This window comes from Curtobacterium sp. Leaf154 (assembly GCF_001424595.1).
Classification (GTDB): Bacteria; Actinomycetota; Actinomycetes; order Actinomycetales; family Microbacteriaceae; genus Curtobacterium; species Curtobacterium poinsettiae.
In genome coordinates this window covers 56,716-172,058 of sequence record NZ_LMOS01000001.1, presented here as the reverse complement: position 1 = coordinate 172,058, position 115,343 = coordinate 56,716, and the positions used below count along the sequence as shown (strand labels likewise).

The following is a 115,343-nucleotide window of genomic DNA, read 5'->3' as shown; positions in this document are numbered from 1 at the left end:
CCCAGATCGGCAGGCGCTCCCCCGTCAGCGGGTGGATCGCGGAACGTCCGAGCGGCACACCGGTCTTCGGGCGGTCGGCGTTCTGCCGGTCGATCTCGGACGTCTTCTGCGTCGCCGTCAGGTAGGCGTCGAAGTCGTCACGGACGGAGGACGGCACCGACGGGTCGGCGACCAGCTCAGCCGCCAGGTCGGAGTCCGGTGCGACGACCAGGAACGTGGCCCCGTGGATCGTGTCCGGGCGGGTGGTGAAGACCGTGACGGGCTCGTCACGGCCCTCGATCACGAAGTCGACGTCCGCGCCGACCGAGCGACCGATCCAGTTGCGCTGCTGCGCGATGACCTTCGCCGGCCACCGCCCCTCGAGCTGGTTCAGGTCGTCGAGCAGCCGGTCGGCGTACTCGGTGATCTTGAAGTACCACTGCGTGAGCTTCTTCTTGACGACGACGGCGCCGGAGCGGTCCGAGGTGCCGTCGGCGAGGACCTGCTCGTTCGCGAGCACGGTCTGGTCCACCGGGTCCCAGTTGACCCAGCTGTCCTTGCGGTAGGCCAGGCCCTTCTCGTACATCTTCAGGAACAGCCACTGGTTCCACTTGTAGTACTCGGGGTCCGAGGTGTGGATCTCGGTGGTCCAGTCGAACGACGGCGCGTAGCGCTTGAAGGACGCCTTCTGCTGCTCGATGTTCGCGTAGGTCCAGTCCTTCGGGTCCACCCCGCGCTTGATCGCCGCGTTCTCGGCGGGCAGCCCGAACGAGTCCCATCCGATCGGGTGCAGCACGTTGAAGCCCTGCTGGCGCCAGTAGCGCGCAACGAAGTCACCGAGCGCCCAGTTCTCGGCGTGCCCCATGTGCAGGTCGCCGGACGGGTACGGGAACATCTCGAGGATGTACTTGCGCGGACGGGTGTCGTCGAGGTCCGTGGTGAAGAGCCCGAGCGCTTCCCAGCGGGGCTGCCACTTCTCCTGGATACGACGGAAGTCGTAGGCGTTCGGGTCCTCGGCGTGCTGGTCGGTGGTCACGGTCGTCAACGATACAAGCCGGGAGGCCCGTCCCGCGTCCGCCCGTCGGCTCACCCGGCGAGCAGGCGTCCGTCCCGCATCCGCAGGGTGCGGTCGACCAGGTCCGGCGCCACCGGGACGTGCGACACGATGACGACCGACCGACCCGCTGCGCGGGCGGTGGTGACGAGGTCGCGGAGCACCGAGTCGCCGAGGTCGGGGTCGACGTCGGCGGTCGGTTCGTCGAGCACCAGCACCGGGAACGCGTGCAGCAGTGCTCGGGCCAGGGCGAGCCGGTGCGCCTGCCCGCCGGACACGAGCACGCCGCGTTCCCCGACCGAGGCGTCGAGCCCACCCCGTCGGACGACCCAGTCCCCCAGGCCGACCCGGTCGAGCACGGCGAGGAGCTCGTCGTCGGTGGCGGTCTCGCGGGCGAAGAGCAGGTTCTGCCGCACCGACTGGTCGAACACGAACGGGTCCTGTTCGATCAGGCCGACACGGGCCCGCACGGCGTCGGGGTGCATGGCCCGCGCCTCGACGCCGTCGAGCGTGTAGGAGCCGTCGTGCTCCACGAACCGGACGAGCGCGTCGACGAGCGTGGACTTGCCGGCGCCGCTCGGCCCCTGCAGGACGACGACCTCGCCGGGGGTGAGCGTGAACGAGACCCCGTCGACCGCCGGCTCGGCGGCCCCGGGCCAGCGGACGGTCAGGTCCTGCACGGCGAGCGTGACCGGCCCCTCGACCACGAGCGACGCCGGGTCGGCGTCCTCGTCGGGCTCGGGGACGATGCCGGCGGGCACCTCGGCGGGCACCACCTGCTCGACCCGGTCGGCGGCAGCACGCACCCGGCGGAGCGTCAGGACGGCGAGCGGGACGGTCCCGACGACCTCGAAGAGCGCGAGCGGCACGAAGACCGCCAGGGCCCAGAGCGGACCGTCGAGCGCACCCGACACGACGGCAGGGGCACCGACGGCGAGGATCCCGATCACCGCACCGCCACCGACCAGTCCGACCAGGGCACCGACGAGCGACTCGATCGTGCCGCGGCGCCGGACGGCCCGGGTGACGCCGGCATCGAGCCGGGCGATGTGCGCGAGCCGTTCGTCGAGGGTGCCGTAGGCGGCGAAGACGTCGAGCGTGCGGACGGTGTCGAGCACGAGGTCGGCGACGCGACCCCGATCGGCGGCGGTCTCGCGGTCCGAGCGCTCGGCGATCGACCGGGTGACGATCGTGCCGACCAGGGCCGCGACCGCCAGCGCGAGGACGAGCACGAGCGCGGCCGGCACCGACACGAGCGCCACGGCGACGACCGACAGCACCGCGACGACCCCGGCGGACACGAGCGGGCCGACGACGCGGATCGGCAGGTCCTGCAGCCGGTCGGTGTCGGTCACCAGGCGCGTCATGAGGTCTCCGCGACCGGTGCGGCCGAGCCCGGCGGGCGCGATCGACGCGAGCCGCCGGTACATCTCGGTCCGCACCACGGCCAGTTGCCGGAACGAGGCGTCGTGCCCGGCGAGCCGGTCGACGTAGCGCAGCACGGCGCGCCCCAGCGCGAACGCACGCACGCCGACCATCACGAGCGTCAGGTACAGGATCGGCGGGTGCTCGGCGGCGCGGGTGATCAGGTAGCCACTGGCGGCGAGGAGCGCGACGGCGCAGACGGCGCTGAGCGAGCCGGCGGCGACCGCCTTCGCCCAACCCGACCCGTGCGGCATCGCGAGCCGCAGGACGGAGCCGCCACGGGCCTCCCGGCTCATGCGCGCACCCCCCTGCGGACCGTCACGGATCCGCCGACCGCGATGTCCACGCGGACGTCGGCCGCGGCGACGACCGCCGGTCGGTGGCTGGCGACCACGACGACGGCGCCGCTGGCCGCCAGGCCACGGACGGCGGCGACGACGCGCGCCTCGGCCTCGGCGTCCAGTGCGGACGTCGGCTCGTCGAGCAGCACGAGGGGTGTGGCGGCGCGGCGTACGCGGTACAGCGCGCGGGCGACGGCGACGCGCTGCGCCTGGCCGCCGGACAGTCCGCTGCCACCGGCGCCGACCGGGAGGCCCGGGTCGAGTCCCAGCCCCGCGTCGCCCAGCGCGGTACGCACGTCGGCGTCGTTCGGGGTCGCGCTGAGCGCGACGTTCTCGGCGATCGTCCCGCGCACGAGACGTGGCCGCTGGTCGGCCCAGGTGGTGCGCTCGGCGACGGATGCGCTGGCCGGGCCGGGCACGGTGACGGTGCCGTCGTGGGGCAGGACACCGCGGAGTGCGGCGATGATGCTGGACTTGCCGGAGCCGCTCGGGCCGGCGAGCACGACGACGGTGCCCGGTTCGGCGTGCAGGTCGAACGGCCCGATCACGACGTCGGGGCGGCGGACGGTGAGCCCGCGGACGTCCAGGGCGGTGGCGGCTTCGGCGCCGTCGGTGTCGGTCTCGCTCCCGCCGCTGTGCACCCGGATGCTGCGGCCCGGGGCCGGGGCCGGGGCGTCACCGTCGTCGGCGTCGTCCGCCAGGACGTCGAGCACCGCGGCCGACGCCTCGACGCCGTCCTGGGCGGCGTGGAAGTCGGCGCCGACCTGGCGGATGGGGGCGAAGGCCTCGGGTGCCAGGACGAGCACGAACATCGCGGCGCCGAGGCCGAGCGAGCCGTCCACCAGGCGGATGCCGATCGAGACGGCGACCAGTGCGACGGACAGGCTCGCGGCGAGCTCGAGCGCGAAGCCGCTCACGAACGACAGCCGGAGCACGCCGATCGTGCCGCGGCGGTACTCGTCGGTGACCGCCCCGATGCGACCGACCTGGCGGCGCGCACGACCGAAGACCTTGAGCGTGGCGAGCCCCTCGACCGCCTCGGTGAAGGCGCCACCCAGCTTCGCGAGGGCGTCCGACTGCTTCCGCTGCAGCGACTGCGTGGCCAGGCCGATCAGGATCATGAAGACCGGGATCACCGGCAGGGCGAACAGGATGATGAGCCCGCTGGTCAGGTCGCCCACGCCGATCGCGACCAGGAGCACCGGCGTCGCGATCGCGGTGAGCGCGAGCTGCGGCAGGTACCGGCCGAAGTAGGCGTCGAGGGCGTCGAGTCCGGGGCCGAGCGTGGTGGCGAAGCCAGCGCTCGACCGGCCGGCGAGCCACGACGGACCGCGCTCGGCGGCACGGGCGAGCACCGTCGTGCGCATCTCGCTCTTCACCTTCGCCGCGGCGCGGGCTGCCAGGTCGTCGGTGGCCCACGCCGCCACTGCCCGCAGGACGAACGCCCCGCCGAGCAGGGCGAGCGCCTGCCCGAACGCGGCCGGCACCGTGCCGTCGTGCACGGCGTCGACCCCGAGGGTGACGGCCGCGGCGATCCCCCACGCGATCCCGATGGTCGCGAGCGTGCGCAGGACCCCCGTGCCGGCGGCGGCGACGATGAAGCCGCGCGCGGTCCGGGACAGCCGCAGGAGTCGGGGGTCGAGGGGCTTCATCGTCGGATGCCTAGTGCGCTGCCGCGGTGATCTGGGCGCGGGAGACGCGCTTGCGGAAGATCCAGTAGGTCCAGGCCTGGTAGGCGAAGACCAGCGGCACGAAGATCAGCGCGACCCAGCTCATCACGCTCAGCGTGTACGACCCGGACGAGGCGTTGTACACGTTCAGGCTGTTCGCGACGTCGTTCGAAGCGGGCATCACGTCGGGGAAGATCGCCGTGAACATCGCGAGCACGATCGCGGCGATGGTGACTGCCATCAGGGTGAAGGCGCGTCCCTCCTTGCCCCAGGCGTTGCAGAGCACCGCGAGCACCAGGGCCAGGGCGGCGACCACGGAGAGCACCAGCGAGGCCGGGGTGGCGCGGACGAAGGCCATCGACACCAGGAACGTGGCGCCGACGACGATCGTGACGATGCCGGCCCGGGTCGCCAGGCGCTTGGCGCGTTCGCGGATCTCGCCCTCGGTCTTCAGCGCGACGAAGACGACACCGTGGGTGAAGAACACCAGCAGCGTCGCGGCACCGGTCAGCAGGGCGAACGGGTTGAGCAGGTCGAAGAACGTGCCGGTGTAGTTGTGCCCGGCGTCCATCGGGATGCCACGGACGACGTTGCCGAACGCGACGCCCCACAGGAACGACGGCACGGCGCTGCCGACGATGATCATCAGGTCGAAGCGGCGCTTCCACTCGAGGTGCTTGTTCTGGTGCCGGTACTCGAACGACACCCCTCGGGCGATGAGCGCGGCGAGGATGAGCAACAGCGCGAGGTAGAACCCGGAGAACATCGTGGCGTACCACTCCGGGAACGCCGCGAACAGGCAGGCGCCGGCCACGATGACCCAGGTCTCGTTGAGGTCCCAGACCGGGCCGATGGTGTTGATCAGGACCCGACGGTCGGTGTCGTCCTTGCCGAGGAACGGCAGGGACATGCCGACACCGAAGTCGAATCCGTCGAGGACGAAGTAGCCGACGAAGAAGACGCCGACGATCGCGAACCAGAGAACGGGGAGATCCATCAGGCAGCGTCCATTTCTAGTAGACCGTCACTTCGTGCTTGACCTCGCCGGTCTCCTCGTCGACCTCGTCCGGGTCGGCGGGGCCTTCTTGCGCGACCTTCTTGATGAGCTTGAACTCGACGACGGCCAGCGTGCCGTAGATCGCGGTGAAGACCAGCAGCGAGATGAGGACCTCGAGTCCGGTCACGTTCGGGGAGACGCCGTCCTTCGTCCGGAGCAGCCCGAACACGAGCCACGGCTGGCGGCCCATCTCCGTGAAGACCCAGCCGACGATCATCGCGGCCATCGGCAGCGGCGCCGTCCAGGTGGCGATGCGCCACACCCAGCGCTGCGTCGGGAACCGGCCCTTGCGGGTCAGCCAGAGTCCGACGAGCGAGACCATGACCGCACCGACGCCCAGGGCGATCATCCAGCGGAACGACCAGTAGGTGACCCAGATGATCGGCTTGTAGTCGCCGGGGCCGTAGACCTGGGTGTATTGCGCCTGCAGGTCGTTGATGCCCTCGACCGTGCCGTTGAACGTGTGCGTCGACAGGAACGACAGCAGGTACGGCACCCGGATCGAGAACAGCTCGTGGACGCCGTCGGGGGTGCCCAGCGTGAAGATCGAGAACGATGCGTCCTTGCCGGTGGCCGTGTTGTACAGCGCCTCGGCCGACGCCATCTTCATCGGCTGCGTGTCGACCATGGTCAGACCGAGCTGGTCGCCGGTCAGGACGGTGAGCGCCCCGGCCGCGAGCATGGTCCACATGCCGAACTTCAGCGCCGGCATCATCGTCTCGAGGTTCTGGTTGCGGGCCAGGTGGTAGGCAGCGACCGAGATGATGACCGCCGCGGCGACCATGAAGCAGGCGAAGAGCGTGTGCGGGAACGCGGCCAGCGCGACCTTGTTGCCGAGCACCGCCCAGATGTCGGTGAGCTCGGCGCGCCCCTTGGCCTCGTTCATCGCGAAGCCGACCGGGTGCTGCATGAACGCGTTCGCCGCGATGATGAAGTACGCCGACATGATCGTGCCCGCGCTGACGCACCAGATGCTGGCCAGGTGCAGGGCCTTCGGCAGGCGGTCCCAACCGAAGATCCAGATGCCGATGAACGCCGCCTCGAAGAAGAACGCCAGGATGCCCTCGAGCGCGAGCGGTGCGCCGAAGACGTCACCGACGAAGCGCGAGTAGTTCGACCAGTTCATGCCGAACTGGAACTCCTGCACGATGCCCGTCACGACGCCCATGGCGAAGTTGATGAGGAAGATCCGCCCGAAGAACCGCGTGAGCTGCAGGTAGTGCGCACGGCCGGTGCGGTACCAGGCGGTCTGGAACACGGCCACCACGGCCGCCATGCCGATCGTCAACGGGACGAAGAGGAAGTGGTAGATGGTCGTCAGACCGAACTGCCACCGCGACAAGAGGAGCGGATCGAGGAGGTCGTTCATGCGGCGTTTCCGAGACGGGTGGCCGCGCGCTGTTCGTGCACGTCAGTTGCTTCCTGTGGAACGGATACATCAGGTGTCACAGCCCTTGGGACACCCCAACGCTATCGCGACGTCCGTCGATTCGACAACTTGTAGAACCCTCGCGTGCACAAACGTGCAAAGCCCCTGCACGGCACAACCGTGCGGCACGGATGTTCGCTTCGCCCGGTCCGGAAACGACGACAGGCGCCGGGTGGACACCCGACGCCTGTCGCTTCGTTCGTGGAGCTGTGGCTACAGCAGACCCTCGGCCTTGAGCCAGTCCTCGGCGATGGTGGACGCCTTCTCCTTGTCGGCCGTGCTCTTGGTGTTGAGCTCGATCAGGGCATCCGTCGTGAGCTTCTCGTTGACCGAGTCGATCGCGTCGGCAGCCTTCTCGTTGACCTTCTTCGAGACGACCGGCACCACGTTCTGCGGCAGGATCAGGTTCTCCGGGTCCTTCAGCGTGACGAAGCCGTTCGCCTTGATGCTCGGGTCGGCCGTGTAGATGTCAGCCAGCTGGACGGTGTCGTCCTTGAGCGCCTTGACGGTCAGGGCGCCGCCGCCGTCCTCGATCGCCTTGAAGTCGACGTCGACGCCGTAGACCGACTTGAGCCCCTTCGGCCCGTACGGCCGCGTCTGGTTCTCGGAGTTGGCACCCACGGTGAGCTTCTCGTCGACGTTCTTCAGGTCGGCCAGGCTCGTGACGTCGTTGTCCTCGGAGAACTTCTTCGTGACGGTGTAGCTGTCCTGGTCGGTCGCCTCGGCTTCGTCGAGGACGCGGAGGCCCTTCGGCAGGGCCTTGTCGAGTCCGTCGTCGATCTGGTCGGCGGTCTTCGCGTCGGAGTCCTTGTCGAAGTACTGCAGCAGGTTGCCGCTGTACTCGGGCATGACGTCGATGGCGCCCTTCTCGAGCTGCGGGATGTAGACCTCACGCTGCCCGATGTTGAAGTTGCGCTTGACCTCGAAGCCGTCCTTCTCGAGGACCTGGGCGTAGAGCTCGGCGATGATCTCGTTCGAGTAGTACTGCTGCGAGCCGACGACGATGGTCTTCGAGTCGGACGAGTTGCTGGAGCCGCTGTCGAGCGGGTCGCTCGACGCGCAGCCGGCGAGGGCGGCGACGACGCCCACCGCCATCGCGGCGGCGACTCCGGCGCGGATCTTGGGTGCTGTGATCACGAGGGATTTCCTTCCGGGAGTGGATTGCGGGCTCGCTCTCGCGACCCCTGACGCTGTCGGGCCGACGGGTCCGCGGTGCCCTTCGGCACCGCCGCCCGCTGCAGCACGGCGAACACGATCTCGAACGCGATCGCGAGGGCGATCACGAGGATGGAGGCGCCGAGCATCTCGGCGTAGTCCTGGGTCTTCAGGCCGAGGAAGAAGTAGCCGCCGAGGCCACCGGCCCCGACGTACGCGGCGAGCGTGGCGGTCGCGACGACCTGCAGCACCGCTGCGCGGATCCCACCGATCAGGAGCGGGAGCCCGAGTGGGATCTCGACCTTCCACAGGATCTGCCACCCGGTCATGCCCTGGGCCTTCGCGGCGTCGACGACACCGGGGTCGACGGACTCGATGCCGGAGTAGGCACCGGCGAGCACCGACGGGATCGCCAGGATGACGAGCGCGAGCAAGGGTGCCTGCAGCCCGATGCCGAGCAGCAGGCCGAATAGCGAGAGCACACCGAGCGTCGGGAGCGCACGCACCCCGCCGGAGACGGCGATCGAGACGCCGCGTGCTCGGCGGGTGTGCCCGATCGCGTAGCCGACCGGCACCGCGATGACCGCCGCGATGAGCACCGCGAGCAGGGTGATCCACACGTGCTCCCACACGCGCGTGGGGATGCCGTTGTAGCCGCCGTAGTTCGTGGGGTCGAACACCCACGCGAAGGCCTGTCCGATGATCACGAGGAGACCTCCGCTGCTTGCAGGACCCGACGGGACTGACGACGCGACACCGAGCTCGTGCGGGTCCACGGCATCACCAGTCGCCCGAGCAGCACCAGCAGGCCGTCGATGGCGAACGCGAGCACGAGCACCATGACGATGCCGGAGAGGATCTCTTCGTAGATCCCGCGCCCCAGGCCGTCGGTGAAGAGCAGGCCGAGGCTCGGGATCCCGAGGACCGCGCCGACCGTGGTCAGCGAGATCGTGGAGACCGCGACGACCCGGAGCCCGGCCAGCAGCACCGGACCGGCGAGCGGGAGTTCCACCCGGAAGAAGCGCTGCGCCGGCGAGTAGCCCATGGCGGTCGAGGCGGACTTGGTCTCGGCGTCGACCGAGGTCAGCCCGTCGACCGTGGACCGCACCATGAGTGCGAGGCCGTACAGGGTCAGGCCGATGACGACGTTGATCGGGCTCTGCAGGCCGGTGCCGATGATGCCCGGCAGCGCCACGAACAGGGCGAGCGACGGGATCGCGTACAGCAGACCGGCGAGGGTCACGATGCTGCTCCCCACCCCGGACGCGAAGCGCGACCCACCGGGCCGCTGCAGTCGGACGACCAGCCACCCGATGGGGATCGACAGCAGGAACGCCACGATGATCGGCGGGATCGCGATCGCGAGGTGGGAGACCGTGTTGTCCCAGATCGTGTCGAGGTTCGCCAGCACCCACTTCACCGGGTGCCCCCACCCTGCGCCGGAGCACCCGGTGCGTCGTGCGACGCTCCGGCCTCTGCTGCTCGGGTGTCGGACTGGGGCACGGCCTGGGCGGCGTCGACGACCCCGACGGGGCCCGTCAGCACACCGGCTGCACGCCCTTCGCCGTCGACGACGATCGGACCGGTCGGGGTCTGCTCGACCCGCAGCGCACGGCGCCCGCGGCCTGCGCCGATGAACGTCGCGACGAAGTCGTCAGCGGGTGCGGCGAGGATCTCGGCCGGCGTCCCCTGCTGGGCGATCTCGCCGCCCTTCTTGAGGATGACGACCTGGTCGCCGAGCTTGAACGCCTCGTCGATGTCGTGCGTCACGAACACGACGGTCTTGCCGAGCTCGCGCTGCAGCCTAATGAGTTCGTCCTGCAGGTCGTTGCGCACCAGGGGGTCGACGGCCCCGAACGGCTCGTCCATGAGCAGGATGTTCGGGTCGACGGCGAGCCCGCGGGCGACCCCGACGCGCTGCTGCTGGCCGCCGGAGAGCTGCGACGGGTAGCGGTCGGCGAACGCGCGGTCGAGTCCGACGGTGTCCATGAGTTCGAGGGCACGCTTGCGGGCATCGGCCTTGGAGACGCCGGTCAGCAGCGGGACCGTCGCGATGTTGTCGACGACCTTGCGGTGCGGCAGCAGTCCGGAGTTCTGCATGACGTACCCGATGTGGCGACGGAGCTCGACGGGGTTGATCCCGGCGACGTCCGACCCGTCGATCTCGACGGTGCCGGAGGTGGGGTCGACCATGCGGTTGATCATGCGGAGCAGCGTGGTCTTGCCGCAGCCGCTGGATCCGACGAAGACGGTGGTGGTCCGGGACGGGATGACCAGATCGAAGTGCTCGACCGCAGTCGTGCCGTCCGGGTAGGTCTTGCGCACCGAGCGGAACTCGATCATGGGGTGCCCTTCTGTTCGGAGGTAGCCCGACTTCGGATGAGAGTACCCGGGGGTGCCGACATCGGTTCGGTCGCGACGCCGCGTGACGGGTTCCGGACGACCGGGCGATCGTGGGACCACCACCGGTTCAGCGCGATGTGTCGGGGGACGACGACGCCCGCGCCTCCTGTTCGGAGGACACGGGCGGGTCGGTTCGGTCACCGGCGTGTCGCGCCGGTTCGACGGGGTCGTCAGGAGGCGGCGATCACCGATTCGAGGTGGGCGCGGTTCATCCGGCGGTACTCCTCGATCAGCTCGGTGTCGGGGTGCTCACGGTCGCGGTGTGCCCGCGCCAGCACCGCGTGACCGGACTCGGCGAGGACGACCCAGGCACGGGTGACGTGCTCGTCGTCCGGCAGACCGAAACGGTCGCGCATGATCTGGCCCACGGCTGCGCCGAGCGCACCCATGCGGTCTTCCGCGTCACCGGTCCCGGTGTCCGCCGGGTCGCCGAACCGGATCGCCCGGAAGCCGGGCTCGGTGCGGTACATCTCGGCGGTCAGGTCGATGAGCGCGTCGTTGGCGTCCTGCCAGGTCTCGGCGCCGCTGGCGTCGAGCGCCTCGACGAAGCGGGCGGCGAGCCGCTGGGTGCAGCGGATCGCGAGCGCCTCGACCACGGCGATGCGGTCCGGGAAGTACCGGTAGACGGTGCCGATCGACGCCCCCGCGCGCTCGGCCACCATGGCGGTCGTGAGCCGCTCGAACCCGATCTCGTCGATCACCGCGGCAGCGGCGTCGAGGAGGCCGGCGAGGCGCGCCGAACTGCGGGCTTGGACCGGCTCGTTCCTGAGCAGTGATGATCCCCCCGGCAGAGCGTTCGTTACCTCGGTGACGAGCACGTGTTCTCCTCTTGCGCTCCAGCGCGGTTCGTTGGCGTGACGGGGACAACTTTCGCAGAACGGACCTGGAACGTGGCTGCGACTCACCAGTTGCGACGCACCAGTTCTGTCCAGCGCGCGGGTTTCGTCAGCCGCCCGTGGGAGGATGACGCCATGCCCGACCCGACGCCCCACGAGCCGTCGTTGGCCGAGCCGCTCCTGCACCGCGCGGCCCGCATCGAGGACGCCGTCCAGGAGTTCCGCGAGCACCGTGCACGCCGCCGCGGCCTGGTCCCCACGGTGGTCCCGTACACCGGCTACGGCGCACCCGGATGGGTCCGCATCCTCTGCCGCGTGCTGCTGACGCGCCGCGGTCTCGCCTCCGACGTCTCCTACGCCGGCGTCCGCGGCTGGAAGAGCTTCACGAGCGTCGCCGTCGACCACGCCGAGGTCACCGTCACCGCCGGCGGGGTCTCGCACGTGGTGCAGACCGACCGTGGCGGCGTCGTCGACACCATCGTCCCGATCGACCTCGAGCCCGGCTGGCGCACGGTGCGACTCTCGGCGGGTGGCGGGCGTGACGTCGAGGCCGACGTGTTCGTGGTGCACCCGGACACCCGCTTCGGGCTGCTGTCCGACATCGACGACACCGTGATGGTCACCTCGCTCCCCCGCCCCATGCTGGCCGCCTGGAACTCCTTCGTGCTCACCGAGCACGCCCGCCGCCCGGTACCCGGCATGTCCGTGCTCTACGAGCGGATCCTGGCGCAGCACCCCGGTTCGCCGACCGTGTACCTGTCGACCGGGGCGTGGAACGTCGCGCCGACGCTGCAGCGCTTCCTGTCGCGCAACATGTACCCGTCCGGCACGCTGCTGCTCACCGACTGGGGCCCCACCCACGACCGGTTCTTCCGCAGCGGCCAGCTGCACAAGCAGCAGAACCTGCGGCGGCTCGCCCAGGACTTCCCGGACATCCGCTGGCTCCTGGTCGGCGACGACGGGCAACACGACGAGAGCCTCTACGGCGACTTCTCGCGGGAGCACCCGGACAACGTCGCGGGCGTCGCCATCCGGCAGCTGTCCACGAGCGAAGCGGTCCTGGCCGGTGGTCGTTCGCGGGCGCAGGAACGCTCCCGCGACTCCTCGGCGCCGTGGGTCTACGCCCCGGACGGCGCCGGGCTCTGGAGCGAGCTCGCGCGCATCGGCATCATCGATTCCGACGCCTCCGAACCGGCCTGAGCGACCCCTCACAACGGTCTCGGCCAGGGCCACCCGTCGCGGACCGCGGCGCACGGCCAGCGGGTGTTCGATCGGTCCATGAGCACCGAGCCGGAAGCACCGCCCACCCCGCCGAACCGCATCGAGGACCACGCCCTGATCGGCGACACCGGGACCGCTGCCCTGGTCGGCCGGGACGGCACGATCGACTGGGCCTGCCTGCCGCGCTTCGACAGCTCGTCCACGTTCGCCTCGCTGCTCGGCACCGAGGACCACGGACACTGGACCCTGCGCCCCGTCGACGGTGACGCCACCGCGCGGTGGCGGTACCGCGGGGACACGCTCGTGCTCTCCACCGTCTGGACCACCCGTGACGGCGTGGTCGAGGTCACCGAGTTCATGCCCGTCGGGGCGCACCGGCCGTCGATCGTGCGCCGCGTCCGCGGCCTCCGCGGCACCGTCGAGATGCGCCAGACCCTGCGCATCCGGTTCGACTACTCACGCGCCCTGCCGTGGATCCGGCAGATCGGGGACGACGACGAACCGGCGCTCCTCGCGACGGCCGGCCCCGGCTCGGTGATCGTGCGCGGGCCGCGGTTCCGTGCCGACGACCACCGGCACACCGCCGTCACGACGATCCACGACGGCGAGGTGCTCGACACCGTGCTCACCTGGTACCCGTCGCACCGCGAACCGCCGGAACCCCTCGACGTCGACGCGGCCCTCGCCCACACCCTGTCGTGGTGGACGGGATGGACCGCGCCCGCACAGACCACCGGCCGGTACGCGGCCGCCACCCGCCGGTCGCTGGTGTTCCTCCGCGCGATGACCCACGGTGAGACCGGTGGCGTCGTCGCCGCCGCGACCACGGGCCTGCCCGAGGACCCCGGCGGCGAACGCAACTGGGACTACCGCTACGTGTGGCTCCGCGACGCGTCCCTCGCGCTCGCCTCGCTCATCGCCCACGGGTACCGGGACGAGGCCACGCACTGGCGGGGCTGGCTGTTGCGGGCCATCGCGGGCGACCCCGCGGACGTGCAGATCATGTACGGGATCGCCGGCGAACGCGAACTGCCCGAACGCGAGATCCCCGAGTTGCCCGGGTACCTCGGGTCGACCCCGGTCCGCATCGGCAACGGTGCCTCGACGCAGCACCAGGGCGACGTCTTCGGCGAGGTCCTGTCCGCGCTGCACGACGCCCGCGAGCTCGGGGTCGAGGAGAACGCCGACTCGTGGGCGCTGCAGCGGGCCCTGCTCGGCTACGTCGAGGAGCACTGGCAGGAGCCGGACAACGGCATCTGGGAGATGCGCGGTCCGCGCCGCAGCTTCACGCACTCACGGGTGATGATCTGGGCCGCCTTCGACCGTGGGGTCGCCGCGGTCGAGGAGTTCGGCCTCGAGGGTCCCGTCGACCGCTGGCGGACGTTGCGCGACACGGTCCGCGCCGAGATCGAGGAGCACGGCTGGAACGCCGAGCGCGGATCGTTCCGCCAGCACTACGACACCGACGAGGTCGACGCCAGCCTGCTCGTCCTGCCGCAGGTCGGCTTCTGCCGCGCCGACGACCCCCGGATGACCGGCACGGTGCGCGCGATCGAGGAGGACCTGCGGGTCGGGGACGACGGCCTCGTGCTCCGCTACCGCACGACCGCGGGCTTCGACGGCCTGTCGGGCGCTGAGCACCCGTTCCTGGCGTGCTCGTTCTGGCTGGTGGAGCAGTACGCCGCCTCGGGCCGCGTGGACGACGCCGAGCGCCTGATGGACGTGCTGGTCGGGTACGCGAACGACGTCGGCATGCTCTCCGAGGAGATCGACGTCGCCACGGGCCACCACATCGGCAACACCCCGCAGGTGCTGTCGCACCTCACCCTGGTGTCGGCGGCCGACGCCATCGAGCGCGCCCGGGGAGCCGCCGTCGGACACCGCACACGGTTGTCCGTGCACGACGGGGGCACCCGCTCGTGGACCGGCGAGGGTGAGCGAGCCGGCTCCCCCGCGTGACGCCTCGCTCCACCCCGCGAACACGCCGTCGTCGTCGCACCACGCCTCGACAACGTCGAGACGCCGCCGGATCTGGCGGCGTCTCGCCGACACGACGGCGTCTCGCGGTGCTCTGCACGCGACCCACAGACGGACGGGAGGCCCGGTGCCAGCTGGCACCGGGCCTCCCGTCCGTCAGGGCGTCCGTTCAGGACGTCGAGAACGAGTCCGTCAGGACGACGACTCCCAGTCCGCCGGGCCGCGCGAACCGGCGCGGTACTCCTCGAGCGGGACCTCGTCGGCCTTCCAGGCGGCGACGACCGGCTCGACGATCTCCCAGCAGCGCTCGGCCACGTCGCCGCGGATCGAGAGCAGCGGGTCGTCGTGGAAGATGCCGTTCAGGACCTCGCCGTACGGGGTGAGCTCGCCGTCGCTGAACGACGACGACAGGGTGACCTGCCCCATCTCGAACGGGTTGCCGCCACCGTTGGCCGACACCGTCAGCTCGATCTCGTCCGGGTTCAGGACGATGCGGAGCGTGTCGGTCTTCGGGCGACCACTCAGGCCGGAGGGCAGGCGCGTGACCGGCTTGAAGGTGATCAGCACCTCCTTGCGGCTGGCGCCGAGGGCCTTGCCGGAGCGCAGCGTGAAGGGGACGCCGGCCCAGCGGGCGGTGTCGACCTCGACCGAGATCTCGGCGAGGGTCTCCGTCTGGCGCGACGGGTCGACGCCGTCCTCTTCCTGGTACGAGGGCAGTTCCTTGCCGTCGATGGTGCCGGCCGTGTAGACCGCACGGCGGGACGCGATCTTCGCGTCGTCGCCCTTCAGACGCGTGGAGCGCAGGACCCGGGCGAGCGACGAGCGGAACTCGACCGCGTCGATCGCGGACGGGGCGTCCATCGTGACCAGGCCGAGGATCTGCAGCAGGTGCGACTGGATCATGTCGACCATCGCGCCGGCCTCGTCGTAGTACTGGGCGCGGTTCTCGAGACCGAGGGTCTCGTCGTAGAAGACGTCGACCTTCTCGATGTTCTCGGCGTTCCAGATCGGCTCGAACAGGCGGTTCGCGAAGCGCAGACCGATGATGTTCAGCACCGTGGTGCGGCCGAGGAAGTGGTCGGTGCGGTGCACGCGGTCCTCGGGGACGAGCTTGAGCACCGTCTCGTTGAGGGCCTGGGCACTCGCGACGTCGGTGCCGAAGGGCTTCTCGAAGGCCAGGGTCGTGCCCTCGGGGAGCTCGACGTGCTGGAGCGCCTCGCAGATGTCGGAGGCGATCTGCGGCGGGAGCGCGAAGTACAGGATCGGCTCGGAGTCGGCCGCGGCCAACAGCGCCTCGAGGTGCTTCGGGTCGGTGGGGTCGCCCTGGATGAACTGCGTCGACTCGATGGTCGCGTCGACCTCCGGCCCCTTGACGTCCTGCGACGCGAAGGACTGCGTGACGATGTCCTTCCACTTCTCGGGGCTGCGCTCGCTGCGGCCCGTGCCGATCAGCTGCACGGGGACGGCACGGCCGCTCTGCAGGAACGTGCCGAGGCCCGGCAGGAGCAGGCGGGAGGCGAGGTCGCCCGTCGCGCCGAAGATGATGAGGGTGCGCTTGTCGGTCACCTGAGGTGACTCCTTTCGCTGTGGTGGGAGGTCCGCTCCAGTCAAGTCGCGGGCGGGCCCGTTTGTTCCGGATCCGAACCGGAGATCTGTGCCCGGACGCACTTCGGGCGGCACCGTTCTGGTGCCGCCCGAAGTGTCAGGTGCGCTGCAGCGCCGAGTCAGTGCCCGAAGTTGCCGCGGTAGTACTCGTAGACCCAGCCGACCAGGGTGATCGCCACGAGGACCAGACCGATCGGGACGATCCAGAGGCCGGCTGCCACGCCGAGGAAGCACACGGCGACCGCGGCGGCCAGCAGGATGGGCCACCAAGACCAGGGGCTGAAGTGCCCGAGTTCGGCGTCGCCGTCCTCGATGTTTGCGTCCGGGCGGTCCTCGGGCAGGACGCCGCCCTGGGACGACATCACCTTGCCGAGGTAGAAGGCGATGAACGCCGACATGATGCCCGTCAGGCCGATCGCAACGGTGCCGACCCACTCCGGGTGACCGTAGTAGAGCATCGCCCAGATCGTGTACGCGGCGTCCGCGAGGATGAAGAACCCGAAGAGGATCCAGAACAGGTTGGTGTTCGCGCGCATGGCGTTACTTCACCTCGCCCTTCGCGGCGTCGTAGGTCGGGGCATCGGGGGCGTCCTTCGCGGGACCGACACCGATCGGCACACCGGCCTCGGGGTGGTTCAGGTCGAACGCCGGGGACTCCGAACGGATGCGCGGGATCGACGTGAAGTTGTGGCGCGGCGGCGGGCAGGAGGTCGCCCACTCGAGCGAGCGGCCGTAGCCCCACGGGTCGTTCACGGCGACCTTCGGTGCGTTCCGAGCGGTCACGTAGACGTTGAAGATGAACGGCAGGAACGAGATCGCGAGGATCATCGAGCCGATCGTCGACAGCTGGTTCATCCACGTGAAGCCGTCGTTCGGCAGGTAGGTCGCGTACCGACGCGGCATGCCGATGACGCCCAGCCAGTGCTGGATGAGGAACGTGGTGTGGAACCCGATGAACAGGAGCCAGAAGTGGATCTTGCCGAGACGCTCGTTGAGCATCTTGCCGGTCCACTTCGGCCACCAGAAGTAGAAGCCGGAGAACATCGCGAACACGACGGTGCCGAAGACCACGTAGTGGAAGTGCGCGACGACGAAGTACGAGTCGGACACATGGAAGTCGAGCGGCGGCGACGCCAGGATGACACCGGTCAGACCACCGAACGTGAAGGTGATCAGGAACCCGAGGGCCCAGAGCAGCGGGGTCTCGAACGTGACCGAACCGCGCCACATCGTGCCGACCCAGTTGAAGATCTTCACGCCGGTCGGGACCGCGATGAGCATCGTCATGAGCGAGAACCACGGGAGCAAGACGCCACCGGTGACGTACATGTGGTGTGCCCACACCGTGACCGACAGGGCCGCGATCGAGATGGTCGCGTACACCAGGGTCTTGTAGCCGAAGATCGGCTTGCGGCTGAACACCGGGAAGACCTCGGACACGATGCCGAAGAACGGCAGCGCGATGATGTACACCTCGGGGTGCCCGAAGAACCAGAACAGGTGCTGCCAGAGCAGGGCCCCGCCGTTGGCCGGGTTGAAGATCTGGGCGTTGAACACACGGTCGAGACCGAGGCCGAAGAGCGCCGTCGCGAGGACCGGGAAGGCCATCAGGACGAGGAGCGCGGTCACGAGGGTGTTCCACGTGAAGATCGACATGCGGAACATGGTCAGACCCGGGGCACGCATCGTGATGATCGTGGTGATGAAGTTCACCGCACCGAGGATCGTCGAGAAGCCGGTCATGCCCAGGCCGAAGACCCAGAGTGTCCCGCCGAGCCCTGGTGTGAACGTCGTGTCACTCAGTGGCGCGTAGGCGAACCAGCCGAACGAGGCAGCGCCCTGCGGGGTGAGGAAGCCACCGACCGCGATGAGCGAACCGAACAGGTAGAGCCAGAAGGCGAACCCGTTGAGTCGCGGGAAGGCGACGTCGGGCGCACCGATCTGGAGCGGCATGATCGCGTTCGCGAAGCCCGAGAACAGCGGCGTCGCGAACATCAGCAGCATGATCGTGCCGTGCATCGTGAACAGCTGGTTGTACTGCTCCTTCGTCGCGACCACGTGCAGGCCGGGTTCGAAGAGCTGGGCACGGATCACGAGGGCCATCACACCTGCGAGCAGGAAGAAGACGAACGACGCGATCAGGTACATGTACCCGATGGTCTTGTGGTCGGTGGAGGTGATCCACCGGACGACGATGTTGCCCTTCCGGCCCACCTTCGACGCCTGGAAGTCCGGCGAAGCGGTCTGGGTCGGTTGGCCGACGAGTGACGTTGTCATCTGACGAGCCCCTACTTGTTCTCGCTGGACGCCTCGACCGGCGCCTTGTTGTTCGGTTCGTTGGTGTTGGTGTTGTACTCGTTGCCGAGCAGGCCGACCTTGCCCTGGTCCTTCAGGGTGCCGAGGTACGCCTCGTACTGGGCCGGCGTGACGACCTTCACCTGGAAGAGCATCAGCGAGTGGTACTCACCGCAGAGCTCCGCGCACTTGCCCTGGTACGTGCCGAGCTTCTCCGGGATGAAGTACTCCCAGTTGGTCTTGCCCGGGAGCATGTCCTTCTTGTACAGGAAGTCGATGACCCAGAAGGAGTGGTCGACGTCGCGCGACGAGAGCTCGATCGCGACCTTCTTGCCCTTGGGCAGGTAGAGGGTCGGCAGCTGCGACTCGTCGATCGCCCCCTTGGCGTTCTCTTCTTCCTGGGCCTGGATGCCCTGGTAGTAGACGCTCTCTTCGGGGTTGTCCTTGTTGATGTAGTTGAAGTCCCACGCCCAGCGCTTGCCGTACACGTGCACGGTGGCGTCGGGGTCGGCGAAGGGCTTCTCGATCGCGGCCTGGTCCTTCGCGGTGAAGGCGAAGAAGCCGAGCACCAGGATCAGCGGCACGATCGTGTAGAAGATCTCGAGCGGCATGTTGTACCGCATCTGCACGGGCAGGCCGGTCTGGCCCTTCCGGCGGCGGTAGACGATCGCGGCCCAGATGATCAGGCCCCACACGATCAGACCGACGGCGAGGAGCACGACCCAGCTGGTGGTCCACAGGCCGACGATGCGGCTCGTGTGGTTCGTGACGTTCTTCGTCTCCTCCGTGCCGGGGAGCCATCCGTTCATCTGCTGCTGCGTGCAGCCAGCCAGTGCGATGACCAGACCGACGGCCACCGGGACGGCCGCCCAACGTATACGGCGATTCGAACGCACTGTTACCTCTCGCAAAAGACGTGAGCTTCGGAAGGTCAGCCCGTCGTGTCCGACGGCGAGCCGCACGAAGGCGGCGCTTGGCTGGCTCCCAGCTTGATTGGAACACTCCTAGCTTACTCGCAGCTCGCCACCGCTCGCGCACACACGCCACGGTTCTGGCCTCGATCCGCACGTCGGCGGGCACGATTCCCCCCGGTTCCGCCGCGCCCCGGCGCGCCACGTCCGGTCACACGAACGCGAGCGGGGAGCGACCGTTCCGGTCGCTCCCCGCTCGCGTGTCGGATCGCTGGCGATCAGTGGAAGCTGTCACCGCAGGCGCAGCTGCCCTGCGCGTTCGGGTTGTCGATCGTGAAGCCCTGCTTCTGGATCGTGTCCTCGAAGTCGATCGTCGCGCCGTCGAGGTACGGGACGCTCATCTTGTCGACGACGACCTCGACCCCGTCGAACTCGGCGGTGACGTCACCGTCGAGCATGCGCTCGTCGAAGTACAGCTGGTAGATCAGGCCCGAGCAGCCACCGGGCTGGACGGCGAGGCGCAGGCGCAGGTCGTCGCGGCCCTCTTGTTCGAGCAGGCTCGCCACCTTGCCGGCAGCGGCGTCGCTCAGGAGGACGCCGTGCGACGGGGTCTCGGTCGCCGGTGCTTCGGTGATGGTGTCGCTCATCGCGCGTCTCCCTCCGGGCGGTGCTGGTCACCGCGCCTGGCCTCGATTGTAAGCACCCTCAGCTGCGCGTCGCGAGCCTGGCGAGCAGGATCGTCTCCGACGCGATGGCACGGTGCAGGACGCCGAGGTGCTGCGACTCGTTCGGGCTGTGCGCGCGGGTGTCCGGGTCCTCGACGCCGGTGACCAGGATCTGCGCCTCCGGGAACTCCGCAGCCAGGTCCGACACGAACGGGATCGACCCGCCGATGCCCTGCTCGACCGCCTCGGCACCCCAGCCCTCGCGCATGGCCCTGCGGGCCTCCTGCACGGCCCAGCCGGCGGTGTCGACGAGGAATCCGTCGCCGCTGTCCGGCTCGGTGACCTCCATCCGTGCGCCGAACGGGACGTGCTCGCGCAGGTGCCGTTCGACGGCAGCGGCGGCCTCGCGGGCGTCCTGGCCGGGGGCGACGCGGACCGAGACCCGCGCCGAGACCGTGGGCAGCAGGGTGTTCGAGGCGTTCGCGACGCTCGGCACGTCCATGCCCGTCACCGTGATCGACGGCTGGAACCACATGCGGGACAGCACGGCGCCGGTGCCGATCGGGCGCACACCGGGAACGAGTGCGGCGTCGACGGCGAGTTCGTCCTCGGTGCGCTCCGGCACGTCGGCTTCGTACGAGGCCAGCCCCTCGACGGCGACCGACCCGTCGGCGTCGTGCAGCGAGGCGAGCAGCCGCACCATCGGGATCATCGCGTCCGGGGCCGCTCCCCCGAACATGCCGCTGTGGCTGGCGTGCTCGAGCGTGGTCAGGGTGAGCTTGAAGGTGACGTTGCCGCGCAGCGACACCGTGATCGACGGCACCTCGGTCGACCAGTTGTCGCTGTCCGCCACGACGATGACGTCGGCGGCCAGGTGCTCCTTCTGCTCGCGCAGGAAGGTGCGGAACGAGCGGGAGCCGAACTCCTCCTCGCCCTCGACGAACAGCACGATCCCGAGGTCGAGGTCGTCGCCGAACTGGGCGTGCACCGCGCGGAGCGAGGCGATGTGGGTCATCACGCCGGCTTTGTCGTCCGAGGCGCCGCGACCGTATAGGCGGTCACCGCGGAGCGTCGGCTCGAACGGCGGGGTCTCCCACAGGGCCTCGTCGCCCTGCGGCTGCACGTCGTGGTGGGCGTAGAGCATCACCGTCGGCTTGCCGTTCCGCGCCGGGCGCACCGCGAGCACCGCCGGCTGGCCGAGCTCGGTCTCGGCGTCCGCCTCGGCGACGTCGGCGGTCGAGCCGGACACTGCCGACCGCACGATCCGGACGTCGTCCGGGCCGAAGACCCCGGTCGACCGCGCCAGGTCCGCGACGGCCTCGGCACTCGCGCGCACGTTCGACGGGTCGAAGGCCGACCAGGAGACCGACGGCAGGCGTACCAGGGCGGACAGGTCGGCGATCGTCGTGGGCAGGGCCCCCTGGACGTGTTCGCGCAGGGCGTCGAGGAGCGCGGGGTCGGTCGCGGGGCTGTGCTGTTGGCTGTCGGTCATGCCCGGTAATCTAGAGGAGATCCCGCACGCACACCGCCGTTAGGAACGCACCGTGGCGAAGGCAGCCCCCAAGACCAACACGACCGTCAACCCGACCGAGGCCGAGCTCCTCGAGCAGGGCAAGGGCCGCCCGACGCCGTCCCGCCGCGAGCGAGAGGCAGCGAACCGCCGCCCCCTCGTCGGCAACACGCCGGTCGACAAGAAGGCCGCCCGCGCACGCCTCAACTCCGAGCGCGAGCGCGCACGGGTCGGCATGGCCAACGGCGAGGAGCGCTACCTGCCGGCCAAGGACCGCGGTGAGCAGCGACGCTTCGTCCGCGACTGGATCGACGCCCGCTGGAACGTCGGCGAGGTCATGATGCCCGTGCTCGTGCTGTTCCTCATCGTCGGGTTCGCCGCCGCGCAGACGGTCATCGCGTCCTACTCGCTCCTGCTGGTGTGGGCGTTCGTGGCGCTGTTCGTCATCGACTGCGTGGTGCTCTGGCTGTCGCTCCGCCGCAAGCTCACCACCAAGTTCGGCGAGTTCCAGCGCGGCACGTTCCTCTACATCCTGACGCGGGCGTGGCAGCTGCGGTTCCTGCGGCTACCGAAGCCCCAGGTCCGGCGCGGCGAGTACCCCACGCTCTAGCCACACGCACACGAACGAAGCGCCGCCCGGCCTGCCGGGCGGCGCTTCGTCGTTCCCGCTCCCCTGTTCCCCGCTCCGCATCGGTGATCGAGTGAGCAGAACACGACGGGTCGACTGGCGAGCCACGGCGTGTTCTGCTCACCCGATGGCGCAGGCGCGCCCCAGGACGGACGGGAGGCCCGTGGCGGCGTCGCCACGGGCCTCCCGTCCGGATGGTGGTCGCGACTAGCGCGCCGCGCGACGCAACCGTCGGCGCCGCAGCCGGTTGATGCGCGCTGCCCAGGTCGGCCCCTCGTAGAGGAACGCCGTGTAGCCCTGCACGAGCGTCGCCCCGGCGTCGATGCGGTCCTGCACGTCCTGCTCGGTGGTCACGCCACCGACGGCGATGACGCAGAAGTCCGCCGGCACGGCGGCGCGGACCCGACGCAGGACCTCGAGCGAACGCGCGGCGACCGGCGCACCGGAGAGTCCACCGGCACCCATCGCCTCGACGTCGGACGGGTCGGCCGTCAGTCCCTCGCGCGCGATGGTCGTGTTGTTCGCGATCACGCCCGACAGCCCGAGCTCGACCGCCAGGCCCGCGATCGCGTCGATCTGCTCGTCGGTCAGGTCCGGTGCGATCTTGACGAGCACCGGGGTGCGCCCCGCGCCGTCGCGCACCGCGGAGAGCAGCGGTCGGAGCTGGTCGAGTTCCTGCAGTCCGCGCAGACCGGGCGTGTTCGGCGAGCTGACGTTGACCGCCAGGTAGTCCGCGAACGTCGCCAGGCGGCGGGTGGACTCGAGGTAGTCGTCGATGGCGTCCTCGACCGAGACGACCCGGCTCTTGCCGATGTTCACGCCGATCACGGGCCGGCCCGGGTTGCGGCGGGCGCGCTCGAGACGTCGGGCGGCCGCAGCCGCGCCGTGGTTGTTGAAGCCCATGCGGTTGATCAGGGCGCGGTCGCCGATCAGTCGGAACAGGCGCGGGCGCTCGTTGCCGGGCTGCGGCTTGGCGGTGATGGTGCCGACCTCGACGTGGCCGAAGCCGAGCAGGCCGAGCCCGGCGATGCCGCGGGCGTCCTTGTCGAAGCCCGCCGCCAGGCCGAAGCGCGACGGGAAGTGGATGCCCATCGTGGTGATGCCGTCGGCTGCCGACGGGCGGCAGTACCGCTCGACGACCCCGCTCAGGAACGGCACGCGAGGCAGCCCAGCGATGACGGCGAAGGCCAGGTGGTGGGCGCGTTCCGGGTCCATGTTCGCGAACACGGAGCGGAACACGACGCGGTACCCGCCGCGCACGATCCGTTCGGCGATGCCGCTCACGCGCGTGTGCCGGACGGTGCGGACGAGCCGGCGGCGCTGTCGGCCGTCCCGTGGTGGTCGCGACGGAGCTGGCCGATGGCGTCCTCGAAGTCCTCGAGCGAGTCGAACGCCTGGTAGACGCTCGCGAAGCGCAGGTACGCGACCTCGTCGAGCTCCCGCAGGGGCGCGAGGATCGCGAGGCCGATGTCGTTCGCGTCGATCTGGCTGGACCCGGAGGAGCGCACGGTCTCCTCGACGCGCTGCGCGAGGACGGCCAGGTCGCCGTCGGTGACCGGGCGCCCCTGGCACGCCTTGCGCACACCGGAGACGATCTTGTCGCGGCTGAACGGCTCGGTGACGCCGTTGCGCTTCACGACGTTGAGCGATGCGGTCTCGGTGGTCGAGAACCGTCGACCGCAGTTGGGGCACTGTCGACGGCGGCGGATGGAGGTTCCGTCGTCGCTCGTCCGTGAGTCGACGACGCGGGAGTCCGGGTGGCGGCAGAAGGGGCAGAACATGTCGTTCCCCAGGCTATCGGTTCGTGCGCTCCGTCACGGCGGCCCCGTGCGCGGGGAGCTGCTCCTCGGTGGACAGGGCGACGATGTGCGGCGCCACCTCGGCCAGGGCCTCGGGCGTGTACCGGACGATCTGCTGGGGTCGCAGGAACGTCGACGCGGACAGTCCGGACCCGAAGCGGGCCTGGCCGCCGGTCGGCAGCACGTGGTTCGACCCGGCCAGGTAGTCCCCCAGGCTCACCGGCGTGCTCGGTCCGACGAACACCGCACCGGCGGCGTCGATGTCGGCCAGCACGGCGTCGTCGTCGACCGTCTGGATCTCCAGGTGTTCCGGCCCGTACGCGTTGCTCACGGTCGCGGCGTCGGTCAGCGAGTCCACCAGGACGATCGCGGACTGCGGCCCGTCCAGGGCGGTCTGGAGGCGCGCAGCCGTCCCGAGCACCGCCGTGCGTTCCGGGATGACGGCTTCCACCGCGTCGGCGAACGCCGCGGACGTCGTCACCAGCACGCTGCCGGCCTGCTCGTCGTGCTCGGCCTGGCTGATCAGGTCGGCGGCCACGAACCCCGCGTCGGCGGTGTCGTCCGCGATCACGAGGATCTCGGTCGCCCCGGCCTCGGAGTCGATGCCCACCACACCGCGCACCAGGCGCTTGGCGGCGGCGACGTAGTTGTTGCCCGGCCCGGTGACCAGGTCGACGGGCTCGAGGTCGAGCTCGGCGACGCCGTACGCCAGCGCGCCGACGGCTCCGGCACCACCCATCGCGTAGACCTCGTCGATGCCGAGCAGCCCCGCCGCGGCGAGGATCGTCGGGTGCACCGCGCCGCCGTGGTCGCGCTGCGGCGGCGACACGAGGGCGATCGAGGGCACGCCCGCGACCTGGGCGGCGACCACGTTCATCACGACGCTGGACGGGTAGACGGCCTTGCCGCCGGGCACGTAGAGCCCGACACGGCGCATCGGCTGCCAGCGCTGGTGGACCTCGGCGCCGTCGGCCAGGGTCGTCACGGACGGAGCGGGGATCTGCGCGGCACTCGCGGCACGGACGCGGCGGATCGCCTCGTCGAGGGCCGCCCGGACCTCGGGGGTGAGCCCGGCCACCGCGGCGGTGATCTCGGCGGTGGGCACCCGTACGTTCGCGGGGGCCCCACCGTCGAAGCGCTCGGCCTGGTCGCGCAGGGCCGCGGCCCCACGGTGTCGGACGTCCTCGATCAACTCGCGCGCGGCGTCGACCGCGTGCGACACGTCACCCGCGGCACGGGGCATGAGTCGGAGGAGTTCGGCACGGGCGGGGAGGCCGCCGCGGAGGTCGATTCGCTGCATCATGAGGCCTCCAGCGTACCGGCGGCGTGCTGCACGACCGCGTCGACCACGGGCCGGTGGTGGGCGACCTGGTCGGTGTCCCACGCGTCGAGCAGGTGCAGCGTGGCGATCCGGAACGCCAGCGCACGGACGAGCAGCTGCGGCCACTCCGGCACGCCGGTCCCGAGCACGCCGAGCCGGCCGACGGCGACCCGGTGCCAGGTCACGGCGTCGACCGCCGCGATCGCGGCACCGAGGCCCGCCGGACGCCAGTACGGCGCCCAGTCGAACACCGTGGGTGGCTCCCCCGGCGTGAAGAGCACGTTGCCGAGCAGGTCACCGTGGACGAGCTGGGACGGGGACGTCACCGGCCGGAACGTCGCCGCCAGGCGGTCCAGCGTCGGATCGTCCGGCAGGGGTGCGTTGCCCCAGACCATCCGGTCCGCCCGGCTCCAGGGGTCCTCACGCTGGTCGAGGACTTCGGGACGCGGCAGGTCCGCGACGGCCCGGTGGAAGGCAGCGCCCGCGGCGATGACGTCGTCCACGCGGGTCGGGTCGGTCGAGCCGTCGACCCATCCCCAGGCCTCCCACCCGCCGTCGCCGGTGCCGGTGCCGGAGCCCACGATCCAGTCCCCGGACTCGGCGGCGACCGGACGCGGGGTCCGGAACCCGGCCGTGTGGACGAGCCGGGCCAGCGTGGCGGACCGCCACCGGGCCTCCAGGGGGTCGCCGGACGGCCGGAGCACGACGTCCCCGGCGCGCCACGTCAGCCCGCGGCCGCCGCCGAGCCGCTCGAGCGGGCGGTCGTGCACGCCGAACGCCCGCAGCACGTCCGGGCCCGGCGGCAGCGGCGGACCAGCCATGGCGACGCTCCTAGACCAGGCAGCGGGGTCCGAGCAGGCTCTTCAGCTCGCCGAACAGGTCCGGGGTGAGGTTCACCGGGAACGGCAGCTCGAAGGTGCGCGCCACGTCGTCCTTCAGCAGCTTCAGCCGGACCTCGGTGTCGCCCTGGTGACGGCCGAGCACGGCGGCGAGTTCCGTCACCGTGGTCGTCGTGGCCTGCCGTTCGGGCAGTGACAGGGTGAGCGGGCCGGAACCCATCGCGTCGCCGACGTTCGGCTGGAACATGCTCACCGCGTGCAGGGCCTTGCCGTCGTCGCGGACGTTGACGCGGCCGCGCAGGACGACGATCGAGTCGGCCACCAGGGACGGGCCGAACTCCTGGTACGTCTTGCCCAGGAACATCACCCCGATCTGCCCGCCGAAGTCCTCGATGTCGACGATGCCGTACGGGTTGCCGCTCGTCTTCGCCACCCGGTGCTGCACGCTCGTCAGCAGGCCGGCGACGGTGACCGTCTCACCCTCGATCGAGTCGTCGGCGGTCAGCAGGTCGGCGATGGTGATCGACTGGTGCTTCGCGAGTTCGATCTCGAGCCCGGCGAGCGGGTGGTCGGACACGTAGAGCCCGAGCATGTCCCGCTCGAACGCCAGCTTGTCGCGCTTGGACCACTCCGGCCGGTCCGGCACCTGGGACACCGCGGCGCTCGGGGTGTCCTCGGCGGCCTCGGCGAAGAGCGAGTCGAAGTCGAACCCGACGTTGCCGTGGGCCTCGTCACGCTTGACCTTCACCGCGCCCTCGACGGCGCCCTCGTGGATCTCCACCAGGGCACGGCGGGTGTCCCCGAACTCGTCGAACGCACCGGCCTTGATGAGCGACTCGACCGTGCGCTTGTTCGCCGACGAGATCGGGATCTTGCGCAGGAAGTCGTGGAAGGACTCGAACGCACCCTTCTCGGTCCGGGCCTTGACGATGTCGTCGACCACGTTGAACCCGACGTTGCGGATGGCACCCATGCCGAAGCGGATGTCGTCACCGACTGCGGCGAAGAAGCCGATCGACTCGTTGACGTCCGGCGGCATGACCTTGATGCCCATGCGCCGGCACTCGTTCAGGTACAGGGCGAGCTTGTCGCGGGCGTCACCGACCGAGGTCAGCAGAGCCGCCATGTACTCGGCCGGGTAGTGCGCCTTGAGGTACGCGGTCCAGAAGGACACCACGCCGTAGGCCGCCGAGTGCGCCTTGTTGAACGCGTAGTCGGAGAAGGGCAGCAGGATGTCCCACAGCGTCTTGATCGCCGCATCGGAGTAGCCGTTGTCCTTCATGCCCTGCTGGAAGCCCGCGTACTGCTTGTCGAGCTCGGACTTCTTCTTCTTGCCCATCGCGCGGCGGAGGATGTCCGCCTGGCCGAGGGAGAACCCGGCGACCTTCTGCGCGATGGCCATGACCTGCTCCTGGTAGATGATCAGGCCGTAGGTCGTGCCGATGATGTCCTTCAGGGGCTCTTCGAGCTCCGGGTGGATCGGGGTGATCGGCTGCTCGCCGTTCTTGCGGAGCGCGTAGTTCGTGTGCGAGTTCGCACCCATGGGCCCCGGACGGTACAGGGCGATGAGCGCGGAGATGTCCTCGAAGTTGTCGGGCTTCATCAGCCGCAGCAGGCCGCGCATGGGCCCGCCGTCGAGCTGGAACACGCCGAGGGTGTCACCGCGCTGCAGGAGCGCGTACGCCTCGGGGTCCTCGAGCCCCATGTTCTCGAGGTCGAGCTCGGTCCCCCGGTTCGTCTTGATGTTGTCGAGGGCGTCGCTGATGATCGTGAGGTTGCGGAGCCCCAGGAAGTCCATCTTGATCAGGCCGAGCGACTCCGCCGCCGGGTAGTCGAACTGCGTGACGATCTGGCCGTCCTGCTCCCGCTTCATGATCGGGATGATGTCGATCAGCGGGTCGCTCGACATGATGACGCCGGCCGCGTGCACGCCCCACTGGCGCTTCAGCCCCTCGAGCCCGAGCGCCGTGTCGAAGACGGTCTTCGCCTCGGGGTCGGTCTCGACCACGGTGCGGACGTCGACGGCTTCCTTGTAGCGCGGGTGGTCCTTGTCGAAGATCCCGGTGAGCGGGATGTCCTTGCCCATCACGGGCGGTGGCATCGCCTTGGTGAGCTTCTCGCCCATGCCGAACGGGAACCCGAGGACGCGCGAGGAGTCCTTGAGCGCCTGCTTCGCCTTGATCGTGCCGTACGTGACGATCTGCGCCACGCGCTCCGACCCGTACTTCTCGGTGACGTACTTGATCGCCTCACCGCGGCGCCGGTCGTCGAAGTCGACGTCGAAGTCGGGCATCGAGACGCGGTCCGGGTTGAGGAACCGCTCGAAGATCAGACCGTGCCGGATCGGATCGAGGTCGGTGATGCGCATCGCGTACGCCACCATCGAGCCGGCACCGGAGCCACGCCCCGGACCGACGCGGATGCCGTTGTTCTTGGACCAGTTGATGAAGTCCGCGACCACCAGGAAGTAGCCAGGGAACCCCATCTGGTTGATGATGCCGACCTCGTAGTCGGCGCGGTCCTGGACCTCTTTCGAGATGCCGCCCGGGTACCGGTACTCCAGCCCCTTCGCGACCTCTTTCTCGAACCAGGAGTGCTCGGTCTCGCCCTCGGGCACCGGGAACTTCGGCATGTAGTTCGCCGAGGTGTCGAACTCGACGTTGCAGCGTTCGGCGATGAGCAGCGTGTTGTCACAGGCCTCGAGGTTGTCGCGGAAGACGTGTCGCATCTGCGCCGGGGTCTTCAGGTAGAACTCGTCGGCATCGAACTTGAAGCGGTTCGGGTCGTTCAGGGTCGAACCGGACTGCACGCAGAGCAGTGCCGCGTGCGACTTGGCGTCGTGGGCGTGCGTGTAGTGCAGGTCGTTCGTGCCGACCAGCGGGATGTCGAGGTCCTTCGCCAGGCGGATCAGGTCGCTCATGATCCGGCGCTCGATCTCGAGCCCGTGGTCCATGACCTCGGCGAAGTAGTTCTCCTTGCCGAAGATGTCGCGGTAGTCGGCGGCGGCCTGCACCGCTTCGTCGTACTGGCCGAGGCGCAGGCGCGTCTGGATCTCCCCCGAGGGGCAGCCCGTCGTGGCGATGATGCCCTGGTGGTACTCCTGCAGGAGCTCGATGTCCATGCGGGGCTTGAAGTAGTAGCCCTCGAGCGACGCCTTGGACGACAACCGGAACAGGTTGTGCATGCCGGTGGTGTTCTCGGCGAACATCGTCATGTGCGTGTACGAGCCCGCACCGGACACGTCGTCGCCGCCGCCGTCACCCCAGCGGACACGGGTCTTGTCGGAGCGGTGCGTGCGGGGCGTGATGTACGCCTCGGTCCCGATGATGGGCTTGACGCCACCGGCCTTGGCGGCCTTCCAGAACTCGAAGGCGCCGAACATGTTGCCGTGGTCGGTCACCGCCACGGCGGGCATCCCCTGCGCGGCGGTCTCCGCCACGAGGTCGGAGAGCCTGGCGGCACCGTCGAGCATCGAGTACTCGCTGTGCACGTGCAGGTGGACGAAGGAGTCGGAATCCGACACGGAACCTCCGGTTCGTACGGTGTGCTGCGGGGTGGGAACAGCCTAACTGCGGCCGCCCACATTCCCGCGCGCGTCGTGGCGGACGGGAGGCTCGGGGCGGGCCCGCACCGCGCCTCCAGACCGGCATCGGATCGCGACACGCGCGGCGCGCGCCGCCGAGCGGGCAGGACACGCCGCACGCGGGCCGCCGCGGGTGCAGAAGGCGTCGCCTGACGGCTCCGCAGCCGACAGTTCGCGACCCCTCGGCGAAAGAGACCGGGCGGGGCGGACGGGAGGCTCGGGGCGGGCCCGCACCGCGCCTCCAGACCGGCATCGGATCGCGACACACGCGGCGCGCGCCGCCGAGCGGGCAGGACACGCCGCACGCGGGCCGCCGCGGGTGCAGAACGCGTCGCCTGACGGCTCCGCAGCCGACAGTTCGTGACCCCTCGGAACGAGCGGCCGGGTGTGTCAGAGCGACGCGCTCCGGATCTGCTCCAGCGCTGCCTGCAGGTCGTCCGGGTACTGCGCCTCGAACGACACCCACTCGCCCGTGCGGGGGTGGTCGAAGCCCAGCCGGACGGCGTCGAGCCACTGGCGGGTCAGCCCGAGCTCGGCCGCCAGCACCGGGTCGGCACCGTACATCGTGTCGCCGACGAGCGGGTGGCTGGTCGCGGCCATGTGCACCCGGATCTGGTGCGTACGCCCGGTCTCCAGGTGCACCTCGAGCAGGGTCGCGGAGCGGAACGCCTCGAGCGTCTCGTAGTGGGTGACGCTCGGCTTGCCCTCCGACGTGACCGCGAACTTCCAGTCGCTCGACGGGTGCCGACCGATCGGGGCGTCGATCGTGCCGTAGGTCGGGTCGGGGTGGCCCTGCGCGAGCGCGTGGTAGACCTTCTCGACCGTGCGCTCCTTGAACGCCCGCTTGAGGTGTGTGTACGCCAGCTCGGTCTTCGCGACGACCATCAGGCCCGAGGTCCCGACGTCCAGCCGGTGCACGATCCCGGCGCGTTCGGCGGCCCCGGAGGTCGCGATGGTGAACCCGGCGGCGGCGAGGCCCCCGGGCACGGTCGGCCCGTCCCACCCCGGCGAGGGGTGCGCGGCGACCCCGACGGGCTTGTCCACGACGACGATGTCCTCGTCGTCGTGCACGATCGTCATGCCAGGCACGGCTGCCGGCACGATGCGCGGCGGCTCCTTCGGGGTCCACTCGACCTCGAGCCAGGAGTCGGCGTGCAGGCGGTCCGACTTGTCGACGGGGACGCCGTCGACGCGGACGCCGCCCGCGGCGACGACGTCGGCCGCGAACGAACGGCTGAAGCCGAGGAGCTTCGCGATGGCTGCGTCGACGCGCTCACCGGCGAGCCCGTCGGGCACGGGAAGAGAACGCGATTCGGTCACGTGGCGTCGTGGCCCAGCGTGTCGCGACGGTCGCCGTCGTTCGGCCTGGAGGCACGGGTCGGCTCGTCGAGAGCCGCATCGGTCGACGAGAACGCGGCCCCACCGTCGAGCGGCTGCGCCGGGTCGGCCGGCTCCGCCGCGTCGAGCTGCGCCTGGCGCTTGGCCGAGAGCGTGCGGGTGCCGTCGAGGTTCACCCCGAGGATCACCAGCAGCACGAAGACCACCATGCTGATGCAGATGAAGGAGTCGGCGACGTTGTAGATCGCCGGCATCATCCAGGGGGTCGAGATGAAGTCGACCACGTGCCCCCGACCGAACCCGGGTTCACGGAAGAGCCGGTCGAGCAGGTTGCCCAGCGCACCGCCGAGCAGCATGCCGAGCACGATCGCCCACCACATCGACCGGATGCGACGCGAGTACACGATGATCGCGACGACGACCGCGGCCGAGATGACCGAGAACACCCAGGTCATGTTCACCGCGAACGAGAACGCGGCCCCCGGGTTCCGGACGTACAGGAACTGCAACGCCCCGCCCAGGACCGGCACGGGGGTGCCGTACGGCAGGTTCGCGACGACCAGCGTCTTGGCGACCTGGTCGAACGCCACCACCATGACAGCGGCGAAGGCCAGTGCCGCGATAGCGCGGACACTGACCTTCGCTCGTGATGCTGGTCGCGACAACGTCAGTTGCCGAAGCCCTGCGCCGAAGCCGGCGCCGGGGTGAGACCGGACTGCTCGCCCGAGGAGTCGAGCTCGGAGAGCTGCCCCTGGATGTAGCTCTTGAGCTGCGCACGGTAGTCGCGCTCGAACGTCCGGAGCTCGTCGATCTTGCCCTCGAGCTGGCGCTGCTCCTGCTCGAGCACCGCGACACGCTGACGGTTCGTGTTCTCGGTGTCGGCGATGATCTGGCGCTGCTTCGCCTCGGCCTCGGAGACCAGGCGAGCCGCCTGGGCGGTGCCCTCGGCGATGAGCGCGTCGCGCTTCTCGATGCCCTCGCGCACGTGCTCCTCGTGGAGACGACGCGCCAGGGTCAGGAGATTCGTGGTGCCCTCAGTGTCCTCGTCGGCGGGGACCGTCGTGGCCGGAGCGGCCGCGGCGACCGGAGCGGGCTCCGGTGCTGCCTCGACCGGGGCCGGCGTGGGCTCCGGTTCCGCTGCAGGAGCGGGCTGTTCGGCCTGCGCCGACTGCGGGGCCGACTCGGCCGCCTGCAGGCGCTGGCGGAGCTCGTCGTTCTCCGCGGTCAGGCGACGGAGCTCGACCACGACCTCGTCGAGGAAGTCATCGACCTCGTCCTGGTCGTAGCCCTCGCGGAACTTCGTCGGCTGGAACCGCTTGTTGACTACGTCTTCCGGCGTCAAAGCCATTGCCGTCACCTCAATAGAACTGCTGAACGTGTGGAACCGCATGCGGTGCGACCGAACTTACCAGTCGTACCGTGCGGTGCGGATGCGCCACCGGAGCGGGCATCGATCCCGACCACCGTACACCGACGATGGGGCGGAACCGTGCCGCGCGCCTGGCGTGGCGCGTGTCGCGGACGGGAGTCCGCTCAGATACCGCGTGCCAGAGCGGCGACCACGAACCGGGCGATGATGACGACGAGCATCACGATCGTCCAGCCGAAGTCGAGCGCGACCGGCCCCAGGCGGAGCGGCGGGAGGACCCGTCGCACCGCTCGGATGGGCGGATCCGTGATCGTGTAGACGAACTCGGACACCACGAGCATGCCCCCGCGCGGACGCCAGGAGCGGTTGAAGCTCTGCACGAGGTCGAGCGCGAAGCGCCCCCACATCACGAAGAAGTACAGGAGCAACGCGAGGGAGATGATCCCTAGGATCACGGACACGATGGGGCTCGCTCGTCTCGGGCGAGCGTCGTCAGACGACGCTCAGGGGCGGGTGTGCCGGGTACGGCTCAGGACTGGGCGAAGAAGTTCGCCTCGATGTCGGACTCTACCTCAGCAGGCTCACCGCTCACTGCGACGTGCGCCGGCGACAGGAGGAAGACCTTGTTGGTGACGCGCTCGATCTTGCCGAACAGCCCGAGCGACAGACCGGAGGCGAAGTCGATCATGCGTCGAGCGTCACCCTCGGTCATCTGCGAGAGGTTGATGATGACGGGGATGCCGTCGCGGAAGCTCTCGGCGATGGACTGGGCGTCCTTGTACTCGCGCGGGTGGACGGTGAGGATCTCGTTCATTTCCTGGACCGGGGTCGCCTTCTGTGCGGTCGTGTGCGAGCGGCGGAGCGGAGTGACCTGGGCGCCGCGCTGGTGGGTGTGCGTCTTGGTGGGAGCCGGCGCCGCTGCGGGAACGGCCACCGGGGCTGCTGCCGCGGCGGGGGTCTCCTGCGGTTCGGCGGCCGCCGGAGCAGCCGCTGCGGCCTGGCGAGCAGGGGCTGCCTGCTGGCGCGCGGGCTCGGCCTGCTGCTCGTCCTCGTAGTCGAGTTCCTCGTCGGCGAGGCCGAGGTAGACCATCGTCTTCTTCAGCGGGTTGGCCATGGTTCCTCCGGGGTTCGTGCTCGTGGTGCCCTGCAACGAGGCTAGGGTGCGAGCGGCCGGTTTCCCGTGATTGCGGTGCCGATCCGCAGGTGTGTCGCGCCCTCGAGGATCGCCTCGGCGTAGTCCCCGCTCATGCCGGCCGAGATGTCGGTGGCACCGGGCTCGAGCGCCACGACCCGCTCGGAGATCGAACGGAGCCGGGCGAAGGCTGGACGGGGTTCCTCGTCGAGGGGTGCGACGGCCATCACACCCCGCAACCGGATCGTCCCGGTGGCCAGCACGCGCTCCACCATCGCCTCGACGTCGTCCGGCTGCACCCCACCACGGCCGGGGTCGTCGGTCAGGTTCACCTGCACGAACCCGTCGATGACCGGCGGTTCCGGCTCGGCCTCGGTCGGGGCGAACGCGTCGACGACGGACCCGCGGTCGAGCGACTGCACGACGTGGGCGTACCGCCGGGCCTGCCGGGCCTTCTTCGACTGCAGCTGCCCGATGAAGTGCCAGGTCAGGTCGAGGTCGGCGAGTTCCGCAGCCTTGGCCTGTGCCTCCTGGTGGCGGTTCTCCCCCACGTCCGTCACGCCGAGTGCGGCCAGCTCGCGCACGAGGGACGCCGGGTGGTACTTCGTGACGACGACGAGCGTGAGTTCGTCGGGCGAGCGCCCTGCGGCTCGCGCCGCGTCGGCGATGCCCCTCCGGACGGACGCAACGCGCGCCTCCGGTCCGTCGTCGTGAGACGAGGCCTGGAGGCGCGTGTCGGCTACCACGGGTGGGTTACTTCAGGAAGTCGGGGACGTCGAGCTCGTCGTCGTCGTCGAACGCCGGGTCGGCGGCGCGCTGCACCGGCGGCTGGTGTTCCTGCGAGGCCCAGGACGGGCTCGACGTGGTGGAGTCCTCGATCGCGCCGGTCGAAGCGGCGACGGGTGCCGAGACACTCGACTCCGGGTCGACGTAGCTGGAGCGACGCTCCTTCTGCTGCTGCGCCGGCTCGCCACCGTCGAAGCCCGCGGCGATGACGGTGACGCGGACCTCGTCGCCCAGAGTGTCGTCGATGACCGCACCGAAGATGATGTTCGCCTCGGGGTGCACGGCTTCCTGCACCAGACGAGCGGCGTCGTTGATCTCGAAGATGCCGAGGTTCGAGCCGCCCTGGATCGAGAGCAACACGCCGTGCGCACCGTCGATCGAGGCCTCGAGCAGCGGCGACGCGACGGCGAGCTCGGCCGCCTTGATCGCACGGTCGGCACCGCGCGACGAACCGATGCCCATGAGCGCGGAACCCGCACCCTGCATGACGCTCTTCACGTCGGCGAAGTCGAGGTTGATCAGGCCGGGGGTGGTGATGAGGTCGGTGATGCCCTGCACGCCGGCCAGGAGCACCTGGTCGGCCGTGGCGAACGCCTCGACCATGGAGATGCCACGGTCGCTGATCTCGAGCAAGCGGTCGTTCGGCACGACGATGAGCGTGTCGACCTCGTCCTTGAGGCCAGCGACGCCGTTCTCGGCCTGGGACTGGCGGCGCTTGCCCTCGAAGCTGAACGGCTTCGTGACGACACCGATGGTCAGTGCGCCGATGGACTTCGCGATGCGCGCGACGACCGGAGCACCACCGGTGCCGGTGCCGCCGCCCTCGCCCGCGGTGACGAACACCATGTCGGCGCCGGCCAGGGCCTCTTCGATCTCCTCGGCGTGGTCCTCGGCGGCACGACGGCCGACCTCGGGGTCCGCGCCGGCGCCGAGCCCGCGGGTGATCTCGCGGCCGACGTCGAGCTTGACGTCGGCGTCGCTGAGCAGCAGTGCCTGGGCGTCGGTGTTGATCGCGATGAACTCGACCCCACGGAGACCGAGCTCGATCATGCGGTTGACGGCGTTGACGCCGCCGCCGCCGACACCGACGACCTTGATGACGGCGAGGTAGTTGTGGTTCGTGGTCACGTCAGTCAGGCCTCCGGTAGAACCCTCAACCTCTACTTGAAGTTCAGGGGCAATGCTGGTAGATGTGGTGCTGGCTTCGACGCTACGGGTGCGTTCGGCGCACTGTCGCCCCGCCACGCCGCGTGTCGCCGATCAGGTCGGCAATTCAGTCCTTCGCGCGGATCACGCCGTTGTCCGGTGCCGACACGTCGTACTCGACGACGACGCCCGGGTTCCGCGCCTCGTGGTCCTTGACCAACGCGGCGAGCAGCGCGGCCTTCGCGTCCGAGTCGTCCGGGCTCCCCCACACGACGGTCGAGCCGTCCTTGAGGGTCAGGGTGACGTCGTCGGCGGTGGACCCGGCGACGCGGGTGACCTGGGACCGGACCGTCGACGGCAACGCCAGCACGACCTCGGTCATCGTGCGGAAGCTCGAGGAGCCCAGGCGTGCACGGGCGATGTCGGCGAGCGGCATCGTGGCCGGACGCTTCGGCGACGACTGCACGACGATGCCGGCGGGGTCGACGAGGTCGAACGTGCTGCCGGAGCGCACCGCGACCACCGGCGTGCGCTCGGTGACCGTGACGACGAGCGTGTGCGGCGGCGCCTCTTCGGTCACGTAGCTCTCGATCAGCGGGAACCCGGCGACGTCGCGCTTGATCGCGGCGAAGTCGAGCCGGGCCAGGGGTGTGCCGATCTGGTCGGACAGCGCCTGGCGCAGGGCCGTCTCGTCGACGCGGTTGGTCCCCTTGACCTCGATCGTGCGGAGCGCCATCAGCGGCGAGAACACCGCGACCAGGATCGAGACCCCGAGCACCAGGACGACGCTCGCCGCCGTGATCCAGGCGGCGCGACGGTGCCGGCTGCGCCGGGTGAACCGGCGGACCTCGGCACGCTCGAGCAGGCGACGGCGACGCTTCGCGATGCGCGCCTCGCGGGCGGTCTCCGCGGCGCGCACCCGCGCCCCGATGGGCGCCTCGGCGTGGTGTTCCGTCCGGGAGGCACCGCTCGCGTCGAGGACGTCGGTCACGGTCGCGTCGTGGTCGCGTGCACTGCCCGCCGCGCCCCCGGACGGTCGTCGCGCCCCGTCTCCTCGGGGCGCGTTGCCCGCGTCGGGGCGCGGGTCGCGGTGGTCCTCGTCCGGTGTGTACTCGCGCAGGCGGTCGGCGACGGCCCCGAAGCCGGCGCCGACGCGGCGGCCGGCCGCGCCCGCGAGGGCGCCGACGCGGTCGCGCGTCGAGTCGGCGGCATCGGTGGTCGGATCTGCGCCCGCGGACGGCCGTCGCGCCCCGACACTCGGGGGCGCACCGACCGCTGGGGGGCGCGTGCCGGAGGCACCGGGTGCCGGAGTGCTGCCCGGGGTGGTGGGGGCGGGGGTCTCGACGGCCGCAGCCGACTCGTCGGACGCGGGACGGGCCTCCCGGTCGTCGGCGACGCGGCCGCGGAACGGCAGCCGCGGCTTCGAGGGACCACGACGCTGCCGGGGCGCTTCCGCAGCCTCGGCCGGGGCGTCCTGGCGGGCGTCCCCCTCGTCGAACCCCTCGGGGCGCTTCACCGGGACGACGCTCCGTCGGTGCCCAGGGCGTCGAGCACCTGCGGGATGATCCGGTACACGTCGCCGCAGCTGAGGGTCATGATGATGTCGCCGTCCCGGGCGACCGCGGCCGCACGGGCCGCAGCGTCGTCCCAGTCGGGCAGGAACTCGACGCGCGACTGGTCGGCGAAGCGCTCCTGCACCAGGGCACCGGTCACGCCGGGCTGCGGGTCCTCGCGGGCGCCGTAGACGTCGAGCACGACCGTGTGGTCGGCGAGTTCCTCGTACACCTTGGCGAAGTCGCCGGCCATCAGACGGGTGCGGGAGTACAGGTGCGGCTGGTGGATCGCGATGATGCGGCCGTCCCCGACCACGTTGCGGGCGGCCTTGAGCGCGGCGGCCACCTCGGTCGGGTGGTGCGCGTAGTCGTCGTAGACCGAGACCCCGCGCTCGACCCCGTGCAGCTCGAAGCGGCGCTGGGTGCCGCCGAACGCCTCGAGCCCGCGGATCGCGTCGACCGGGGCGACGCCGAGACCGGTCAGCACCGCGAAGGCACCGACGGCGTTGATCGCGTTGTGCCGGCCGGGCACGCGGAGGGTCAGGTGGTACGCCTGACCACCCGCGCGGAAGTCGACCTCGACGCCGGCGGACTCGGTGATGCCCTCGATGCGGACGTCCGCGTCGCCGGCCTCGCCGAAGGTGACGATCTCGGGGGCGTCCGGGCGCTGGCGGATGCCGGCCGTGACCGTCTTCGCACCGGCGTCGTCGCTCGAGATGACGACGCGCTGGCTCGCCTTCGCGGCGAACTCGACGAAGGCCTCGGTGAAGGCCTCCTCGCTGCCGTAGTGGTCCAGGTGGTCGGCGTCCACGTTCGTGACGAGGGCCACCGCGACGTCGTAGAGCAGGAACGAGCCGTCGGACTCGTCGGCTTCGACGACGAACAGGTCGCTGGACCCCGGGGCCGAGCTGGTGCCGAGGGACTGGATGACGCCGCCGTTGACGAAGCTCGGGTCGAGACCGAGCTCGACCATGGCGGTGACGATCATGCCGGTCGAGGTGGTCTTGCCGTGCGCACCGGCGACCGCGACCAGGCGGTGCTCGGCGATCAGGGCGGCGAGGGCCTGCGACCGGTGCAGGACCGGCAGGCCGCGGCGCTGGGCCTCGAGGAGCTCGGGGTTGTCCGGCCACAGTGCGCTCGTGACGACGATGCTGTCCGCCTCGCCGACGTTCGCGGCGTCGTGCCCGATGTGCACCGTCGCACCGAGGTCGCGCATCGTGCCGGTGGTCTCCGTCTCGCGGGAGTCACTGCCGGTCACGCGGTGGCCGGCCGCGAGGAACATCCGGGCGATCCCGCTCATGCCCGAGCCGCCGATGCCGACGAAGTGCACCGTGCCGAGGTCGTCCGGGATCGGCTGGGTCAGGTCCGGCTTGATGGTCATCGTTCCTCCGTGGTGCTGTGGGCCGCCTTCGCGGCGTCGAGGACCAGGTCCGTCATCCGGTCGGCGCCGTCGCGGTGGCCCACGCTGCCCGCCCGCACGGTCATGTCCGCGATGCGGGAGCGGTCCTGCAGGATGCTCAGCAACTGGAACGTCACCCAGTCGCGGTCGAATTCCCCGTCGGCCACCAGGACGGCTCCCCCGGCGTCGACGACGTCCTTCGCGTTGTGACGCTGCTCGCCGTTGCCCACCGGGTACGGCACGAGCACGCTCGGCAGTCCGACGGCCGTGAGCTCGCAGACCATGCCGGCGCCGGCGCGCGACACGACGAAGTCGCTCGCCGCGTAGGCCAGGTCCATCCGGTCGCAGTACGGCAGCACGTGGTAGCCCTCGAGGTCGCTCGGGCCGATGTCCGACGCGGCGCCCACGACGTGCAGGACCTGCCAGCCGGCACCGACGATCGCGGCGGCCGTCTGGTTGATCGTCCGGTTGATGCTCCGCGCGCCCGAGGATCCACCGGTGACGAGCAGGACCGGCCGGTCTGGGTCCAGCCCGAACTCGGCGAGCCCCTCGGCACGGGAGGCACGGCGGTCGAGTGACTCGATCTCGCGACGGAGCGGCATGCCCACGACGCGGCCGTGGCGCAGGCGCGTGTTCGAGAAGGTCAGGCCGACGTGCTCGGTGAGGAACGCGGCGAGGCGGTTCGCCAGCCCGGGCTTCGCGTTCTGCTCGTGCACGACGATCGGGGTGCCGGTGCGGCGGGCGGCGATGTACGCCGGAGCGGCCGCGTAGCCACCCACACCGAGCACCACCTCGATCTCGTGGTCGCGGATGATCTGCTCGGTCCGCTTGACCGCCGCCGCGAAGCGCTGCGGGAAGCGCAGGGCCGCACTGTTCAGCTTCCGCGGGAACGGCAGGCGCGGGATCGTCAGCAGCTCGTAGCCGCGCATCGGGACGAGGCGGGACTCCAGGCCCTCGGCGGTGCCCAGCACGAGGACCTCGGCGCCGGGCTCCCGCTCGGTCAGCCGGTCGGCGACCGCGAGCAGGGGGTTGACGTGGCCGGCGGTGCCGCCGCCGGCGAAGAGGTACTTGCTCACCGCAGTGATCCGTTCGTGGAGGTCCGGCCGAGTGGGGCGTTCGTCAGGCCGGGGTCGTTCTTGCCGGGCAGGTCACGGGCGAAGGAGAGCACGACGCCGATCGCCACCAGGGTCATGATGAGGGCCGAACCACCGGCCGAGATGAGTGGCAGGGGCACACCGAGCACCGGCAGCAGGCCGAGCACGACCGCGATGTTGATGAGTGCCTGGCCGATGATCCACGCGAGGATGCCGCCGGTGACCGTCTTGACGAAGGGGTCGCGGGACTGCCGGATGATCTTGATCATGCCGACGGCGAGCACGACGAACAGGCTCAGCACCACGACGGCACCGATCAGGCCGAGCTCCTCGCCGATGATCGCGAAGATGTAGTCGTTGTCCGCCTCGGGCAGCCACGACCACTTGGCCTTCGAGTTGCCGAGGCCCACGCCGAACACCCCGCCGGACGCGAGCGCCCACATGCCGTGCACGGGCTGCCAGCAGATGTCCTGGTACTGGCTGGAGTCGGTGCACCCGGACAGCCATGCGCTGATGCGCGTCGACCGCGAGGCCGACGCCATCGTGACGAAGGGCAGCATCACGGCGAACGCGGCCAGGCCGACGAGCAGGTGCCGGGCGCGGACGCCGCCGATGTACAGGGCGCCGAAGACCAGGATGAGCATGACCATCGCCGTGCCCTGGTCGCCACCCAGGACCACGAGCCCGAGCGACAGCATCGAGGCGATCCCGATCGGGATGAAGACCTCTTTCCAGTCGTCGAGCTTCTCCCGCTTGACGTAGAGGATCGCGCCGATGCCGAGCACCAGGCCGAGTTTGACGACCTCGGACGGCTGCGCGGTGAACGACCCGAGCTTGATCCAGTTCCGGTTGCCCTGGATGTCGAGACCGAGCGGGGTGAACACGAGCAGCTGCAGCACGAGCGCCGCACCGAGCAGCCGCATCGCCCACTTCCGCCAGATCCGGGTCGGGACCCGGCTCGCGATGAGCATGAGCGGCACGCCGAGCACGGCGTACAGGCCCTGGCGGGAGGCCGCCCCGAAGAAGTCGTGGGTCGCCGCGTACTCCTCGACGCTCGACGAGGACAGCACCATGACGACGCCGAAGACGACGAGGAACAGCGTGACGCCGAGGATCGTGTAGAAGGTGCTGGACTCCGCGACGAAGACGTTCTTGACGGCGACGATCGCGCCGTTCGTCCGTCGTGGGGTCGACGCGGTCCGGCCGTTACGGCTGTTCGGAAGATCCGTCGGTGTCGTCGCCATCGACTTCTCCTCCCAGGTGTTCGTTGACCGCGGCCGCGAAACGCTGCCCCCGGTCGGCGTAGGAGCCGAACTGGTCGAACGACGCCGCCGCCGGGGCGAGGAGGACCGTGTCGCCCGGCCTCGCGACCGATGCGGCATGCCGGACCGCCTCGCGCATGACCTGATCAGTGTCCGTCGTCTCGACCTGGAGCACGGGGACCGCGGACGCGTGTCGCGCGAATGCCTCGAGCACCGGGGCCCGGTCGGTCCCGATGACGACGACGGCGCGGACGTCCGGACCGAAGCGCTCGACCAGGCCGTCGATGTCGACGCCCTTGAACAGGCCCCCGACGATCCACACGACGGTGTCGAAGGACGCCAGGGACGCGGTGGCGGCGTGCGGGTTCGTGGCCTTGGAGTCGTCGACCCAGGCGATGCCCTCGGACTCTGCGACGAGCTCGGTGCGGTGGTGGTCGGCACGGAAGGCCCGGACGGCCGTCTGGATGGCGCTCGGCTGGACGGTGCCGGCACGCGCCAGCGCAGCGGCGGCCAGGACGTTCATGGTCATGTGCGGGCTGGCGAGCCCGGCGGCCTCGAGGTCGGCGACCGTCGAGAGCTCGAGTGCGCTGTTGCGGCGGTCCTCGTTGAAGGCCCGGTCGCACAGGACGTCCTCGACGATGCCGACGTCACCGGGGGCGGGGACACCGGGGGTGAAGCCGACCGCTCGGCAGCCCTCCACCACGTCGGCCTCCTGCACCATCTGCCGGGTGACCTCGTCCGAGGTGTTGTAGACGCACGCCATCACGGTGCGCTCGTAGACCTTGGCCTTCGCCGCGCGGTACGCCTCGGCGGAACCGTGCCACTCCAGGTGGTCGTCGGCGATGTTCAGGCAGGCACTCGCGAGGGGCACCACGGCACCGTCGCCGGAGGTCGCCATGTAGTGCAGCTGGTGACTCGACAGCTCGACGACGAGCACGTCGTACCCGACCGGGTCGCGGACGACGTCGAGCACCGGCACGCCGATGTTCCCGCACGCCACGGCACGCAGGCCGCCGGCCTCGTACATCGCGGTCGTCAGCTGCGTCGTCGTGGTCTTGCCGTTCGTGCCGGTGATCGTGATCCACGGGGCCGCGACCGGGCCGCGGACGACCTTGTCGCGGACACGCCAGGCGAGCTCGATGTCGCCCCAGACGGTGCTGTTCGCCACCGACCACTGCACGGTGGCGTTGTGCGGGGGCAGCCCCGGCGACACGACCACGACGTCGGGCGCCTGCGCGACGAGCGCGTCCGGCACGGTGTCGAGCGGCGTCTGCAGGAACCGGGCACCGATGACGTCGAGCAGCTCGACGCTGTCGGCCGGGGCGTCGGACGAGTAGACCGTCACCTCGCTGCCGAGCTCGACGAGGGTGTCGGCGACCGAGAACCCGGTGGCACCCAGGCCGAGGACGGCGACGTTCAGCCCCTTCCACCCTTCGGCGTGCCAGCTGTCGAGGGACTCGAGACGGGACGACGAGGACACCGGGTCAACCAACGCTTGCGATCCATTCGAGGTAGAAGAGCCCGACCCCCGCCGCGACGAAGAGTCCGGCGATGATCCAGAAGCGGACGACGACCGTCACCTCGGCCCACCCCTTCAGTTCGAAGTGGTGGTGCAGCGGACTCATCAGGAAGATGCGCTTGCCGTGGGTGATCTTGAAGTACGCACGCTGCAGGATGACCGAACCGGTGACGATGAAGAACAGGCCACCGATGAGGACCAGCAGCAGCTCGGTGCGGCTGAGGATCGCGAGGCCGGCCAGGGCACCGCCGAGGCCGAGCGAACCGGTGTCGCCGAGGAAGATCTGCGCCGGCGAGGTGTTGTACCAGAGGAACCCGATGAGCCCACCGCAGACCGCGGCCGCGACCACGGCGAGGTCGAGCGGGTTCGCGACGGTGTAGCAGGCGTGTGCGGTGTCCGAGTCGAGCCGGGTCCCGCCGCAGATCTGGTTCGACTGCCAGAAACCGATGATGACGTACGAGCCGATCGCCAGGATGCTCGATCCCGTCGCCAGGCCGTCGAGGCCGTCGGCGACGTTCACGCCGTTCGACGTGGACACCGTCAGCAGGACGATCCAGCCGAGGAACAGCACCGTGCCGATGACGGTGCCGAGCGCCATGAAGTCGAGCCACGGCACGTCGCGGACGGCCGAGATCATCGTGGATGCCGGGGGCTTGCCGTTCGACGTGGGCACGACCAGTGCGATCGTGGCGAAGATGACGCCGACGATGACCTGGCCGAGGATCTTCGCCCAGCCACCGAGCCCGAGGCTCCGCTGACGCCGGACCTTGAGGAAGTCGTCGATGAAGCCGACGAACCCGAGCCCGACCATCAGGAACAGCACGAGCAGGCCGGACAGCGTGATCGAGTCGCCTCCGATCAGGTGGCCCACGAAGTACCCGATCACCGCACCGATGATGAGGACGATGCCACCCATCGTGGCGGTGCCGCGCTTGGTGTGGTGGGACTGTGGGCCGTCGTCACGGATGAACTGCCCCCACCCGAGACGGTGGAAGAGCTTGATGAAGAACGGGGTGAGCAGCAACGTGAACACCAGCGACGTGGCGCCGGCGATGAGGAGCGCGATCATTCGGTGACACCTCCGAGGCGGTCGCCGAGGAATCGCAGTTCGGCAGACTTCGAGGACTTGACGAGGACGACGTCGCCGGGGCGGAGCATCTCCTGCATGGCACGGACGGCGTCGTCGACGTCCTCGATGTACACGGACTCGCCGTCCCACGATCCCTCGAGGGTGGCGGCCTGGTGGATGGGCATCGCGCCGCGGCCGACGACCACGAGCTGTCCGATGCCGAGGCGGACGACGAGCCGACCGATGCGGTCGTGCTCCTCGACGGAGAACTCACCGAGCTCGGCCATCTCACCGAGCACGGCGACGGTCCGCTCGCCCGGGCGCACGATCTGCGCCAGGGTCCGCAGCGCCGCCGCGGTGGAGTCGGGCGACGCGTTGTACGCGTCGTTGATCACGGTGACGCCCTCGGGGCCGCCCTGGAGCAGCTCCATGCGCCAGCGCTCGGCGCGCGTCATCGACGCGAGCGCCGCGGCGCCGTCGGCGAGCGGGACGCCCCACAGGTGGGCGACGGTGAGCGCGGCGGACGCGTTCATCGCGTGGTGCTCACCCAGGATCGCGAGGCGCACGTCGACGTGATCCGGGCCTCCAGACAGGGTTGCGTCCGTCGGACGGTCGCCTTCGGGGCGGACGGGAGGAACGGTGAGGGTGAAGCGGGTGCCGCTGCGGTCCGTCTCGATGCCGGTGATGCGGTAGTCGGCCTCGGCCGACGTGCCGAAGCCCACCACGCGCGCGGCCGTCAGGTCGCGCATCGACGCGACGCGGTCGTCGTCGACGTTGAGCAGGGCCGTGGCGGTCTCGGGCAGGTCGGTGACCATCTCGGACTTCGCGCGCTGCGTCGCCTCGATGCCGCCGAACTCGCCGGCGTGCGCGAGGCCCACCTTGAGGACGACGCCGAGGTCGGGCTCGGCGATCGACACGAGCTTGGCGATGTGGCCGACGCCGCTCGCGCCCATCTCGACCACCAGGTACCGGGTGCCGTACGTGACGCGGAGCATGGAGATCGGTGCGCCGACGTGGTTGTTGAACGAGCCCTCCGGTGCGATCGTCGCGCCGTGCTGCTCGAGGATCGTGCGGAGCATGTTCTTCGTGCTCGTCTTGCCGTTCGAGCCGGTGATGCCGACGACCCGCAGGGGTGCCGGGCGACCGTCGGCGTCGACGCGGTCCGCGGTGCTCATGCGGACACGGGTGACGACCTCGTGCGCGAGCGCAGCGAGGGCCTCGTAGCCGTCCGTGACGACGATCTGCGGCGCGGTGGTGTCGACACGCTCCGGCGTGATCACCAGGGCGGCACCGGCGTCGACCGCGGCGGGCACGAAGCGCCGGCCGTCGGTGACCTCGCCGGGCAGGGCGAAGAAGACGCTGCCGGGACGGACCAGGCGGGAGTCGGTCTCGACCGAGCCCTCGACGACCAGGTCGCCGGGCTCGGCGACGTCGGTCGCCTGGGCGCCGCCGATCAACTCGCCGCTGACCGCGGTGGCGATCTCGGCGAGCGTCATGGCGATCATCGGACGTCCTCCGCCCGACCGGAGTTCGGCTCCCAGCCGGCCTCGCGGAGGGCCGCACGGGCCTCGTCGCGGGCGGAGTACGGCGTGCGGACACCCTGGATGTCGCGGTAGTCCTGGTGACCCGGGCCGGCCCAGAGGATCGAGTCCCCTTCACCGAGCAGGCCCACCGCGGTGCGGATCGCGGCCTCGGGCGGGCTGACCTCGTGGATCTCGTGGTCCGGGTAGGCGGCGCGTGCAGCGTCGACCAGGGTCTTCCGGATCGACGCGGCGTCCTCGAAGCGGGGGTGGTGGTCGGTGACGACGAGGATGTCGCTGCCGGCGGCGGCCACGCGGGCCATGTCGCCACGCTTCGTGGTGTCGCGGTCACCGTCGGCGCCGAACAGCATCAGCACCTTGCCGGCGGTGAACTGCCGGACCGCGGCGAGCGTGTTCTCGAAGGCGTCGGCGCTGTGGCCGAAGTCGACGTAGACGCTCGGCCCGTGCTCGCCGGAGACCCGCTCGGTGCGACCGGGCAGGTAGCACTCGATGGCGGAGACGCGCTCGGACGCACCGTCACGCTCACGGTCGCCCGATCCGTCCTCGTCGGGGTAACGGCGGTGGTTGCTCTCGAGCGCGTGCGCGATGGCACCGAGCTCGAATCCGCCCTCGACCAGCATGACGATCGCCAGTGCGGCGTTCGCGGCCATGTGCCAGCCGATCAGGGGCACACGGGTCATGAGCTCGCGACCCTCGGGACCCGTCAGGCGGAACTCGGTGTAGGCGGCGTGTGCCTCGACGATGTCGACGTGCCACTCGGCCTCGACGTCGGGGTGCACCGTGATGGTGGTGACCGGGATGCGGGAGTCCTGCACCACGCGGTGGCCCCAGTCGGTGTCCAGCGAGACGACGCCGCGGCGGGCGTGCTCGGGCTGGAACAGCGGGAGCTTCGCCTGGTAGTACTCCTCCATGTCGGCGTAGTCGTCGAGGTGGTCGTGCGACAGGTTCGTGAAGGCCGCTACGTCGAAGACGATGCCGTCGACGCGGTGACGGCTGAGGGCCTGGGCACTGACCTCGACGGCGACGGCGCGGACCTCGCTCTCGCGCATGCGAGCGAGGAGCGCGTGCATCTCGCTGGCCTCGGGCGTGGTCAGGCGGCTCGTCACGCTGAGCGAGCCGATGTGGCGCTCGGCGGTGGAGCTCAGGCCGGTCACCAGGCCGAGCTGCTTGAGGATGCCCTCGAGGATGTAGGACGTGCTCGTCTTGCCGTTCGTGCCGGTGACGGCGAACAGCTGCGGCAGGTCGGTGGCCTCGTCGGGGTGGGTGCGGTAGACCCACGCGGCGACGTCGCCCAGGGCTGCGCGGGGATCGTCGACGACGAGCACCGGCAGGCCGGACGGCTCGACGAGTGCGACGCCGTCCTGGTCGGTCAGGACGGCGACCGCGCCGCGCTCGGCGGCCTCGGTCGCGAACTGGGCGCCGTGCCGGTTCGCGCCGTGCACGCCGACGAACAGGTCACCCGGCTGCACCTCGGTGGCACTCAGCGTGACGCCGGTGGTCTCGAGGGTGTCGACCGAGCCGACGACACGCAGACCGAACGCGTTCGCGAGTTCGGCGACGGCCCTCGGGGTCGGGTGTTCGGGTCGGAGGACCGGGGGGATCCGTGCGGACAAGTGTTCCTTCTTCCTCACCACGTGGACGGGTAGAGCTTCGCCTCGGACGCGGAGGGGGCTACTCGGTACTTCTCGAGCACCTGGGACATGAGTGTGCGGAACGCCGGAGCCGCTCCGCTGGACCACTTGTTGGTCTGCGGCTTCGTGAACGTCACCGTGACAACATACTGGGGGTCTTCGGCGGGTGCCATTCCGGCCACCGACGTGATGCGCTGACCGCCGTAGCCCTGCGACCCCTCGGCCACCTCGGCGGTGCCGGTCTTCGCGGCGATGTTGTAGCCCGAGATCGGCTTCATGCCCACCAGCGTGCCGCCCGTGACGACGCTCTGCAGCATGTCGGTGACCTGCGTGGCGGCGGCTGCGGACACGACGCGCTGCTTCTGCACGTCGGGCGCGTCGATCGTCTTGCCGTCGGCCGTGGTGCAGCCCTTGACGAAGTGCAGCGGGATCCGGACGCCGTCGTTCGCGATCGTCTGGAACACGCTCGCGACCTGCACGGCCGTCGTCGAGATGCCCTGGCCGAACATCGAGTTGATGTTCGTCTGCTGGTCCCAGTTCGGGCTCGTGCCGTAGTCCATCGAGGGCTGGCCCGGGTAGTCGATGGCCGTCTCCGGCTCGAACAGCCCGAACTTCTTCATGTAGTCGAAGCGCTGCTGGGCCGTCAGCCGTGCCCCGAGCTCGGTGATGCCGACGTTCGACGAGTTCTGCAGGATGCCGGTCAGCGTCAGGTTCTCGGTGGGGTGGAACTCCGAGTCGTGGATCGTGCCGCCCCAGGGGAACGTGCGCGAGTACGGCACGACGGCCTGGTCGGTGGGAGTCGACTTGCCCTGGTCGATCAGCGCGGCGGCGATCGCGGCCTTGATCGTGGATCCCGGCTCGTACGACGCCGTCAGGGCCCGGGAGCCGAAGGCACCCTTGTCGGTCGTGGCGTCGACGTCGTTCGGGTCCACGGTCGGGTAGTCGGCGACCGCCAGCAGCTCGCCCGTCTTGACGCTCGTGACGGTGGCCGTCGCGGACTCCGCCTGCAGGGTCTTGGCGGCGGACGCGATGGTCTGCTGCGCCATGTACTGCAGGTCGCTGTCGATCGTCGTCTCGAGCGTGCCGCCGTCCTTGGCCTTCTTCGTGGTCACGGTGCTGCCGGGCAGCTGGACGCCGTCCTCGCCACGCTCGTAGGTCTCCGAGCCGTTGGTGCCGGCCAGGCACTGGTCGTAGGCGTACTCCAGGCCGGCCTGGGCGCCGTCGGTCCCCATGAACCCGGTCAGGTTGCCCGTCGTCGCAGCGGTCGGGTAGACCCGCGACGCCTGCTGTTCCTTGTAGATCCACGGGATGCCGAGGTCGACCACGGCCTCGTAGTGCCGGACGTCGAGGCCCTTGATCAGGTACGCGAAGTCGGACTTCGGGTTCGCGGCGATGTTCTTCCGCATGGTCGCGACGTCACCGCCGGAGGCCTTCGCCAGGGCGTCGAGTGCGGTGCTGACGCTGACGTCCTTGAGGCGGGTGCCGCCGAGCTTGCCCTTGAACTGCTTGACCAGGCGCGGCGAGGTCGTGATGTTGTACCGAGTCACGCTGTCGGCGAGTTCGGTGCCGTTGCGGTCCACGATCGCGCCACGGGTGCCGTAGATCGTCACGGGGATGCTGCGCTTCTGGGCCGACGCCTCGTTCAGCACCGATGCCTGGACGACCTGGATGTCGACGAGCCGGACCACGAACACCCCGACCAGGGCGATCACGGCGAGCATCACGATGCTGTAGCGCAGGCGTCGGTTGCGGATCGTCTTCGTCACGCGGTGCGGTCCTTCCCGGGCGGTGCTGAGGGTGCGGCGGACCCGCCGGTCACCGGGTGGAGGGTGCCTGGAGCGGGTTCGCGTCGGACTCTACGGACGACTTCGCCGTCCCCTGGTCCGACGCGCTGGCGCCGCTGGTCTTCTCAGACGCGGCAGGTGCGGACGTGTCAGCGGCGGTGCTGCCTGCGGCGGCACTGCCTGCGGCGGGGTCGCCGGTGTTGCCCGTCTCCTTGCTCGTCGACGTGGCGCCCGGCTGGGTGGCCAGCGGCACGTCGTTCAGCAGGGAGTTCGGCACCTGGTTCTCGGTGGACGCGGTTGCCTCGTCGGGCTTCGCCGGGGTCGGCGTGCCGTACACCCGGCCGGTCTTCGGGTCCAGGTACACCGGCGTGGAGTTCGCGATCATCCCGAGCGCCTGCGCGTTGCGGGCCAGGTTCTGCGGCGAGTCCAGCACCCGGAGTTCCTCGGACAGGGACTGCTGCGTGCGGGACAGGTTGGTCTGCTCCGTCGACAGCGAGTTGAGCGTGTAGGCGCCCTGGCTGAGCACCATGCTGATGCCGAGCTGGGCCAGCAGCAGGATCCCGAGCGCGGCCACGGCCACGACGGCGTACCCGATGCGGGGACGGGCCCGGCGCTGGGCCGCGGTGGGGGTGACCTCGACCAGCTCGGGGCGGTGCTGACGGTCGGGGCGCGGGGCCCGCGACGGGACGACCGCAGGGTCGACGAGTGCGAGGTTCGTGCTCATGTCAGTTCCGGATCCGCTCGGCCGCGCGCAGTCGCACGGGGGTTGCTCGGGGGTTGGCGGCGCGTTCGGCCTCGTCGGCCAGCTCGGCGCCCTTGACGATCAGGGAGAAGGTGGGGGCGTGCTCGGGCAGCTCCACCGGCAGGTCGGCGGGGGCGCTCGACTTCGTGCGCTCCACCAGGGCCCGCTTGACGATTCGGTCCTCGAGGGACTGGTAGGACTCGACGACGATGCGGCCACCGACCGCGATGGCGTCGAGGGCCGCCGGGATCGCCCGCTCGAGCACGCTCAGTTCGGCGTTCACCTCGATGCGGAGCGCCTGGAAGACGCGCTTGGCCGGGTGCCCCTGGCGCTGGACGGCGACCGGGGTCGCGTCGTGCAGCACCTGGACCAGGTCGCCGGACATCTCGAACGGCTTCGTCGCCCGCCGCTCCACGATGGCTCGTGCGTAGCGGCCGGCGAGCTTCTCCTCGCCGTAGCGCTGGAAGATGCGACGCAGCTCGCCCTCGTCGTAGGTGGCCAGGACGTCGGCGGCGGTCTGCCCCTCGGTCCGGTCCATCCGCATGTCGAGCGGGGCGTCCTGGCTGTACGCGAACCCGCGCTCGGCCCGGTCGAGCTGCAGCGAGCTCACACCGAGGTCGAACAGCACGCCGTCGACCTTCGTGAAGCCCTCGCCCTGGATCGCGTCGACGATGCCGTCGTACACGGTGTGCACGAGCCGGACGCGGTCACCGAAGCGGGACAGTCGCTCCCCCGCGATGCCGAGGGCGTCGGTGTCGCGGTCGAGTCCGATGAGCGTGAGCTCCGGGAAGCGCTCGAGCAGGCCCTCTGAGTGGCCGCCCATGCCGAGCGTGGCGTCGACGACGACCTTGCCCGGGCCCTCGAGCGTCGGCGTGAAGAGGTCGACGATGCGCTGGAGCATCACCGGCGTGTGCGGGAAGCGTGGCGTCTCGTTGTCGTTGTCGGCCATGTGCAGCCCCTCGTCTCCTGGGCCGTGGGTCCGGATCCCCATCCATGCGACCTGACACCGGGGAAGTGATGTCAGGGCTTCACGGCTGGGAGTCCCGATCCGCGGATCAGAAGATCCCCGGGATCACCTCCTCGTCGTTGTCGGCGAATGCCTCTTCGGCTTCGGCGTAGTAGGCCTCCCACGCGGGGGTGGACCAGATCTCGGCACGGTCACCGCTGCCGATGACCGTGAGGTCCCGCTCGAGCCCCGCGTACTCGCGGAGGTTCTGCGGGATCGTCACGCGGTTCTGCTTGTCGGGCTGTTCAGCGCTGGCCCCCGAGAGGAACAGGCGCATGTAGTCCCGGGTGCGCTTCGACGTCATCGGGGCGGTCCGGATGCGCTCGTGGAGTTCCTCGAACGTCCGGGCGCTGAAGACCACGACGCAGCGTTCCTGGCCGCGGGTCATGACGAGCCCGCCGGACAGTTCGTCCCGGAACTTGGCGGGGAGGATCACGCGACCCTTCTCGTCGAGCTTCGGGGCATGAGTACCGAGCAGCACGTCGGGCCTCCCCTCCGCTCCACCGGACCGTTGCAAGCCCCACTTTACTCCACTCCCCTCCCCCCGACCAGGATTCCGCTCCCTTTTCGGCCCTCGACACCCCTACTGGGGGCATGCGTCCAGGAATGCATCCCGTACATGCAGCCCGAAAAGCCCGGATCCATGCGGTTCCGGGCGGCAGGAGCGGGCGTGGAGGAAAGTGGAGGACTTTCGCAGCCGGTGGAGCACGTCGGGGCGCGCCGCGGTCGCACGGTCGGCTCCACCACGCCCGGCCGCCGGTCGGCGTGTGGTCGCGACGTGCCGCCGCCGCGACGCCGAGTGGTCACGAACCGTCGCTCACGCGCTCCCCAGCCGACAGTTCGTGACCCCCGGGCGACCTCCGCACGGCATGTCGTGACCACTCGCGCGCACACCCCGCGTGCGGCGTCGGTCCACCCCGGCCGGGAGGCCCGCCCCACCTCCGCCGCGGCGCTCCCGCGGGCGCACGGCCGGCTCCACCACTCCCGGCCGCCGGTCGGCGCGTGGTCACGACGTGCCGCCGCCGCGACGCCGAGTGGTCACGAACCGTCGCTCGCGCGCCCCCCAGCCGACAGTTCGTGACCCCCCGGCGACCTCCGCCCGGCCTGTCGTGACCAACCGCGCGCACACCCCGAGCGCACACCCCGCGGCTCCGGCTCCGCCCCGCGGCCCCGACCCCGGCCCCGGCCCGAACCCGCCCGCCCCCGGGCACACGAAACGGGGCCGACCCGAAGGCCGACCCCGTGGAGGAGTGTGGAGGGAGCCCGACCGGCTCCGGTCAGCTACTGACCCTGGTCGTTCCGCTTGTCCCAGCGGTCGTTCATGCGGTCCATGAAGGACCCGCCGCCACCACCACCACTGGCAGACGGACGCGCCGACCCACCGGATGCGGGCTTGCCCGGCCGAGCGGGCTTCGCCTTCGGGGCACGCATGCCCGGGCGCAGCGCGAACAGGACACCGGCGAGCATCACGACGAAGCCGAGGATGCCCAGCAGCGGCGCCTTGATGACCAGGCCGACGATGACGACGGCGATCCCGGCGAGTGCGCCGAGGACCCCGAGGGTGATGGCTGTGTACGTCGGACGACCCTGTCGACGTGTGACACGAGCCACGAAATCGGAATCGTTCTGGTAGAGGCTGCGCTCCATCTCTTCGAGAAGGCGCTGCTCCTGTTCCGAGAGCGGCATCTTGGTTCCCTCTGTTCCTGGGATCGACGCGGGGTTGAAAAACGCGGGTTGGGTGGACCGATTCTATGCCTCGACCACTCCACTAGGGTAGGGATCGTGGCTGAGAGTACGCGATTAGTGGACCTCGTATCGGCGCGTATCGACCGGGCACTCGACGAGCAGCGTGAGCGGCTCCTCGCGATCAGCCCCGACCTCGCGCCGTTCGACCGGTACGCCCGAGACCTGTTGTCCGGCGGCAAGCGCTTCCGGGCCCTGTTCTGCTACTGGGGATGGCAGTCGGTGGCGGGCCGTTCCGGTTCGTTCGACCCGCTGGCCGAGGGGTCCCGGCAGACCACCGCCGAAGCGGTCGTCACGGTCGCCGCCGCGCTCGAGGTCTTCCACGCCGCCGCCCTGGTGCACGACGACATCATGGACCGCTCGGACACCCGTCGTGGGCGTCCGTCCGCGCATCGCCGCTTCGAGTCCCTGCACGAGGAGTCCGGTTTCGTCGGCGACCGCGGGCAGTACGGCACGAACTCGGCGCTGCTCCTCGGCGACCTGCTGCTCTCGCTGAGCGACTCCGTGTTCGACGAGGGCCTCGCGCTCCTCGACCCGGTGCGGGCCCGCATCGTCCGCCAGGAGTTCCACGCGATGCGCCTCGACGTCACGGCGGGGCAGTACCTCGACGTGCACGAGGAGACCGCCTGGCCCGTCATCGACGAGTCCGAGCACCTGCTCCGCGCCCAGCGCGTCATCGTCTTCAAGTCGGCGAAGTACTCGATCGAGGCACCCCTGGTCATCGGTGCCCTGGTCGCCGGCGCGAGTGACTCCCAGCTCGAGGGCCTCCGCGCCTTCGGACTCCCCCTCGGCGTGGCCTACCAGCTGCGCGACGACATGCTCGGCGTGTTCGGTGACCCCGAGGTCACCGGGAAGCCCGCGGGCGACGACCTGCGCGAGGGCAAGCGCACCGTCCTCATCGCCTCTGCGCGCAAGACCCTGGCGAGTGGGCCGCGGCAGCTCCTGGACGAGCTCCTCGGCGACCCGGACCTCGACGAGGAGCAGGTGCGGATGCTCCGGGCGACCCTCACCGAGTCCGGTGCCGTGGCCGCCGTGGAACGGTCGATCGATCGGCACGTGCAGCGCGCCAAGGCGGCGCTCGACGCGTCGCCGCTGACGCCGTCGGCACGCGAACAGCTCGCGTCGCTGGCCGACACGGTCAGCCGCCGGTCGTCCTAGACACGGCCACAGGACGCAAGGGAGGCCCGGTGCCAGCTGGCACCGGGCCTCCTGTCCGACCGGAACGCGTCTAGAGCAGCGACTGGGCGACGCGACGCACCTCGGCCTTGCGACCGGCGCGCAGCGCCGCGATCGGCGTGGTGCCCATCGCGTCGTCGACGGTGAGCATCCAGCGCACCGCCTCGTCGTCGGTGAAGCCGTTGTCGCCGAGCACGATGAGCGTGCCGCGGAGTTCGGGCATCGGCTCGCCGTCCTCGAGGAACTCGACCGGCACGCGAAGCACACCGCCGACACGGGCGGCGAGGAGGGTCTTCTGCTCGAAGAGTCGGTGGATCCGTCCGGGGCTCGTGCTGAACATGTCCACGAGCTCGGGGACGGTCAGCCAGCGTTCGGAGAGGGTCAGGTCGTCGGCGGGTGCGGCACTCACACGCCCATGGTGCCAGAGTGACCGCCCGAGTGAATCCGTAACGTTCGTCACATTCGTCACATCCACCACATCTGACTCTCTGGTTGACTTGGGAATCAGGCCATGCCAGCGTTGTGGCACCTGTGAGTGCGCGCACGCGTGCGCACGCCTCAGTCGAGATCAGGAGAGACCCGTGGACCACGCTGCAGACGAAGTCGCCCGGCGCGCACGATCCGCCCGGTTCGCCACCATGCCCATCGTCCTCGCGGGCACGATCGCCGTGACCGCCGGCCTGACCGGTCCGGTCGCACACGCCGAGCCGCGGCACGACGACGCCGACGCGAACCACAAGCGCCACGTCGACCAGGACCGCGTCATCACCGACCGCCCGGTGTTCGGCACCGCGGTCGCACGGCCGTCGCAGACCGTCGTCCGGACGGTCGCCGCCACCACGAAGGCCCCCACGACCGCTGTGCCCACGAACTACACCGTCCACCACGGCGACACGGTCTCGGGCATCGCCGCCCGGTTCGGCCTGTCGGCGCAGGAGATCCTCGTGCGCAACGGCCTCGGCTGGAACACGATCATCCACCCGGGCCAGACGCTGCACCTGGCGTCGACCCCCGCCGTCACCACCGCTGCCGTGCGGACGTCCGGGGCCACGAGCGGCTCCGGGTCGAACACCTCGAGCTACCACGTGAAGCAGGGCGACACGGTCTCCGCCATCGCCTCCCGCGTCGGCGTGTCGACCACGGCGCTCCTCCGCGCGAACGACCTGTCACAGCGCAGCGTCATCTACCCGGGGCAGACGCTGCGGGTACCGCACGGCACGTCCTCGTCGACGTCGGTGTCCACGGCGTCGGCGCCGTCGACCCGGTCGAGCGTCAGGATCAGCGCCGGTGACACGGTCGCCTCGATCGCCGCCGCCCACCACGTCTCCGTCAAGTCGCTCCTGTCGGCGAACGGCCTGTCGTACACCAGCACCATCTACGCCGGCAAAACACTCGTCATCCCGTCGTCGAACGCCACTGCCGCACCGGCGGTCGCCGCCAGCGCAGCCGTCAGCGGTGCCGTGGGCCTGAGCGCCGAGCAGCGACAGAACGCGGCGACCATCGTCGCCGTCGGTCGCTCCCTGGGCGTCCCCGACCGCGGCATCGTCGTCGCCCTCGCCGCCGCGATGCAGGAGTCCAGCCTGCGGAACATCCCACACGGCGACCGCGACTCGGTCGGTCTCTTCCAGCAGCGCCCGAGCCAGGGGTGGGGCCCCGCGGCGACGCTGCAGGACCCGGTGCACGCCACCAAGCTGTTCTTCGGTGGTCGGGACAACCCGAACGCCGGCAAGACGAGTGGGCTGCTCGACGTGCGCGGCTGGTCCTCGATGAGCATCACCGATGCGGCCCAGGCCGTGCAGCTCTCCGCCTACCCGAAGGCCTACGCCAACTGGGCGACGGCCGCCGAGGGCTGGCTGGCGACCCTCTGAGCCTCATCCGGAAGATCGAGATTGGGTCACGACCGGTGCGCCGGTGCGTCCGGCTGCCGTCTCGATTCGTAGAATGCCGCCGATGACCACCAACGCCGCCACGGACCCCATGATCGGTCGCATGATCGATCAGCGGTACCGCGTCCGCTCGCGCATCGCGCGCGGGGGCATGGCGACCGTCTACCTCGCGACCGACGTGCGCCTCGAGCGACGCGTCGCCATCAAGATCATGCATGGGCACCTGGCCGACGACCAGGCCTTCCGTGAGCGCTTCATCCAGGAGGCCCGGTCGGCCGCCCGGCTGTCGCACCCGAACCTGGTGGGCGTGTACGACCAGGGCGCCGAGGGCGAGACCGCCTACATCGTCATGGAGTACATCCCCGGCATCACGCTGCGGGACCTGCTGCAGGAACACCACGCCCTGACCCCCGAGCAGGCCACGGACATCCTGCGCGCCGTGCTGGCGGGCCTGGCGTCCGCGCACCGCGCCGGCATCGTGCACCGCGACCTGAAGCCCGAGAACGTCCTGCTCGCCGACGACGGCCGCATCAAGCTCGGCGACTTCGGACTGGCCCGGGCCACGACCGCGAACACGGCGACCGGCGCGGCCCTGCTCGGCACGATCGCCTACCTGTCCCCCGAGCTCGTGACCCGCGGCGCCGCCGACTCGCGCAGCGACATCTACGCGCTCGGCATCATGCTCTACGAGATGCTGACCGGCGAGCAGCCCTACAAGGGCGAGCAGCCGATGCAGATCGCGTACCAGCACGCAAACGACTCCGTCCCGGCCCCGAGCGCCGCCGTGTCCGGGGTGCCGCCGGAGCTCGACGAGCTGGTCGCCTGGTCGACCGCGCGCGACCCCGATGACCGTCCCCGCGACGCCCGCGAGATGCTCGACCACATGTCGGGCAACCAGCAGCGGGCGACCGGTCAGTACCGCACCGCCGTGCTCCGCCCCGAGAACGGGACCGCGATCCTGCCCTCCGGCGGCGGGGGAACGCTCGGCGCCGCAGCCGCCGCCGCCTCGGTCGGAGCCGCAGGTGCCGGTGCTGCCGACGAGACCGCCATCATCGACCGGGCGGGTGACCGCGACACCGGTGACCGCGTTCGGACGCCCGCGCGGGCCCGCACCAACGCCCCGGGGCCCCGTCGCACCGGTGCCCAGCCCGGCGTCCTGTCCCCCGCCGGCCAGCGGCTCGCCGACCAGTCGGCGAAGCGTCGGAAGCGCGGCTGGATCGCCCTGTCCGTGGTCGTCGTGCTCGCGCTGATCGGAGCCGGCTTCGGCTGGTACTTCGGCCCGGGGCCCGGTGGCAACGTGCGCATCCCGGAAGTCGCGGGCAAGTCGGTCTCGCAGGCCCGACAGCTGCTCGAAGCACAGGGCCTGCAGGCGGCGTCGAAGACCGGGACACGGTTCGACGCCGTCGTCGCGAAGGGGCAGGTCTCCACGACCGAGCCGGCTGCGAGGCGCGAGGTGCAGAAGGGCACGGCGGTGCAGATCGTCGTCTCGAACGGCCCCCGGATGATCCCGCTGCCGGCGATCGTCGGGCAGCCGCTCTCCACCGTGACGGCCGCGCTCGACGACGACTTCGAGCTGCAGGACGACCGGTACCAGTTCTCCGCCGACGCGCCGAAGGACACCGTGATCGCGGCGACCGGTCGGGCGTCCGGGGGCAAGGCGCTCGACCTGACGACGGTGAAGGCGTACGGCGAGACCGGTCGGATCACCCTGACGGTGTCGCTCGGCCCCGTGCCCGACGTGGTCGGGAAGACCGTCGACGAGGCCTCCGCCGCACTCGACGACGTCGGGCTCGTCCTCGGCGCCCGGACCGAGGAGTACAGCGAGACCGTCCCGACGGGGCAGATCGTCTCCGCCGCCGTGCAGGAGTCCCCCGCCGTGCGCGGGTCGGCGGTGGACGTCGTCGTGTCGAAGGGCCCGACGCCGATCACCGTGCCGAAGGACGGAGTGGTCGGCAAGACCATCAACGAGGCGACGAAGACCCTCGAGGACCTCGGCCTCAAGGTCTCCGTGCCCGACTGCACGAACATCCTCTGCGGCTTCTACGACTGGAAGTCGACGCTGCCCGTCGCCGGCACCGATCCGGGCGCCGGCGCGACCGTGTACCGCGGCGACACGGTCACCCTGTCCTACGACCAGTAGGGCCGGCGCAGGCGCTGCATGGGCGGTGTGTGTCGCCAGAGCGACACTGTCTCGCCCGATCGCGCCGACACCGTCAGGACGGACGGGAGGCCCGTGGCGGCGCCGTCACGGGCCTCCCGTCCGACACGCGAAAGCGACAGAACCCCGCGAACGTGCCGCGGGGTTCTGTCGCTTCGTCGAGATGGTTCCTGCGCTACGAGCGGTCGGGCTGGTGCGCGCCGAGTTCCTCGGCCACCAGGAAGGCGAGCTCGAGGGACTGCATGTGGTTGAGGCGCGGGTCGCAGAGCGACTCGTAGCGGGTGGCGAGGGTGGCCTCGTCGATGTGCTCCGAGCCACCGAGGCACTCGGTGACGTCGTCACCGGTGAGCTCGACGTGCATGCCACCCGGGTACGTGCCGACCTGGCGGTGCGCCTCGAAGAAGCCCAGGACCTCGTCCACGACGTCGTCGAACCGGCGGGTCTTGTAGCCCGTCGGCGTGGTCAGGCCGTTGCCGTGCATCGGGTCGGTGACCCACAGCGGGTTGGCGTCCATGCCCTTGATCGCCTCGAGCAGCTTGGGCAGCTCGTCGCGGATCTTCCCGGCGCCCATCCGCGTGATGAAGGTCAGGCGACCCGGCTCACGGTTCGGGTCGAGCTTGTCGACGAGCGCCTTCATGTCGTCAACGGTCGTCGTCGGGCCGAGCTTCACACCGATCGGGTTGCGCACCCGCGACAGGAAGTCCACGTGGGCACCGTCGATGTCACGCGTGCGCTCACCGATCCAGATGAAGTGGCCGGACGTGTCGTACGCCAGGCCCGAGCGGGAGTCGATGCGAGTCATCGGGCGCTCGTAGTCCATCAGCAGCCCCTCGTGCGAGGCGTAGAACTCGACGTGCTTGAGCGCTTCGAAGTCGGCACCGCAGGCGGCCATGAACCGGATCGCGCGGTCGATCTCCTTGGCGAGGTGCTCGTACCGGGCGTTCGCCGGGTTCGAGGCGAAGCCCTTGTTCCACGAGTGCACCTGCCGCAGGTCGGCGAAGCCCCCTTGCGTGAACGCTCGGACCAGGTTCAGCGTCGACGCAGCGGTGTGGTAGCCCTGCACCAGACGACGCGGGTCCGCTTCGCGGCTCTCCGGCGTGAAGTCGTAGCCGTTCACGATGTCGCCGCGGTAGGCGGGCAGCGTGACGTCGCCGCGGGTCTCGAAGTCGCTCGAGCGGGGCTTGGCGAACTGTCCGGCCATCCGGCCCATCTTGATGACGGGCGTCGAGGCGCCGTAGGTCAGCACGACGGCCATCTGCAGGATCGTCTTGACCCGGTCGCGGATGGAGTCGGCGGTGGCACCGGCGAAGGTCTCGGCGCAGTCACCGCCCTGCAGCAGGAAGGCCTTGCCCTGGGCGGCCGCGGCGAGCCGTGCGCGCAGCTCGTCGACCTCGCCCGCGAACACGAGCGGCGGGAGCGTGGCGATCTCGGCCGACGCCGCCTCGGCAGCGGCGGCGTCGGGCCAGGTCGGCTGCTGCTTGATCGGGAGCGTCCGCCAATAGTCGAGCCCCTCGATGACGTCCGGATCCTGCAGGGCGACGAAGTCGGTCGACTCGGGCAAGGGCGTTACCTCGGTGTTCTGTGCGGGCGGCCCGGCGACGCTGACCGGCACGTGGCCGCGCGTCGGCGATGGGCGTCCTGGCGGGGTGCCGGGACCATCAGAGCCTAACGTGCAGGCGTCGACTTCCGTTCCCGCATGACGGCCTCGCGCGCAGAGCTCGCGCGCTCCTTCACGCTGGTGGCGTAGACGTCGACGTACTCCTGACGGCTCAGCCCGGCGAGCTCGTGCATGACCTCGTCCGTGACGCTGCGCAGGATGAAGCGGTCCGTCTCGAAGCCCTGGAACCGCGAGAAGTCGAGCGGCTTGCCGAACACGACCCCGACGCGCTTGATCTTCGGGAACCGCTGCCCGATCTGCTGCACCTCGCGCGTGCCGACCATGGCCACCGGGACGACGAGCACGCGCCCCTCGAGGATCATCCGGGCGATGCCGGTGCGTCCGCGGTAGAGCTTGCCGTCGGGGCTTCGCGTGCCCTCCGGGTAGATGCCGAGCTGCTCACCGCGCGCCAGGACCTGCAGCCCGGTGCGCAGGGACGCCTCGGACGCCTTGCCACCGGAGCGGTCGATCGGCAGCTGGCCGATGGCGTTGAAGAAGGTCTTCGTCGCCCAGCCCTTCAGCCCGCGGCCGGTGAAGTAGTCGCTCTTCGCCAGGAAGGACAGCCGACGATCGAGCACCGCAGGCAGGATCACCGAGTCGATGAACGAGATGTGGTTCGAGGCGAAGATGACCGGGCCCGTCGTGGGGACGTGTTCGCGCCCGACGACCCACGGCCGGAACAGGGTGAGGATGAGCGGTCCGAGCACGAAGTTCTTCAGCAGCCAGTAGGTCATCGACGACTCCAGGTGGTGAGAAGGTCCGGGTGGTGCACGGGTGTTCGCGGTTGCGGTTGGGTTTGCGTTTGCGTTTGCGCGCCGACCCTACGCCGTCCGGGCGTGGATGCGAGCGAGGTCGGCAGCACCGACGACGCCCGCGTCGTTGACGAGTTCGGCGATGACGAAGTCGGGCTCCGGGTGGTACCCGCGGGCCGGCAGGTTGTTGAGGTAGGCCTGCTTGATCGGGTCGAGCAGCCGGTCCCCCGCGCTGGCGACGCCGCCGCCGAACACGAAGAGCTGCGGGTCGAGCACGGCGGAGAGCGACGCGCACGCCTCGCCGAGGTGCCGACCGAGCCGACGGAGTGCCGCGAGGGCACCCGGGTCGTCGGCCAGGATCAGGTCGCCGACGATCTTGCCGTCGAGCTGGCCACCGTTGTCGGCGCGAGCGTCGGCCAGGGCCGAACCGATCCCGCCGGCGTCGGCGACGTCGTTCGCCATGCGCTGCAGGGCGCGGCCGGAGCCGTACTGCTCGATGCAGCCACGGGCGCCGCACCCGCAGGGCAGGCCGTTCGGGACGATGCGCAGGTGCCCGATCTCGCCACCGGTGCCGAAGCCGCCGCGGAACAGCCGGTCCTCGGTCACGATGGCACCGCCGACCCCCGTGCCGATGGTGAGCATCGTCATGTCGGACACGAGCCGACCGGCACCGAACCGGAACTCCGCCCAGCCGGCGGCGTTCGCGTCGTTGTCGACCGTGATGTGCAGGTCGCCGAGGCGCTGCTGCAGCTTCTGCCGGAGTGGTTCGTTCCGCCACCGGATGTTGGGCGTGTAGTAGACGATCGACTGCGAAGCGTCGATGAACCCGGGGGCGGCGACCCCCACGGCGCCGACCTGGTGGAGCGAGCTGAGTCGCTCGACCATCGAGACGACGTCGTCGAGCATGGCGTTCGGGTCCGCAGCGTTGGTGGCCACGCGGTCCTCGGCGACGATCTCGCCCAGTTCCGTCACGACCGCACCCGCGATCTTGGTGCCCCCGATGTCGATTCCGATGGCGTGCACGAGCAACGAGCCTACCGGTTCGCCGCGAAGTCGAGGAACGCCCGGAGACGCGCCCTATGCTGGCGGTGTCGCCTCGGTGTTGAGGCGCACTCGAGTCGAACCGGCAGACAAGGGAGTCACCGTGAACGATCAGCGTCCTGCACGCAGCAGCGTCTCCACCGACACGTCCACCGCTGGCAGCGCCGCCACCGGGAGCACACCGTCGGCCGGGGAGCACCCCACCAGCCCCGACGCCGGCCCCGTCGCCCCGGACCACGGCTCGGCAGCGCGGCTCCTCGGCGACCGCGTCCGTCTGACGCCGGAACGTCCGATCCTCGCCCAGCGCCACGGCGACACCTGGACGACCTTCACCGCGGCCGAGACCCTGGCCCGGGTCCGGGGCATCGCGAAGGGCTTCGTCGCCGCCGGGCTCGAACCGGGCGCGCACGTCGCGATCCTGTCGCGCACCCGGCTCGAGTGGACCCTGGTCGACTTCGCCGTGTGGACCGCCGGCCTGGTGTCCGTGCCCGTGTACGAGACGAGCTCCCCCGACCAGGTGCGGTGGATCCTGTCCGACTCCGAGTCGGTCGCCATCGTCGTCGAGCAGGAGGAGCACGCGCGCCGCGTCGCCTCCATCGCACCCGACCTGCCCGCCCTGGGCCAGCACTGGACGATCGACGGCGGCGGCCTCGACGACCTGACCCGGCTCGGCGAGGACGTCACCGACGACGAACTCGACGCCCGCACCGCCCACGTGCACGGCCACGACGACGCCACGATCATCTACACCTCGGGCAGCACCGGCCGGCCGAAGGGGTGCGTCCTGCGGCACGACAACTTCACCGCCACGGTCGAGGGCGCGAGCGAGGCGATGCCCGAGGTGGTCGCCGACGGCGCCTCGACCCTGCTGTTCATCCCGCTCGCCCACGTCTTCGCGCGGTTCATCGCCGCGATGTCGGTCTCCGCGGGTGTCCTCGTCGGCCACGAGCCGGACACCAAGGACCTCATGCGGGCGGTGTCGACCTTCAAGCCGACGTTCCTGCTCGCGGTCCCCCGGGTGTTCGAGAAGATCTACAACTCCGCCGAGCAGAAGGCCGACCTCGGCGGCAAGGGCAGGATCTTCCGCGCTGCCGCCGACACCGCGGTCGCCCACTCCGAAGCCCTCGCCGCCGGCCGGGTGCCGTTCCTGCTCGGCCTGAAGTTCACGCTGTTCGACCGGCTCGTGTACGCGAAGCTCCGCGATGCCCTGGGCGGCCGGGTCGAGTACGCCATCAGTGGTTCGGCGCCCCTCTCCCCACGGCTCTCGCACTTCTTCCGCTCGATCGGGGTGCTCATCCTCGAGGGCTACGGCCTGACCGAGACCACGGCACCCGCCACGGTCAACCGTGCCCGTGAACTCCGCATCGGCACGGTGGGTCGCGCCCTGCCCGGCATCGAGGTCCGGATCGCCGACGACGGCGAGATCCTGATCCGCGGCGTCGACGTCTTCGACCGGTACTGGCGGAACGACGAGGCGACCGAGCACGCCTTCGCCGACGGCTGGTTCCGCACCGGTGACCTCGGCCGGCTCGACGGCGACGGGATCCTCACGGTCACCGGACGCGCCAAGGAGCTCATCGTCACCGCGAGCGGCAAGAACGTCGCACCGGCACCGCTCGAGGACGGCATCCGCGAGCACCCGCTCATCGGCCAGGTGGTCGTCGTCGGCGAGGGCAAGCCGTTCGTCGCCGCGCTCGTGACGCTCGACCGCGAGATGCTGCCCGGCTGGTGCGAGTCCCGCGGGATCGCCCCGGCGCTGAGCGCACACGAGGCCGCCTACGACGAACGCGTGCTGTCCGCCGTCCAGGAGGCCATCGACACCGCGAACAGCCGCGTCTCCCGCGCCGAGTCGGTCCGGTCGTTCACGATCCTCGACACCGACCTGACCGAGGCGTCCGGGCACCTCACGCCCAAGCTGACGATCAAGCGGTCGGTGATCCTGCAGGACTTCGCCGCCGACGTCGACCACATCTACTCCGGGTCGAAGGTGCAGACGACGGCGACCCCGGTGGTCGAGGGGCGGCGCCGAGGCCGCTCCTAGCGCCGGGCCCGGCCCGGCCCGGCCCGGCGTACCGGGTCGCTTCGGGCGTACCGGGTCGGTTCTTCCGACCAGGGACGCCCGATCCCGCCAGGTGCGCGCGGTTGTGGACGCAACGGTCTGGAGGCCCGGATCGCGTCCGTCGGACGTGATCCGGGCCTCCAGGCCGTCCAGCGGGCGCCGGGGCGCCTGCGGGGTCAGGCCTCCTGCGGCTGCTCCGTCGCGGGGGCGTCGAGGACGGCGGTCGAACCGGTCGTGACGGTGGCCTCGGCCGGTCGACGGTTGGTGCGGGTGCGGTGCGAGCTCAGCTCGTCGTTCTGACTGGTCATGCGGGAGTCCTGGGGGGATCGGGTGGGCCGTCGGTGGGAGGCCGACAGCAGCACGGTACCCCCTCGTCAGGACAAAGCGACAATCCCCCGTGGGGGTGTCACACCCGAGTTCACAGCCCGCGAACGCGGGCCTGTGGGACCGCTCAGTGGAACCAGTCCTGCGCGCGGATGTCGCGCAGCGCCTGACGGCGGATCTCGGGGTCGAGCGTCATCACGTAGACCGTGCCGTCGAGGTGGTCGCACTCGTGCTGGAGCGCCTCGGCCATCAGTCCGGTGCCCTCGAGGACGACCTCGGCGCCGTCGACGTCGACACCCCGGACCTTGGCGTACGGGTACCGACGCGTCGGGTAGCCGAGGCCGGGGACGGAGAGGCAGCCCTCTTCCATGAGCTCGGGCTCCCCGGAGACCTCGACGACCTCGGGGTTCAGGACGTAGCCGACCTCGCCGTCGACGTTGTACGAGAACGCACGGAGCCCCACGCCGATCTGCGGCGCGGCCACCCCGGCACGTCCGGGTTCCTTGACGGTGTCGACGAGGTCCTGCACCAGGTCACGGACTCCGGTGCTCCCGAGCAGTTCGGGTCGGATCGGATCGGCCGGCGATCGGAGGACGGGGTCGCCGAACAGGCGGATGGGACGAACGGTCAATTTACTGCAGCACCACCAGGAGGTCGCCGGCGTCCACTTGCTGGGTCACCGGGATCGCGAGTCGGCCGACGGTGCCCGACACGGGCGCCGTGATGGCCGCTTCCATCTTCATCGCCTCGATGCTCGCCACCGGCGTACCGGCCTCGACGACGTCACCGACGGCGACCTTGAGCGTCACCACACCGGAGAACGGCGCGGCCACGTGCTTCGGGTCGGACGCATCGGCCTTCTCGGCCGCCTTCGTCTCGACCTCGACCGAACGGTCGCGGACGGCGACCGGGCGGAGCTGCCCGTTCATCGTCGCCATGACCGTGCGGATGCCCTTGGCGTCCGCCTCGCCGATCGCCTCGAGCCCGACGAACAGGTCGACGCCCTTGCCGAGCGGGACACTGTGCTCCTGCCCGGGGCGCAGCCCGTACAGGTAGTCGACGGTCGGGACGACGGACAGGTCGCCGTACTGCTCCCGCACACGCTGGAACTGCTGCGTCGGCTGCGGGAAGAGCAGGCGGTTGAGTGCCTGCTGCCGCTCGGGTCCGGGGGTCTCGAGGTGCGCACGCTCGTCCGCGGGCACCGGGGTGATCTCGAGTCGGACGTCACGCCCGGCCAGGACCTTCGAGCGGAACGGCTCCGGCCAGCCGCCGGGCAGGTCGCCCAGTTCGCCGGCCATGAACCCGACCACGGAGTCCGGGATGTCGTACTTGTCGGGGTTCTGCTCGAAGTCGACCGGGTCGGCACCGACCGCGGCGAGCTGCAGCGCGAGGTCGCCGACGACCTTCGACGACGGCGTGACCTTGGTCGGTCGTCCGAGGATCCGGTTCGCCTCGGCGTACCAGTCCTCGACCTGCTCGAACCGGTCGCCGAGCCCGAGGGCGATCGCCTGCTGTCGGAGGTTCGACAGCTGACCGCCGGGGATCTCGTGCTTGTAGACACGCCCGGTCGGCCCGGCGAGCCCGGACTCGAACGGGGCGTACACGCGACGGACCGACTCCCAGTAGGGCTCGAGGTCACCGACGGCATCGAGGGACAGACCGGTGTCACGCTCGGTGTGGGCCAGGGCGGCGACCAGGGCGGACATGCTCGGCTGGCTGGTCGTGCCGGCCATGGGTGCTGCGGCCACGTCGACGGCGTCCGCCCCGGCGCGCGAGGCGGCGAGCAGGGTCGCGAGCTGGCCGCCGGCGGTGTCGTGGGTGTGCACGTGCACGGGCTGGTCGAAGCGCTCCCGCAGCGCGGTGACGAGCTTCTCGGCCGCACCGGCACGCAGGAGACCGGCCATGTCCTTGATGCCGATGACGTGCGCGCCGGCCTCGACCATCTGCTCCGCCAGGCGGAGGTAGTAGTCGAGCGTGTAGAGGTCCTCGGCGGGGTCGAGGAGGTCGGCGGTGTAGCAGAGCGCCGCCTCGGCGACCGCCGCGCCGGTCGCGAGCACCGCCTCCAGCGCCGGACGCAGCTGGCTGACGTCGTTCAGCGCGTCGAACACGCGGAAGACGTCGACGCCGGACCGAGCGGCCTCGTCGACGAAGGCGTCGGTGACCTCGGTCGGGTAGGGCGTGTACCCGACCGTGTTGCGGCCACGGAGCAGCATCTGGATCGGGATGTTCGGCATCGCTTCGCGCAGCGAGGACAGGCGCTCCCAGGGGTCTTCCCCGAGGAACCGGAGGGCGACGTCGTACGTCGCACCTCCCCAGGCCTCGACGCTGAGCAGCTGCGGGGTGAGCCGCGCGACGTGCGGTGCGACGGCGACGAGGTCCTTCGTGCGGACCCGGGTGGCCAGGAGCGACTGGTGGGCGTCCCGCATCGTCGTCTCGGTCACCGCCAGGGCGGTCTGGGCGCGGAGGGCCTTCGACCACTCGGCTGGACCCATCGCCAGCAGGCGGTCGCGCTGTCCCTCGGGCACGGGCGTCGTCAGGTCGGTGGCCGGGAGCTTGTCGGCCGGGTCGGTGACGAGCGGCGACCGCTCACCGTTCGGCTTGTTGACCGTGACGTCGGCGAGCCAGGTGAGCACCTTCGTGCCGCGGTCCTTCGAGACGTGGCCGCCGAAGAGCTGGGGGCGTTCCTCGATGAACTTCGTCGAGACGTCGCCGCGGGCGAAGTCCGGGTCCTCGAGCACGGCCTGCAGGAACGGGATGTTCGTGCTGACGCCGCGGATGCGGAACTCGGCGAGGGCGCGCTTCGCCCGGGACACCGCCGCAGGGAAGTCCCGGCCGCGGCACGTCATCTTCGCGAGCATCGAGTCGAAGTGCGGGCTGATCTGCGCGCCGGTGGCGACCGTGCCGCCGTCGAGCCGGACGCCCGCGCCGCCGGGGCTGCGGTAGGTGCTGATCCGGCCGGTGTCCGGACGGAAGCCCTGCGTCGGGTCCTCGGTCGTGATGCGGGTCTGCAGCGCCGCGCCGTGCACGTGGACGGCGTCCTGCGACAGGCCGAGGTCGGCGAGGGTCTCCCCCGCCGCGATGCGCATCTGCGACTGCACCAGGTCGACGTCGGTGACCTCTTCGGTGACCGTGTGCTCGACCTGGATGCGCGGGTTCATCTCGATGAAGACGTGCTGGCCGACGCGTTCGCCCTCGGTGTCGAGCAGGAACTCCACGGTGCCGGCGTTGACGTAGCCGATCGAGCGGGCGAAGGCCACGGCGTCGCGGTGCAGCGCCTGCGCGATCGCGGGGTCGAGGTTCGGCGCCGGGGCGATCTCGACGACCTTCTGGTTGCGCCGCTGCACCGAACAGTCCCGCTCGAACAGGTGGATCGTGCCGGCGTCGGTACCGGTCGCGTCGGCGAGGATCTGCACCTCGATGTGGCGCGGACGGATGACGGCCTGCTCGAGGAACATCGTCGGGTCGCCGAACGCACTGTCGGCCTCGCGCATCGCGGCTTCGAGGGCGTCGCGCAGCTCGGGCTTCGTCTCCACCCGGCGCATGCCACGGCCACCACCGCCGGCGACGGCCTTGGCGAACACCGGGAACCCGATCGCGTCCGCGCCGGCGATGAGCTCGTCGATGTCGCGGCTCGCCGGGGTGCTCGCGAGGACCGGGACGCCGGCCGCGATCGCGTGCTCCTTCGCGGTGACCTTGTTGCCGGCCATCTCGAGCACGTGCTCGCCCGGACCGATGAAGGTGATGCCGTTCGCCGCTGCTGACGCGGCGAGCTCCGGGTTCTCGGACAGGAACCCGTACCCCGGGTAGATCGCGTCGGCCCCCGACTCGCGGGCGACGCGGATGATCTCGGAGACGTCCAGGTACGCCCGGACGGGGTGGCCCCGCTCCCCGATCAGGTAGGCCTCGTCGGCCTTCAGACGGTGCAGGGAGTTCCGGTCTTCGTACGGGTAGACGGCGACCGTTCGGGCCCCCAACTCGTAGGCGGCACGGAACGCGCGGATGGCGATCTCGCCACGGTTCGCAACGAGGATCTTCGTGAACACGACGTCCCTTTCAGCCCGGGTTGAGGTGAGACAACCCTAGTGGCGGTAACGTTGCTCAACGTGCATGTACTCAGCGTGAGCTCCCTCAAGGGTGGTGTCGGCAAGACGACGGTGACGCTCGGCCTGACCTCGGCCGCGTTCGCCAAGGGACTGCGCACGCTGGTGGTGGATCTGGACCCGCAGTCCGACGTCTCGACGGGCCTCGACATCAACCTCGCCGGCCACCTCAACGTGGCCGACGTCCTCGAGAACCCGAAGGAGAAGATCGTCCGTCAGGCGATCGCCCCCTCGGGCTGGACGAAGGGGTCGCAGGGCAAGATCGACGTCATGGTCGGGTCGCCCTCCGCCATCAACTTCGACGGGCCGCACCCGTCGATCCGTGACATCTGGAAGCTCGAAGAGGCCCTGGCCAACGTCGAGCAGGACTACGAGCTCGTCCTCATCGACTGCGCGCCGTCGCTGAACGCCCTGACCCGCACCGCGTGGGCCGCGTCCGACCGCGTCACCGTCGTCACCGAGCCCGGCCTGTTCTCCGTCGCCGCCGCCGACCGTGCGCTGCGCGCCATCGAGGAGATCCGCCGCGGACTCTCCCCCCGCCTGCAGCCCCTCGGCATCATCGTGAACCGTGCCCGCGTGCAGTCGCTCGAGCACCAGTTCCGCATCAAGGAACTCCGCGACATGTTCGGTCCGCTCGTGCTCTCCCCGCAGCTGCCGGAGCGCACGTCGCTGCAGCAGGCGCAGGGTGCGGCGAAGCCGCTGCACGTCTGGCCCGGCGAGTCCGCGCAGGAGATGGCGAAGAACTTCGACCAGCTGCTCGAGCGCATCATGCGCACGGGCAAGATCGGTCCGTACGCCGAGGGCGGCGCCGCCTAGGTCGGAGTCGGCACGCCGACGGGTCACAACACCCCGCTCACGTCCGCCGACTGGTCACCAACCGTCGGCCGAAGCCCGCGCAGGCGACAGTTCGTGACCACTCGGCGACCCGCACACGACGGTTCGTGACCACCCGCGAAGGGCCTGGAGGCGCGCCCCGTCCCCGCGGACACGCCCGGCGCCGGCATGCCCAGCGGTCACAACACCCCGCTCACGTCCGCCGACTGGTCACCAACGGTCGGCTCGGGCGCGCGCAGCCGACAGTTCGTGACCAGTCGGCGACCCGCACACGACGGTTCGTGACCACGCCGCGACGGCCTGGAGGCGCGACCCGCCCGGGCAGACACGCCCGGCCCCGGCACGCCCAGGGGTCACAACACCCCGCTCACGTCCGCCGACTGGTCACCAATCGTCGGCCGAAGCCCGCGCAGGCGACAGTTCGTGACCACTCGGCGACCCGCACACGACGGTTCGTGACCACCCCCGAAGGGCCTGGAGGCGCGCCCCGTCCCCGCGGACACGCCCGGCCCCGGCACGCCCAGGGGTCACAACACCCCGCTCACGTCCGCCAACTGGTCACCAACCGTCGGCCGGCAGCGTCGCAGCCGACAGGTCGTGACCACACGGCGCCCCGCACACGACGGTTCGCGACCACAGGGCCGGAACGCGGATGGTCAGGAAGCGCGAGAAGCGCGACGAGCGGCGAGCTCGTCGGAGGGGTCGGCCGCAGCGGTGGCGTCGAGCTCGACCAGGGAGCTCTCGACCTCGCGCAGGACCTTGCCGACCGCGATGCCGAAGACGCCCTGGCCGCGGGACACGAGGTCGATGACCTCGTCGTCGGAGGTACACAGGTACACCGAGGCACCGTCGGACATCAGCGTGGTCTGCGCCAGGTCGGAGACGCCGGACTCACGGAGCTGGTTGACGGCGGTGCGGATCTGCTGCAACGAGATACCGGTGTCGAGCAGGCGCTTCACGAGCTTGAGCACCAGGATGTCGCGGAACCCGTACAGGCGCTGCGAACCGGAGCCAGCGGCCCCGCGGATCGTCGGCTGCACGAGCTCGGTGCGGGCCCAGTAGTCGAGCTGTCGGTACGAGATGCCGGCTGCCCGTGCGGCGACGGTGCCGCGGTAGCCGTTCTGCTCGTCGTGCTCGGGCAGACCATCGGTGAAGAGCAGCCCGAGGTCGTACCGGGTCACATCAGACTCGGTGCCAGGGGTGTCGTTCCCACTCATGAGCTTGCCTTCCACGACGATCGAGCTCCCACCCGAAGCTTCAACGACGGGTTGAGAGTTGTTCCGAGGTCCACGGTAGCGACTCCGACCGCTCCCGCGCGGGACATCCGACCCGGCGCGTCCGGCGTGTCGAGGATACGCCCCGACCACTGACACACAAGCCCTGTCGGAGCACCGGACGGCGTCATGCGTCGAGACGACCGATGGCCTGGCGGATGAGGTTCGACCGGATGATCTCGAGGTGTCCCGCTATCTCGCGGGCGAGCTCGGTGGCCTTCGCGCGCGAGGTGGCGTCGCCCCGGCGGGAGACCGGCATGAGGGCGGACTCGATGAGACCGACCTCACGCTCCGCAGTACTGCGGAGCGTGCGCAGGTGCCGCGGCTCGATGCCGGTGCGCTGCAGTTCGACCAGGGCCTTCAACACGGAGACGCCGTCGTCGCCGTAGGTGTCGGTGGGCGGCAGGAGCGAGGCAGAGACCGCGTCGGCCAGCAGCATCGGCGAGGCACCGGCCGCGCGGACGGTCTCGTCGCGGGTGTAGCGACGTTCACGACCGAGGATCGACGGCTTCGGCGCGTCTCCGCCGCCGGGCAGGACCGGTTCGCGCCCGGCGTCGAGGTCGGCGAGGTACTCCTTGATGACCTTGAGCGGCAGGTAGTGGTCGCGCTGCAGTCCGAGGATCACCCGGAGACGCTCGAGGTCGGCGGCGGAGAACTTGCGGTACCCGCTGGCCGTGCGGATCGGGGTGACGAGCTCGCGCTCTTCGAGGAACCGCAGCTTGGAGCTCGACAGGTCCGGGAACTCGGGCTTGAGGCGAGCGAGGACCTGCCCGATCGTGAGCAGGTCCGGTGCCGCGGACCCCGCCCGGGCCGCAGCGGACCGTGCGGCCACTACGCGTTCGCCAGGCGCGCCAGGTCGACCCGAGATGCGTAGAACGTCAGGCGGAACTTGCCGACCTGGACTTCGGCCCCGTCGGTGAGCAGCGCTTCGTCGATGCGGACACCGTCGAAGTACGTGCCGTTCAGGGAACCGTTGTCCTTGACGCTGAAGCTCGTGCCGTGGCGCAGGAACTGCGCGTGCTTGCGCGACACGGTGACGTCGTCGAGGAAGATGCCGGCGTCGGGGTGGCGGCCGGCCGTCGTGACGTCGGAGTCGAGGAGGAACCGCGCACCCACGTTGGGGCCACGACGGACCACGAGCAACGCCGACCCGGAGGGCAGGGCGTTGACGGCTTCACGTTCTTCGGTCGAGACACCGGACTCGGCGGTGAGCGCCGCTCCCATGTCCATGCTGAAGGTCAGCGTGGTGTCGACCAGCCGCTGTTCCGGGGACTTCTGACCGCCCGGCTGCGGGACCACTGGATCTGGCATCGGTGGACCTCCTCCTCTTGGCCTACCAGCGTATCGGAAACGAAGCCCCGAGCGGCAGCCCCGATCTGGGACTGTGGAGAGACTTCCGCGATGCGCGAACGCACGACCGGCGTCAGCGAACCAGCATGACCCACGTCAACGAACCAGCTCGACCAGCGTCAACGAACCAGCTCGACCAGCGTCAACGAACCAGCACGACCCGCGTCAACGCCCCCGCGCGAGCAACCAGAGCAGGTACGGCGCGCCCACGACACCCGTCACGACCCCCACCGGCAGCGCGTTGCCGGGGATCGCGAACTGGGCGAGCAGGTCGCTTCCGAGCGTGATCGCGGCGCCGACGGCTGCCGCCGGCGCGAGGGCGACCCGACCGCCGCCGACCAGGCGTCGAGCGATCGGGGCTGCCATCAGCGCCACGAACGACACCGGACCCGCGGTGGCGACGGCTGCGGCGGTCAGGCACACGGCGGTGAGGAGCAGGAGCACCTTCGCGCGGTCCGGTCGGAGCCCCAGGGCGGCGGCGACCTCGTCCCCGAGGCTCAGCACCTGCAGCCGAGCGGACTGCAGCAGTGCGAGCACGCCGAGCACGACGAACGCGACACCGAGCACCCCGACCAGGTCACGGTCGACGGCGTTCAGGCTGCCGGAGAGCCACAGCAGTGCTGTTCCGGCCTGGGTGACGGTGCCGCTCGTGAGCATCCACCCGGTGATGCTCAGGCAGATCGCCGCGACACCGATGCCGACGAGGACGACCCGGTTCCCGGTGATCCCCCTCCGCCAAGCGAGCCCGGCGATGGCGATCGCGACCACCACGGCGCCGACGAGCACGACCGAGAACAGCGTGCCGCCGCTCGCGCCGAACAGCACGATGGCGGTGAGCCCGGCGGCGCTGGCCCCCGAGGTGATCCCGATGACGTCGGGACTCGCGATGGGGTTCCGCACGACGCTCTGCACGATCGCGCCGGCGACACCGAGGCTGGCGCCGACGAGGACCGCGCCGAGCACCCTGGGGCCGCGGAGCTGCCCGATCACGAAGTCCGAGATGCGGTCCCCCTGGCCGAACAGGCTGGCCAGCACCTGACCGGGCGTGAGCGGGATCGACCCCGCGCCGAGCCCGATCAGGACGAGCACCGAGATGACCACCACCACGGCGACGAGCACCGCGACCTCACGGCGCAGCCCGACGGAACCGAACAGCGGCTTCACAGTCCCCGCACCGCCCTCGACCGCACGAGCGCGATGAACACCGGCGCCCCGATGAGTGCGGTGACGATGCCGACCTGCAGCTCCCCCGGGTACGCGACGACGCGGCCGATGACGTCCGCCACGAGCAGGAGTGCGGGGGCGACGATCGCCGACAGCAGGATGGTCCACCGGTGGTCCGGGCCGCTCAGGCGACGGACCGCGTGCGGCACGGCGAGGCCGACGAAGGCGATCGGCCCGGCGGCGGCCACCGCGGACCCGGCCAGCAGGACGGCGACCAGACCACCCACGGCTCGGACGAGCACGACCCGCTGCCCGAGCGACGCAGCGAGCTCGTCCCCGAGCGCCAGGGTGTTGAGCGACCGACCGAGGCCGAACGCGATCACCAGCCCGACGAGCACCGGTGCCGTGATGACCCCAGCCGTGCCGAGGTCCTTGCCGGCGAGGGCTCCGACCTGCCAGAACCGCAGCTGGTCGAGCAGGCTCTGGTCGGTCACGAGCACCGCGGTGGTGACCGACGACAGGGCAGCGGCGACGACGGCTCCGGCGAGGGCGAGCCCGACGGGAGAGAGCCCGCGCCGGGCGACGGCCGCGATCCCGTAGACGAGCAGGGCCGCGAGGGCGGCCCCGACGAACGCGAAGGGCAGGTACGCGGCCGTCCCGCTCACGCCGAAGAGCGCGATCCCGGCGACGACGGCCAGGGTGGCGCCGGAGTTGATGCCGAGGACGCTGGGGTCGGCGAGCGGGTTCCGGGTCACGCCCTGCATGACCGCCCCGGCCACGCCGAGTGCTGCTCCGGCGAGCAGACCGACGACGGTGCGCGGCACGCGGTTGCCGAGGACGATCAGCCCGATCTCGTCGTTCCTGCCGGGGTGCAGCACCGTGTCGAGGACGGTCCCGAGCGGGATCGGCCGTGAGCCGTACGCGATCGACAGGGCACACGCCACGGCGAGGACGACGACCGCCAGCACGGTCGCACCGACGAGTCGGAGGACGGAGCTGGGAGCCGGGGGCGGGGACGTCGACGGAGGCATGGAGGTAAGGCCACCCTAACGCCGGAGCCCTGTTCGGAGTCCCCCGAGCAAGCCCGGAGCGTGCGCAGGGTTCGTTCATAGGCTCGTCATGGGGAAGCCCTCTGTACTGGTCTCCATCGACGCCCGACCGGGCCGTCGAGGGACGACCGGAGAGCACCGATGAACGAGACCCCGAACCCCGCCGCCGCCGACCACGACGAGAACGGCACCCCCGCCGCGCAGCAGCAGGCTCCCGGGATGCACTGGGAGGCACCGCACGCCGACCCGGCTTCCCTGCGCCCGGCGTACGCGTTCGACGGATCCGGCCCGTACCTGTACGGCCCGGACGGCACCGGCCCCTACGCCTACACGCCCGACGGCCGCGGCCCCTACCTGATCGGCAGCCCCGCCCTCGCCGGCGCGAACCACGCCTGGGCCTCCTCGGCGGCGACCGCGAACCACTACGGTGCCGCGACCCACTCCGGCGCCGCGAACCACCCCGGTCTGACGAAACGCCCCCGCCGGCTCGGGCTGATGATCGGCTCCGGCATCGCTGCCCTCGCGATCGTCGGCGCTGCGGGCGGCACCGCACTCGGACTGTCCTCGCAGGGCACCACCACCACGTCGAGCCAGTCGCAGGGCACCACCACGCTGCCCGGCACCGGTACCGGCAGCAGCAGCGACGGCACGAACGGCTTCACGGTGCCCGGCGACGGCAGCGGCAGCGGCAGCGGCACCGACGGCAGCAGCGACGGCAGTGGGACGAGCACGCAGTCCCCCGCCACTGCGGCGACGGCCGCCGACAAGAAGGGCGTCGTGACCATCAACACCGTCCTGAACTACGACGAGTCGTCACAGGCGGCCGGCACCGGCATGGTCCTGACCTCCGACGGCACGATCCTGACGAACAACCACGTGATCCAGGGCGCGACGAGCATCACCGTCACCGACGAGACCACCGGCAAGCAGTACAAGGCCGACGTGGTCGGGGCCGACGCCACGAACGACGTCGCCGTGCTGAAGCTCGAGAACGCCTCCGGGCTGTCCACGGTCTCGCTCGACGACGACGGCGAGCCGAGCACCGGTGACACCGTGAAGGACGTCGGCAACGCCGAGGGCACCGGCAACCTCGTCTCCGCCGAGGGCACCGTCACGGCGACCGACCAGGACATCCAGGTGCAGAGCGAGTCCGGCACCGGCACCGAGTCGCTGAGCGGCCTGCTCGAGATCTCGGCGGACATCGTCTCCGGTGACTCCGGCGGGCCGGTCCTGGACAGCGAGGGCGAGGTCGTCGGCATGGCCACGGCGGCGTCCTCGGGCACGGCCGACGTCACCGGCTACGCCATCCCGATCAGCACCGCGAAGACGATCGCCCAGAAGATCCTCGCCGGGGAGTCGTCGAGCACGATCACCCTCGGGCTGCCCGCGTTCCTCGGCGTCGAGGTCAGCAACACCGCCACCACCACGGGCGGCGTCGCGGTCGCCGGCACGGTCGAGGGCTCCGGCGCCGCCAGCGCCGGCCTCGGTGCGGGTGACACGATCACGAGCGTCGACGGCACCGCGGTCACGAGCTCGGACCAGCTGACCAAGGTCGTGCAGTCGCACTCGGTGGGCGACAAGGTCAGCGTCCGGTACACCGACAGCGCCGGCACCGCGAAGACGGTCACGATCACCCTGACCGCCGGCCCCGCCGCGTAGCGGCAGAACCCGGGCGCGCTCAGCCCAGCAGCGCCCGCACCACCGACCGGTACACGTTCGCCGGGGAGTCCGTCCGGAAGGCGGTCTCCCCGGCCTTCGTCGTCCCCACGCGCGCGAACCCGTGTCCCTCGGCCCGCACGATCGTGACCGGTTTCGGCTTGCCCGGTCGACGCAGGTACGAGACCGTCCACGGCGCGGCCCAGAACCGCGCGAGGCGCGGGTCGGCCTCGGCCAGGGCCTCCGGCAGGTCCGGCACGTCCGGACCGCCGGCCAGCTTGCGGCCGAGCAGGTGCCCTGGGAGCGACCCCGTGCGGAACGGGAAGGTCCACGTCGGACCGATGCCGAGCCTCCCGGCCAGCAGCGCGACGGCCCGGTCCGGCGTGACGGAGGCGACCACGGCGCCCGCCGCGTCGGTCCCGTCGACGACGGTCTGCGACCAGGCCTGGAGGCGCGACTCGCCCCCGTCGGGCAGGTGCTGTTCCAACGTGACCGGCTGGGCATCGCCCTGCCAGGGCTCGAGGAGGGTCTGGGTCGACTCCGGCAGGGTGCCGAGCCGGCCGACGAGGCCCGCCTCGATGAGTTCGCGGCCCGCGGCGGTGCGGAGGAGCGTCGGGTTCCACCGGCGTCCGGCGAGGCTCCGCAGGGTGCCGATCGCGTTCGCGCTGAGCCGGGGGCCGTCGAGCGACGGTGCCGGGGCGGGGGCCGGCAGGTGTTCGAGGTCACGCTCGGGGCGGACCGGGACCGTCTCGGTGGCGCGGACGCTCTCGAGGACTGCGAGCACCAGGTCATCGGTCTCGAGCAGCCGGGCGAGCGGGCGTTCGATCGTCAGGTCGACGCGGTGCCGACCGGTGACGAAGAGCAGGTGGGTGCCGGCGACGTCGCCGTGTTCGTCGGGCCGGACGTACTCCACGAGCCGAGCCGGGGCACCTGCGGCCGCCCAGGGGTCGCAGCCGACGAGCAGCAGCCCCTCGACGGAGCCGGGGAGCCGTGCGAGCAGACCGGTGTTCTCGTCGCCGATCGCGCGGTCGCTGGGACGGGATCGGACGGTGAGGACGACGTCGTCGCCGGTGACGCGCAGGTCCGCCTGGGCTGCGTCCTCGCGGCGCCAGGAGTCCGGGCGGCGGAGGGTGAGGCGGGCGGTGCGGTCCTCGGTGCCGAGCGGGACGGGGACTGCCATGGGATGAGCGTATGTCGGGAGCGGGGCGTGGGGGCCTGCGGCTCGCCGGGGTGGGCGGGGTGCGTCGGGTTCGCACGGAGGTGCTGGTTCGCACGGTGCGAGGTTCGTCGGCTGGTGCGAGGCTGGTGGCTCCGTGCGGCACCACAACCCCGCACCGAGCCCCCGACGGCGCACCCGCGGACGACGTCCGCACCGTGCAACCCCGGCCCCGCGAATCCAGCACGGTGCCGGCCGCGCCACACCGTGCGGAGCTGGTGGCTCCGTGCAGCACCACAACCCCGCACCGAGCCTCCGGCCACGCACCCACCGACGAAGTCCGCACCGTGCGACCCCGGCTCGACAGCACGACAAGTCCGCACCGTGCGAGCCGAGCGCGTCAGCGCCGCGCGGGCAGCGCGGGTGGGGGCGGCGGGACGGGCTTCGCGGCGACGACGTCGACGAGCCGGACCTCGACCGGGCCCCGGCGGGTCGAGATCGTCACGGCGTCGGACGTCCGGGTCACCAGGTCCCCGAGCGCGTCCTGCGCGCCGTCCCCGTGGTGTGCGCGGACCACCAGGCGGTCCCCGATGGCGGCGTCGCGGAGCACTCCGAGCGCACGGGCCCGCGCGATGGCCGCCTGTTCGTCCGCCTGCATCGCCCCAGGGTACGGGCCGCCTAGAGTGTCGGCATGGAGAAGGCCCGGGTCGACAGCTGGATCTGGGCCGTCCGGATCACGAAGACCCGGTCGGCCGCGACCGCCGCGTGCAAGGCCGGTCACGTCCGGGTGAACGGGGAACGCGCGAAGCCGGCGCAGCCGATCGGTCCCGGCGACGAGGTGCGGGTGCGGCAGAACGGCTTCGACCGGATCGTCATGGTGACGGGCATCATCCTGAAGCGCACGAGCGCCCCCGAGGCGGCGAAGCACTTCGAGGACAAGACCCCGCCGCGACTGTCGAAGGAAGAGGCCGGGTTCGTCCCGATGCGGGAGCGCGGTGCCGGACGGCCGAGCAAGCGGGAGCGCCGCGACCTCGAGAAGCTCCGCGGCTACTGACGCTTCCCGGACCCGGACCCGGGCACGTAGACATCGACCACGATCTCGAACGTGTCGGACTCGACCTCGATCCGTTCTCCGGTCCACGGAGCCTCGAGGTGCCCGTCGTCCTCCGGGTCCGATCCGCCCAGCGCACGACCGGACGGGACGCGGTGGACGGGGATGCGGGTGCCGTCCTCGGCGATGACGAACAGGTCGGCCACCCGACCACGGAACTGCGTGATGCCGAACGGGTCGTCGTGGTGCCGGGACTCGGCGAACCGCGGCGTCCTGCCGTACGCGGAGAAGGCCGCCGTGGTCTCCCGTTCGTACGCGGGCCCGCAGCAGTCGTGCTCCCACCCGCCGACCACGACGACGACCTCTTCGCGCATGCCGTGATCGTACGACGCGTCGGACGGTGACGGTCGGAACCCGGGGTCCGGGCCAGCGGTCGGGGGTCAGACGAAGCGGACGGTCTGCTGCAGACGGTCGCGGATCTCGAACACGTCGACCGAACCGGCCGGCGACCAGACGCCGTTCAGCACCTGGGGCAGCGCGCTCCGGCGGACGACGAGCGCCGTGGGCTTCTTCGGGGAGCCGACGAGCTGCACGTCCTCGGTGACGGCGGTGTCCGGCACGACGAGCAGCCGGCCGGAGAACCGCACCCGGGTCTGCTTCTGCACGGCACGGGCGGCGCGGACGAGTTCCTTGACGGGTCGCTCCCCCGGTGCGAGCGTCTCGCCGACGATCTCGCCGTGCTCGACGTGGACCGGCGCACCCCAGTCGATGGACTCGACGGCCCAGAGTCCGCTCGGGGTCAGGACGGCGTGGTCGAGCTTGCCCTCGGCCCCGGCGTCGAGGTCGTGCCACACCGTGACGCCGATCCCCATGTCGGAGACGATCAAGGCGGTCGCCTCTTCGGCCAGGGCCTCGGCGAGCAGCCGCCGGATGTGGCGGGGCGCGGAGCGGATGAGGGTGGGGTCGTAGGGGTCCTCGATGGGGTCGCCGAGGCCGACCCACTCGCGCTCGGCCTGCAGGAAGACCTCGCGTGACCGACCGCCGGGGTGTCCGTGGGACCGGGCCCGGGGGCGTGTGTCGCGACGCGCTACCGGGGGCGCGTAGGCGTCGCGACCGGTGTCACCCCTGCCGGCGGTCGCCCCGGACGGACCGGACGCGCCGTACGCGCGGGACCCGATGTCGTACGCGCGCCGGGCTGCCGGCGTGCCGATGCGCTCCCATGCGAGCTGGACCTGGCGGAAGCGCTGGGCGTCGCCGCCGAGGTCGGGGTGCGTCTCGCGGGCCGCCCGCCGGTAGGCGCGGCGGAGCGCTTCGTCGTCAGCCGTCGCGGGGACGCCGAGGACTTCGTAGGGGGTGGCGTCGGCCGGGCTGTCCGTCATGGCCCTGCGACATTACCGGAGGCAGTGTCGGAGTCCGCCGCATGGTTGCTGGGTACGGTCTGGGCCCGTGCCGCTGGTCCAGCACCAACGCGCCAGCGGCGGATCGGCCGTGCCGGTGGTCACGCGACGGCGGCGGTGATGGCTGCTGCGTGCTGCTCCAGGTAGGCGACGTCGGCGCGGTACAGGTCGGCGTGGCCGTGCTGCAGGTCGCTGACGAACTTCGGGTTGCCGGCCGCGGCTTCGTGCTCGATCGTCGTGACGAGGGCGACCAGGGAAGCGATCATCGTCTCGGCGAGGACCCCGCGGGAGCGGTCGTCGAGGGCGTAGGCGCGGCAGAACTCCGCGGCCCGAGCGAGCCGCTCGTCGAGGTCGGGGGTGGTCGAGCCCTCGACCGCACCGGTGGTGAACGGTGCGAACCGGTAGACGGCACTCGCGACGTCCCAGACGCGGGGGCCGGGGTGCGCGGTGTCGAAGTCGATCAGGCCGACGGCGGCGATGCCGTCGTAGACGCAGTTGTACGGGGCGAAGTCGCCGTGCACGATCGTCTCGACCGGGGCTCGGTCGGCTTGGGACCAGAGGTCGTCCTCGGCGCTGCGCGGGAAGCTGGCGGCGGCGTCGTGGAACTGGCGGAGCAGGCGGGCGCTGGTGACGAGGGCGGCCTCGCTGGCGATGTCTTCTGTCCAGGGGTACTCCCCCGCGACGCCGGGGACGAACGAGACCGTCTCGAGGGTGTCACCGAGGGCGATCGGTTCCGGGGCGGCGACGAACCCCTGCTCGTGCAGGTGGGCGAGCAGCCGGTGCACCGTGGGTGTCCACGGCCCTGCGGGGCGGTGGACTCGGTCGTCGGCCCTGGTGATGCGCTCCAAGGGGAACCTCCTGCTGTTGCGTCTCCGTTGACGGAGGGCCAGCGTACCGGCAAGCGAGCGACGGGCGCTCGGCCGACATCCGGAACACGGCGCGTCGGTCCCCGCGGCCGAGCCGGCCTCAGAGCTGGTCGCGCAACCAGGACGGCCCGTGGACGGTCGCGCCGAGGGCCTCGACGCGGTCACGGAGCTCGCGGTCGGCCGTCACGACGACGACCGGCCCGTCACCGGCCCGGACCGCTGCCCGGGCGGACTCGACGATCGCGTCGTCGCCGGAGGCAGGGGCACGGACGACGTCGACAGCACCGGTGGCGGCGCCGGTGCCAGCGCCGTGGTCTGGGTCCGGGTCGGCAGCGGCACGGGCCTCACCCTCGAGCACCACGGTCCACCGGGGCCACCACCGTGCGAACGGCAGGTCGAGCAAGGTCGCGGACACCCCGCCCGCGGCGAGCGCCGACACCTGTGCCAGCAGCCGTGACGCGGCACCGGCTCGGTCCTTCCACCAGCCGTCGGGCACGCTGCCGACGACGTTCGCCGCGTCGACGACGACGTGCGGGGTGGTCGCCACAGTGGCGCGGAGCGCCGGCCACGACCTGCCGAAGCCGGGGTGCAGGGTCAGGTCGTCGACCTGGTCGATCGGGATCCAGGACAGGGCGAGGCTCTCGCGGTCGGCGATGACGGGTTCGAAGGGCCGGGAGGCGCGTGCCACGACGGTCGTGTAGGTCCAGAACCCCAGGTCGAGCAGTGCGGTGTGGCGCAGGGCGATCGCGTCGTCGGGGACGCCGGCTTCTTCGGCGGACTCGCGGAGGGCTGCGGTCACGGCGGCTTCGCCCTGGTGGCGTGCGCCGCCGGGGATGCCCCAGGTGCCGCCGTGGTGGCTCCACTCGACGCGGTGCTGCAGGAGCACGCGTCCGGCGCCGTCATCGACGAGCAGGCCGGCGGCGCCGAAGCGTCCCCACGCCTTCGTGCCGTCGGGGCCGACCGCCCAGGCGTCACCGGGGTCGCGGGGGCCGGTTGGGGGCCCGGGTGGCGTTGCATCTGGCACGGTCCAACCCTGGCACACCGTGCCCGGAGCGGGCCTCGAAGTGGTCACCGGGGGTCGTGTACGGTGTCGCTCGAGACACGGGGTGCCGCATCCAGCGGCTGAGATCACACCCGTCGAACCTGCTCGAGCTCGTACTCGCGAAGGGATCGTCCATGGAAACCGTTGCGCCCTCCCCTGATTGGGCCCACCGAACCGCCGAACTGCTCGAGGCCGTGCGTGCCCGGGCCCCGCTGGTGCAGTGCATCACGAACACCGTCGTGCAGAACGTCACGGCGAACGTGTTGCTCGCGCTCGGGGCCTCGCCCGCGATGGTGGACGTGGCGACTGAGGCCGGGCCGTTCGCGCGGGTCGCCGACGCCCTGCTGGTGAACACCGGCACCCCGCACGCCGAACCGCGGGTCGCTGCGCTCGAGGCCGTGCACGCGGCCCGTGACGCCGGCACCCCGTGGGTGCTCGACCCGGTGGCCGTCGGCTCGCTGCCGGTGCGGACGGCCCTGGCGCGTGACCTGCTCGCGCTGCGCCCGACGGTGCTGCGGGGCAACGCCTCCGAGGTGCTCGCCCTGCTCGGTGACTCGGCCGGTGGCCGCGGGGTCGACAGCACCGTGGGTACGGAGGACGCCCGGGTCGTGTCCGTCGCTGCTGCGGACGGGAGGCTCGTGGCCGCGGTGGCGGTGTCGGGTGCGGTCGACCTGCTGGTCGCGCCGGGCATCGGTGTGGTGCGTGTCGCGAACGGCACCGACCTGTTGACGCGGATCACCGGTGGTGGGTGTGCGCTCGGCGCGGTCGTCGCCGCGTTCACGTCGGTCGCGCCGGAGGACGCGGGCGCCGCTGCCGTCGCCGCCACGGCCGTGCACACCGTCGCTGCGGAGCTCGCAGCACGGGACGCGGGTGGGCCGGGGACGTTCCAACCGCTGTTCCTCGACCGGTTGGCGTCGCTGACCCCGGAGGACGTCGTCCGCGAGGCGCGGATCACGGTCGAGACGATGCCCGAGGCCGACACCCGGGCGGTGTCGGCATGAGCGCGTCGCATCCTGCGGGGTTCGGCGTCTACCTGGTGACCGACGGCGCGCTGGCCGACCGGCACGGCATCGGGGTGCTCGGGGTCGTCCGCGCTGCCGTGCACGCCGGGGTCCGGATCGTGCAGGTGCGGGACAAGGACGCCTCGGCGCGTGACCTGTTGGCGCTCACCGCCGCGGTCGCAGACGCCGTCGGGGACCGTGCGACCGTGGTCGTCGACGACCGGCTCGACGTGGCCCTCGCCGCTCGGCACGCCGGACACCGGGTCGCGGGCGTGCACCTCGGCCAGTCCGACGTCCCCGTGACCGTCGCCCGCGCCCTGCTCGGAGCGGACGCCCACGTGGGCCTCACGGCGAACACGCTCGCGCACCTGGCCGTCGTCGAGCGGCTCCCCCGCGGCACCGTCGACCTGCTCGGTGTCGGGGTCGTGCACCCCACGGCGACGAAGGCCGACCACCCGCCGGCCCTCGGCCACGACGGGTTCGCCCGGCTGGCCGCCGCGACCGACGTGCCGTGCGTGGCGATCGGTGGGGTGACCCTCGACGACGTCGTGCCGCTCCGGGCAGCCGGTGCCGCGGGCGTCGCGATCGTGTCGGGCATCTGCGCCGCGGCCGACCCGGGGTCCGCGGCGGCGGCGTACGTGGCCGCCTGGGGCCCTGGAACCGGCCACGGGGCGGAGGCGGGGCGGCTCGCAGAAGGTGCACCGGTCCTCCCGGTCTTCACGCGGCGCGGGGCGGACGCATGAGCGTCCCGCGGGTGCTGAGCATCGCCGGGACCGACCCGACGGGCGGGGCCGGGATGCAGGCGGACCTCAAAGCGATCGCCGCACACGACGGGTACGGCATGGGCGTCGTGACGGCGCTCGTCGCGCAGAACACGCACGGGGTGCGGTCGGTGCACGTGCCGGACGTCGGGTTCCTGCGGGAGCAGCTCGACGCGGTGTCGGACGACGTGGTGGTCGACGCGGTGAAGATCGGGATGCTCGGCACCGTCGACGTCGTGCGGGTCGTGACGGACTGGCTGCGGGAGCACCGGCCGCCGGTGGTCGTCGTCGACCCGGTGATGGTGGCGACGAGCGGGGACCGGCTGCTCGACGAGGACGCGGCCGCAGCCATGGGGGCGCTGTTCGCGCTCGCCGACCTGGTGACGCCGAACCGGGCCGAGCTGGCGGTGCTGGCGGAGCTGGCCGGGTCCGGTGCGGCTGGTCCTGGTGCGGCTTCGTCGGCGGCTTCGTCGGCGTCGTCGCTGGATGCCGCGCGTGCCGTGGCGGCGCGGTGGGACGTCCTCGTGCTGGCGAAGGGGGGCCACGACGAGGGACCGACGTCGGACGACGTGCTCGTGGCGCCGGACGGCACCGTGCGGGTGTTCACGGGTCCCCGGGTCGCGACGACGAACACGCACGGCACCGGGTGCTCGCTGTCCAGTGCGATCGCGACGCTCGCCGCGCGGCACGGCGACTGGGAACTCGCGCTCGGGGTGGCGAAGGAGTGGCTGACGGCGGCGCTCCGCGGAGCCGACGCCCTGTCGGTGGGCAGCGGCAACGGTCCGATCGACCACGGCGCGCTGACTCGAGCCGCCCTGCCGGCGCTGTCGTACACGGACGTGTGGTGGGCGGACGCGGCGACGGTGCTGCAGGAGACGATCGACTGCGCGTTCCTGGTGGGGCTCCGGGACGGGACGCTCGAGCCGGAGGTGTTCGCCGGGTACCTGGCGCAGGACGTCCACTACCTGCGGGCGTACGAACGGCACCTGGCGGCGCTCGGGGTCGGTGCTACTGCTGCCGGTGCTGCTGCGTTCTGGGCAGCGGCTGCGCAGGGGTGTGCCGACGAGGCGCGCGACCTGCACCACCGTCGGCTGGCCGGCTCGCACGCCGACGATCCCGTGCACCCCACGTGCGCCGGGTACCTCGCGCACCTGCAGGAGGCCGCCGACGCCGGCTCTCAGGCGGTGCTGGCCGCCGCGGTGCTGCCGTGCTTCCGGGTCTACGCGTGGGTCGGCTCGCAGCTCGGGGTCGCGCAGGACGGGCACGCCTTCGCCGACTGGATCACGGCGTACGGGGACCCGGGGTTCGCGGCGTCGAGCGCCGAGGCGACCCGGCTCGTCGAGGAGCTCGCCCGTGCGGCGACGCCCGACGAGCGGGGGCGGATGGCGCGGGCGTTCCGGCGGTCGACCGAGTGGGAGCTCGCCTTCTTCCGGATGCCGACGGCCGCACACGACGCCCGGGTCTCGCGCTGACGGACGGTCCTCGGGCGACTTCCCCGAGGACACACCTCGGGGCCGGGTCTCGGGTGGGACTAGCGGGCGACCGGGGGCAGCCGCACCAGCTCGACGGACAGCACGGCACCGCTGACCGTGCCGCGCATCCACGTGTGGTCGGGCTGGCGACGGCGGTCGGTCGGCGAGCCCGGGTTCAGCAGGCGCATCCCCGACGGCGCCACGGTGTCCCACGGGATGTGCGAGTGGCCGAAGACGAGCACGTCGGTGTCGCGGTACTCGGCGTCCATCCGGCGTTCCCGGCCGGTCGACGCGCCGGTCTCGTGCACCAGGGCGAACCGCAGGTCCTCGACACCGAAGCGGGCGACGAGCGACAGGCGGTCGTCGAACTCCGGGCCGTCGTTGTTGCCCCGCACACCCTCGAACCGTCGGGACCGCGCCTGCACGGCGTCGAGGGTGGCGAGGTCGACCCAGTCCCCCGCGTGCACCACCAGGTCGGCGGCGTCGATGTCGTCCCACAGCCCGGACGGCAGGTCCTTCGCGCGCTTCGGCAGGTGGGTGTCGGACAGCAGGACGAACGACGTCGTCACGGCTCGGTGGGTGCTGGCATCGGGAGCCCGGCCTCGTCCGCGGCACCGAGGCGCTCCAGCAGCCCGGCGAGGAGCGCGATGTCGTCGTCCGACCAGTCGGCGAGCCGTTCGTCGAGCGCGTCGCGGTGCAGCTGCACGGACCGCTCGAGCGCCGCGCGGCCGGCGTCGGTCACCTCGAGGGGCTTCGCGTTGCCGCTGCCACCGTCGGTCGTCCGCACCAGCCCGGTCGCCAGGAGCCCGGACAGCTGCCGCGAGATCGTCGAACGGTTCAGCCGCAGGTACCGGGCGATGTCGATGGCCATGCAACCCGGGTGCTGCACCACGAAGTCGACGAGGGACTGGTCGACGACGCTCAGCACCTGGTCCGAGCCCCGGGCACGGATGCTCGCCCGACGGGTGATGCGGGCGAGTTCGGTGTACGCCCGGCTGATGTCGCTGTTCCGGACCTTGGAGCTCGGGTGGTCCATGGTGGCTCCAGCCTGTCGGTGCCGGCGCCGGCCGGCGGTCTTCTCGTCCGGTCACCATACCGGCGGGTCGGCCTGGAGTGCGGTCAGTGACCGGCGGCCGCGGCCTGCAGCGCCGGGATGTCCAGCTTGACCATCTGCATCATGGCCTCGAAGACCCGGGCGTCGGCATCGGGGTCACCCGATCCGCTCATCAGCTCCCCCAGCATCGACGGGGTCACCTGCCACGCCAGACCCCAGCGGTCGGTGAGCCATCCGCACGCCATCGGGCTCCCGCCGTCGGCGAGCAGGGCGTCCCACAGGCGGTCGAGCTCGTCCTGGGTGTCCACGTCGATCTGGAACGAGACCGCGTCGGTGTGCGGGTGGCCGGGACCGCCGTTCATCGCGCGGTACGGGGTGCCGAGCAGGGTGAACTCGACGACGAGGGCGCGGCCGTCCGGCATCCGGCTGACGCTGTCGACGCGGCTGTCGGGGAACAGTCCGACGTAGTACTCGGCGGCTTGTTCGGCCTGGTCGTCGTACCACAGGAACGATGTGATGGCGGGCACGGGGAGCCCCTTCGTTCGGTGCTCAGTCCGCGGCGCTGCGGCTGAGCAGGTCGGCCTTCTCAGGGTGGTCGTCGAACCACTTGCCGACGAACCAGCACATCGGGACGATGCGCTTCGTGGTCGTCGACTCGACGTCGGCGACCGCGTACTCGACGAGCTGCGCCGCGTAGCCGTGGCCGCGGTGCTTCGGGACCGTGTACGTGTGCGGGAACGCCACGGCGTCACCGTTCACCCGGTAGTCGAGCACGCTCACGAGCTCGCCGCCGACGTACATCGCGTAGCGGCCCTGATCGGTCTCGTCGCGGAACTCGTGGTCCATGCCCGCCATCATGCTCCGAGCGGGCGCGGCGTGCCGTCAGGGGAATGGGCGGCGTCCGGCAGACGTTGCCCGGAAACATGACAACCATCGGAATCATCGGCGCCGGCAACATCGGATCCCAGCTCGCACGACTCGCGGTACGGAACGGCCACCAGGTCGTCATCGCGAACTCCCGCGGCCCGGAGACCCTGACCGACCTGGTCACGGAACTCGGCGACTCGGCACGTGCGGCGACCCGCGACGAAGCAGCTGCAGCGGGCGAGATCGTCGTCGTGACGGTCCCCCTCGCCGCGATCGAGACGATCCCCGTCGAACCCCTGGACGGCAAGGTCGTCATCGACACGAACAACTACTACTGGGAGCGCGACGGCCACATCCCCGCACTCGACGACCAGTCCACCACCACCGCGGAGATGCTGCAGGACCACCTGCCCGGTGCCCTGGTCGTCAAGGCGTTCAACCACATCGCCGCCGACGACCTGACCGGCCACGCGACGCCCGCCGGCACCCCGGACCGCCGTGCCCTCGTCATCGCCGGCGACGACGACACCGCCAAGCAGACCGTCACCGAACTCATCGACGCGTTCGGCTTCGACGTCGTCGACGCCGGGCCCCTCGCCGAGGGCTGGCGCATCCAGCGGGACACCCCCGGCTACGGCCCGCGGCTGACCGTCGCCGAGATGCGCGACGCCCTGGCCGCCGCCACCCGCTAGTCCCGCTGGTCCACGGCTCGGCGCAGCAGCATCACCACCGCCGCCGCGCAGCCGCCGTTTCGCGCTGAGCGACACCTCACTGGCCCCACCGCCCGTGAGCAGTTGCTCAGCGCGAAACACCCAGCGCTAGGTACCCAGCGCGAAACACCCAGCGCGACCCGACCGCGCCCGCTCAGGCCCGGTCGAAGATCGTCGTCATGTCGGCGATGTCGTCCTCGGTCGGCGTCCAGGTGGTCCCCGCCTCGACGTTCTGCGTGATCTGCTCCGGCTTCGTCGCCCCCGCGATGACGCTCGACAGCCCCGGCTGCGCCAGGAGCCACGCGAACGTCGCCTGCAGCATCGTGACGCCACGGTCGTCGCAGAACCGCTGGTAGTCGTCGAGGACCTCCCACGGTGCGTCCTCGAGCACCTGCGGCTTCGAGGTCGTCAGCCGTCCGTCGGCCGGGCCGCCCGCCTTCGTGTACTTGCCGGTGAGCAGCCCGTTGTACAGCGGGAAGAACGGCAGGAACCCGAGCGCGTACGCCCGCACGGCCGGCAGGACCTCGGCCTCGGCAGCCCGGGCGAGCGGGCTGTACTCGTTCTGCGCGGACACGAACGCCGTGGTGCCGGCGATCGACGCCGTGAGCTCCGCCTCGGCGATCTGCCACCCCGCGAAGTTCGAGTGGCCGACGTACCGGATCTTGCCCTCGCGGACCAGGTCGTCGAGGACCGACAGGGTCTCCTCGATCGGCGTCACGTCGTCCGGCCGGTGCATCTGGTACAGGTCGATCCAGTCCGTCCCGAGCCGCCGGAGCGACGACTCGACGGCGAGCCGCACGTACCGGCGGGATCCGCGGACGCCCCAGTCCGGACCGTTCGCGCCCTGCATGTCCATGCCGAACTTCGTGGCGAGGACGATCTCGTCGCGCCGACCGCGGATCGAGCGCCCGAGCATCTCCTCGGACATGCCCGGCACGCCGCCGTAGATGTCGGCGGTGTCGAAGAGCGTCACCCCGGCGTCGAGGGCCGCGGACACGACGGCGTCGGTGCCCTCCTGCGACTCGGACGCGGTGCCCCGCCGCCCGAAGTTGTTGCAGCCGAGGCCGACGGTGGAGACGACGAGCCCGGAGGGGCCCAGGGGACGGTGTTCGATTCCGGTCATGCCCCGAACGTACCGGCGACCCCGAACCGGGGCTGCGACCCCCGCAACGGTTGCCGCTCCGGCTGAGCACGGATCAGTCGACGGAGAGGAGCGCCGCAGTGGCAGCGCATCGCATGCCCGAATCGGACCGTCCCGGTCGGCCCGTCCCGGCTTGGGTGACCGCGCCGCCCGTCGACGAGGTCGCCCCCGAGCGGGTCGCCGCCGCCGGCCACGTGAACGCCTCCGGCCGGGAGGCCCGCCCCACCCCCGCCTCGTCGCGCGCCGCCCACGCGGCGCCGGTCCGACCGACCACGGTCACCGGGTCGGCCCGATCGGCTCCCGGACGCCCCGACGCTTCGCCCACCAGCAGGCCGCCGCACGGTCGGCCGACCCCGCCCCCGCACAGGTGCTCGGCCCCGCTCCCGCCCGGTCGTTCGACACCGTGCTGCACGCCGCGGCGTCCCCCGCCGACGCGACCACGGTCGTGACCGCGCCGACCCCGGTGCCGCGGTGTGGTGGCGGGGGCGATGCGTGCCTCCCGACCGAACTGCTGGACCAGCCCGTGCCCGGAGCCGCCGCACCGGAGCCGCGCCGTGCACTCGGCGCGACCGCCGGGGCGGGGCTCGGTGCCGTCGCCGGCATCGCGACGATCGGTCTGGCCGCCTGGTGGTTCACCGCGCCGTCGACCGTGCACGGCGTCGGCGTGGTGCTCGGACTGCTCGCGCTGGTGGTCTCGATCGTGGCGCTGCGCGACCGGACAGCCACGTGGCAGCGGCCGGTCGCGCTGCTCGGCGCCGTGCTCGGTGGTGTCGGCACCGTCGTGCTGCTGTGGGCGGTCGCCGCGGCGTTGCTGCCGCTCGCAGGGGTGACGCTGCCGGACGTCACCGGAACCGGCGTGACCCCGACGCTCGCCTCGTAGCGCCGCGACCGCTCAGACGCCGGCGTCTCGGTGCGACGCCCCGGGGACGTCGAGACGCCCCCGAAAGCCGCGGCGTATCGATGACTCTGCGGCGTCGATGGAACACGCCGGCGTCTCGCAGCACGCACCGGGGGCGACACACCGGCGTCTGAGCACTGGCGGACGCACGCCGCGACCGCTCAGACGGCGCGGACGACCCCGCGCGACAGGATCGCGTTCGTCAGGGCGTCGATCGGCTCCCGCTGCACCGTCGGGTTCGCGATGAGGACGTAGTCGACCGCGGGCAGGTCGGGCAGCCCGAGCCGCTGCGACACCTTCACCAGGTCCGCCGGGATGAGCGAGTGCGGGAACACCGCGACGCCGATGCCCGCGCGCACCGCGGCCAGCACGCCGTTCACGTCGCGGGTGTTGCAGGTGATCCGCCAGGTGCGGCCGGCGGCCTCGAGCGCGTCGATCGCCATCTGCCGGCTGATGCTCGGCGCCTGGTACGCGATGAGCGGCACGGGTTCGCCGGGTTCCAGGGCGATGCCGTCCTGCGCCATCCACACCATCTGGTCGGTGGCGACCCGGGTGCCCTCGGCCGACTCCCCCGCCGTCTGCTTGATGAACACCAGGTCGAGCTGACCGGCGTGCACCCGCCGGAGCAGCGGCGACGACTGGTTCACCGTGAGCTCGAGGTTGACCTGCGGGTGCAGCCGCCGGAAGTCCCGCAGGATCCGGGGCAGCTGGGTGATGGCGAGGTCGTCCGCAGCGCCGAACCGGAGCCGTCCGCGTGTGGCCGCGCCGGAGAAGTAGGCGTCGGCGGTGGCGTGTGCGGCGAGGATCGTCCGCGCGAACCCCGCCATCGCGTCCCCGTTGTCGGTGAGCGCGACGCCACGGGTGTCCCGGGCGACCAGGGTGCGTGCCACCGCGGTCTCCAGACGCCGGACGTGCTGCGACACCGTCGGCTGGCTGATGCCGAGCCGGGTGCCGGCCTGCGTGAAGCTGCCGGTCTCCGCCACGGCAAGGAACGTCTGCAACAGGACCGGATCGAGCACAGGGCACCTCGTTCGTTCGCGCGGGCGTTCGAGCTGTCGTTCGAGCAGCCACCCATGCGGGCGTTCGCGCGGTCATTCGACATCGCAATGGACTGATAGCCACCATAGGGGTATCGAATGGCTCGGCACCACGTAGTTTCGTTGGGGTACCAGATCCACACCGACGTCCGGAGAACCCCGCACCGTGAGCGCGTCACCGACGACCCTCCCCCCGCCCACCGAACCGCTCCCGATCCAGGCCACGCGACCGCCGTGGCGCCACACGCTCATCGCCCTGTCCGTGCCGAACTTCCGGCTGTTCACGGCGACGAACCTGGTCGCGATGACCGCCGGCTGGATGCAGCGCATCGCCCAGGACTGGCTCGTGCTGCAGCTGACCGGCTCGGTCGCGCAGGTCGGCATCACGGTCGCCTGCCAGTTCGCGCCGATGCTGCTGTTCGGGCTGCTCGGCGGCGTGCTTGTCGACCGGTTCTCGAAGCGCGCGCTCATGATGATCACGCAGGGCGTCTTCGCCGTGCTGTCCGCGCTGCTCGCCGTGCTGACGCTCGCCGGCGTCGTCGAGGCGTGGCACATCTGGGTGATCGCGTTCCTGGTGGGCATGGTCACCGTGATCGACAACCCGGCCCGGCAGGTGTTCGTCACCGAGATCGTCGGGCACAAGCACCTGCGGAACGCCATCAGCGTGAACTCGTCGGTGTTCCAGCTCGGCGGCATGATCGGTCCGGCCCTGTCGGGGGCACTGCTCGTCGCGGTCGGTGCCGGCTGGTCGTTCGGCGTGAACGCGATCGCCTGCGTCGCCGTCGTCGTGACGCTCGGGTTCCTGAAGGTCTCCGAACTGCACCGCACACCCCCGGCGCCGCGGGGCAAGGGGCAGCTCGTGGAGGGCCTCCGCTACGCCGTCAACAAGCCGACGATCATCGTGCCGGTGATCCTCGTGGCGTTCTTCTCGGTGTTCGCGTTGACGATGCCGGTGCTGCTGTCCGCCTTCGCGTCACAGGTGTACGACGTCGGCGCCGGTGGCTACGGGGTGTTCAACTCCGCCGTCGCGATCGGCGCCCTGGTCGGCGCGCTGCTGTCCACCCGGCGGGCGGTCGTGCGGCTCCGCACCATCGTCGGCGGGGTGTTCTGGACGGGCGTGCTGCTCGTCGTGTCGGGGTCGATCCCCGCGATCGCGCCGTTCACCGTCGCGCTCGTGGCCGTGGGGATGTCGCAGCTGCTGTTCCAGACCGCGTCGAACTCGCTCGTGCAGCTGTCGTCGAACGTGGCGATCCGCGGCCGGGTGATGTCGCTCTACGTCCTGGTGCTGCTCGGTGGACAGGCGATCGGCGGCCCGCTGATGGGCCAGGTCGTCGACCGCTTCGGTGCGCACGTGGGGATGATGGTCGCCGGTGGCGTGCCGGCTGCGGCCGCCGCGGTGATCGCGCTCGTGCTCGCCCGCCGAGGGGGCCTGCACCTGGCGGTGCGGATGCGACACCACCTGCCGGTGCCGGCGATCGTCGCGCACTGACGCGGGACTTCGCGGTGACCACCCGCCGGCCTGGAGGCCCGTGGCGGCCCCGCCCCGCGCCTCCCGTCCGCCCCTTGGTCGCGCCAGGCCGTACGCAAAACACCGGTGTCCACGCTCGACGCCGCGGAATCCCGCGGTGTGTTGCGCGAACACCGGTGTCCCTCGAGGGGCAGTGCCTCAGTAGGCGACGCCGAAGCGCGTCTGGTGGTGCGCCGGGGTGACGATCTCGTCGACGAACGCGATCGCGTAGTCGGCGCCGGAGATGTCCGAGTTGCCCTCGGCGTCGGCGAGCAGGACCTCGTCCGAGGCGCGGTAGGTGCCGCGGCGCTCGCCCGGGTTGTAGCTGCCGAAGGCCGCGGCGGGGCTCACGTAGAACCAGTCGACCTGGGTGTCCGAGGCGCGGAGGGCGTCGAGGATCTGCGCGTGGCTCTTCGCCTCGCCCTTGAAGGCGTCCGGGAAGCCGTCGGTGTCGAAGAGGCGGGGGCCGTCCTCGGACACGCGCATCGAGCCGGCACCGCCGACGATGCCGAGCCGCGCGCCAGCCGCGGCGGCGGCGTCGACGAAGTGCTGGAACTTGTCCTTCAGCTCGCTGCCGTCGGCCTGCACGGCGTGGAGCGAGACGACGACGACGTCGGCACCCTTGGTGACCTCGGACACGAAGTCGGCGTCGAACGCGTCGCCCTGCGCCAGGGTGAGGCCCTCGGCCGGCTCGAGCTTGCTCGTGTCGCGGGCGACCGCGGTGACGGTGAGGCCGCGGGAGAGGGCCTCGTGGGTGATGGCGGAGCCGGCGTAGCCGGTGCCTCCGAAGACGACGATGTTGGTCATGGTGTTCCCTTCGTGGACGTTCTGGGCGTCGGTGACGTTGACAGTCACCGTACAAGAGTTACTCTCTTTGAGTAAGTAGGCACCTGACGGTGCGTTGCGGAGGACACCATGTCAGCACTCGAGTACAGCCCCTACGCGGCGGACTGCCCCAGTCGGCAGCTGCTCGACCGCATCGGCGACCGCTGGAGCGTGCTGACGATCGGCGTCCTCGCCGACGGTCCCGCACGGTACTCGGCGGTGGCGGCCCGGGTGCAGGGGGTCTCGCAGAAGATGCTCACCCAGACCCTGCGGGCACTCGAACGCGACGGCATGGTCACGCGCACGGTGTTCCCCGAGATCCCGCCGCACGTGGAGTACGAGCTGACCGATCTCGGACGGTCCCTGCGCACGGTCCTCGTGCCGCTGGAGGACTGGGCGACCTCGCACATGCCCGACGTCGCGGTGGCGCGCGAGGGGTACGACGCGCGCTGAGCTCCGGCGCGCGCAGCGCTCCGGCGCGCTCGGAATCCCCGACGGTGACGAGTGGTTGCCTGGGGACATGCGATCGATCGTCTACACGAAGCCCGGTGCCAGCAGCGTCCTCGAACTCGTCGAGCGGGAGATCCCGGAACCCGGCGCGGGCGAGGTCCGCGTCCGCGTCGTCGTCTCCGGCGTCAACCCGACCGACTGGAAGGCCCGCGCCGGCGGCACGTACGGCGACGGCCTGCCCTTCCCCGAGATCACGCCGAACCAGGACGGCGCCGGTGTGGTCGACGCCGTGGGCCCCGGTGTCGAGGGGCTGGCCGTCGGTGACCGCGTCTGGCTGTTCATGGCGGCGGCGTCACGGCCGACCGGCACCGCGCAGGAGTACACCGTCGTCCCCGAGTCCCGCGTGGTCCCGCTGCCCGACGGGGTCTCGTTCGACGTCGGCGCCGCGCTCGGGGTCCCCGCGATGACGGCGCACCGAGCCCTCACCACCCACGAGGACGGCCCCGCCCGACTCGGCCCCGGTGCCCTGGACGGCTTCACCGTGCTCGTCGCCGGCGGTGCCGGTGCCGTGGGGCACGCCGCGATCCAGCTCGCCCGCTGGGCCGGAGCGACCGTCATCACGACGATCAGCTCGGACGCGAAGGCAGCGCTGGCGACGGCGGCCGGCGCGCACCACATCGTCAACTACCGCGAGGAGGACGCCGCCGAGCGCATCCGGTCGATCGCGCCCGACGGCGTCGACATCGTCGTCGAGGTCTCGATCCCGCAGAACGCCACACTCGTCGCCGACGTGCTGGCGAACCACGGCGTCGTGTCGATCTACGCGAACAACGGCGGGGACGAGGCGAGCCTGCCGATCCGGCCGAACATGACCGTGAACGCCCGCTACCAGTTCCTGCTGCTCTACACGATCGGTGACGAGGCGCTGTCCGCTGCGGCCGAGGACGTCACCGAGGCGCTGCACGACGGCGTACTGCCGGTCGGCGAGGACGCCGGACTGCCGCTCACCCGGTTCGCGCTCGAGGAGACCGCCCGGGCGCACGACGCGGTCGAGCAGGACACGGTCGGCAAGGTGCTCATCGACGTGACCGAGGCGCCGTAGCCGCGACACCGGATCCCACTCCGGCTCCGGCTGCGGATCGCCGGACGACGAACGGCTCCCACGCATGCGTGGGAGCCGTTCGTGGTGGACGATGCGGGAGGGGTCAGCGACCCAGACGCGCAGCGATGGCAGCGGTGACCCGGATCCGGGCTGCTGCGCGCTCGCGCTCGATGTTGGCGGCGATGACGTCGAGGTCTTCGTAGTCGGCGTCGGTGGTGGTGTCGTTCCAGTTCGGTGAGGAGATCCGGGCACGCCCGAACGACGGCGGAGCAGGGTTCACGGTCGTCATGGGGGCATCGTACGTCGAGCGTCCGACAGAGCGTGTGAGCATCACGGGCCTTTCCTTGGATTGCGGTCGCGCTCGGGGAACGAGTAGGTCAGCGAGAACGCGACGGCCATGAACGACGCCATCATCGCGATGTTCTTGGCGTCGAGTTCGGTGAAGGCGTCGGGCACCGGGGAGTCGACGGTGAGCATGCCGAACGAGTACTGGTCGGACCGGATCACCACCGACACGTACGAGGAGTACCGCGGTTCGAAGCCCGGCACGTCCTGGTCGATGTCGACGTCGGCGGAGCGGTCGCCGACGATCCGGGGTGATCCCCCGACCAGCACCCACTCGAGGTTGCGGTCGCCGTAGGGCGTGCCCGCGCGGAAGACACCGGCGGTGTCGCCGGCGCCGGCGTGACCGATCGGCTCGAGCGCCCGCAGATCGGTGGACAGCTGGTAGACGTTGGCGCGGACGTCGGGCACCTTCGGCAGCAGGTAGAACGCCAGGGCCACGGCGACGCGGTCGGCGACGACGGAGAGTTCGCCGTGGCGCTCGGACCGGCGCAGTTCGGTGAACCGGACGAGCCGGGTGGCGATCTGACCGAACGCGTACCGGACGGCCGTCGACTGCTCGAGCTCCGCCGCGGTGGCGTTGTCCTCGGCCACCGAGCGCGCGGCGTCGCTGCGCCGGGTCTGGACCACCTGCACCGTCACCGCGGCGACGAGCACGACGAGCCCGAACGCGACGAGCGAGAGTCGGACCGCCGGGGCGACGAACAGGTTGGGCAGCTGGAACGCGGCGGTGGGCGCAGCAGCCACCACGATCGGCCACACGACCGTGCCGACCCGTCCTGAACGCTGATGCCCCATGACGACGACGCTAGGTCACGCCACCGACTCGGACGGAGTTGTCCACAGGTCGGTTCTCCACAGGATCCGACGGCCTCCACCAGCCCGTCGCACGCAGCTGGTAAGCAGGACCCATGACCGACGTCAGCACGCCCGTTCCCGGATCCAGAGCCCTCGTCCTCGGTGGCGGAGGTGTCGCCGGCATCGCCTGGGAAGTCGGCGTCCTCGTCGCCCTGCAGGAAGCCGGCGTCGACCTCGACGCCGCCGACCTGGTCGTCGGCACGAGCGCCGGCAGCGTCGTCGGCGCCTTCGTCCGGAACGGTGCCGTCCAGCAGGCCCACGACCAGCAGCACAGCCCGGCCCCCACGACCTACGAAGAGCCGGCACCGATCGACGTCGAAGCCGTGCAGCAGCACATCGGCGCAGCACTGCAGGGCGCGACCGACGAACAGGACGCCCGCGCTCGACTCGGCCAGGCCGCCCAGCAGGTCGTCGGCGGGCAGACCGACGACGAGCGCATCGTGACCTTCGGCGAGACGCTCCCGTCCACCGAGTGGCCGGAGAAGCCCCTCGCCGTCACCGCGGTCGACGCCACCGACGGCACCTTCCGCCTGCTGACCGCAGCGGACGGCGTCCCGCTCCCCCGCGCGGTCGCCGCCAGCTGCTCGGTGCCCTTCGTGTGGACCCCCGTCAGCATCGACGGCCGCCCCTACGTCGACGGCGGTGTCCGCTCCGGCACCAACGCCGACGCCGCCGCCGGGTACGAGCGGGTCCTCGTCATCGCCTGCGGACCCGAAGGGCCGTCTCCGTGCGGACCCTGGCTCGACGTCGCGGTCGAGGCCCTGCGCGCCGGTGGCTCGTCGGTCGAGGTCGTCGTGGCCGACAGCGCGTCCCAGCAGGCCTTCGGCACGAACTCGCTCTCGCTCGCCACCCAGGCGCCGTCGGCCGAGGCCGGCCACGCCCAGGGCACCGCGGTCGCCGAGCAGATCGCCGCCTTCTGGGCCGAGGACCTGGCGAGCGTGCACGCATGAGCGCCCCGTTCTCCGACCTCGACCAGTACATCGCGCTCCCCCGCGTCGACGGCATCGACGTCAGTCCGGACGGCACTCGCGTCGCCCTGACGGTCAGTGCACTCGATCCGGACGGCACCGGTTCCCGCCGGTCCATCTGGCAGGTGCCCACGTCGTCGACCGACGACAGCCGGTCCGCTGCGCGCCCGGTCCGCCTCACCCGTTCCGCCAAGGGCGAGGGCGGCATCGCCTTCACCCGCACCGGCGACCTGCTCTTCGTCTCCGCCCGGCCAGACGCGGACGCCAGCGACCTCGAGGCGGCACAGCTCTGGGTGCTGCCCGCCGCGGGTGGCGAGGCCCGCCCGCTCACCCGTCTCGCCGGGGGTGTCGGTGGCGTCCTGGCCACCGCGTCGTCGTCGGACGTCGTCGCGCTGACCGCCGACCTGCTGCCGGGGGCCGGTTCCGACCCGTCGACGGTGCTCGAGGCCGACGCCGGGCTCCGGGAGACCCGTAAGGACAAGCACGTCCGCGCGATCCTGCACGAGACCTACCCGGTGCGGTACTGGGACCACGACCTTGGTCCGGCCCAGACCCATGTCCTGACGCTCGACACGGCCGGCGGCGCGGACGAAGTCGCTCAGCCCGTGGACCGCACGCCGTCCCCCGGCCGCTCCCTCGACCACGTCAGCGGAGCGCTCACGCCCGACGGATCGGTCCTGCTGGCAGCCGTGGGCGTCCGGGAGGCCCGTGGACACCGCTCGACGCTCGTCACCATCGACCTGTCCAGCGGCCACCGCACGGTGCTGTTCGACGACGTCGACGTCGACCACGAGATGCCGGCGCTCAGCCACGACGGTCGGACGATCGCCTGGGTCCGCACCGTCCGCTCCACCCCCGCCGGTGCGAACCAGCAGGAGGTCTGGACGGCCGGCATCGACGGCTCCGACGCCCGCCGCATCGCGGCCGACTGGGACCGTTGGCCGAGCGAGCTCGTGTTCGAGCACGGCGACGGGGCGCTCCTGGCGGTGGCCGACCAGGACGGCCGCGCGCCGGTCTTCCGCATCCCGCTCGACGGCGGCGCCGTCGAGCAGCTGACGCACGACGACTGGGCGTACTCGAGCCTGCGCGTGGCGGAGGCGACGGGCGTGGTCGTGGCGCTCCGGGCCTCCTGGGCGGCGCCGCTGCACCCCGTGCGGATCGCGACGGACGGTACGGTGACCGCGCTGGCGACGCCGGCGTCCCTGCCGGACGTGCCCGCCCACCTGGAAGAGGTCGAGACGACCGCTGCCGACGGTGCCCGTGTGCGCGGCTGGCTGGTCGTGCCCGAAGGCGACGGGCCGCACCCGCTCGTCCTGTGGATCCACGGTGGGCCGCTCAACTCCTGGAACCAGTGGTCGTGGCGGTGGAACCCGATGCTGCTCGCGGCACGCGGGTACGCCGTGCTGCTGCCGGACCCCGCGCTGTCCACCGGTTACGGGCTCGACTTCGTGAACCGCGGCTGGAACGCCTGGGGGCAGGCGCCGTACACCGACCTGATGGCGATCACCGACGTGGTCGAGGCCCGAGCCGACATCGACGCCTCCCGAACCGCGGCGATGGGCGGGTCGTTCGGCGGGTACATGGCGAACTGGGTCGCCGGGCACACCGACCGGTTCCGGGCGATCGTCACCCACGCCAGCCTGTGGGCGCTCGACCAGTTCAACGGCACGACGGACTCGTCGCAGTACTGGTCGTCGATCTTCGACGCCGACGGGATCGCGGCGAACGACCCGCACCGGTTCGTGGGCGACATCACGTCACCGATGCTCGTCATCCACGGCGACAAGGACTACCGGGTGCCGATCGGCGAGGGGCTTCGGCTGTGGTCCGAGCTCGCGGAGCACCACGCGGCGCCGGACGGCTCGATGCCGCACCGGTTCCTGTACTTCCCGGACGAGAACCACTGGGTGCTCTCCCCGCAGCACGCCGTGGTCTGGTACGAGACGGTGTTCGCGTTCCTCGGGCAGCACGTGCTCGACCAGGAGTGGGAGCGACCCGAGCTGCTCGGCTGAGCGACACGTCCGGACCGAAGGAGCAGCCGCCGACGATCCCTGCCCGCGCCGCGACCACGGCTCAGAGGGCTTCGAGCACGTCGAGCGCCCGCTCGACCCCGTGCTCTGCCCGCATCCGTCGACCCACGTCGGCGGCACGGTCGCGGCGGGTCATGGCATCGCGCATCGCGGGTTCGAGCGTGCCCGCCGACACGCGACGCAGCGGAACCGGAGCGGCGGCCACGCCCTGTCGGTGCAGCTGAGCGGCCCAGAACGGCTGGTCCGCGGTGACGGGCACGACGACCGCGGGCACGCCGGCGCGGGCAACGGCGTGCGCGGTACCGGCCCCGCCGTGGTGCAGGGCGAGCGTCGCGCCCGGCAGCACCGCGTCGAACGGCGCCGATCCCACCGCCAGCACGTCGGGGCCACGGAGCGCAGCCGGCAGCGCGAGGCCGCCCGCCCCGGTGACGAGCAGCACCCGGAGGCCGTGGGAACGGGCAGCCGTGACGATCGCGGACCCTCGAGCCGCTGCGTCCCGCGCCGTCCCCGTCGCCATGGACCCGAACGAGGCGACGATGAAGCGACCGGCCCGCAGGAAGTCGCCGACCTCGGGGTCGAGTGACGCCGACGGTGTCGCCTCGTACCAGGCCCCCGTCTGGTGCACCCGCTCGGGCCAGTCGTCGGGCCGCGGGAGCAACGCGGAACTCACAGCCATGAGCGTCGCACGCGACGGCGACCGCCGCGCGGGACGACGGCCGCCCGGCAACTCGGCGGCGGCGCGCACCACGTCGGCGTCGAAGAGACGGGCGACGGCGCGGGGGACGGCGTAGGTGGACCGGTTGCGCGGGCCGAGGTCTCGGGTCGCCGTCGGGCCTCCGGCGGCGGGGAAGCGCTCGCTCGGGGTCGCCACGGGTGCGAACTCCACCAGCACGCGGGGGACGCCGAGCGCGTCCGCCACCATCGGAGCGCTCAGGATCAGCGGGTGGTGCACCACCACGCCGGGGCCGAAGTCGACGCTCTCCCGCACCGCGGCCGCGAGCATCCGGCGCATCGCAGGACGCACCTCGGTGCGCAGGTGGTGCGCGAGCACTCGAGGGGTGCGCCGGACAGGGAACAGCACCCGGTGCGCGTCCAGGCTGAGGCGCACGGTGTCGACACCGTCAGGCGCGACCGCGTCGTCCGGCAGCGCCAGCCGCACCTGGTGTCCGCGGGACAGGGCACGTCGTGCCAGTGCGGCGAAGGGCTCGACGTCGCCGCGGGTGCCGGCGGTGAGCAGCATCATGCGCATCCGACCAGTGTGGCGGGGAAGCCGGCGCCCGGCGTCACCGTCGGCCGGGTACGCTCGGGCCCGTGACTGACGGACTCGAGCGGATCCCGCGAACCGCGCTGTCCGGGATCGGACCGGCCGTGCGCCGGCTCCTGCTCATCTCGCGACCGGTGCTGTGGATCAACACCATCGGCTCCGGGCTCGTTGCCGTGTGGCTCACCGGCGCGCTGTTCGACGTGCGGGCGTTGCCGCTCATCCTGTGGCTCACCCTGCCGTTCAACCTGCTCATCTACGGCGTCAACGACATCTACGACCAGGACACCGACGCGGCCAATCCCCGCAAGGGGTCGATCGAGGGTGCCAGGATCCGACAGTCCGAGGTGCGGCTCATCGCCTGGGCCGTCGCGGTCGTGAACGTCCCGTTCCTCGTCTACTTCTCCATCGCACTGCCGCCGCTCGCGAACGCGGTGATCCTGCTCTACGCGGGTGTCTTCGTCTTCTACTCCGCACCGCCGCTGCGGTTCAAGGCGCGGCCGTTCCTCGACTCGCTGAGCAACGCCGCGTACGCGCTGCCGCTGGTCATCGTCCCCGCGGCGCTCTCGGTCACCCCGGTGTGGCCGGCTGCCCTCGGCCTGATGGCGTGGAGCGTGGCCAAGCACGCCTTCGACGCGGTGCAGGACATCGAGGAGGACCGCCGTGCGGGCATCACCACCACCGCGGTCCGGCTCGGCGCGCGCGGGACGGCATGGTGGAGCGGGTCCTGGTGGATCGCCTCGACGGCACTCTTCGCCGTGGTGAGCGTGCCCGTGGCCGCAGTCAACCTGCTCATCGCCGGCATCCTGGTGGTGTCCCTGCTGCGTGATCCGACGCCGGAGACCGGTCACCGCCTGTACCGTCTGTCGGTCGCCTTCCCGTACATCGCGGGGTCGTTCGTCGGGGTGCTCCTCATGGTGTCGATCGTGTTGGGAGGCCGCTCGTGAGCCGCATCGTCGTGGTCGGGGGCGGGATCGGCGGCCTGACCGCCGCCGCGCTGCTCGCACGTGCTGGCCATCGGGTCACCCTGCTCGAATCCTCCGCGGACCTCGGCGGCAAGAGCCGGCGCATCCACCTGGGTGCGGACCGGATCGACACCGGCCCGTCGTTGATGACGTTCCCCGCCGTGTGGGACGAGTTGCTGCGGCGACTCGGCGACGGCGCGGACGCGGGCGCACCCGAGCGCACTCGCGATGCCGGTCACCTCGACCTGGTGCGGATGCCCGAGGTCGGTCGCTACTACCACGACGGCGAGGAGACCTCGCTGCCGGTGGCGCCCGACCACCCGTGGTACCCCGCCTGGCGCCGATTCTCGGACCTGCACGCACCCCTCGCCGACGACGTGACCGAGCTGCTGCTCGCCGACCCCCTCGACCGCGCGGCCCTCCCGGCGCTCCGTCGGCTCCTGGCCGTCTACGGTTCGCGACTCACGACGCGCGCCTACCTGGACGGCTTGCCGTGGCTGCCGGACGGGCTGCGCGAGATCATCGCGATCCACACCCTCAACGCGGGCGTCTCGCCGGCACGCACCCCGGCCCTCTACGCGAGCATGCCGGCGATCATGGCGGAGACCGGTGCCTGGGTGCCGCGCGGCGGGATCTACGAGATCGTGCTCGCGCTGGCCCGGCTGGCCGAGGCCGCCGGAGCCGAGGTGCGCACCGGCGAGGCCGTCACCCGCATCGAGCGCGGGTGGGTCACCACCGAGGTCGGGCGGTACCCGGCCGACCTCGTCGTCAGCGCCGTGGACGCCGACCGGCTCACCACACTGACGGGGCCGTCGCGGATCCCACCGCTCCCCCGTCTGCGTCCGCGCACCCTCTCCTGCTCGGCCGTCGCGGTGTACGGCGTCCTTCGCCAGGAGTTGCCGGCGGACCTCGCGGCGCACAGCGTGGTGCTCCCGACGAAGCCGGCGGCACTGCACCGCAGCCTGGAGGCCGGCGACGAGCCGGCGGACACCATGGTGTTCGTCAACCAGTACCGCGCGGGCGAGGTGTACCCGAACGGGCGCAGCACCGCAGGGATCCTGCTCACCGCGCCCGCCGACGGCGGTCACTACACGGCGGAGCACCCCTTCGTGCGGCGCGAGGTCGACCGTGTCTCCCGCGCGATGGGACTCGACGGGCCCCTCACCGACCTGCTCGACGAGCAGGTCGTGCTCGATCCGCAGTACTACGGCGAGGGCGGCGAACCACACGGGGCGCTCTACGGAGCGGCACGCCCGCCGTGGCTGAGCGGGCCGTTCCACCGTCCCTCGTACAACGCCCCCTGGCGGCCCTGGCTGTGGCGGGTCGGTGCGTCGGTCCACCCCGGCGGCGGCGTCCCGGCGGTGGTGGGTGGCGCGATGATCGCGGTGAACCGGCTGCTCAAGTCGACACCGGCCTGACACGAACGAGCGAACCGGCGAACCGGCGAACCGGCGAACCGCTCCACACCAGCCGGGCAGTTACACGAACGCGGCCTGCCCGGTGATCGCCCGGCCGACGATCAGGGTGTTGACCTCGCGCGTGCCCTCGTACGAGTAGATCGCCTCGGCATCGGAGAAGAACCGAGCGACGCCCTTGTCGAGCACGATGCCGTTGCCGCCCTGCACCTCGCGGCACCAGGCGACGGTCTCGCGCATCTTCGAAGTGGCGAACGCCTTGGCCATCGCGGAGTGCTCGTCGCCACCGACCCCGGCGTCCTGCATGGCCGAGGCCTGCGTGCAGAGCGCGATCGAGGCTGTGATGTTCGACAGCGACTTGACGAGCAGGTCCTGCACGAGCTGGTGCGCGGCGATCGGCTTGCCGAACTGGACCCGCTCGCGGGCGTAGGCCAGGGCGGCCTCGTACGCGCCGATCGCGATGCCGACCGCCTGCCAGGCGACCTCGGTGCGGGTCAGCCGGAGCACCTCGGCGGTCGAGCGGAACGACGTGGCGTTCTGCAGCCGACGCGACTCGGGGACACGGACGTCCCGCATGACGATGTCGGCGTTCTGCACGCCGCGCAGCGCGATCTTGTCCTCGATCTTCGTCGCGGTGAAGCCCGCGGTGTCGGTGGTGACGAGGAAGCCCTTGACCTGGCCGTCGGCGACGTCCTTCGCCCAGATCACGACGACGTCGGCGAAGGTGGCGTTGCCGATCCAGCGCTTCTCGCCGTCGAGCACCCACTCGTCGCCCTCGCGCCGTGCGGTGGTGCGCAGGCCTTTGGCGGAGTCGCTGCCGGAGTACGGCTCGGTGAGTCCGAAGGCCCCGATGAGCTCGCCGGCGGCCATCCGTGGCAGCCACTCCCGCTGCTGCTCGTCGCTGCCGGCGACCGCGATGGAGTTCATCGCCAGGCCGGACTGCACACCGATGAAGGTGGCGACGCTGGCGTCGACCCGGCCGAGCTCGAGCGCTGTCCACCCGCGGTAGACGGCCGAGTTCTCGAACTGGCGCACCATCGGCACGCCCGGCCCGTACATGCCGAGCTCGGCGAGCGGCGCGATGACCTGCATCGGGAACTCGGCACGCGCCCAGTACTCGTCGGCGATCGGCCGGACCTCTTGCTCGAGGTACTGCCGGAGCTGCCCGAGCGACGCACGCTCCTGCTCGGTGAGCTGCTGCTGGAAGCCGTAGAAGTCCGATTCGAGCAGGGCCGTGGCGGGCATGGTCGTTGACATGGGAACCACGATGCATCATTCTCGAAAACGTTGCAAGAGAGGATCGCGTGTACACATCAGACTCTGCGCTGCGCGCCTTCCGGGAGGCCCGTCACACCTTCATCGCCGGGTCGCGGATCGACATGGGGGCGTTGGCTGCCGCACTCGGCGTCGATCGCACGTCACTGTTCCGCTGGGTCGGCAACCGTGACCGGTTGCTGTCCGAGATCTTGTGGTCCCTCGCCGTCCCGACGCTCGACGGGGCAACCCACGCCGCCGACGAGATCGGAGCGACCGGGGCAGCCCGGCTCGTCGTCGTGCTCGACCGGTTCACCGCGGACCTGATCGACGCCCCGTACTTCCGTGCGTTCCTGACCCGCGAACCGGCTCGGGCGATGCGTCTGCTGACCACCTCGGAGAGCGACGTGCAGAGCCGGTTCGTCGCCCGGGTCACCGCACTCATCGAGCAGCAGGAGTCGTCCGGTACGTTCGATCCGGCACCGTTGTCGGCTGAGGAGCTCGCACGGCTGCTCGTCCGGATCTCCGAGTCGTTCACCTACGCCGAGTTCATCTCCGGTGAGACCCCTGATCCCGACCGGGCACGTGCGGCGTTCGAGTACGTCCTGCGGCCCGACGCGGTGCACGCCACACCCGCACCACCGATCGGAGACCGATGACCATCGACGAGTACCCGTTCCGCCGCTCCTACCCCACCAGGTGGAACGACAACGACATGTTCGGGCACGTCAACAACACGATCTACTACTCGGCGATGGACAACGCGTCGACGTACTGGTTCCGCGAGTTCGCCGGGCTCGACCCGTTCTCGTCGGAGTGGATCGCCGTGCTGGTGTCGTCGAGCTGCCGGTTCGTCGAGTCCGCCGTCTGGCCGGACGTCATCGAGGTCGGGATGCGCTCGAAGCACCTCGGCACCACGAGCCTGTCGTGGGAGTTCGGCCTGTTCCGGCAGTCCGACGGGGCACTGCTCGCCACGGGCGAGTTCGTGCACGTCATCATCGACCGTGAAGGTGCCCGTCGTCCGATCCCGCTGCCCGCCGAACTCCGCGAGCTCGTCACGGGTTCGATGGTCGCGCAGCAGCCCGCCGTCGCCGACTGAGGACCTCAGCCCTTCAGCGCAGCCAGCTCGAGGTTGATGTCGTCGGGGTCCTGCACGGACAGGATCACCATGCCGGCGTCGCCGAGGTCGGTGACCTCGCCGTGCTCGACCCCTGCGGCGTCCAGGCGTGCAGCCGCCTGGTGCAGCTCGTCGACCGACCCCACGACGAAGCTCACGTGGTCGAGGCCGACGGTGTCAGGGTCGAACGTCTGCCCCGCCGGGGCGACCGGACGGAGCCCGAACACCTGGTCGCCGAGCCGGAACACGGAGCCGCCGTAGAAGCGCTCACGGTCCTCGCGCACGCCGGGCTCGTCGACCTGGTCGCTGAAGTCGATCGCCGGGTCGGTGCCGAGCAGCTGCTGGTAGAACGCCTTGCTGCGGTGGATGTCGGTCACGGTGACACGGACGTGGGCCAGGGCGGTCGGGCGTGCGAACGGCTCGGTCATGGTGGAGCTCCTCAGGGTTGCGCGCCGTGGTTGCGACGCGCACCCGAGGCAACCCTCGGTGCCTCCGAAGCACCCGAGGCCGTGCGGCGACCGGACAGCCGCGCGCACGACGTTCCGCACGCCGCACAACCAGAGCGCCCCCGAACCACGCGATCGCGCGGTTCGGGGGCACTTCGGTCGTGCAAGCGGCGCTGGACCCGAACGCCAGCGCCGCGGTCCGGGGTCAGATCAGGTCGTCGGTCAGGTGGTTCGGCGTGCCGAAGCGGTGCGCCGTGATCGACACCGCCTGCTCGCGGACGAACGGCAGGATCTCGAGCCGCCCGGCCTCGGTCACCGGGCCGCCGTACACCGCGACGTCCGGACGACCACCGACGGCGGAGTACAGCGCCGAGGTGTCCCCACCGATGAGCCGCACGCGGGTCGAGGGACCAGAAGCGACCGAGCTCGCGAAGGCCCCGTCGGACACCGTCTGCGACAGCGAGCGCACGATCGGCAGCGACCGGATCGCCGAGGCGACGGACGACGGCAGCGTCGCGGCCGTGGAGACCTCGATCGTCGTGCCAGCCCGGAGTGCGGCTGCGACGACGCGGACGAGCTCGATCACCGAGGCGTCAGCGTCCGCGTCGGCGACCGCGGCCAGCCGCACCTGCACCGACGGGAACGGCAGGTACCGGGCGATGTTCCGCTCGGCGGAGAGCGCCGAGACGTCCGTCGCGGTGCCGAACAGCGTCGACCAGGCCTGCTCGTCGGACGCCAGCGCGCGGTCGAGCATCGGCGAAGCGACCTCGGCAGCCCGGGCGAACGCCGAGACCGGACCCGACACGGCGACACCGGACGCACCGGCCGCCGGTGCCGGCGTCCACGACCCGAGCCCGAGCAGGTAGTTCAGCCCACCGGCTTTCGTCCCCGCACCGACTGCCGACTTCTTCCACCCGCCGAACGGCTGCCGCCGGACGATGGCGCCCGTGATGCCACGGTTGACGTAGAGGTTGCCCGCCTGGATCCGCGACAGCCACGTGCCGATCTCGGCCGGGTCGAGCGAGTGCAGTCCCGAGGTCAGGCCGTAGTCGACCTCGTTCACGATGTCGATCGCCTCGTCGAGGGAGTCGGCGGTCATCATGCCGAGGATCGGGCCGAAGTACTCGGTGCGGTGGAACTCCGAGCCACGGCGGACGCCCTGTCGGACGCCCGGGCTCCAGAGCTTGCCGGTCTCGTCGAGCTGCTTCGGCTCGACGGCCCAGGACTCCCCCGCGCCGAGCGTCGTCAGGCCGTCGAGCAGCTTGCCCGATGCCGGCTCGATGACCGGGCCCATCTGGGTCGCCGCGTCGGTCGGGTAGCCGACGGTGAGCGACGACACCGCGTCGAGCAGCTGGTTCCGGAAGCGCTTGGACTTGGCGACCGAGCCGACCATGACCACGAGGGACGCAGCCGAGCACTTCTGGCCGGCGTGCCCGAACGCGGACGCGACGACGTCCTTCACGGCGAGGTCGAGGTCGGACGACGGCGTGACGATCACGGCGTTCTTGCCCGAGGTCTCGGCGAGCAGCGGCAGGTCCTGCCGGAACGAGCGGAACAGCTCGGCCGTCTCGTACGCACCGGTGAGGATGACCTGGTCGACCATCGGCGACGCGATGAGCTGCTGCCCGAGGTCGTCCTCGGACACCTGCAGGAACGCGAGCACGTCGGCCGGGGCCCCGTGGGCGTCGAGCGCGGTCTCGATGATCGAGGCGAGCACGGCGCCGGAGCGCTCGGCGGGCGGCGCGGGCTTCAGGACGACGGCGGACCCGGCGGCCAGTGCGGCGAGGGTGGACCCGGCGGGGATCGCGACGGGGAAGTTCCACGGCGGCGCGACGAGGGTCAGCGCTGCGGGCGTGAAGGTCGCACCGTCGACGTCGTCGAGCGAGGACGCCAGGGTGCCGTAGAAGTGCGCGAAGTCGATCGCCTCGGACACCTCGGGGTCGGCCTGGTCGATGGTCTTGCCGGTCTCCGACGCCATGACCTCGATGAGGGCGGCACGGTTCGCCTCGAGTGCGTCGCCGACGGCGTGCAGCACGGCGCCACGGGCACCACCGGACCAGGTCCCCCAGACCGCACCGGCGGCCTTGGCGCGACCGAGCGCGGAGTCGAGCGCCGTGGCGGAGTCGACCCGGGCCTCCTGGACGGCACGGACGCCGAGCGTCGACGAGGCGACCCGTGCGGTGATGGCGTCGCCCCAGGCGCGGACGGCGCCGACCGAGGGGTCGCTGTCCGGGGTGTTCTCGAAGTGGCCGGGGCCGGGGCGGCCGACGGCGGCGTACCGGTCGGCGACCCGGTGGGATGCGGGCGCTTCGAGTCCCTCGGGGGTCGCGAGCGGCACCAGGGAGGCGCGGAAGCGCTCTTCTTCGCGGGCGAACAGCGGCGGCGAGGACACCAGCGAGAAGACCGCGGACATGAAGTTGTCCTGCGACGCGCCTTCTTCGAGACGGCGGATCAGGTAGGCGATCGCGACGTCGAACTCGCCCGGGTGGACGACCGGCGTGTAGAGCAGGAGCGAACCGACGGTGTTCTTCACGGCCGACGCCTGCCCCTGCGCCATGCCGAGCAGCATCTCGAACTCGATGCCGTCCCGCACGCCGCGCTCACCGGCGAGCAGCCAGGCGTGCGCGACGTCGAACAGGTTGTGCCCGGCGACACCGACGCGGACGTTCTCGACGCGCGATGGGGTGAGCGCCCAGTCGAGCACGCGCTTGTAGTTGGTGTCCGAGTCCTGCTTGGTGTGCCAGGTGGCGAGCGGCCAGCCGTGCACCGAGGCCTCGACCTGCTCCATCGGCAGGTTCGCGCCCTTGACCAGCCGGACCTTGATGCCCGCGCCACCACGAGCGCGGCGGGCGGCGGACCACTCCTGCAGCTCCTGCATCGCGGCGAGCGCGTCGGGCAGGTACGCCTGCAGCACGATGCCGGCTTCGAGGCCGAGGAACTCCGGCTCGTCGAGGAGCTTCGTGAAGACCGCGATGGTGAGGTCGAGGTCCTTGTACTCCTCCATGTCGAGGTTGATGAACTTGGCCGGGCTGGCGGCTGCGGCGCGCTGGAAGAGCGGTCGGAGCTGCTCGACGATGTCGTCGACGGCGTGGTCGAACGCCCACGGGGAGTGCGGGTGCACGGTGGACGACACCTTGATCGAGACGTAGTCGACGTCGTCGCGGGCCAGGAGCTTGTGGGTGCCCTCGAGCCGGCGGGCGGCTTCGCGTTCGCCGAGCACGGCCTCGCCGAGCAGGTTGACGTTGAGGCGGACGCCGTCGCGCTTGATGCCGGCGATGGCCGGGCCGAGCTTGGAGTCGGTGGCGTCGACGATCAGGTGGCCGACCATGTTCCGGAGGACGCGGCGGGCGATGGGGACGACGACGTTCGGCAGGACCGGGGCCATGCCGCCGCCGAGCCGGACGAGTCCGCGGAGCGCGGCGGGCAGGAACCCGGGGGCGTCCGGGGCGATCTGGCGGAGCTTGCGGGCGGCGACGGCGAGGTCTTCCGGTCGCACGACGCCGTCGACGAACCCGACGGCGAAGTCGAGGCCGGCGGGGTCGGCGAGCACCCCGGCGAGCTGCTTCGCGGAGCCGTCGACGGGGTACGACTCGGCCTCGGCGAGCCACTGTCGGACGAGCGCGACGGACTGGTCCGCCAGGGCGTCGTGGTCGATGGCGGAGTCCTCGTGCAGCGTCGTCATGGGTTCAGTGTGGAGGTCCGGGATGCGGTAGCGGAAGTGAGCGTTCCTGATGGATACCGTTCAGTTGCGCTACCGTTCCGGTCGCGCTCCGGCTAGCGTCGGACCATGCTCGACGTCCGCCGTCTCGTGCTCCTCCGTGAGCTGTCCATCCGTGGCACGATCGCGGCCGTCGCCGAGGCGGTGAACTTCACCCCGTCGGCGGTCTCGCAGCAGCTCAGCGCCCTGGAGCGGGAGGCCGGTGTGCAGCTGTTCCGCAAGGCCGGCCGACGGCTGCAGCTCACCCCGCAGGCCGAGGTGCTGGTCACCGCGGCGGGCCAGGTGCTCGACGTCCTCGAGCACGCGCAGTCCCAGGTCGAGGAGACCCTGTCGTCCGTGCAGGGCCGGGTGCGGGTTGCCGTGTTCCAGTCCGCGGCCCTGGCCCTGATGCCGAGCGCCCTGCACGAGATGGCGACGGAGCACCCCGACGTCCGGGTCGAGATGGTGCAGCGGGAGCCGGAGACCGCACTGAACGAGACGTGGGCTCGTGACTTCGACATGGTGATCGCCGAGCAGTACCCGGCACATGCCGCACCGCACCTGCCCGGGCTCGACCGATCGGACCTGACGACCGACGCGGTGCGGCTCGCCCTGCCCCCGCTCGACACCGCACTGCGCCCGGTGTCGTCGCTCGAGGACGCGCGCACCATGCCCTGGGTGATGGAGCCCCGCGGCACCGCGTCGCGGCACTTCGCCGAGCAGGTCTGTCGGCGCTGGGGTTTCGAGCCAGACGTCCGGTACGAGACCGCCGACCTGCAGACGCAGATCCGCCTGGTCGAGTCCGGCAACGCGGTGAGCCTGATGCCGGACCTGATGTGGACCGGCCGGACGACGACCTGTCGACTGCTCGAGCTGCCGGAGGGTCCGCGACGGACGATCTTCACGGTGGTCCGCGCCGCTGGCGCGTCGTCGCCAGCGGTGCGTGCTCTCCGCGCCGCGCTCGAACGTGCCGCGTCCGTCGTCGGAGCGTGACACGGCGGTCTGGAGGCGCGGCTCGGGTCGGCACGACGGCTGCGGAGCTCCGTTGCGGTCGTGATCATTCTGTGATCGAGCGATCGTCAGGACTGGCCAGCGGGCGACATTCCCTGAGTAGAGGACGCTGATCCGGCGTCCCGTCCAGGCATCCGAGGGGGATCCCGTGAACCAGTCCTGCAAGTACACCTTCCGCCGCAGCGCGGCGATCGGAGCGGCGATCGCGATCGTCACCGCTTCGTCGGCGTTCGGCATCGGGGCGAGCGCCGCCTCCGCAGCGACCGACGAGACCGCTGCGCCGAGCACCACCGCGACGTCGGCTCCGCAGGGCACGACCGCCGCGGGCACCGCGCCGACGCCCCCCGCCGCCGCAGAACAGGCCGCCCCCGAGGCATCGACACCCGTCACCTGGGCGGAGCCGTCGAGCAAGGACGCGCCGATCGTCCTCACCGTGACCGCCGGCCAGCCGTTCTCGCACACCTTCACCGCCCAGGGCGGCGACGGCCCGTTGGAGTACCTGTTCAACCCGTTGAACTTCGACCCGACCAACGACGTCAACGGCTGGTCCTGGAACGAGCAGACCGGTGTCCTGAGCGCCACCCCGAAGAGCACGTTCGACGGACCCGCGCTGTTCCAGGTCACCGCGACCGACCTGCACCAGACCGCCGTGCAGTACGTCCAGGTCGACATCGAGCCCGGCGCCCCGGTGGGTGTCACGTTCGGCGTCGACAGCTCGGACAACGACGTCAGCTGGCAGGTCGACGCCGACGGGACGATCCGGGAGTACGCGCCGGGTGGCACCGGTGACACCGTGGTGTCGGAGGTCCCCGCCACGGTCGGCTCCTCGATGACCCTCGCGGGGCTGGCCGTCGACGCGCTGGGCAACCGCACCACCCCGGGCGACGAGTACCCGCGCTCGACCGTCACGAGCACCACCGCGTCCGACGGCGTGGTCTGGGACCCGAACTGGTCGGCGAACACGGTGACGTTCTCGGAGCCGGGCACCCGCACACTGACGGTGTCCGAGGGCGGCGTCTCGACCTCGTTCACGGTCCGCGTCTCCGAGGCCCGCGCTGCCGTCACCGGCATCACCATCGGGGTGCTCCCCGCGGACGGGACCTCCGGCGACCGGTGGGGCGTCGATGGCGACGTGATCACCTACTACCCGGCGGACGGCGACCCGCAGCAGGTCGACGCGATCCCGGCCCGACAGGGTGACCGGGTGCAGATCCGCGCCCTGGCCGTGGACGCCGACGGGCAGCCGGTCGGCGACCACACCGACCTCACCTTCACGAGCGACGTGGCCAGTGACCGCACCGAGTACGACCCCGAGGCTGTGGCCACGTGGGTGACCTTCGAGCACGCGTCGCCGCACACGATCACCGTCGCGTCCGGAGACGTGACGAGCACCATCCGCTTCGAGGTGCAGCCGACGGCGACGACCACGGTCACGACCACCCACACGCCGACCGCGTCGGGCACCCTCGCGTACACCGGTGCCGACGAGTCCGGCCCGCTCGCGTGGGCCCTCGGTCTCCTGGCATCGGGCGCCGGCCTGCTCGTCTGGCGCCTGCGTCGCCGACTCGGCTGAGGCACGTCACGGCAACCGCCTGACGGACCGGAGGTGCGCGGCGGGACCGCCCCGCACCTCCGGCCCGTCGTCGCGCGTTTCTGTGAAAAACCCCAGATGAGAGCCGGTAGTACCGAGACGAAACCGTGATCTCCGGCAGGGGTCGGAACGGGTCTGTGAACCGTAACGTCAGCACAGAGGAGCGCGCGGGCACCGCGTGCTCACCACCAGACTCCCGAGGGGGAACCATGCACCAGTCCACCAAGCCGCCCGTCCGCCGCGCGGCGACGATCGGCATCGTCGTCGCGGCGACCGCCATCGGCTCGGTCATCGGCGTCAGCGCGCCCGCGACGGCGGCGACGCAGACGCGGACGACGACACCGACGAGCACCACGGCGACCGCGACACCGGGTGCCGGCCTGACGCACGCCGCCAGCCCCGCCGCGAGGGCCACGGACAGCGCCACCCCGGCGGCAGCACCGGGTGACGGCAGCGACCTCGCGTTCACCGAGCCGTCGACCCAGGCCGCCCCGATCGCCCTCACCGCGACGGTCGGCACGCCGTTCAGTCACACGTTCACCACCACGGGCGGCAACGGCACCGTCGGGTACGCCATCCAGGACGCCCCGTCGGCGGACTACACGGTGAACGTCGAGACCGGCGTGCTGAGCGGCACGCCGACGACCGCCGGCACGTTCGACTTCGAGGTCGTGGCGCTCAGCGGCTCGACACAGGTGACCGAGTACGTCCGCCTGACCGTCTCGCCGTCGCCGGTCGTCTTCACCGAGCCCTCGACGAAGGCGAAGCCGCTCGCCCTCACCGCCACCGCCGGCGCGACGTTCACGCACACGTTCCGTACCACGGGCGGCACGGGTTCGCTGGCGTACGCGATCCAGGACGCACCCTCGTCCGACCTGACCGTCAACGTCGAGACCGGGGTGCTCACCAGCACCGTGACCACCGCTGGCACGTACGACTTCGAGGTCGTCGCCCTCCGCGGCACCGCGACCGCCACGGAGTACGTGCGCCTGACCGTCCTGCCGGCCGCACCCGTCGGGGTCCGGGCGATCGTCGACACCGGCACACCCGGCGCAACGGTCTGGTCGGTCGCACCCGGTGGCGTCATCAGCGCGTTCTCCGGCGGGGGCGACCCCCTCGGCACCGTCACTTCGATCCCCGCCCAGCAGGGCGGCTCGCTGGTGGTGTCCGGCCTCGCCGTCGACCGGTTCGGCAACCCGACCGCGCCGGCTTCCGTGAGCACCGGGTTCGGCGCGACGGTGACGAGCTCGGTCGCGTCGGACAAGATCGCCACCGATCCCCGGGGCGACGCCTCGAAGGTGACGTTCCCGCACGCCTCGGACCACCGTCTCACCATCACCCAGGGCGGCGCCTCGACCACGTTCGTCGTCGCCGTCCGTCCCGTCGCCACGGCCGCGGTCGCGACCACCACGAGCGGCACCCCCGGCACCCTCGCCTACACCGGCGCCGACGAGACCACGCCGTTGGCGTGGGCGCTCGGCCTGCTCGCCGCCGGCGGCGGCCTGCTGGTCCACCGTCTGCGGCGCCGTCGCGCCTGAGACGCGACCGACGAACGGACGGGAGGCCCGGTGCCAGCTGGCACCGGGCCTCCCGTCCGTCCTTCCGCACCTCCGCAGCCGCGCCGCGGCTGCGGAAGTCAGGCGGTTTCCCGCACGCACCCCCAACCCGGGTCACATTCCGGTGAATCGTCACAGCCCCAGGACCCGATCCCGCTACGATCCGAGAACGCCGACATTCTCGGCAAATTCACATGATCCGGGCCAGTGGCCTGGACCGATTCCCTGGGGGAACCCGTGCACCGCAGCACCTCCACAGTCCGTCGCGCCTGCGCCGTCGGCACCACCGTCGCCCTGGTCGGCCTGACCACCGGCCTCGGCATCATGACCGCGACGGCCGCCAACGCCGAGACGCTCGACACCACGCAGCCGATCTCGGCCGTCGAGACCCCGGCCCCGGCCGAGGGCAGCGAGACGTCCACGCCGACGGATCCGCCCGCCGACACCACGCCCGAGACCCCGGCTCCCGCCGAGGAGACCCCGGCTGCACCGGCCCCGGAGGCCACCGACGAGCCCGTCGCTCCGGAGACCACCGCGCCGACGGCCACCGAGGCGCCGACGCCGACCGAGACCCCGAAGCCGGACGTCACCGCCGAGGCCGCCGACGCCACCGTCGCCATCGAGGGCGCTGCGAAGGTCGGCACCCGACTCGTCGCCGTCGTCACCGGCTTCGACGACGAGGCAGGCTACAAGTACTCGTGGACCGACCAGGACGGCAACGTCCTGTCGAAGGCCGCGAGCTACGTCGTCGACCCCACCGACGTCCGCAAGACCATCACGGTCGCCGTGACGGGCACGCTGCCCGGCGCGACCGAGACGTCGACCGTCACCTCGGCCGCGACCGCGGCCGTGACGCAGACCCCGGCGTTCCTCGGCGCGGACGGCCAGCCCACCAAGGCCGGCGCGACGCAGGACAACCCGCTCGCGCTGAGCACCGTCGCCGGTGACGCCTTCTCGCACACCTTCCGTGCGCAGGGCTTCCCGGAGCCGAAGTACAGCCTCACCTGGTTCTCCGAAGAGGACGCCGACTACGCCGAGGAGTTCCCCGAGGACGAGTCGTCCCCCGAGGAACAGCTCCCCTTCGACCTGACCTTCGACGCCTCGACCGGTGAACTCAGCGGGACCGCCACCTTCGCGATGGACTACGACTTCGCCGTCACCGCGACCAGCGGCACCGAGTCCGTCACGCAGTACGTGTCGATGACCGTCGAGGCCGCAGCCCCGATCGGCGTCATGGTCTACACGACCGACCGCGCTGGCCTCTTCGATGACAGCGACCAGGAACGGACGAGCTGGATCATCGAGCCCGACGGCAGCGTCTTCACGCTCGGTGAGGACGACTTCCAGATCGGTGGCCGTCCGACCATCGAGCAGGGTGGCACGCTCGTGGTCCAGGGCGGTCTCGTGGACCGCTTCGGCAACCCCGAGGGCGGCTTCGACAGCGAGACGCGCGAGCTGCCGACGGTGACGTCGGACATCGCCAGCGACGTCATCGCGCCCGACCCCGAGCTCGGTGACTTCGGCATCGTCGGCGTCACGTTCCCGCACGCGTCGATCCACAACCTGACCGTCGCCGCCGGCGACTTCAGCACGTCGTTCGCCGTCGACGTCCGGCCGACCGTCGCCGCCGGCATCGCCGACCCGACCCCCGTCGCACCCGCAGCGGCCCCGGTCGCACCGGTCAACACCGGCGGCCAGCTCGCCTACACCGGCTCGGACACCACCGACGCACTGCCGTGGGCCCTCGGCCTGCTGGTCGCCGGTGCCGGCCTGATCGGCGCCCGCTTCGCGCGCCGTCGTCGCGCCCAGCGCTGACACCCGGAGACGTCTCCCGTCCGTCGCGTGCCCGCGCGGCGGACGGGAGGCCCGCCACGGCCCCGCCTGCTCCCCACCGGAGCAGCGGGGCCGTTCTCGCATCAGCACCCGGGTGGGTCCGCGCCGGTAGCGTTGGCGACATGCCCACGCTGCTGCACATCGACTCCTCGGCCGACCTCTCCCACTCGCGCTCGCGCGCGCTGACCGCAGCCTTCGCCGATGCCTGGCGCGCCCGCGGCCCGGAGTACACGGTCGTCCGGCGCGACCTGCACGTCGACCAGCTCCCCCACCTGGAGAGCTCCGCGCTGCACTGGGCCGCCGCCGACCGCACCGCCGACGAGACCGTCGCGCCCGAAGCCGACGCACTGCGGCAGGAGGTCATCGACGAGCTCCTGGCCGCCGACGTCGTCGTGGTCGGTGCGCCGCTGTACAACTACACGGTGCCCTCGACCCTGAAGGCCTGGATCGACCGCATCCACGTGCCCGGCATCCTGACCGGCGGCGTGCAGCCCCTGGCCGGGCGACCCGTCGTGACCGTGGTGAGCCGTGGCGCGACCTACGACGCCGGCACCCCGACCGAGGGCTGGGACCACGGCTCCCCCGTCCTGCACATCGTGCTCGGCACCGCGCTCGGCATGAAGCTGTACCCGATCACCGTCAGCGCCACCCTGGCCGACCGGCTGCCGGACCTCGCCGCCCTGGCCGAGCACGCCGCCGCCGAGTTCGCCGACGCGAAGACGACGATCGAACGCCTCGCGACGACGCTCGGCTGACCCGCGCGGCCGCGGACGGCTGAGGTCAGGCGGGCCGCACCTCGTCGGCCCGCCCGAGCAGGTCTGCGTGGAAGGCCGTCTGCGTCAGTGCGCTCGCGAGCAGGAACCCGGTCATCGACTCGATCCCGCCGCTGAACGGCACCCGGGCGGCGACCTCGAACAGCGTCGGACGGTCCAGTGCGTCGAGGGCCGCGGCGACGTGGCGGGAGCGTTCCTCCCGGTGCCGGGCCAGGGTCCGCGCACGGGTGACGACGTCGCGGAACCGGTACTCGTGCCCCGGGCAGACCTCGAGCTCGGCGTACGGGTCGAGCCGGGCCAAGGACGCCAGGTAGTCCCCCAGTGGGTTCGTCCCGGTCCGTCCACCGAGCCCGATGCCGGAGTTGATCCGCGGCAGCACGTGGTCGCCGGAGAACAGCAGCCCGTCGGTCTCGTCGAGGAAGCACACGTGCCCGCCCGTGTGCCCCGGGGTCCAGAGCGTGCGGATCGTCCGACCGGGGATCGGCAGCAGGTCGCCGTCCTCCAGCGACACGTCGGCGTACGGCGCCTCGATCCGGCCCATCCCGATCCGACGGCCGCTGCCCCACGCCTCGACGACCCCAGCCCGCAGGTGTTCGGGCAGCCCCCACGTCGCGATGTCCGCGTCGTTCCGCTCGGCGTCGGCGCGCTCCCGTTCGAGCGCTCCGACCTCGAGCCCGTGCATCGCCACACTGGCGCCCGTCGCCCGGCGGATCGCAGCTGCGGCGCCCAGGTGGTCGGCGTGCAGGTGCGTCACGGCGACGAGCGACACGTCATCCAGGTCCCGTCCGATCGCGGCGAGGCCGTCCCGCAGCTCGTCGAGACGGCCGTCGGCCGACCACCCGGGGTCGATCACCGCGAGCGAGCCGTCCGCCCCCTCGACGACGTAGACCAGGGTGGCGTCGGGCACCCCGAACCGGAACGGCACCGCGAGGGTCCAGATGCCCGGCCGGACCTGCTCGACGGGCGGCAGGACACCGTCGCGGAGCGCGGCGGCCTGCACGGGGCTGATCGGTTCCGGGGCCGGCGCTGCCGGCGGGGGCACGGTCGTCACGCTCGCCACCATACCGACGCGTGTCTGGCCGGCGATGGCCCTGCTCCCGACGCATGGTGAGCAGAAAGGGTCGGGTGCGGGCCGTGGACCCGACCATTCCTGCTCACCGAACGCACGCGCCGGGCGGAGCACGGGCCTCCAGGCAGACGGCGCAGGCTGCGCAGCACCGCGCCGACAGCGCCGACGACGCGCGCGAGTAGACAGGACGCATGGAGATCGCACCGATGCTCGCCAAGGCCGTCGCCACCGTGCCCGACCCGGACAGCACGAAGGGCGGGCTGCGGTACGAGCCGAAGTGGGACGGCTTCCGCGGCATCGTGACCATCGACGGCGACGACGTCGAGATCGGCAGCCGCGGCGCCAAGCCGCTCACCCGGTACTTCCCCGAACTCGTCGAGGCGTTCCGCGCGCAGTTCGGCGGACGCGACCACCCGGTCGTCCTCGACGGCGAGGTGATCCTGCGGTCCGGCGAGCCCGGTGCCGAGCGGCTCGACTGGGAGGCCCTGTCGCAGCGCATCCACCCGGCGGCCTCACGGATCGC

At 71.3% G+C, this 115,343-nt stretch carries 103 protein-coding genes and 1 riboswitch (2 of these 104 only partly in view); of the genes, 30 read left to right on the top strand and 73 right to left on the bottom strand.

Annotated features, from left to right (window positions below; translation table 11 throughout):
- The 10 genes from leuS to ASF75_RS17505 all read right to left on the bottom strand — a co-directional run.
- On the bottom strand, positions 1-1,015 hold the beginning of the coding sequence (gene leuS, locus ASF75_RS00775) for a leucine--tRNA ligase (protein ID WP_139179704.1). 1,547 nt of this gene lie to the left of the window's left edge; 1,015 of the gene's 2,562 nt are visible here — the first part of the coding sequence; its start codon is at positions 1,013-1,015; its stop codon lies beyond the left edge, outside the window.
- A gap of 50 nt (positions 1,016-1,065) precedes the next feature.
- On the bottom strand, positions 1,066-2,754 hold the full coding sequence (cydC, locus tag ASF75_RS00770; RefSeq protein ID WP_056068276.1) for a thiol reductant ABC exporter subunit CydC: 1,689 nt from the start codon (positions 2,752-2,754) through the stop codon (positions 1,066-1,068).
- Complete coding sequence (cydD, locus tag ASF75_RS00765; protein WP_056068274.1) at positions 2,751-4,451, bottom strand: thiol reductant ABC exporter subunit CydD; 1,701 nt, start codon at positions 4,449-4,451, stop codon at positions 2,751-2,753. The genes cydC and cydD overlap by 4 nt, the downstream gene beginning before the upstream one ends.
- A 10-nt stretch (positions 4,452-4,461) precedes the next feature.
- Entirely contained in the window at positions 4,462-5,466 is a 1,005-nt protein-coding gene (gene cydB / locus ASF75_RS00760) for a cytochrome d ubiquinol oxidase subunit II (RefSeq protein WP_017886655.1), read from the bottom strand.
- A gap of 16 nt (positions 5,467-5,482) precedes the next feature.
- Positions 5,483-6,895, bottom strand: coding sequence for a cytochrome ubiquinol oxidase subunit I (locus tag ASF75_RS00755; protein WP_017886654.1), 1,413 nt, complete (start codon positions 6,893-6,895; stop codon positions 5,483-5,485).
- 273 nt (positions 6,896-7,168) lie between these two features.
- The gene (locus ASF75_RS00750) at positions 7,169-8,092 is read right to left on the bottom strand and encodes an ABC transporter substrate-binding protein (protein ID WP_017886653.1); all 924 of its coding nucleotides are present in this window, start codon (positions 8,090-8,092) and stop codon (positions 7,169-7,171) included.
- Positions 8,089-8,817 (bottom strand): ABC transporter permease, encoded by a 729-nt coding sequence (locus ASF75_RS00745; RefSeq protein ID WP_017886652.1) that lies wholly within the window; start codon positions 8,815-8,817, stop codon positions 8,089-8,091. Before ASF75_RS00745 ends, ASF75_RS00750 begins: the two co-directional genes overlap by 4 nt.
- Entirely contained in the window at positions 8,814-9,530 is a 717-nt protein-coding gene (locus ASF75_RS00740; protein ID WP_017886651.1) for an ABC transporter permease, read from the bottom strand. Before ASF75_RS00740 ends, ASF75_RS00745 begins: the two co-directional genes overlap by 4 nt.
- Positions 9,527-10,453 carry an ABC transporter ATP-binding protein gene (locus tag ASF75_RS00735; RefSeq protein WP_017886650.1) on the bottom strand — a complete coding sequence of 309 codons (927 nt, stop codon included), beginning with the start codon at positions 10,451-10,453 and terminating at the stop codon, positions 9,527-9,529. Before ASF75_RS00735 ends, ASF75_RS00740 begins: the two co-directional genes overlap by 4 nt.
- 230 nt (positions 10,454-10,683) lie before the next feature.
- Positions 10,684-11,331 (bottom strand): TetR/AcrR family transcriptional regulator, encoded by a 648-nt coding sequence (locus ASF75_RS17505; protein ID WP_017886649.1) that lies wholly within the window; start codon positions 11,329-11,331, stop codon positions 10,684-10,686.
- A gap of 153 nt (positions 11,332-11,484) precedes the next feature.
- Between ASF75_RS17505 and ASF75_RS00725 the strand changes: the two genes are divergently transcribed.
- Positions 11,485-12,549 (top strand): App1 family protein, encoded by a 1,065-nt coding sequence (locus ASF75_RS00725; protein ID WP_042537314.1) that lies wholly within the window; start codon positions 11,485-11,487, stop codon positions 12,547-12,549.
- Between the two features lie 78 nt (positions 12,550-12,627).
- Positions 12,628-14,529: a glycoside hydrolase family 15 protein gene (locus tag ASF75_RS00720; RefSeq protein WP_056068272.1), complete on the top strand. Its 1,902-nt coding sequence runs from the start codon at positions 12,628-12,630 to the stop codon at positions 14,527-14,529.
- Positions 14,530-14,739: 210 nt separating this feature from the next.
- Here ASF75_RS00720 and ASF75_RS00715 read toward each other — a convergent pair whose 3' ends face one another.
- The 6 genes from ASF75_RS00715 to ASF75_RS00690 all read right to left on the bottom strand — a co-directional run bounded on the left by ASF75_RS00715 (position 14,740) and on the right by ASF75_RS00690 (position 21,515).
- Positions 14,740-16,113: a glucose-6-phosphate dehydrogenase gene (locus tag ASF75_RS00715; protein ID WP_017886646.1), complete on the bottom strand. Its 1,374-nt coding sequence runs from the start codon at positions 16,111-16,113 to the stop codon at positions 14,740-14,742.
- 158 nt (positions 16,114-16,271) lie between these two features.
- Positions 16,272-16,688 carry a cytochrome c oxidase subunit 4 gene (locus tag ASF75_RS00710; RefSeq protein WP_017886645.1) on the bottom strand — a complete coding sequence of 139 codons (417 nt, stop codon included), beginning with the start codon at positions 16,686-16,688 and terminating at the stop codon, positions 16,272-16,274.
- A gap of 4 nt (positions 16,689-16,692) precedes the next feature.
- On the bottom strand, positions 16,693-18,429 hold the full coding sequence (ctaD, locus tag ASF75_RS00705) for a cytochrome c oxidase subunit I (RefSeq protein WP_017886644.1): 1,737 nt from the start codon (positions 18,427-18,429) through the stop codon (positions 16,693-16,695).
- Positions 18,430-18,440: 11 nt separating this feature from the next.
- Positions 18,441-19,343, bottom strand: a complete 903-nt coding sequence (coxB, locus tag ASF75_RS00700; RefSeq protein WP_031259441.1) for a cytochrome c oxidase subunit II — start codon at positions 19,341-19,343, stop codon at positions 18,441-18,443.
- A gap of 293 nt (positions 19,344-19,636) precedes the next feature.
- On the bottom strand, positions 19,637-20,005 hold the full coding sequence (locus tag ASF75_RS00695) for a HesB/IscA family protein (protein ID WP_017886642.1): 369 nt from the start codon (positions 20,003-20,005) through the stop codon (positions 19,637-19,639).
- Positions 20,006-20,063: 58 nt separating this feature from the next.
- Positions 20,064-21,515, bottom strand: coding sequence for a dipeptidase (locus ASF75_RS00690; RefSeq protein ID WP_056068270.1), 1,452 nt, complete (start codon positions 21,513-21,515; stop codon positions 20,064-20,066).
- A 52-nt stretch (positions 21,516-21,567) separates the two neighbouring features.
- Between ASF75_RS00690 and ASF75_RS00685 the strand changes: the two genes are divergently transcribed.
- Positions 21,568-22,143 (top strand): DUF3043 domain-containing protein, encoded by a 576-nt coding sequence (locus ASF75_RS00685; protein ID WP_056068268.1) that lies wholly within the window; start codon positions 21,568-21,570, stop codon positions 22,141-22,143.
- A 225-nt stretch (positions 22,144-22,368) separates the two neighbouring features.
- On the opposite strand, the gene ASF75_RS00680 is transcribed toward ASF75_RS00685, so the two are convergent.
- The 25 genes from ASF75_RS00680 to ASF75_RS00560 form a co-directional block, all read right to left on the bottom strand.
- Complete coding sequence (locus ASF75_RS00680; protein WP_082509342.1) at positions 22,369-23,445, bottom strand: quinone-dependent dihydroorotate dehydrogenase; 1,077 nt, start codon at positions 23,443-23,445, stop codon at positions 22,369-22,371.
- Positions 23,442-23,942 (bottom strand): transcriptional regulator NrdR, encoded by a 501-nt coding sequence (gene nrdR, locus ASF75_RS00675; RefSeq protein WP_017886638.1) that lies wholly within the window; start codon positions 23,940-23,942, stop codon positions 23,442-23,444. The genes ASF75_RS00680 and nrdR overlap by 4 nt, the downstream gene beginning before the upstream one ends.
- Positions 23,943-23,955: 13 nt before the next feature.
- Positions 23,956-25,263, bottom strand: coding sequence for a histidinol dehydrogenase (hisD, locus tag ASF75_RS00670; protein ID WP_056068266.1), 1,308 nt, complete (start codon positions 25,261-25,263; stop codon positions 23,956-23,958).
- Positions 25,260-26,102 (bottom strand): hypothetical protein, encoded by an 843-nt coding sequence (locus tag ASF75_RS00665; protein WP_056068265.1) that lies wholly within the window; start codon positions 26,100-26,102, stop codon positions 25,260-25,262. The genes hisD and ASF75_RS00665 overlap by 4 nt, the downstream gene beginning before the upstream one ends.
- A 10-nt stretch (positions 26,103-26,112) precedes the next feature.
- Positions 26,113-29,592, bottom strand: a complete 3,480-nt coding sequence (gene dnaE, locus ASF75_RS00660) for a DNA polymerase III subunit alpha (RefSeq protein WP_042537439.1) — start codon at positions 29,590-29,592, stop codon at positions 26,113-26,115.
- Positions 29,593-30,093: 501 nt separating this feature from the next.
- Positions 30,094-31,023 carry an RluA family pseudouridine synthase gene (locus tag ASF75_RS00655; RefSeq protein ID WP_056068263.1) on the bottom strand — a complete coding sequence of 310 codons (930 nt, stop codon included), beginning with the start codon at positions 31,021-31,023 and terminating at the stop codon, positions 30,094-30,096.
- The gene (lspA, locus tag ASF75_RS00650; RefSeq protein ID WP_235517459.1) at positions 31,020-31,706 is read right to left on the bottom strand and encodes a signal peptidase II; all 687 of its coding nucleotides are present in this window, start codon (positions 31,704-31,706) and stop codon (positions 31,020-31,022) included. Before lspA ends, ASF75_RS00655 begins: the two co-directional genes overlap by 4 nt.
- 2 nt (positions 31,707-31,708) lie before the next feature.
- The gene (locus tag ASF75_RS00645; protein WP_042537329.1) at positions 31,709-32,389 is read right to left on the bottom strand and encodes a DivIVA domain-containing protein; all 681 of its coding nucleotides are present in this window, start codon (positions 32,387-32,389) and stop codon (positions 31,709-31,711) included.
- Between the two features lie 185 nt (positions 32,390-32,574).
- Positions 32,575-32,871, bottom strand: a complete 297-nt coding sequence (locus ASF75_RS00640; RefSeq protein ID WP_017886631.1) for a YggT family protein — start codon at positions 32,869-32,871, stop codon at positions 32,575-32,577.
- Between the two features lie 68 nt (positions 32,872-32,939).
- Complete coding sequence (locus ASF75_RS00635) at positions 32,940-33,524, bottom strand: cell division protein SepF (RefSeq protein WP_056068260.1); 585 nt, start codon at positions 33,522-33,524, stop codon at positions 32,940-32,942.
- A 41-nt stretch (positions 33,525-33,565) separates the two neighbouring features.
- Positions 33,566-34,288 (bottom strand): YggS family pyridoxal phosphate-dependent enzyme, encoded by a 723-nt coding sequence (locus ASF75_RS00630; protein ID WP_056068258.1) that lies wholly within the window; start codon positions 34,286-34,288, stop codon positions 33,566-33,568.
- 7 nt (positions 34,289-34,295) lie between these two features.
- Positions 34,296-35,456 (bottom strand): cell division protein FtsZ, encoded by a 1,161-nt coding sequence (gene ftsZ / locus ASF75_RS00625; RefSeq protein ID WP_017886628.1) that lies wholly within the window; start codon positions 35,454-35,456, stop codon positions 34,296-34,298.
- Between the two features lie 145 nt (positions 35,457-35,601).
- Positions 35,602-36,990, bottom strand: a complete 1,389-nt coding sequence (locus ASF75_RS00620; RefSeq protein WP_056068256.1) for an FtsQ-type POTRA domain-containing protein — start codon at positions 36,988-36,990, stop codon at positions 35,602-35,604.
- The gene (gene murC, locus ASF75_RS00615; RefSeq protein WP_056068254.1) at positions 36,987-38,408 is read right to left on the bottom strand and encodes a UDP-N-acetylmuramate--L-alanine ligase; all 1,422 of its coding nucleotides are present in this window, start codon (positions 38,406-38,408) and stop codon (positions 36,987-36,989) included. Before murC ends, ASF75_RS00620 begins: the two co-directional genes overlap by 4 nt.
- The gene (murG, locus tag ASF75_RS00610) at positions 38,405-39,502 is read right to left on the bottom strand and encodes an undecaprenyldiphospho-muramoylpentapeptide beta-N-acetylglucosaminyltransferase (RefSeq protein ID WP_056068252.1); all 1,098 of its coding nucleotides are present in this window, start codon (positions 39,500-39,502) and stop codon (positions 38,405-38,407) included. The genes murC and murG overlap by 4 nt, the downstream gene beginning before the upstream one ends.
- Positions 39,499-40,764, bottom strand: coding sequence for a putative lipid II flippase FtsW (gene ftsW, locus ASF75_RS00605; RefSeq protein ID WP_017886624.1), 1,266 nt, complete (start codon positions 40,762-40,764; stop codon positions 39,499-39,501). Before ftsW ends, murG begins: the two co-directional genes overlap by 4 nt.
- Positions 40,727-42,262, bottom strand: coding sequence for a UDP-N-acetylmuramoyl-L-alanine--D-glutamate ligase (gene murD, locus ASF75_RS00600; RefSeq protein ID WP_082046810.1), 1,536 nt, complete (start codon positions 42,260-42,262; stop codon positions 40,727-40,729). Before murD ends, ftsW begins: the two co-directional genes overlap by 38 nt.
- Before the next feature lie 4 nt (positions 42,263-42,266).
- Positions 42,267-43,370, bottom strand: a complete 1,104-nt coding sequence (mraY, locus tag ASF75_RS00595) for a phospho-N-acetylmuramoyl-pentapeptide-transferase (protein WP_017886622.1) — start codon at positions 43,368-43,370, stop codon at positions 42,267-42,269.
- A complete protein-coding gene (locus ASF75_RS00590; protein WP_056068250.1) occupies positions 43,367-44,875 on the bottom strand; it encodes a UDP-N-acetylmuramoyl-tripeptide--D-alanyl-D-alanine ligase in 1,509 nt (502 codons plus the stop codon). Before ASF75_RS00590 ends, mraY begins: the two co-directional genes overlap by 4 nt.
- Positions 44,872-46,524 carry a Mur ligase family protein gene (locus ASF75_RS00585; RefSeq protein WP_056068248.1) on the bottom strand — a complete coding sequence of 551 codons (1,653 nt, stop codon included), beginning with the start codon at positions 46,522-46,524 and terminating at the stop codon, positions 44,872-44,874. The genes ASF75_RS00590 and ASF75_RS00585 overlap by 4 nt, the downstream gene beginning before the upstream one ends.
- A gap of 14 nt (positions 46,525-46,538) precedes the next feature.
- A complete protein-coding gene (locus ASF75_RS00580) occupies positions 46,539-48,308 on the bottom strand; it encodes a peptidoglycan D,D-transpeptidase FtsI family protein (protein ID WP_056068245.1) in 1,770 nt (589 codons plus the stop codon).
- A 49-nt stretch (positions 48,309-48,357) separates the two neighbouring features.
- Positions 48,358-49,050 (bottom strand): hypothetical protein, encoded by a 693-nt coding sequence (locus ASF75_RS00575; RefSeq protein ID WP_017886618.1) that lies wholly within the window; start codon positions 49,048-49,050, stop codon positions 48,358-48,360.
- Position 49,051: 1 nt separating this feature from the next.
- Entirely contained in the window at positions 49,052-50,017 is a 966-nt protein-coding gene (rsmH, locus tag ASF75_RS00570; protein ID WP_056068243.1) for a 16S rRNA (cytosine(1402)-N(4))-methyltransferase RsmH, read from the bottom strand.
- A 106-nt stretch (positions 50,018-50,123) separates the two neighbouring features.
- Positions 50,124-50,555: a division/cell wall cluster transcriptional repressor MraZ gene (mraZ, locus tag ASF75_RS00565; protein ID WP_017886616.1), complete on the bottom strand. Its 432-nt coding sequence runs from the start codon at positions 50,553-50,555 to the stop codon at positions 50,124-50,126.
- An 800-nt stretch (positions 50,556-51,355) separates the two neighbouring features.
- Complete coding sequence (locus ASF75_RS00560; RefSeq protein ID WP_031259427.1) at positions 51,356-51,760, bottom strand: DUF3040 domain-containing protein; 405 nt, start codon at positions 51,758-51,760, stop codon at positions 51,356-51,358.
- A 96-nt stretch (positions 51,761-51,856) separates the two neighbouring features.
- Here ASF75_RS00560 and ASF75_RS00555 point away from each other — a divergent pair, with 96 nt between their 5' ends.
- On the top strand, positions 51,857-52,975 hold the full coding sequence (locus tag ASF75_RS00555; protein WP_056068242.1) for a polyprenyl synthetase family protein: 1,119 nt from the start codon (positions 51,857-51,859) through the stop codon (positions 52,973-52,975).
- A 70-nt stretch (positions 52,976-53,045) separates the two neighbouring features.
- On the opposite strand, the gene ASF75_RS00550 is transcribed toward ASF75_RS00555, so the two are convergent.
- Positions 53,046-53,402: an Rv2175c family DNA-binding protein gene (locus ASF75_RS00550; protein WP_017886613.1), complete on the bottom strand. Its 357-nt coding sequence runs from the start codon at positions 53,400-53,402 to the stop codon at positions 53,046-53,048.
- Between the two features lie 229 nt (positions 53,403-53,631).
- Here ASF75_RS00550 and ASF75_RS00545 point away from each other — a divergent pair, with 229 nt between their 5' ends.
- Both ASF75_RS00545 and pknB read left to right on the top strand, forming a co-directional pair.
- Positions 53,632-54,861 (top strand): LysM peptidoglycan-binding domain-containing protein, encoded by a 1,230-nt coding sequence (locus ASF75_RS00545; RefSeq protein WP_082509416.1) that lies wholly within the window; start codon positions 53,632-53,634, stop codon positions 54,859-54,861.
- Between the two features lie 82 nt (positions 54,862-54,943).
- The gene (pknB, locus tag ASF75_RS00540) at positions 54,944-57,019 is read left to right on the top strand and encodes a Stk1 family PASTA domain-containing Ser/Thr kinase (RefSeq protein WP_082509415.1); all 2,076 of its coding nucleotides are present in this window, start codon (positions 54,944-54,946) and stop codon (positions 57,017-57,019) included.
- Between the two features lie 193 nt (positions 57,020-57,212).
- Here pknB and ASF75_RS00535 read toward each other — a convergent pair whose 3' ends face one another.
- The 3 genes from ASF75_RS00535 to ASF75_RS00525 form a co-directional block, all read right to left on the bottom strand.
- Positions 57,213-58,598: a class II 3-deoxy-7-phosphoheptulonate synthase gene (locus ASF75_RS00535; protein WP_042537455.1), complete on the bottom strand. Its 1,386-nt coding sequence runs from the start codon at positions 58,596-58,598 to the stop codon at positions 57,213-57,215.
- Positions 58,599-58,702: 104 nt separating this feature from the next.
- Entirely contained in the window at positions 58,703-59,428 is a 726-nt protein-coding gene (locus ASF75_RS00530) for a lysophospholipid acyltransferase family protein (protein ID WP_017886609.1), read from the bottom strand.
- A gap of 87 nt (positions 59,429-59,515) precedes the next feature.
- On the bottom strand, positions 59,516-60,469 hold the full coding sequence (locus ASF75_RS00525) for an ROK family glucokinase (RefSeq protein WP_017886608.1): 954 nt from the start codon (positions 60,467-60,469) through the stop codon (positions 59,516-59,518).
- A gap of 121 nt (positions 60,470-60,590) precedes the next feature.
- Here ASF75_RS00525 and ASF75_RS00520 point away from each other — a divergent pair, with 121 nt between their 5' ends.
- A complete protein-coding gene (locus ASF75_RS00520; protein ID WP_056068236.1) occupies positions 60,591-62,528 on the top strand; it encodes an AMP-dependent synthetase/ligase in 1,938 nt (645 codons plus the stop codon).
- 194 nt (positions 62,529-62,722) lie between these two features.
- Here ASF75_RS00520 and ASF75_RS18220 read toward each other — a convergent pair whose 3' ends face one another.
- From ASF75_RS18220 to ASF75_RS00510, 3 genes are all read right to left on the bottom strand, one after another.
- Positions 62,723-62,854, bottom strand: a complete 132-nt coding sequence (locus ASF75_RS18220) for a hypothetical protein (RefSeq protein ID WP_017886606.1) — start codon at positions 62,852-62,854, stop codon at positions 62,723-62,725.
- A 143-nt stretch (positions 62,855-62,997) separates the two neighbouring features.
- Positions 62,998-63,501: a peptide deformylase gene (locus tag ASF75_RS00515; protein ID WP_017886605.1), complete on the bottom strand. Its 504-nt coding sequence runs from the start codon at positions 63,499-63,501 to the stop codon at positions 62,998-63,000.
- A 1-nt stretch (position 63,502) separates the two neighbouring features.
- Positions 63,503-66,913, bottom strand: coding sequence for a pyruvate carboxylase (locus tag ASF75_RS00510; protein WP_056068234.1), 3,411 nt, complete (start codon positions 66,911-66,913; stop codon positions 63,503-63,505).
- Between the two features lie 60 nt (positions 66,914-66,973).
- Between ASF75_RS00510 and ASF75_RS00505 the strand changes: the two genes are divergently transcribed.
- Complete coding sequence (locus ASF75_RS00505; protein WP_027465232.1) at positions 66,974-67,786, top strand: ParA family protein; 813 nt, start codon at positions 66,974-66,976, stop codon at positions 67,784-67,786.
- Between the two features lie 674 nt (positions 67,787-68,460).
- Here the strand turns inward: ASF75_RS00505 and ASF75_RS00500 are convergent.
- From ASF75_RS00500 to ASF75_RS00480, 5 genes are all read right to left on the bottom strand, one after another.
- Positions 68,461-69,021 (bottom strand): MerR family transcriptional regulator, encoded by a 561-nt coding sequence (locus ASF75_RS00500; protein ID WP_027465231.1) that lies wholly within the window; start codon positions 69,019-69,021, stop codon positions 68,461-68,463.
- 184 nt (positions 69,022-69,205) lie between these two features.
- Positions 69,206-69,910: a MerR family transcriptional regulator gene (locus ASF75_RS00495; protein WP_017886601.1), complete on the bottom strand. Its 705-nt coding sequence runs from the start codon at positions 69,908-69,910 to the stop codon at positions 69,206-69,208.
- A complete protein-coding gene (locus ASF75_RS00490) occupies positions 69,910-70,389 on the bottom strand; it encodes an FHA domain-containing protein (protein ID WP_042537353.1) in 480 nt (159 codons plus the stop codon). The genes ASF75_RS00495 and ASF75_RS00490 overlap by 1 nt, the downstream gene beginning before the upstream one ends.
- A gap of 204 nt (positions 70,390-70,593) precedes the next feature.
- Positions 70,594-71,592 carry a FecCD family ABC transporter permease gene (locus ASF75_RS00485; RefSeq protein WP_082509336.1) on the bottom strand — a complete coding sequence of 333 codons (999 nt, stop codon included), beginning with the start codon at positions 71,590-71,592 and terminating at the stop codon, positions 70,594-70,596.
- On the bottom strand, positions 71,589-72,623 hold the full coding sequence (locus ASF75_RS00480; protein ID WP_082509334.1) for a FecCD family ABC transporter permease: 1,035 nt from the start codon (positions 72,621-72,623) through the stop codon (positions 71,589-71,591). The genes ASF75_RS00485 and ASF75_RS00480 overlap by 4 nt, the downstream gene beginning before the upstream one ends.
- Before the next feature lie 159 nt (positions 72,624-72,782).
- On the opposite strand from ASF75_RS00480, the gene ASF75_RS00475 reads away from it, so the two are divergent.
- A complete protein-coding gene (locus ASF75_RS00475; protein ID WP_235517450.1) occupies positions 72,783-74,300 on the top strand; it encodes a S1C family serine protease in 1,518 nt (505 codons plus the stop codon).
- Between the two features lie 19 nt (positions 74,301-74,319).
- Here ASF75_RS00475 and ASF75_RS00470 read toward each other — a convergent pair whose 3' ends face one another.
- Positions 74,320-75,477 (bottom strand): hypothetical protein, encoded by a 1,158-nt coding sequence (locus ASF75_RS00470; RefSeq protein ID WP_056068232.1) that lies wholly within the window; start codon positions 75,475-75,477, stop codon positions 74,320-74,322.
- Positions 75,478-75,853: 376 nt separating this feature from the next.
- Positions 75,854-76,111, bottom strand: coding sequence for a hypothetical protein (locus ASF75_RS00465; RefSeq protein ID WP_056068230.1), 258 nt, complete (start codon positions 76,109-76,111; stop codon positions 75,854-75,856).
- 33 nt (positions 76,112-76,144) lie between these two features.
- Here ASF75_RS00465 and ASF75_RS00460 point away from each other — a divergent pair, with 33 nt between their 5' ends.
- Complete coding sequence (locus tag ASF75_RS00460) at positions 76,145-76,507, top strand: RNA-binding S4 domain-containing protein (RefSeq protein ID WP_017886594.1); 363 nt, start codon at positions 76,145-76,147, stop codon at positions 76,505-76,507.
- Here ASF75_RS00460 and ASF75_RS00455 read toward each other — a convergent pair.
- The 4 genes from ASF75_RS00455 to ASF75_RS00440 all read right to left on the bottom strand — a co-directional run bounded on the left by ASF75_RS00455 (position 76,501) and on the right by ASF75_RS00440 (position 79,791).
- Positions 76,501-76,878 carry a hypothetical protein gene (locus tag ASF75_RS00455; protein ID WP_200942657.1) on the bottom strand — a complete coding sequence of 126 codons (378 nt, stop codon included), beginning with the start codon at positions 76,876-76,878 and terminating at the stop codon, positions 76,501-76,503. The two genes, ASF75_RS00460 and ASF75_RS00455, sit on opposite strands and share 7 nt — an antisense overlap.
- 66 nt (positions 76,879-76,944) lie before the next feature.
- Positions 76,945-77,883, bottom strand: coding sequence for a J domain-containing protein (locus tag ASF75_RS00450; RefSeq protein ID WP_056068228.1), 939 nt, complete (start codon positions 77,881-77,883; stop codon positions 76,945-76,947).
- A 119-nt stretch (positions 77,884-78,002) separates the two neighbouring features.
- The gene (locus tag ASF75_RS00445; protein ID WP_156463736.1) at positions 78,003-78,749 is read right to left on the bottom strand and encodes a phosphotransferase enzyme family protein; all 747 of its coding nucleotides are present in this window, start codon (positions 78,747-78,749) and stop codon (positions 78,003-78,005) included.
- A 118-nt stretch (positions 78,750-78,867) separates the two neighbouring features.
- Positions 78,868-79,791 (bottom strand): NUDIX domain-containing protein, encoded by a 924-nt coding sequence (locus ASF75_RS00440; RefSeq protein WP_056068226.1) that lies wholly within the window; start codon positions 79,789-79,791, stop codon positions 78,868-78,870.
- Between the two features lie 68 nt (positions 79,792-79,859).
- Positions 79,860-79,955, top strand: a riboswitch (TPP riboswitch).
- On the opposite strand from ASF75_RS00440, the gene thiM reads away from it, so the two are divergent.
- The 3 genes from thiM (at position 79,944) to thiD (ending at position 83,043) form a co-directional block, all read left to right on the top strand.
- A complete protein-coding gene (gene thiM / locus ASF75_RS00435; protein WP_056069043.1) occupies positions 79,944-80,810 on the top strand; it encodes a hydroxyethylthiazole kinase in 867 nt (288 codons plus the stop codon). (Overlaps the previous riboswitch by 12 nt.)
- A complete protein-coding gene (gene thiE / locus ASF75_RS17190) occupies positions 80,807-81,553 on the top strand; it encodes a thiamine phosphate synthase (protein ID WP_017886588.1) in 747 nt (248 codons plus the stop codon). Before thiM ends, thiE begins: the two co-directional genes overlap by 4 nt.
- Entirely contained in the window at positions 81,550-83,043 is a 1,494-nt protein-coding gene (thiD, locus tag ASF75_RS00430) for a bifunctional hydroxymethylpyrimidine kinase/phosphomethylpyrimidine kinase (RefSeq protein ID WP_082509330.1), read from the top strand. The genes thiE and thiD overlap by 4 nt, the downstream gene beginning before the upstream one ends.
- 59 nt (positions 83,044-83,102) lie before the next feature.
- On the opposite strand, the gene ASF75_RS00425 is transcribed toward thiD, so the two are convergent.
- The 4 genes from ASF75_RS00425 to ASF75_RS00410 all read right to left on the bottom strand — a co-directional run bounded on the left by ASF75_RS00425 (position 83,103) and on the right by ASF75_RS00410 (position 84,943).
- Entirely contained in the window at positions 83,103-83,612 is a 510-nt protein-coding gene (locus ASF75_RS00425) for a metallophosphoesterase family protein (protein WP_056068223.1), read from the bottom strand.
- Positions 83,609-84,079: a MarR family winged helix-turn-helix transcriptional regulator gene (locus tag ASF75_RS00420; protein WP_017886585.1), complete on the bottom strand. Its 471-nt coding sequence runs from the start codon at positions 84,077-84,079 to the stop codon at positions 83,609-83,611. Before ASF75_RS00420 ends, ASF75_RS00425 begins: the two co-directional genes overlap by 4 nt.
- Positions 84,080-84,162: 83 nt before the next feature.
- The gene (locus ASF75_RS00415) at positions 84,163-84,624 is read right to left on the bottom strand and encodes a VOC family protein (protein WP_056068222.1); all 462 of its coding nucleotides are present in this window, start codon (positions 84,622-84,624) and stop codon (positions 84,163-84,165) included.
- Positions 84,625-84,646: 22 nt separating this feature from the next.
- On the bottom strand, positions 84,647-84,943 hold the full coding sequence (locus tag ASF75_RS00410; RefSeq protein ID WP_056068220.1) for a GNAT family N-acetyltransferase: 297 nt from the start codon (positions 84,941-84,943) through the stop codon (positions 84,647-84,649).
- A gap of 77 nt (positions 84,944-85,020) precedes the next feature.
- Between ASF75_RS00410 and ASF75_RS00405 the strand changes: the two genes are divergently transcribed.
- Positions 85,021-85,656 carry an NADPH-dependent F420 reductase gene (locus ASF75_RS00405; protein WP_017886582.1) on the top strand — a complete coding sequence of 212 codons (636 nt, stop codon included), beginning with the start codon at positions 85,021-85,023 and terminating at the stop codon, positions 85,654-85,656.
- A 172-nt stretch (positions 85,657-85,828) separates the two neighbouring features.
- Here the strand turns inward: ASF75_RS00405 and ASF75_RS00400 are convergent, their stop codons facing one another.
- Positions 85,829-86,797 (bottom strand): aldo/keto reductase, encoded by a 969-nt coding sequence (locus ASF75_RS00400; RefSeq protein WP_042537371.1) that lies wholly within the window; start codon positions 86,795-86,797, stop codon positions 85,829-85,831.
- 385 nt (positions 86,798-87,182) lie between these two features.
- On the opposite strand from ASF75_RS00400, the gene ASF75_RS00390 reads away from it, so the two are divergent.
- Positions 87,183-87,695, top strand: a complete 513-nt coding sequence (locus ASF75_RS00390) for a hypothetical protein (RefSeq protein WP_056068216.1) — start codon at positions 87,183-87,185, stop codon at positions 87,693-87,695.
- Between the two features lie 179 nt (positions 87,696-87,874).
- Here ASF75_RS00390 and ASF75_RS00385 read toward each other — a convergent pair whose 3' ends face one another.
- Positions 87,875-88,732 carry a LysR substrate-binding domain-containing protein gene (locus tag ASF75_RS00385; RefSeq protein ID WP_017886578.1) on the bottom strand — a complete coding sequence of 286 codons (858 nt, stop codon included), beginning with the start codon at positions 88,730-88,732 and terminating at the stop codon, positions 87,875-87,877.
- Between the two features lie 184 nt (positions 88,733-88,916).
- Here ASF75_RS00385 and ASF75_RS00380 point away from each other — a divergent pair, with 184 nt between their 5' ends.
- Positions 88,917-90,239, top strand: a complete 1,323-nt coding sequence (locus ASF75_RS00380) for an MFS transporter (protein ID WP_017886577.1) — start codon at positions 88,917-88,919, stop codon at positions 90,237-90,239.
- Between the two features lie 177 nt (positions 90,240-90,416).
- Here the strand turns inward: ASF75_RS00380 and ASF75_RS00375 are convergent, their stop codons facing one another.
- Complete coding sequence (locus ASF75_RS00375) at positions 90,417-91,064, bottom strand: NAD(P)-dependent oxidoreductase (protein ID WP_031259414.1); 648 nt, start codon at positions 91,062-91,064, stop codon at positions 90,417-90,419.
- A 108-nt stretch (positions 91,065-91,172) separates the two neighbouring features.
- Between ASF75_RS00375 and ASF75_RS00370 the strand changes: the two genes are divergently transcribed.
- A complete protein-coding gene (locus ASF75_RS00370; RefSeq protein WP_017886575.1) occupies positions 91,173-91,535 on the top strand; it encodes a winged helix-turn-helix transcriptional regulator in 363 nt (120 codons plus the stop codon).
- A gap of 67 nt (positions 91,536-91,602) precedes the next feature.
- Positions 91,603-92,634, top strand: coding sequence for an NADPH:quinone reductase (locus ASF75_RS00365; protein WP_056068214.1), 1,032 nt, complete (start codon positions 91,603-91,605; stop codon positions 92,632-92,634).
- A 103-nt stretch (positions 92,635-92,737) separates the two neighbouring features.
- Here the strand turns inward: ASF75_RS00365 and ASF75_RS00360 are convergent, their stop codons facing one another.
- The gene (locus ASF75_RS00360) at positions 92,738-92,923 is read right to left on the bottom strand and encodes a hypothetical protein (RefSeq protein WP_017886573.1); all 186 of its coding nucleotides are present in this window, start codon (positions 92,921-92,923) and stop codon (positions 92,738-92,740) included.
- A gap of 41 nt (positions 92,924-92,964) precedes the next feature.
- Positions 92,965-93,774 carry a hypothetical protein gene (locus tag ASF75_RS00355; RefSeq protein WP_156463735.1) on the bottom strand — a complete coding sequence of 270 codons (810 nt, stop codon included), beginning with the start codon at positions 93,772-93,774 and terminating at the stop codon, positions 92,965-92,967.
- A 113-nt stretch (positions 93,775-93,887) separates the two neighbouring features.
- Here ASF75_RS00355 and ASF75_RS00350 point away from each other — a divergent pair, with 113 nt between their 5' ends.
- On the top strand, positions 93,888-94,784 hold the full coding sequence (locus tag ASF75_RS00350; protein ID WP_017886571.1) for a patatin-like phospholipase family protein: 897 nt from the start codon (positions 93,888-93,890) through the stop codon (positions 94,782-94,784).
- A complete protein-coding gene (locus ASF75_RS00345) occupies positions 94,781-96,814 on the top strand; it encodes an alpha/beta fold hydrolase (protein ID WP_056068210.1) in 2,034 nt (677 codons plus the stop codon). Before ASF75_RS00350 ends, ASF75_RS00345 begins: the two co-directional genes overlap by 4 nt.
- 61 nt (positions 96,815-96,875) lie before the next feature.
- Here the strand turns inward: ASF75_RS00345 and ASF75_RS00340 are convergent, their stop codons facing one another.
- Positions 96,876-98,081, bottom strand: coding sequence for a glycosyltransferase (locus tag ASF75_RS00340; protein WP_056068208.1), 1,206 nt, complete (start codon positions 98,079-98,081; stop codon positions 96,876-96,878).
- Positions 98,082-98,143: 62 nt separating this feature from the next.
- On the opposite strand from ASF75_RS00340, the gene ASF75_RS00335 reads away from it, so the two are divergent.
- Together ASF75_RS00335 and ASF75_RS00330 are read left to right on the top strand one after the other, a co-directional pair.
- A complete protein-coding gene (locus ASF75_RS00335; protein WP_017886568.1) occupies positions 98,144-99,040 on the top strand; it encodes a UbiA family prenyltransferase in 897 nt (298 codons plus the stop codon).
- Complete coding sequence (locus ASF75_RS00330) at positions 99,037-100,476, top strand: phytoene desaturase family protein (protein ID WP_056068206.1); 1,440 nt, start codon at positions 99,037-99,039, stop codon at positions 100,474-100,476. Before ASF75_RS00335 ends, ASF75_RS00330 begins: the two co-directional genes overlap by 4 nt.
- A gap of 60 nt (positions 100,477-100,536) precedes the next feature.
- Here the strand turns inward: ASF75_RS00330 and ASF75_RS00325 are convergent, their stop codons facing one another.
- Positions 100,537-101,730: an acyl-CoA dehydrogenase family protein gene (locus ASF75_RS00325; protein ID WP_371830327.1), complete on the bottom strand. Its 1,194-nt coding sequence runs from the start codon at positions 101,728-101,730 to the stop codon at positions 100,537-100,539.
- A gap of 47 nt (positions 101,731-101,777) precedes the next feature.
- Here ASF75_RS00325 and ASF75_RS00320 point away from each other — a divergent pair, with 47 nt between their 5' ends.
- Positions 101,778-102,386 carry a QsdR family transcriptional regulator gene (locus tag ASF75_RS00320; protein WP_017886565.1) on the top strand — a complete coding sequence of 203 codons (609 nt, stop codon included), beginning with the start codon at positions 101,778-101,780 and terminating at the stop codon, positions 102,384-102,386.
- Positions 102,383-102,826, top strand: a complete 444-nt coding sequence (locus ASF75_RS00315; protein ID WP_017886564.1) for an acyl-CoA thioesterase — start codon at positions 102,383-102,385, stop codon at positions 102,824-102,826. The genes ASF75_RS00320 and ASF75_RS00315 overlap by 4 nt, the downstream gene beginning before the upstream one ends.
- Before the next feature lie 5 nt (positions 102,827-102,831).
- Here ASF75_RS00315 and ASF75_RS00310 read toward each other — a convergent pair whose 3' ends face one another.
- Entirely contained in the window at positions 102,832-103,272 is a 441-nt protein-coding gene (locus ASF75_RS00310) for a VOC family protein (protein WP_017886563.1), read from the bottom strand.
- 223 nt (positions 103,273-103,495) lie between these two features.
- On the bottom strand, positions 103,496-106,972 hold the full coding sequence (locus tag ASF75_RS00305) for a proline dehydrogenase family protein (RefSeq protein WP_056068205.1): 3,477 nt from the start codon (positions 106,970-106,972) through the stop codon (positions 103,496-103,498).
- Between the two features lie 105 nt (positions 106,973-107,077).
- Between ASF75_RS00305 and ASF75_RS00300 the strand changes: the two genes are divergently transcribed.
- The 5 genes from ASF75_RS00300 (at position 107,078) to ASF75_RS00280 (ending at position 113,733) form a co-directional block, all read left to right on the top strand.
- The gene (locus ASF75_RS00300) at positions 107,078-107,980 is read left to right on the top strand and encodes a LysR substrate-binding domain-containing protein (RefSeq protein WP_017886561.1); all 903 of its coding nucleotides are present in this window, start codon (positions 107,078-107,080) and stop codon (positions 107,978-107,980) included.
- A 166-nt stretch (positions 107,981-108,146) separates the two neighbouring features.
- Positions 108,147-109,571: a hypothetical protein gene (locus ASF75_RS00295; RefSeq protein WP_056068203.1), complete on the top strand. Its 1,425-nt coding sequence runs from the start codon at positions 108,147-108,149 to the stop codon at positions 109,569-109,571.
- Between the two features lie 227 nt (positions 109,572-109,798).
- Positions 109,799-111,127: a hypothetical protein gene (locus ASF75_RS00290; protein ID WP_056068202.1), complete on the top strand. Its 1,329-nt coding sequence runs from the start codon at positions 109,799-109,801 to the stop codon at positions 111,125-111,127.
- Between the two features lie 255 nt (positions 111,128-111,382).
- The gene (locus tag ASF75_RS00285) at positions 111,383-112,960 is read left to right on the top strand and encodes a hypothetical protein (protein WP_017886559.1); all 1,578 of its coding nucleotides are present in this window, start codon (positions 111,383-111,385) and stop codon (positions 112,958-112,960) included.
- Positions 112,961-113,100: 140 nt separating this feature from the next.
- The gene (locus tag ASF75_RS00280; RefSeq protein ID WP_017886558.1) at positions 113,101-113,733 is read left to right on the top strand and encodes an FMN-dependent NADH-azoreductase; all 633 of its coding nucleotides are present in this window, start codon (positions 113,101-113,103) and stop codon (positions 113,731-113,733) included.
- A gap of 25 nt (positions 113,734-113,758) precedes the next feature.
- Here the strand turns inward: ASF75_RS00280 and ASF75_RS00275 are convergent, their stop codons facing one another.
- Complete coding sequence (locus tag ASF75_RS00275; RefSeq protein ID WP_162242997.1) at positions 113,759-114,802, bottom strand: MBL fold metallo-hydrolase; 1,044 nt, start codon at positions 114,800-114,802, stop codon at positions 113,759-113,761.
- Between the two features lie 209 nt (positions 114,803-115,011).
- On the opposite strand from ASF75_RS00275, the gene ASF75_RS00270 reads away from it, so the two are divergent.
- Positions 115,012-115,343: the 5' end (the start) of an ATP-dependent DNA ligase gene (locus ASF75_RS00270; RefSeq protein WP_056068197.1), read on the top strand. The gene runs 712 nt beyond the window's last position; the window shows 332 of its 1,044 coding nt (coding positions 1-332); it begins with the start codon at positions 115,012-115,014; its stop codon lies off the right edge, out of view.

Bases quoted from the DNA above. Each gene is read 5' to 3' on its own strand.
- cydC (WP_056068276.1), bottom strand. From the start codon at position 2,754: ATGAGCCGGGAGGCCCGTGGCGGCTCCGTCCTGCGGCTCGCGATGCCG.
- cydD (WP_056068274.1), bottom strand. From the start codon at position 4,451: ATGAAGCCCCTCGACCCCCGACTCCTGCGGCTGTCCCGGACCGCGCGC.
- cydB (WP_017886655.1), bottom strand. From the start codon at position 5,466: ATGGATCTCCCCGTTCTCTGGTTCGCGATCGTCGGCGTCTTCTTCGTC.
- ASF75_RS00755 (WP_017886654.1), bottom strand. From the start codon at position 6,895: ATGAACGACCTCCTCGATCCGCTCCTCTTGTCGCGGTGGCAGTTCGGT.
- ASF75_RS00735 (WP_017886650.1), bottom strand. From the start codon at position 10,453: ATGATCGAGTTCCGCTCGGTGCGCAAGACCTACCCGGACGGCACGACT.
- ASF75_RS00725 (WP_042537314.1), top strand. From the start codon at position 11,485: ATGCCCGACCCGACGCCCCACGAGCCGTCGTTGGCCGAGCCGCTCCTG.
- ASF75_RS00720 (WP_056068272.1), top strand. From the start codon at position 12,628: ATGAGCACCGAGCCGGAAGCACCGCCCACCCCGCCGAACCGCATCGAG.
- ASF75_RS00710 (WP_017886645.1), bottom strand. From the start codon at position 16,688: ATGCGCGCGAACACCAACCTGTTCTGGATCCTCTTCGGGTTCTTCATC.
- ctaD (WP_017886644.1), bottom strand. From the start codon at position 18,429: ATGACAACGTCACTCGTCGGCCAACCGACCCAGACCGCTTCGCCGGAC.
- ASF75_RS00695 (WP_017886642.1), bottom strand. From the start codon at position 20,005: ATGAGCGACACCATCACCGAAGCACCGGCGACCGAGACCCCGTCGCAC.
- ASF75_RS00690 (WP_056068270.1), bottom strand. From the start codon at position 21,515: ATGACCGACAGCCAACAGCACAGCCCCGCGACCGACCCCGCGCTCCTC.
- nrdR (WP_017886638.1), bottom strand. From the start codon at position 23,942: ATGTTCTGCCCCTTCTGCCGCCACCCGGACTCCCGCGTCGTCGACTCA.
- hisD (WP_056068266.1), bottom strand. From the start codon at position 25,263: ATGATGCAGCGAATCGACCTCCGCGGCGGCCTCCCCGCCCGTGCCGAA.
- ASF75_RS00665 (WP_056068265.1), bottom strand. From the start codon at position 26,102: ATGGCTGGTCCGCCGCTGCCGCCGGGCCCGGACGTGCTGCGGGCGTTC.
- dnaE (WP_042537439.1), bottom strand. From the start codon at position 29,592: ATGCTCGACGGTGCCGCCAGGCTCTCCGACCTCGTGGCGGAGACCGCC.
- ASF75_RS00645 (WP_042537329.1), bottom strand. From the start codon at position 32,389: ATGGCTTTGACGCCGGAAGACGTAGTCAACAAGCGGTTCCAGCCGACG.
- ASF75_RS00635 (WP_056068260.1), bottom strand. From the start codon at position 33,524: ATGGCCAACCCGCTGAAGAAGACGATGGTCTACCTCGGCCTCGCCGAC.
- murC (WP_056068254.1), bottom strand. From the start codon at position 38,408: ATGACCATCAAGCCGGACCTGACCCAGCCGATCCCGGACGACCTCGGC.
- ftsW (WP_017886624.1), bottom strand. From the start codon at position 40,764: ATGGCGACGACACCGACGGATCTTCCGAACAGCCGTAACGGCCGGACC.
- mraY (WP_017886622.1), bottom strand. From the start codon at position 43,370: ATGATCGCGCTCCTCATCGCCGGCGCCACGTCGCTGGTGTTCACGTTG.
- ASF75_RS00590 (WP_056068250.1), bottom strand. From the start codon at position 44,875: ATGATCGCCATGACGCTCGCCGAGATCGCCACCGCGGTCAGCGGCGAG.
- ASF75_RS00575 (WP_017886618.1), bottom strand. From the start codon at position 49,050: ATGAGCACGAACCTCGCACTCGTCGACCCTGCGGTCGTCCCGTCGCGG.
- rsmH (WP_056068243.1), bottom strand. From the start codon at position 50,017: ATGGCCGACAACGACAACGAGACGCCACGCTTCCCGCACACGCCGGTG.
- ASF75_RS00560 (WP_031259427.1), bottom strand. From the start codon at position 51,760: ATGCCGCTCTCGGAACAGGAGCAGCGCCTTCTCGAAGAGATGGAGCGC.
- ASF75_RS00545 (WP_082509416.1), top strand. From the start codon at position 53,632: ATGCCCATCGTCCTCGCGGGCACGATCGCCGTGACCGCCGGCCTGACC.
- pknB (WP_082509415.1), top strand. From the start codon at position 54,944: ATGACCACCAACGCCGCCACGGACCCCATGATCGGTCGCATGATCGAT.
- ASF75_RS00530 (WP_017886609.1), bottom strand. From the start codon at position 59,428: ATGACCTACTGGCTGCTGAAGAACTTCGTGCTCGGACCGCTCATCCTC.
- ASF75_RS18220 (WP_017886606.1), bottom strand. From the start codon at position 62,854: ATGACCAGTCAGAACGACGAGCTGAGCTCGCACCGCACCCGCACCAAC.
- ASF75_RS00500 (WP_027465231.1), bottom strand. From the start codon at position 69,021: ATGAGTGGGAACGACACCCCTGGCACCGAGTCTGATGTGACCCGGTAC.
- ASF75_RS00490 (WP_042537353.1), bottom strand. From the start codon at position 70,389: ATGCCAGATCCAGTGGTCCCGCAGCCGGGCGGTCAGAAGTCCCCGGAA.
- ASF75_RS00480 (WP_082509334.1), bottom strand. From the start codon at position 72,623: ATGCCTCCGTCGACGTCCCCGCCCCCGGCTCCCAGCTCCGTCCTCCGA.
- ASF75_RS00475 (WP_235517450.1), top strand. From the start codon at position 72,783: ATGAACGAGACCCCGAACCCCGCCGCCGCCGACCACGACGAGAACGGC.
- ASF75_RS00470 (WP_056068232.1), bottom strand. From the start codon at position 75,477: ATGGCAGTCCCCGTCCCGCTCGGCACCGAGGACCGCACCGCCCGCCTC.
- ASF75_RS00465 (WP_056068230.1), bottom strand. From the start codon at position 76,111: ATGCAGGCGGACGAACAGGCGGCCATCGCGCGGGCCCGTGCGCTCGGA.
- ASF75_RS00460 (WP_017886594.1), top strand. From the start codon at position 76,145: ATGGAGAAGGCCCGGGTCGACAGCTGGATCTGGGCCGTCCGGATCACG.
- ASF75_RS00455 (WP_200942657.1), bottom strand. From the start codon at position 76,878: ATGCGCGAAGAGGTCGTCGTCGTGGTCGGCGGGTGGGAGCACGACTGC.
- ASF75_RS00450 (WP_056068228.1), bottom strand. From the start codon at position 77,883: ATGACGGACAGCCCGGCCGACGCCACCCCCTACGAAGTCCTCGGCGTC.
- thiM (WP_056069043.1), top strand. From the start codon at position 79,944: ATGGAAACCGTTGCGCCCTCCCCTGATTGGGCCCACCGAACCGCCGAA.
- thiE (WP_017886588.1), top strand. From the start codon at position 80,807: ATGAGCGCGTCGCATCCTGCGGGGTTCGGCGTCTACCTGGTGACCGAC.
- thiD (WP_082509330.1), top strand. From the start codon at position 81,550: ATGAGCGTCCCGCGGGTGCTGAGCATCGCCGGGACCGACCCGACGGGC.
- ASF75_RS00420 (WP_017886585.1), bottom strand. From the start codon at position 84,079: ATGGACCACCCGAGCTCCAAGGTCCGGAACAGCGACATCAGCCGGGCG.
- ASF75_RS00410 (WP_056068220.1), bottom strand. From the start codon at position 84,943: ATGGACCACGAGTTCCGCGACGAGACCGATCAGGGCCGCTACGCGATG.
- ASF75_RS00405 (WP_017886582.1), top strand. From the start codon at position 85,021: ATGACAACCATCGGAATCATCGGCGCCGGCAACATCGGATCCCAGCTC.
- ASF75_RS00400 (WP_042537371.1), bottom strand. From the start codon at position 86,797: ATGACCGGAATCGAACACCGTCCCCTGGGCCCCTCCGGGCTCGTCGTC.
- ASF75_RS00375 (WP_031259414.1), bottom strand. From the start codon at position 91,064: ATGACCAACATCGTCGTCTTCGGAGGCACCGGCTACGCCGGCTCCGCC.
- ASF75_RS00370 (WP_017886575.1), top strand. From the start codon at position 91,173: ATGTCAGCACTCGAGTACAGCCCCTACGCGGCGGACTGCCCCAGTCGG.
- ASF75_RS00365 (WP_056068214.1), top strand. From the start codon at position 91,603: ATGCGATCGATCGTCTACACGAAGCCCGGTGCCAGCAGCGTCCTCGAA.
- ASF75_RS00360 (WP_017886573.1), bottom strand. From the start codon at position 92,923: ATGACGACCGTGAACCCTGCTCCGCCGTCGTTCGGGCGTGCCCGGATC.
- ASF75_RS00355 (WP_156463735.1), bottom strand. From the start codon at position 93,774: ATGGGGCATCAGCGTTCAGGACGGGTCGGCACGGTCGTGTGGCCGATC.
- ASF75_RS00350 (WP_017886571.1), top strand. From the start codon at position 93,888: ATGACCGACGTCAGCACGCCCGTTCCCGGATCCAGAGCCCTCGTCCTC.
- ASF75_RS00345 (WP_056068210.1), top strand. From the start codon at position 94,781: ATGAGCGCCCCGTTCTCCGACCTCGACCAGTACATCGCGCTCCCCCGC.
- ASF75_RS00340 (WP_056068208.1), bottom strand. From the start codon at position 98,081: ATGCGCATGATGCTGCTCACCGCCGGCACCCGCGGCGACGTCGAGCCC.
- ASF75_RS00325 (WP_371830327.1), bottom strand. From the start codon at position 101,730: ATGTCAACGACCATGCCCGCCACGGCCCTGCTCGAATCGGACTTCTAC.
- ASF75_RS00315 (WP_017886564.1), top strand. From the start codon at position 102,383: ATGACCATCGACGAGTACCCGTTCCGCCGCTCCTACCCCACCAGGTGG.
- ASF75_RS00310 (WP_017886563.1), bottom strand. From the start codon at position 103,272: ATGACCGAGCCGTTCGCACGCCCGACCGCCCTGGCCCACGTCCGTGTC.
- ASF75_RS00305 (WP_056068205.1), bottom strand. From the start codon at position 106,972: ATGACGACGCTGCACGAGGACTCCGCCATCGACCACGACGCCCTGGCG.
- ASF75_RS00300 (WP_017886561.1), top strand. From the start codon at position 107,078: ATGCTCGACGTCCGCCGTCTCGTGCTCCTCCGTGAGCTGTCCATCCGT.
- ASF75_RS00290 (WP_056068202.1), top strand. From the start codon at position 109,799: ATGCACCAGTCCACCAAGCCGCCCGTCCGCCGCGCGGCGACGATCGGC.
- ASF75_RS00280 (WP_017886558.1), top strand. From the start codon at position 113,101: ATGCCCACGCTGCTGCACATCGACTCCTCGGCCGACCTCTCCCACTCG.